Origin of the sequence: Lacinutrix sp. WUR7 (assembly GCF_016864015.1) — a bacterium.
Classification (GTDB): Bacteria; Bacteroidota; Bacteroidia; order Flavobacteriales; family Flavobacteriaceae; genus Oceanihabitans.
Genome location: NZ_CP045067.1, coordinates 3,102,741 through 3,218,083, shown reverse-complemented (window position 1 = coordinate 3,218,083; position 115,343 = coordinate 3,102,741). Strand labels below are relative to the sequence as shown.

116 protein-coding genes and 1 pseudogene (2 of these 117 cut by a window edge) are annotated in these 115,343 nt (G+C 32.6%); 35 read left to right on the top strand and 82 right to left on the bottom strand.

Annotated elements, in window-relative coordinates; genetic code table 11:
* Both FG167_RS14205 and FG167_RS14200 read right to left on the bottom strand, forming a co-directional pair.
* Nucleotides 1–2,133: the 5' portion of an ABC transporter permease gene (locus FG167_RS14205; RefSeq protein WP_203461124.1), read on the bottom strand. Its footprint begins 363 nt before the window's first position; 2,133 of the gene's 2,496 nt are visible here — the first part of the coding sequence; its start codon is at nt 2,131–2,133; its stop codon lies beyond the left edge, outside the window.
* Nucleotides 2,134–2,177: 44 nt separating this feature from the next.
* The gene (locus FG167_RS14200; protein WP_203458889.1) at nt 2,178–2,867 is read right to left on the bottom strand and encodes an ABC transporter ATP-binding protein; all 690 of its coding nucleotides are present in this window, start codon (nt 2,865–2,867) and stop codon (nt 2,178–2,180) included.
* Nucleotides 2,868–2,892: 25 nt separating this feature from the next.
* On the opposite strand from FG167_RS14200, the gene FG167_RS14195 reads away from it, so the two are divergent.
* On the top strand, nt 2,893–3,636 hold the full coding sequence (locus FG167_RS14195) for an arylesterase (protein ID WP_203458888.1): 744 nt from the start codon (nt 2,893–2,895) through the stop codon (nt 3,634–3,636).
* A gap of 77 nt (nt 3,637–3,713) precedes the next feature.
* On the opposite strand, the gene FG167_RS14190 is transcribed toward FG167_RS14195, so the two are convergent.
* The 4 genes from FG167_RS14190 to FG167_RS14175 form a co-directional block, all read right to left on the bottom strand.
* Nucleotides 3,714–4,637, bottom strand: coding sequence for a 1-phosphofructokinase family hexose kinase (locus FG167_RS14190; RefSeq protein ID WP_203458887.1), 924 nt, complete (start codon nt 4,635–4,637; stop codon nt 3,714–3,716).
* Between the two features lie 80 nt (nt 4,638–4,717).
* Complete coding sequence (locus FG167_RS14185; RefSeq protein WP_203458886.1) at nt 4,718–6,061, bottom strand: ATP-binding protein; 1,344 nt, start codon at nt 6,059–6,061, stop codon at nt 4,718–4,720.
* Nucleotides 6,062–6,237: 176 nt separating this feature from the next.
* On the bottom strand, nt 6,238–7,473 hold the full coding sequence (locus FG167_RS14180; RefSeq protein WP_203458885.1) for a hypothetical protein: 1,236 nt from the start codon (nt 7,471–7,473) through the stop codon (nt 6,238–6,240).
* A complete protein-coding gene (locus FG167_RS14175) occupies nt 7,466–8,764 on the bottom strand; it encodes a DUF4270 family protein (RefSeq protein WP_203458884.1) in 1,299 nt (432 codons plus the stop codon). The genes FG167_RS14180 and FG167_RS14175 overlap by 8 nt, the downstream gene beginning before the upstream one ends.
* Before the next feature lie 235 nt (nt 8,765–8,999).
* Between FG167_RS14175 and FG167_RS14170 the strand changes: the two genes are divergently transcribed.
* The 13 genes from FG167_RS14170 to FG167_RS14110 all read left to right on the top strand — a co-directional run bounded on the left by FG167_RS14170 (nt 9,000) and on the right by FG167_RS14110 (nt 25,186).
* Nucleotides 9,000–9,899 carry a hypothetical protein gene (locus FG167_RS14170; RefSeq protein WP_203458883.1) on the top strand — a complete coding sequence of 300 codons (900 nt, stop codon included), beginning with the start codon at nt 9,000–9,002 and terminating at the stop codon, nt 9,897–9,899.
* A 13-nt stretch (nt 9,900–9,912) separates the two neighbouring features.
* A complete protein-coding gene (locus tag FG167_RS14165) occupies nt 9,913–10,908 on the top strand; it encodes a kelch repeat-containing protein (protein WP_239004400.1) in 996 nt (331 codons plus the stop codon).
* A 71-nt stretch (nt 10,909–10,979) separates the two neighbouring features.
* Complete coding sequence (locus tag FG167_RS14160) at nt 10,980–11,330, top strand: DUF4907 domain-containing protein (RefSeq protein WP_203458881.1); 351 nt, start codon at nt 10,980–10,982, stop codon at nt 11,328–11,330.
* A 23-nt stretch (nt 11,331–11,353) separates the two neighbouring features.
* Entirely contained in the window at nt 11,354–12,403 is a 1,050-nt protein-coding gene (locus tag FG167_RS14155; protein WP_203458880.1) for a sensor histidine kinase, read from the top strand.
* Entirely contained in the window at nt 12,384–13,112 is a 729-nt protein-coding gene (locus FG167_RS14150) for a LytTR family DNA-binding domain-containing protein (RefSeq protein WP_203458879.1), read from the top strand. The genes FG167_RS14155 and FG167_RS14150 overlap by 20 nt, the downstream gene beginning before the upstream one ends.
* Nucleotides 13,113–13,734: 622 nt before the next feature.
* Nucleotides 13,735–14,499, top strand: a complete 765-nt coding sequence (locus tag FG167_RS14145; protein ID WP_203458878.1) for a hypothetical protein — start codon at nt 13,735–13,737, stop codon at nt 14,497–14,499.
* Nucleotides 14,500–14,808: 309 nt separating this feature from the next.
* Nucleotides 14,809–15,222 (top strand): hypothetical protein, encoded by a 414-nt coding sequence (locus FG167_RS14140; protein WP_239004399.1) that lies wholly within the window; start codon nt 14,809–14,811, stop codon nt 15,220–15,222.
* Nucleotides 15,223–15,338: 116 nt separating this feature from the next.
* On the top strand, nt 15,339–19,088 hold the full coding sequence (locus FG167_RS14135; RefSeq protein ID WP_203458877.1) for an efflux RND transporter permease subunit: 3,750 nt from the start codon (nt 15,339–15,341) through the stop codon (nt 19,086–19,088).
* Nucleotides 19,089–19,097: 9 nt separating this feature from the next.
* Nucleotides 19,098–20,342 carry a TolC family protein gene (locus tag FG167_RS14130; protein WP_203458876.1) on the top strand — a complete coding sequence of 415 codons (1,245 nt, stop codon included), beginning with the start codon at nt 19,098–19,100 and terminating at the stop codon, nt 20,340–20,342.
* Nucleotides 20,342–22,840: a heavy metal translocating P-type ATPase gene (locus tag FG167_RS14125; protein ID WP_203458875.1), complete on the top strand. Its 2,499-nt coding sequence runs from the start codon at nt 20,342–20,344 to the stop codon at nt 22,838–22,840. Before FG167_RS14130 ends, FG167_RS14125 begins: the two co-directional genes overlap by 1 nt.
* Nucleotides 22,841–22,844: 4 nt before the next feature.
* The gene (locus FG167_RS14120) at nt 22,845–24,560 is read left to right on the top strand and encodes an efflux RND transporter periplasmic adaptor subunit (protein ID WP_203458874.1); all 1,716 of its coding nucleotides are present in this window, start codon (nt 22,845–22,847) and stop codon (nt 24,558–24,560) included.
* A gap of 27 nt (nt 24,561–24,587) precedes the next feature.
* A complete protein-coding gene (locus FG167_RS14115) occupies nt 24,588–24,743 on the top strand; it encodes a hypothetical protein (protein WP_203458873.1) in 156 nt (51 codons plus the stop codon).
* A gap of 26 nt (nt 24,744–24,769) precedes the next feature.
* Nucleotides 24,770–25,186, top strand: a complete 417-nt coding sequence (locus FG167_RS14110; protein WP_203458872.1) for a heavy-metal-associated domain-containing protein — start codon at nt 24,770–24,772, stop codon at nt 25,184–25,186.
* A 79-nt stretch (nt 25,187–25,265) separates the two neighbouring features.
* On the opposite strand, the gene FG167_RS14105 is transcribed toward FG167_RS14110, so the two are convergent.
* The 8 genes from FG167_RS14105 to FG167_RS14070 all read right to left on the bottom strand — a co-directional run bounded on the left by FG167_RS14105 (nt 25,266) and on the right by FG167_RS14070 (nt 32,806).
* Nucleotides 25,266–25,841: a DUF6515 family protein gene (locus tag FG167_RS14105; protein WP_203458871.1), complete on the bottom strand. Its 576-nt coding sequence runs from the start codon at nt 25,839–25,841 to the stop codon at nt 25,266–25,268.
* Nucleotides 25,842–26,068: 227 nt separating this feature from the next.
* Nucleotides 26,069–26,368 (bottom strand): hypothetical protein, encoded by a 300-nt coding sequence (locus FG167_RS14100; RefSeq protein ID WP_203458870.1) that lies wholly within the window; start codon nt 26,366–26,368, stop codon nt 26,069–26,071.
* Between the two features lie 141 nt (nt 26,369–26,509).
* Nucleotides 26,510–27,238, bottom strand: coding sequence for a LytTR family DNA-binding domain-containing protein (locus FG167_RS14095; RefSeq protein ID WP_203458869.1), 729 nt, complete (start codon nt 27,236–27,238; stop codon nt 26,510–26,512).
* A gap of 4 nt (nt 27,239–27,242) precedes the next feature.
* Complete coding sequence (locus FG167_RS14090; RefSeq protein WP_203458868.1) at nt 27,243–28,280, bottom strand: sensor histidine kinase; 1,038 nt, start codon at nt 28,278–28,280, stop codon at nt 27,243–27,245.
* Nucleotides 28,281–28,286: 6 nt separating this feature from the next.
* Nucleotides 28,287–29,507, bottom strand: coding sequence for an ABC transporter permease (locus tag FG167_RS14085; RefSeq protein WP_203458867.1), 1,221 nt, complete (start codon nt 29,505–29,507; stop codon nt 28,287–28,289).
* A 5-nt stretch (nt 29,508–29,512) separates the two neighbouring features.
* A complete protein-coding gene (locus FG167_RS14080) occupies nt 29,513–30,253 on the bottom strand; it encodes an ABC transporter ATP-binding protein (protein WP_203458866.1) in 741 nt (246 codons plus the stop codon).
* Nucleotides 30,254–30,257: 4 nt separating this feature from the next.
* Nucleotides 30,258–31,463 (bottom strand): efflux RND transporter periplasmic adaptor subunit, encoded by a 1,206-nt coding sequence (locus tag FG167_RS14075; protein WP_239004398.1) that lies wholly within the window; start codon nt 31,461–31,463, stop codon nt 30,258–30,260.
* Between the two features lie 11 nt (nt 31,464–31,474).
* On the bottom strand, nt 31,475–32,806 hold the full coding sequence (locus FG167_RS14070) for a TolC family protein (protein ID WP_203458865.1): 1,332 nt from the start codon (nt 32,804–32,806) through the stop codon (nt 31,475–31,477).
* Nucleotides 32,807–33,103: 297 nt separating this feature from the next.
* Here FG167_RS14070 and FG167_RS14065 point away from each other — a divergent pair, with 297 nt between their 5' ends.
* The gene (locus FG167_RS14065; protein WP_203458864.1) at nt 33,104–33,994 is read left to right on the top strand and encodes a DUF6268 family outer membrane beta-barrel protein; all 891 of its coding nucleotides are present in this window, start codon (nt 33,104–33,106) and stop codon (nt 33,992–33,994) included.
* 201 nt (nt 33,995–34,195) lie between these two features.
* Nucleotides 34,196–35,062 carry an outer membrane beta-barrel protein gene (locus FG167_RS14060; protein WP_203458863.1) on the top strand — a complete coding sequence of 289 codons (867 nt, stop codon included), beginning with the start codon at nt 34,196–34,198 and terminating at the stop codon, nt 35,060–35,062.
* A gap of 70 nt (nt 35,063–35,132) precedes the next feature.
* Here FG167_RS14060 and FG167_RS14055 read toward each other — a convergent pair whose 3' ends face one another.
* From FG167_RS14055 to FG167_RS14040, 4 genes are all read right to left on the bottom strand, one after another.
* The gene (locus tag FG167_RS14055) at nt 35,133–35,450 is read right to left on the bottom strand and encodes a GNAT family N-acetyltransferase (RefSeq protein WP_203458862.1); all 318 of its coding nucleotides are present in this window, start codon (nt 35,448–35,450) and stop codon (nt 35,133–35,135) included.
* Nucleotides 35,451–35,503: 53 nt separating this feature from the next.
* Entirely contained in the window at nt 35,504–36,376 is an 873-nt protein-coding gene (locus FG167_RS14050; protein ID WP_203458861.1) for a pirin family protein, read from the bottom strand.
* 249 nt (nt 36,377–36,625) lie between these two features.
* Nucleotides 36,626–37,225: a Crp/Fnr family transcriptional regulator gene (locus FG167_RS14045; RefSeq protein WP_239004397.1), complete on the bottom strand. Its 600-nt coding sequence runs from the start codon at nt 37,223–37,225 to the stop codon at nt 36,626–36,628.
* 139 nt (nt 37,226–37,364) lie between these two features.
* Nucleotides 37,365–37,931, bottom strand: a complete 567-nt coding sequence (locus FG167_RS14040) for a porin family protein (protein ID WP_203458860.1) — start codon at nt 37,929–37,931, stop codon at nt 37,365–37,367.
* 320 nt (nt 37,932–38,251) lie between these two features.
* Here FG167_RS14040 and FG167_RS14035 point away from each other — a divergent pair, with 320 nt between their 5' ends.
* The gene (locus FG167_RS14035) at nt 38,252–38,836 is read left to right on the top strand and encodes a thiamine phosphate synthase (protein WP_203458859.1); all 585 of its coding nucleotides are present in this window, start codon (nt 38,252–38,254) and stop codon (nt 38,834–38,836) included.
* A 150-nt stretch (nt 38,837–38,986) separates the two neighbouring features.
* On the opposite strand, the gene FG167_RS14030 is transcribed toward FG167_RS14035, so the two are convergent.
* The 3 genes from FG167_RS14030 to FG167_RS14020 form a co-directional block, all read right to left on the bottom strand.
* Nucleotides 38,987–39,496: a peroxiredoxin-like family protein gene (locus FG167_RS14030; RefSeq protein WP_203458858.1), complete on the bottom strand. Its 510-nt coding sequence runs from the start codon at nt 39,494–39,496 to the stop codon at nt 38,987–38,989.
* 85 nt (nt 39,497–39,581) lie between these two features.
* Nucleotides 39,582–39,896, bottom strand: coding sequence for a ribosome hibernation-promoting factor, HPF/YfiA family (hpf, locus tag FG167_RS14025; protein ID WP_370568385.1), 315 nt, complete (start codon nt 39,894–39,896; stop codon nt 39,582–39,584).
* Nucleotides 39,897–40,011: 115 nt separating this feature from the next.
* Entirely contained in the window at nt 40,012–41,016 is a 1,005-nt protein-coding gene (locus tag FG167_RS14020) for an LLM class flavin-dependent oxidoreductase (protein ID WP_203458857.1), read from the bottom strand.
* Nucleotides 41,017–41,258: 242 nt separating this feature from the next.
* On the opposite strand from FG167_RS14020, the gene FG167_RS14015 reads away from it, so the two are divergent.
* The 5 genes and pseudogenes from FG167_RS14015 to FG167_RS13995 form a co-directional block, all read left to right on the top strand.
* Nucleotides 41,259–41,903 (top strand): thiamine phosphate synthase, encoded by a 645-nt coding sequence (locus tag FG167_RS14015; protein WP_203458856.1) that lies wholly within the window; start codon nt 41,259–41,261, stop codon nt 41,901–41,903.
* Entirely contained in the window at nt 41,904–42,356 is a 453-nt protein-coding gene (locus FG167_RS14010; RefSeq protein WP_203458855.1) for a redoxin domain-containing protein, read from the top strand. It abuts the gene before it with no gap.
* A gap of 261 nt (nt 42,357–42,617) precedes the next feature.
* Entirely contained in the window at nt 42,618–44,375 is a 1,758-nt protein-coding gene (locus FG167_RS14005) for a tetratricopeptide repeat protein (protein ID WP_203458854.1), read from the top strand.
* A gap of 197 nt (nt 44,376–44,572) precedes the next feature.
* Nucleotides 44,573–45,103: a hypothetical protein gene (locus FG167_RS14000; protein ID WP_203458853.1), complete on the top strand. Its 531-nt coding sequence runs from the start codon at nt 44,573–44,575 to the stop codon at nt 45,101–45,103.
* Between the two features lie 63 nt (nt 45,104–45,166).
* Nucleotides 45,167–45,436, top strand: a pseudogene (locus FG167_RS13995) (EamA family transporter); the annotation flags it as partial.
* 142 nt (nt 45,437–45,578) lie between these two features.
* Here the strand turns inward: FG167_RS13995 and FG167_RS13990 are convergent.
* Nucleotides 45,579–45,734: a hypothetical protein gene (locus tag FG167_RS13990; protein WP_203458852.1), complete on the bottom strand. Its 156-nt coding sequence runs from the start codon at nt 45,732–45,734 to the stop codon at nt 45,579–45,581.
* Between the two features lie 248 nt (nt 45,735–45,982).
* Between FG167_RS13990 and FG167_RS13985 the strand changes: the two genes are divergently transcribed.
* The gene (locus FG167_RS13985) at nt 45,983–46,951 is read left to right on the top strand and encodes a sugar phosphate isomerase/epimerase (RefSeq protein WP_203458851.1); all 969 of its coding nucleotides are present in this window, start codon (nt 45,983–45,985) and stop codon (nt 46,949–46,951) included.
* A 95-nt stretch (nt 46,952–47,046) separates the two neighbouring features.
* Here the strand turns inward: FG167_RS13985 and FG167_RS13980 are convergent, their stop codons facing one another.
* The 3 genes from FG167_RS13980 to FG167_RS13970 form a co-directional block, all read right to left on the bottom strand.
* Nucleotides 47,047–47,238, bottom strand: coding sequence for a cold-shock protein (locus FG167_RS13980; protein WP_028282170.1), 192 nt, complete (start codon nt 47,236–47,238; stop codon nt 47,047–47,049).
* Nucleotides 47,239–47,445: 207 nt separating this feature from the next.
* Nucleotides 47,446–48,981: an SDR family NAD(P)-dependent oxidoreductase gene (locus FG167_RS13975; protein WP_203458850.1), complete on the bottom strand. Its 1,536-nt coding sequence runs from the start codon at nt 48,979–48,981 to the stop codon at nt 47,446–47,448.
* A gap of 119 nt (nt 48,982–49,100) precedes the next feature.
* A complete protein-coding gene (locus FG167_RS13970) occupies nt 49,101–49,292 on the bottom strand; it encodes a cold-shock protein (RefSeq protein ID WP_055444845.1) in 192 nt (63 codons plus the stop codon).
* A gap of 389 nt (nt 49,293–49,681) precedes the next feature.
* Between FG167_RS13970 and FG167_RS13965 the strand changes: the two genes are divergently transcribed.
* Nucleotides 49,682–50,584, top strand: a complete 903-nt coding sequence (locus tag FG167_RS13965) for an EamA family transporter (protein WP_203458849.1) — start codon at nt 49,682–49,684, stop codon at nt 50,582–50,584.
* 63 nt (nt 50,585–50,647) lie between these two features.
* On the opposite strand, the gene FG167_RS13960 is transcribed toward FG167_RS13965, so the two are convergent.
* Entirely contained in the window at nt 50,648–52,348 is a 1,701-nt protein-coding gene (locus FG167_RS13960; protein ID WP_203458848.1) for a patatin-like phospholipase family protein, read from the bottom strand.
* Nucleotides 52,349–52,600: 252 nt separating this feature from the next.
* Here FG167_RS13960 and FG167_RS13955 point away from each other — a divergent pair, with 252 nt between their 5' ends.
* The 7 genes from FG167_RS13955 (at nt 52,601) to FG167_RS13925 (ending at nt 58,385) form a co-directional block, all read left to right on the top strand.
* Nucleotides 52,601–53,338 (top strand): hypothetical protein, encoded by a 738-nt coding sequence (locus FG167_RS13955; RefSeq protein ID WP_203458847.1) that lies wholly within the window; start codon nt 52,601–52,603, stop codon nt 53,336–53,338.
* Nucleotides 53,339–53,474: 136 nt separating this feature from the next.
* Nucleotides 53,475–54,059: a TetR/AcrR family transcriptional regulator gene (locus tag FG167_RS13950; protein WP_203458846.1), complete on the top strand. Its 585-nt coding sequence runs from the start codon at nt 53,475–53,477 to the stop codon at nt 54,057–54,059.
* 1 nt (nt 54,060) lies between these two features.
* Nucleotides 54,061–54,726, top strand: a complete 666-nt coding sequence (locus FG167_RS13945; RefSeq protein WP_203458845.1) for an NAD(P)H-binding protein — start codon at nt 54,061–54,063, stop codon at nt 54,724–54,726.
* A 16-nt stretch (nt 54,727–54,742) separates the two neighbouring features.
* Complete coding sequence (locus FG167_RS13940; RefSeq protein WP_203458844.1) at nt 54,743–55,375, top strand: NAD(P)H-dependent oxidoreductase; 633 nt, start codon at nt 54,743–54,745, stop codon at nt 55,373–55,375.
* 10 nt (nt 55,376–55,385) lie between these two features.
* Complete coding sequence (locus FG167_RS13935) at nt 55,386–56,384, top strand: NADP-dependent oxidoreductase (protein ID WP_203458843.1); 999 nt, start codon at nt 55,386–55,388, stop codon at nt 56,382–56,384.
* Nucleotides 56,385–56,410: 26 nt separating this feature from the next.
* Nucleotides 56,411–57,571: an iron-containing alcohol dehydrogenase gene (locus tag FG167_RS13930; RefSeq protein WP_203458842.1), complete on the top strand. Its 1,161-nt coding sequence runs from the start codon at nt 56,411–56,413 to the stop codon at nt 57,569–57,571.
* A 136-nt stretch (nt 57,572–57,707) separates the two neighbouring features.
* Nucleotides 57,708–58,385: a type 1 glutamine amidotransferase domain-containing protein gene (locus tag FG167_RS13925; RefSeq protein WP_203458841.1), complete on the top strand. Its 678-nt coding sequence runs from the start codon at nt 57,708–57,710 to the stop codon at nt 58,383–58,385.
* A gap of 112 nt (nt 58,386–58,497) precedes the next feature.
* On the opposite strand, the gene FG167_RS13920 is transcribed toward FG167_RS13925, so the two are convergent.
* The 6 genes from FG167_RS13920 to FG167_RS13895 are packed head-to-tail and all read right to left on the bottom strand — an operon-like array spanning nt 58,498 to nt 65,397.
* Nucleotides 58,498–59,400: a carbohydrate kinase gene (locus tag FG167_RS13920; protein WP_203458840.1), complete on the bottom strand. Its 903-nt coding sequence runs from the start codon at nt 59,398–59,400 to the stop codon at nt 58,498–58,500.
* Nucleotides 59,401–60,897, bottom strand: a complete 1,497-nt coding sequence (locus FG167_RS13915) for a mannitol dehydrogenase family protein (RefSeq protein ID WP_203458839.1) — start codon at nt 60,895–60,897, stop codon at nt 59,401–59,403.
* An 8-nt stretch (nt 60,898–60,905) separates the two neighbouring features.
* A complete protein-coding gene (locus FG167_RS13910) occupies nt 60,906–61,874 on the bottom strand; it encodes an ABC transporter permease (RefSeq protein ID WP_203458838.1) in 969 nt (322 codons plus the stop codon).
* Nucleotides 61,875–61,891: 17 nt separating this feature from the next.
* Nucleotides 61,892–63,415: a sugar ABC transporter ATP-binding protein gene (locus tag FG167_RS13905; RefSeq protein ID WP_203458837.1), complete on the bottom strand. Its 1,524-nt coding sequence runs from the start codon at nt 63,413–63,415 to the stop codon at nt 61,892–61,894.
* Between the two features lie 18 nt (nt 63,416–63,433).
* Nucleotides 63,434–64,498 carry a substrate-binding domain-containing protein gene (locus FG167_RS13900; protein ID WP_203458836.1) on the bottom strand — a complete coding sequence of 355 codons (1,065 nt, stop codon included), beginning with the start codon at nt 64,496–64,498 and terminating at the stop codon, nt 63,434–63,436.
* A 32-nt stretch (nt 64,499–64,530) separates the two neighbouring features.
* Nucleotides 64,531–65,397: a hypothetical protein gene (locus FG167_RS13895; protein WP_203458835.1), complete on the bottom strand. Its 867-nt coding sequence runs from the start codon at nt 65,395–65,397 to the stop codon at nt 64,531–64,533.
* A gap of 263 nt (nt 65,398–65,660) precedes the next feature.
* Here FG167_RS13895 and FG167_RS13890 point away from each other — a divergent pair, with 263 nt between their 5' ends.
* Entirely contained in the window at nt 65,661–66,398 is a 738-nt protein-coding gene (locus tag FG167_RS13890) for an NUDIX domain-containing protein (protein WP_203458834.1), read from the top strand.
* A 1-nt stretch (nt 66,399) separates the two neighbouring features.
* Here the strand turns inward: FG167_RS13890 and FG167_RS13885 are convergent, their stop codons facing one another.
* The 27 genes from FG167_RS13885 to nfsB (FG167_RS13755) form a co-directional block, all read right to left on the bottom strand.
* Entirely contained in the window at nt 66,400–67,710 is a 1,311-nt protein-coding gene (locus FG167_RS13885) for a DEAD/DEAH box helicase (protein ID WP_203458833.1), read from the bottom strand.
* 3 nt (nt 67,711–67,713) lie between these two features.
* Nucleotides 67,714–69,054 carry a DEAD/DEAH box helicase gene (locus FG167_RS13880; protein WP_203458832.1) on the bottom strand — a complete coding sequence of 447 codons (1,341 nt, stop codon included), beginning with the start codon at nt 69,052–69,054 and terminating at the stop codon, nt 67,714–67,716.
* A gap of 69 nt (nt 69,055–69,123) precedes the next feature.
* Nucleotides 69,124–69,609: a DUF962 domain-containing protein gene (locus FG167_RS13875; protein ID WP_203458831.1), complete on the bottom strand. Its 486-nt coding sequence runs from the start codon at nt 69,607–69,609 to the stop codon at nt 69,124–69,126.
* Nucleotides 69,610–69,613: 4 nt separating this feature from the next.
* Nucleotides 69,614–70,240, bottom strand: a complete 627-nt coding sequence (locus FG167_RS13870; RefSeq protein ID WP_203458830.1) for a TetR/AcrR family transcriptional regulator — start codon at nt 70,238–70,240, stop codon at nt 69,614–69,616.
* Between the two features lie 212 nt (nt 70,241–70,452).
* The gene (locus FG167_RS13865) at nt 70,453–71,193 is read right to left on the bottom strand and encodes a class I SAM-dependent methyltransferase (protein WP_203458829.1); all 741 of its coding nucleotides are present in this window, start codon (nt 71,191–71,193) and stop codon (nt 70,453–70,455) included.
* Nucleotides 71,194–71,386: 193 nt separating this feature from the next.
* Entirely contained in the window at nt 71,387–72,241 is an 855-nt protein-coding gene (locus FG167_RS13860; RefSeq protein ID WP_203458828.1) for an SDR family oxidoreductase, read from the bottom strand.
* A gap of 100 nt (nt 72,242–72,341) precedes the next feature.
* Nucleotides 72,342–73,010 (bottom strand): aspartate/glutamate racemase family protein, encoded by a 669-nt coding sequence (locus tag FG167_RS13855; protein WP_203458827.1) that lies wholly within the window; start codon nt 73,008–73,010, stop codon nt 72,342–72,344.
* Nucleotides 73,011–73,012: 2 nt separating this feature from the next.
* The gene (locus tag FG167_RS13850; protein WP_203458826.1) at nt 73,013–73,960 is read right to left on the bottom strand and encodes an L-histidine N(alpha)-methyltransferase; all 948 of its coding nucleotides are present in this window, start codon (nt 73,958–73,960) and stop codon (nt 73,013–73,015) included.
* Nucleotides 73,961–75,109: an ergothioneine biosynthesis protein EgtB gene (gene egtB, locus FG167_RS13845; RefSeq protein WP_203458825.1), complete on the bottom strand. Its 1,149-nt coding sequence runs from the start codon at nt 75,107–75,109 to the stop codon at nt 73,961–73,963. It lies immediately after the preceding gene.
* A gap of 5 nt (nt 75,110–75,114) precedes the next feature.
* Nucleotides 75,115–75,744 (bottom strand): ferric reductase-like transmembrane domain-containing protein, encoded by a 630-nt coding sequence (locus FG167_RS13840; RefSeq protein ID WP_203458824.1) that lies wholly within the window; start codon nt 75,742–75,744, stop codon nt 75,115–75,117.
* An 8-nt stretch (nt 75,745–75,752) separates the two neighbouring features.
* Nucleotides 75,753–76,130: a nuclear transport factor 2 family protein gene (locus FG167_RS13835; RefSeq protein WP_203458823.1), complete on the bottom strand. Its 378-nt coding sequence runs from the start codon at nt 76,128–76,130 to the stop codon at nt 75,753–75,755.
* An 8-nt stretch (nt 76,131–76,138) separates the two neighbouring features.
* Nucleotides 76,139–76,333 (bottom strand): hypothetical protein, encoded by a 195-nt coding sequence (locus FG167_RS13830; protein ID WP_203458822.1) that lies wholly within the window; start codon nt 76,331–76,333, stop codon nt 76,139–76,141.
* Between the two features lie 119 nt (nt 76,334–76,452).
* Nucleotides 76,453–77,328, bottom strand: a complete 876-nt coding sequence (locus tag FG167_RS13825) for an AraC family transcriptional regulator (protein ID WP_203458821.1) — start codon at nt 77,326–77,328, stop codon at nt 76,453–76,455.
* A 7-nt stretch (nt 77,329–77,335) separates the two neighbouring features.
* Nucleotides 77,336–79,225, bottom strand: a complete 1,890-nt coding sequence (locus tag FG167_RS13820) for a monovalent cation:proton antiporter-2 (CPA2) family protein (protein ID WP_203458820.1) — start codon at nt 79,223–79,225, stop codon at nt 77,336–77,338.
* A 3-nt stretch (nt 79,226–79,228) separates the two neighbouring features.
* The gene (locus tag FG167_RS13815; RefSeq protein WP_203458819.1) at nt 79,229–79,825 is read right to left on the bottom strand and encodes an NAD(P)H-dependent oxidoreductase; all 597 of its coding nucleotides are present in this window, start codon (nt 79,823–79,825) and stop codon (nt 79,229–79,231) included.
* Between the two features lie 95 nt (nt 79,826–79,920).
* Nucleotides 79,921–80,541 carry a MarC family protein gene (locus FG167_RS13810; RefSeq protein WP_203458818.1) on the bottom strand — a complete coding sequence of 207 codons (621 nt, stop codon included), beginning with the start codon at nt 80,539–80,541 and terminating at the stop codon, nt 79,921–79,923.
* A gap of 185 nt (nt 80,542–80,726) precedes the next feature.
* Nucleotides 80,727–82,217: an aldehyde dehydrogenase family protein gene (locus FG167_RS13805; RefSeq protein ID WP_203458817.1), complete on the bottom strand. Its 1,491-nt coding sequence runs from the start codon at nt 82,215–82,217 to the stop codon at nt 80,727–80,729.
* 55 nt (nt 82,218–82,272) lie between these two features.
* A complete protein-coding gene (locus tag FG167_RS13800) occupies nt 82,273–82,866 on the bottom strand; it encodes a DsbA family protein (protein WP_203458816.1) in 594 nt (197 codons plus the stop codon).
* A gap of 24 nt (nt 82,867–82,890) precedes the next feature.
* Nucleotides 82,891–83,829 (bottom strand): alpha/beta fold hydrolase, encoded by a 939-nt coding sequence (locus FG167_RS13795; RefSeq protein WP_203458815.1) that lies wholly within the window; start codon nt 83,827–83,829, stop codon nt 82,891–82,893.
* A 13-nt stretch (nt 83,830–83,842) separates the two neighbouring features.
* Entirely contained in the window at nt 83,843–84,784 is a 942-nt protein-coding gene (locus FG167_RS13790) for an NADP-dependent oxidoreductase (RefSeq protein WP_203458814.1), read from the bottom strand.
* An 87-nt stretch (nt 84,785–84,871) separates the two neighbouring features.
* A complete protein-coding gene (locus FG167_RS13785) occupies nt 84,872–86,119 on the bottom strand; it encodes a carboxymuconolactone decarboxylase family protein (protein ID WP_203458813.1) in 1,248 nt (415 codons plus the stop codon).
* A gap of 7 nt (nt 86,120–86,126) precedes the next feature.
* Nucleotides 86,127–86,981 carry an acetolactate decarboxylase gene (budA, locus tag FG167_RS13780; protein WP_203458812.1) on the bottom strand — a complete coding sequence of 285 codons (855 nt, stop codon included), beginning with the start codon at nt 86,979–86,981 and terminating at the stop codon, nt 86,127–86,129.
* Between the two features lie 28 nt (nt 86,982–87,009).
* Complete coding sequence (locus FG167_RS13775; RefSeq protein WP_203458811.1) at nt 87,010–87,912, bottom strand: hypothetical protein; 903 nt, start codon at nt 87,910–87,912, stop codon at nt 87,010–87,012.
* A gap of 12 nt (nt 87,913–87,924) precedes the next feature.
* Nucleotides 87,925–88,548 carry a putative quinol monooxygenase gene (locus tag FG167_RS13770; RefSeq protein WP_203458810.1) on the bottom strand — a complete coding sequence of 208 codons (624 nt, stop codon included), beginning with the start codon at nt 88,546–88,548 and terminating at the stop codon, nt 87,925–87,927.
* A 25-nt stretch (nt 88,549–88,573) separates the two neighbouring features.
* Entirely contained in the window at nt 88,574–89,422 is an 849-nt protein-coding gene (locus tag FG167_RS13765) for a hypothetical protein (protein ID WP_203458809.1), read from the bottom strand.
* A 12-nt stretch (nt 89,423–89,434) separates the two neighbouring features.
* Nucleotides 89,435–90,358, bottom strand: coding sequence for an alpha/beta fold hydrolase (locus FG167_RS13760; RefSeq protein WP_203458808.1), 924 nt, complete (start codon nt 90,356–90,358; stop codon nt 89,435–89,437).
* 23 nt (nt 90,359–90,381) lie between these two features.
* On the bottom strand, nt 90,382–91,035 hold the full coding sequence (gene nfsB, locus FG167_RS13755; protein ID WP_203458807.1) for an oxygen-insensitive NAD(P)H nitroreductase: 654 nt from the start codon (nt 91,033–91,035) through the stop codon (nt 90,382–90,384).
* 219 nt (nt 91,036–91,254) lie between these two features.
* Here nfsB (FG167_RS13755) and FG167_RS13750 point away from each other — a divergent pair, with 219 nt between their 5' ends.
* Nucleotides 91,255–91,644 (top strand): helix-turn-helix domain-containing protein, encoded by a 390-nt coding sequence (locus FG167_RS13750; RefSeq protein WP_203458806.1) that lies wholly within the window; start codon nt 91,255–91,257, stop codon nt 91,642–91,644.
* A 53-nt stretch (nt 91,645–91,697) separates the two neighbouring features.
* Here the strand turns inward: FG167_RS13750 and FG167_RS13745 are convergent, their stop codons facing one another.
* From FG167_RS13745 to FG167_RS13640, 22 genes are all read right to left on the bottom strand, one after another.
* Nucleotides 91,698–92,504, bottom strand: coding sequence for an SDR family NAD(P)-dependent oxidoreductase (locus tag FG167_RS13745; RefSeq protein ID WP_203458805.1), 807 nt, complete (start codon nt 92,502–92,504; stop codon nt 91,698–91,700).
* A gap of 89 nt (nt 92,505–92,593) precedes the next feature.
* Nucleotides 92,594–93,070 carry a cupin domain-containing protein gene (locus FG167_RS13740; protein WP_203458804.1) on the bottom strand — a complete coding sequence of 159 codons (477 nt, stop codon included), beginning with the start codon at nt 93,068–93,070 and terminating at the stop codon, nt 92,594–92,596.
* Nucleotides 93,071–93,372: 302 nt separating this feature from the next.
* Nucleotides 93,373–94,380, bottom strand: coding sequence for a zinc-binding alcohol dehydrogenase family protein (locus FG167_RS13735; RefSeq protein ID WP_203458803.1), 1,008 nt, complete (start codon nt 94,378–94,380; stop codon nt 93,373–93,375).
* Between the two features lie 20 nt (nt 94,381–94,400).
* Entirely contained in the window at nt 94,401–95,066 is a 666-nt protein-coding gene (gene nfsB, locus FG167_RS13730) for an oxygen-insensitive NAD(P)H nitroreductase (protein WP_203458802.1), read from the bottom strand.
* A gap of 257 nt (nt 95,067–95,323) precedes the next feature.
* Nucleotides 95,324–95,953 carry an alpha-ketoglutarate-dependent dioxygenase AlkB gene (locus FG167_RS13725; protein ID WP_203458801.1) on the bottom strand — a complete coding sequence of 210 codons (630 nt, stop codon included), beginning with the start codon at nt 95,951–95,953 and terminating at the stop codon, nt 95,324–95,326.
* A gap of 13 nt (nt 95,954–95,966) precedes the next feature.
* The gene (locus FG167_RS13720) at nt 95,967–97,466 is read right to left on the bottom strand and encodes a BCCT family transporter (protein ID WP_203458800.1); all 1,500 of its coding nucleotides are present in this window, start codon (nt 97,464–97,466) and stop codon (nt 95,967–95,969) included.
* Nucleotides 97,467–97,559: 93 nt separating this feature from the next.
* Complete coding sequence (locus FG167_RS13715; protein ID WP_203458799.1) at nt 97,560–101,249, bottom strand: metallophosphoesterase; 3,690 nt, start codon at nt 101,247–101,249, stop codon at nt 97,560–97,562.
* A 100-nt stretch (nt 101,250–101,349) separates the two neighbouring features.
* Entirely contained in the window at nt 101,350–102,003 is a 654-nt protein-coding gene (locus FG167_RS13710) for an SCO family protein (protein WP_203458798.1), read from the bottom strand.
* Nucleotides 101,990–102,565: a toxin-antitoxin system YwqK family antitoxin gene (locus tag FG167_RS13705; RefSeq protein ID WP_239004396.1), complete on the bottom strand. Its 576-nt coding sequence runs from the start codon at nt 102,563–102,565 to the stop codon at nt 101,990–101,992. Before FG167_RS13705 ends, FG167_RS13710 begins: the two co-directional genes overlap by 14 nt.
* Nucleotides 102,566–102,587: 22 nt before the next feature.
* Entirely contained in the window at nt 102,588–103,556 is a 969-nt protein-coding gene (locus FG167_RS13700) for a YHYH protein (RefSeq protein WP_203458797.1), read from the bottom strand.
* A gap of 75 nt (nt 103,557–103,631) precedes the next feature.
* Nucleotides 103,632–104,768, bottom strand: a complete 1,137-nt coding sequence (locus tag FG167_RS13695; RefSeq protein WP_203458796.1) for a YHYH protein — start codon at nt 104,766–104,768, stop codon at nt 103,632–103,634.
* A 21-nt stretch (nt 104,769–104,789) separates the two neighbouring features.
* Complete coding sequence (locus tag FG167_RS13690; RefSeq protein WP_203458795.1) at nt 104,790–105,338, bottom strand: hypothetical protein; 549 nt, start codon at nt 105,336–105,338, stop codon at nt 104,790–104,792.
* A gap of 48 nt (nt 105,339–105,386) precedes the next feature.
* On the bottom strand, nt 105,387–106,136 hold the full coding sequence (locus FG167_RS13685; protein WP_203458794.1) for a hypothetical protein: 750 nt from the start codon (nt 106,134–106,136) through the stop codon (nt 105,387–105,389).
* A gap of 138 nt (nt 106,137–106,274) precedes the next feature.
* Complete coding sequence (locus FG167_RS13680; protein ID WP_203458793.1) at nt 106,275–106,979, bottom strand: CotH kinase family protein; 705 nt, start codon at nt 106,977–106,979, stop codon at nt 106,275–106,277.
* A 95-nt stretch (nt 106,980–107,074) separates the two neighbouring features.
* Entirely contained in the window at nt 107,075–107,359 is a 285-nt protein-coding gene (locus tag FG167_RS13675; protein ID WP_203458792.1) for an EF-hand domain-containing protein, read from the bottom strand.
* A 125-nt stretch (nt 107,360–107,484) separates the two neighbouring features.
* On the bottom strand, nt 107,485–108,006 hold the full coding sequence (locus FG167_RS13670) for a Spy/CpxP family protein refolding chaperone (RefSeq protein ID WP_203458791.1): 522 nt from the start codon (nt 108,004–108,006) through the stop codon (nt 107,485–107,487).
* A 4-nt stretch (nt 108,007–108,010) separates the two neighbouring features.
* Entirely contained in the window at nt 108,011–108,322 is a 312-nt protein-coding gene (locus tag FG167_RS13665; RefSeq protein WP_203458790.1) for a hypothetical protein, read from the bottom strand.
* Nucleotides 108,323–108,358: 36 nt separating this feature from the next.
* Nucleotides 108,359–108,937, bottom strand: a complete 579-nt coding sequence (locus FG167_RS13660; protein WP_203458789.1) for an RNA polymerase sigma factor — start codon at nt 108,935–108,937, stop codon at nt 108,359–108,361.
* 35 nt (nt 108,938–108,972) lie between these two features.
* On the bottom strand, nt 108,973–110,091 hold the full coding sequence (locus FG167_RS13655) for a DEAD/DEAH box helicase (protein WP_203458788.1): 1,119 nt from the start codon (nt 110,089–110,091) through the stop codon (nt 108,973–108,975).
* 214 nt (nt 110,092–110,305) lie between these two features.
* On the bottom strand, nt 110,306–110,938 hold the full coding sequence (locus FG167_RS13650; RefSeq protein WP_203458787.1) for a hypothetical protein: 633 nt from the start codon (nt 110,936–110,938) through the stop codon (nt 110,306–110,308).
* 270 nt (nt 110,939–111,208) lie between these two features.
* Nucleotides 111,209–111,745, bottom strand: coding sequence for a CIA30 family protein (locus FG167_RS13645; protein ID WP_239004395.1), 537 nt, complete (start codon nt 111,743–111,745; stop codon nt 111,209–111,211).
* A gap of 13 nt (nt 111,746–111,758) precedes the next feature.
* Nucleotides 111,759–112,985, bottom strand: coding sequence for a class I SAM-dependent rRNA methyltransferase (locus FG167_RS13640; RefSeq protein WP_203458786.1), 1,227 nt, complete (start codon nt 112,983–112,985; stop codon nt 111,759–111,761).
* Between the two features lie 154 nt (nt 112,986–113,139).
* On the opposite strand from FG167_RS13640, the gene FG167_RS13635 reads away from it, so the two are divergent.
* The gene (locus FG167_RS13635) at nt 113,140–113,442 is read left to right on the top strand and encodes a hypothetical protein (RefSeq protein WP_203458785.1); all 303 of its coding nucleotides are present in this window, start codon (nt 113,140–113,142) and stop codon (nt 113,440–113,442) included.
* A gap of 134 nt (nt 113,443–113,576) precedes the next feature.
* Complete coding sequence (locus tag FG167_RS13630) at nt 113,577–114,431, top strand: OmpA family protein (RefSeq protein ID WP_203458784.1); 855 nt, start codon at nt 113,577–113,579, stop codon at nt 114,429–114,431.
* Between the two features lie 77 nt (nt 114,432–114,508).
* Here FG167_RS13630 and FG167_RS13625 read toward each other — a convergent pair whose 3' ends face one another.
* Nucleotides 114,509–115,343, bottom strand: partial view of a pitrilysin family protein gene (locus tag FG167_RS13625; protein WP_203458783.1) — the 3' end only. The gene runs 2,033 nt beyond the window's last position; 835 of the gene's 2,868 nt are visible here — the last part of the coding sequence; its start codon lies beyond the right edge, outside the window; it ends in the stop codon at nt 114,509–114,511.

Sequence of the window (115,343 nt, the reverse complement as noted above, 5' to 3'; positions counted from 1 at the left end):
TGCCATAAAATTAATTACCCAAGATACCTTGTCTAATATATTATCTACAACAGTAAATATTTGTCGTAAATCAATTATAGAAACATTTGGGAACTTCGCCACTAAATCTCGCTGTAATGCGGCAGAACTGGCATCATCTGGTACAAAAGTAGTAAGCACGTTAAACTGTGGTGCTTGTTCTAAAACACCTGCGGGAAATACAATGGAGAAATTAAGCTGTATTTGCGACCAATCAACTTTACGAATACTGCCTACAGTGGTTTCCATCAAAACTCCTTGCACGTTAAAAACCACAGGATCACCAACGGTTAAATTGGCATCAAAGGCTAAATTATCGGAAATGGAAATCACAACCGGTTCTTCTGGTTTCAAGTTGGCACGCCATTCGCCTTCTAGCAATTCTTCAGATGCTATCAACGAATCCCGATAGGTGGTTCTAAACTCATGATTTAAAATCCAACCTTTTATTTGTCTTGTGCTATCTTGACGCAGGGTATTCACTAATTTCCCCTTAATGCTTTGCATACGCATGGTAACCAAAGGAATGTTACTAAGTACCCTTAAGTTTTTAGAAGTAATACTTTTTGAAACGGCATCTCGCTGTTCTGGTTGCACGTCTAAGATGATAATATTGGCATTTTGCTCCGTCTGACCAACTTCTGTTTTTGCTATTAGAATGTCTTTTGTAAAATATAAAGTGCTGATTAAAAATGTCCCTAAACCAATGGCTACAACCAAAACAACGGTTTGGTTATTTGGTCTAAAAAGGTTGAGTAAACTTTGGCGCATGGTAAAACTCCAGTGTTTTGGAAAAAATCGTTTTATGGTTTTTATAAAACCTAAAGCCACTGCTGCCAACATAGTAAAAGTAAAAACCGTAGCTATAATAAAAACCAATGCATACAGCGCATCTTTAATCAACCAAAAGGAAAATAAAAACAGAAATACTAAAAGGATTCCATATACCAGAAATCGTACCTTTTTTGGTTCTTGAGATCCATTTTCATCCACACGTAACACGTCTAGTGGGGAAACATACCAAGTACGAAGTAATGGTAATAGCGCAAATAAAACGGACATAAACAATCCTAAAAGCACACCAATTAAAATGGGTTGTGCGGTGATTTTAATTTCCAAGGCAAAAGGTAAAAAGTCTTTTAATAGATATGGAAATACAGCTTGTAATCCAATACCTAGTAACGATCCTATAATACCACCAATGATTCCAATACCTGCAATTTGAATCAGGAAAATGAGAAAACTTTGCAGTCTAGATGCACCCATACATTTTAAAATGGCTATGGGTTTTAATTTCTCTTTAATATAAATATGTACGGAACTAGCAATACCAATACAACCGAGTAGTAATGCAATAAATGCCGCCAAATTCAAAAATTTACCCACATTATCATAACGTTTACCTAAACGTCGTGTGGTACTAGTATGCGTATTTAAATCGGCACTTTCTACATCGAGTATTGGCCCTATTTTATCTTCTAGATGTTTTAAATTTACCGTATCGGAAACTTTATAGAAGTATTGATATTCTTTTCTACTTCCAAACTGAAGCAATTCGGTAGCTGCAATAAAACGGTATGGAATAACTACTGGAGGTGCTACAGAGCTCGAAACCGCAGAATTTCCAGGCATGGATTTTAAAGCACCTGCAATAGGTAGTGTAATTTGCCCTATTTTAATAGAATCGCCTGGTTGTATGTTGTATTGCAACAATAAAGTAGCATCTACTAATGCGCCACCAGATTCTTGATAATTACTTGCAGCAGCAGCTGGTTCTGTATTTATATTTCCGTAAAAGGGGAAATCGCCTTCCATCCCTTGCACTTTGACTAATTTGGTACCGCCATTTTTTGGAAATGCAACCATAGAAACAAAGTTCACTTCTGAAGCTCCCGGTTGTAAGGAATCAATGATGGCTTGCGCTCTTTCGGTGGGTATTTGTCTGGTATCGATAATATAATCGGCACCCATCAAGGTTTTAGATTGACTCTGAATATTATCCTTTAAATTGGTGCTAAATAACTGTATAGAAACCACAGCCGCTATCCCTAAAATAATAGATGCCATAAATAACAGTAGACGGACTTTGCTAGCCTTAGCATCACGCCATGCCATTTTAAACAACCAGCCTATTTGTAAGTTTTTAATGTTCATTTGGATTACAGTGCTGTTGTAGATTGGTTGGTGACTATTTTTCCACCTTTCAGTTTTAATATCTGTTGTGTTCGATTTGCTAATTCCAAATCATGCGTAATAATCACTAAGGTTGTTCCATTTTCTTTATTCAATTCGAAAAGTAATTGGACTACCTTTTCCCCAGTTTCATCATCCAAATTTCCAGTAGGTTCATCGGCAAACAATATGGATGGCGCATTTGCAAACGCTCTAGCTAATGCCACACGTTGTTGTTCACCACCAGAGAGTTGCGAAGGATAATGATGTACTCTATCTGTTAACCCCACTTTTTCCAATAAAGCCATGCTTTTTGAAGTAGCGTTTTTTGCGCCTTGTAACTCTAGAGGCACACTAACATTTTCAAGAGCCGTTAATGTGGGAAGTAATTGAAAATTCTGAAAAATAAAACCGACTTCCTTATTTCTTAATTGCGCCCGTTGGTCTTCATTTAATGCGTTTAAATCTTGTCCGCATAATTCTACAGTACCTGCATTCGGATAGTCGAGACCAGCACAAAGGCCTAGTAAGGTGGTCTTTCCACTTCCCGACGGACCTACAATAGAGAAGGTTTGTCCTTGCTCTACAGCAAACGAAATATCATGTAAAACCGTTAATTCTTTGTTACCACTGGTATATGTCTTTTCCAACCCAGTAATCTTTAATATCTTTGGCATATAAGTTTAAATTAAATACAGACGAATGTCCGAGGCTGAAAATAATCAATTACACGCATATCTACCAATCTTAAGGGGATATAAACTCTTAAAATTTTGTTATTTTATTTTAGTAGTTTCCCTCTATTCTTGTGGAGATACTAAAACGGACAAAACTACAGAAGTCCAATCTACGGAAACTTCTATAGAAACGGTAGAAACGCTTCCTGTAAAAAGCAAAACCATTTTGTGTTTTGGAGATAGTATTACAGCAGGTTATGGTTTAGACGATACCAATGATGCTTATCCTGCATTGTTGCAACACACCATAGATTCGTTACAGCTAGACTTTACAGTCATTAACTCTGGTGTTAGTGGTGAAACGAGTGCTGGTGGTAAAAGCCGCATTGATTGGGTGATTAAACAAGCGCCTACCGTATTTTTATTAGAATTGGGTGCCAATGATGGTTTACGTGGTGTGCCTTTAACCGAAACACGAGCCAACTTACAAGCTATTATTGATGTGGTAAAAAATAAAAGTCCGAAAAGTATTATTGTTCTTGCTGGGATGGAATTACCTCCAAATATGGGACTCGAATATACTACGGAGTTTAGAAAACTGTTTGCCGATTTAGCAGCAAAAAATAACATTGCTTTTATTCCTTTTATTTTGAAAGATGTTGGTGGGATTGCCTCACTGAATCAACGAGATGGCATTCATCCCAATGTTGCAGGACACAAATTAGTGGCAGACACGGTTTGGGAAGTATTACAACCTTTGGTATTGTGATGTTTTAGAGGAATAGTTAAAAGACAATATTCCTCATTGCTTTTTTATTAAACAAAGTACCTACTCTATGGTGCATTTTAATGTAGTAGCTCTAAAACGGTTTGAATATTCTCTTTGGAAGCTAAATTAGTACCTCCTGTCATTGTGGTAGCAACACCACAAACAACTCCCCATTTTAATATGTCTTTAGGGGAATGGCCTTGCGCTATGGCATAAACCATACCTGCTACCATACTATCACCAGCACCAATGGTACTTTTCACTTTTACCGAAGGCGTTGTTTGGTAAAAAATACCTTGCGCTGAAGCTAAAAACGCACCACGTGCACCTAAAGATACGATAACATATTGCGCACGCTTATTCGTGATTAACTCCATGGCATAAGCTTCTTGTTCCGTTTTGGTTAAAAAGTCCTTTCCTGCTAATTGCGCCAATTCACTTTGGTTAGGTTTCATTAAAAACACAGTTTTTTTAAGACTAGATTTTAAGGCCTCACCAGAAGTATCTATAATAAGTTTAACGTTTTTAGCAGTTAAACTATCTATTAATTCCACATAAAAATCTGGAGACATACTATCTGGAATACTACCGCTAATTATAAAAATAGAATTTTCTGTAACTAGCTTATTTATAGTGGTTTTAACTACTGTTACTTCACTAGTACTTAATCCTTTTCCAGGCATCCCAAATCGGTATTGCAAATCGGTTTTAGTATCTACAATCGCTAAATTTTCTCGAGTCCAAGCTGTTACAGAAACAGGGGTAATATCTAATTTTTCTTCCTCCAATAAATGCTTTAATGTTTGACCAGTATCACCACCACAAGTAAAAACACAATTATTTTTCACACCCAAAGTATGCAACACACGGGAGATATTTACGCCTCCTCCTCCAGCTTGATATTGAATGGCATGGCATTTTAGTTTTTGCTCCGGAATTAGTTGATCTATTTTCGCGCTTTTATCTAAAGCTGGATTTATAGTTAAGGTTACAATATTCATAAAAGATGTAATATTATTAAGTTGTTGTAAAATATAGGATTATGCATCCCATTGAAGAATAAATTTAATAGCCGCGGCTTTTATTCCTTTTTCAAAAGCGTAAAATAAAAGGTAGTACCAAGGCCTTGCTCGCTTTCCAGCCAAATAGCACCATTATAATAACTTATAATTTTTTTAACAATGGAAAGTCCGATTCCAGATGAAGAACCCGTGCTTTCTAACTTGGTAAATACTTTAAATATTTTATCAAAATAATCGGCTTTAATACCAATACCGTTGTCTTTTACAAAAAATAAATAATGGGTGTCTTTTTCTTCGTAACCTACTTCTACTCTACCATTTTCCTTATCGCAATAGTTTATAGCATTTTGTATTAGGTTTTGAAAAACCTGCTTAAACCTCCAGGTATTTCCAAATAAACTTGGTAAGTTTTCTTGTATGGTAACTTGTATATGACTTGGCACTAATAGCGTTTGTAATACTTCTTTGGTGATTGTATTAAAATTTACAATTTTGTCTTCTGCTTCTAATTTATCAATAGTAGAATAATCTAAAATCCCTTTAATTAGGAAGTCCATTTTTTCAACATTAAACAATACTTGATGCAATGGTTTGAAGGCGTTTTTGTCTAAGGTTTCTTTATTATCTTCCATAAACCAACTGACCAAGGTATGGATATTAATTAGTGGTGCTTTTAAATCATGAGAAACTACGTGTGCATATTCATTTAATTCTTCGTTTTGAATGGACAAGCTTTTTAATAATTCTTCCTGCTTCTTGTTCTGTGCGGTTATGCGTTCTTCATATTCTTTTTTCTGAATTACATTAACCAGCATATTGGCATAAACAAAAAGAATATCTTGTTCGTTTTTAGAATAACTATTTAATTTGTTAACCGAATCGAATCCTATAAATCCAATGAGTTCCCCGTTTTTTATTTTTGGAATGGTTATTAAACTTTTTATGCCTTGAGGTTCTAAAATAGCACGTAAACCAAATTCACCATCTTCTTCTAAAAGACTCACATCTTCTACGTAAAAAGCTTCTCCTTTTTTGTGCGCTTCCAACCAATGTGTAATATAATCTAATGGAATGTTTTGTAAGTTATCTAATTCAGGTTCTATGTCTTCAGCACACCATTCATAGGTGTTAGAGCAGGTGTTATTTACAAAATCATAGGAAAAAACATAACTTCTGTCTGAGGTTACAAACTCTCCAATTTGTTGCAAAGAATCTTGTACTAGTTTATCTATATCAGATAGATCTGAATTAATATACTTTGTAGAAATACTGATTAATAAGTCTTGAAAACGTAAATGTCTTTCTATAATTTTATCCTTTTCTAACTGGGTTACTTCTACATTAGTATGGTTTTTATTATCTACGGAAATTGGATTGGAACGGTTTAGGTTATCTTTTTGCATTCGACTTTTTGGAATTTTAATAAACTAGCGGCTTAGCTTTTAACGAATATAATATTTACATTTTTATTACAAAAGCGAAAAGGTGTTGAAAATCAGTTATTAAAGAATAAACAGCAAAAAGAAGTATATAAAAGGGATGTGATTAATAGAATGTAAGAATTTAAGATTATTAGCTATTATTCATACTTTGTTTTTTGAAACCATATATCGGATAAAGAAATATTAATATTTAAGGTATGAATATACTCTTCTACAAGTATACTTTCTGTGGTTCCTTTTTTACTAAGCGAATAGGAAAGGTTAATAAGGGATCTTTTACCAATTGGTAAGCCAATACCTAAAGAAGCAGCATAGGTATCTATGTTTTTATCGGCAACTTTTAAGTATCCTGAATTATAATTTAAACCCATTCTATAATCTACACGATCCCAATATTTAAGTCCGTTAGGATTTTTAGAATACGAAGCTCCTAAACCAAAGATATTTTGATCTATGTACTCTCCTATTGCATCCGATTGATTTGTAGCAGACCAAAAACTTTTATTATAATCTGCGGTTAATAGCAGGTTTTTATACATCGTGCTATACCCTATTCCTACTTTCAAAGGAAGATTAAAATTATCAATACTCTCCCCATTTGTTTCTTCTAATAAAGAATATGCCGAATTTAAATATTTGCCAATTCTTACATCTTTCGATCCTTGTAAAGCCGTTGGGAAATCTACTGTTAATCCAAAATTATGTTTCGGTAAGAATTGATATTGCAAACCTAAACCCAATTGAAATCCGCTATAATAGTTCTCTTCCGTAATATCAAAATAGCTTTCATTAGTAGAAATGGATTCGGTTTCTTCAATTTTACCAAATAAATAAGATGCTTTTATTCCTAAATTTAAATCCTTACTCATTTTTCTTCCATAATCTAATCGCAATTCATTTAATCCACCAGAACCTTCAATATTGGTTGTAAAGGACTCATTACTACCTTCGATATTACTTTCTAAACCAGTTAAAGAATAGCCAACATTACTTGCTGGTTTAAGTGTTAATCCCATTCCGTATTTGCCATTACTATTAAATCCTAAAGAAATATTAGTAAAACTACTTGTGAGATCTTGCTCGTTCGAATTATCTGTATATTGGTTCATTAACTCTGCAGAACCACCAAAATCAAATACAAATTCATTCTCAGATAATGATGCAAACGAAGCAGGATTATTAAGGTTAATACCTCTTTTTGCGTCTAATGCAATTCCTGTTTTACCAAGTCCACTATTTCTTCCGGTATTAGAATTACTCTCTACTCCTAACCCAAAAAGGGAATAAGGTGAACTCGTTAGGTTATTATCTTGTGCATATCCAAACAGCAAAAAAAGCATGGCAAAAGTAGTTAAGCACTTCGATTTATTCATATATAGCATAGGTTACAATTAGTTTTGTAGTGAAATTAGATTTTTCACTATCGTTAAATATTATTTTATTTATTGTAGAATTATAATCCCCGGAAATTAAAATAAGCGCATCTTCGGTTTCTGGACTTTCATTTAGTTTCTGATCGATAAAATCTAAAACTGGAACGGCATATACTATTTGGTTAAATTCAGAATTATCGGTAGTAAGTGTCGCTGTTACTACATCTTGGCTATTGGTAACCTGACTTGCAAAATCATTGTTTTGGTCCATGGTATACAGCAATAATTCTTCTGGTAATGGTTGAATATCTGAATAAGAATCTACTTCAGGTTCTATGTATAAAATTGCATCTAGAATGGTTCCTTTATCGCCAATATTATAAAGGTTTTTTATGGTTGGAAACTCAATTTTTGTAACATAACCTGTTCCCGCTTGATTGTAGCTTATATTGTTACTTTCTGGAGAATACAGATTATCTTCTTGATCGATTAAGGCTTCCAAAGACAAGCCGCTAACATCACTTTCTATATGACTGTAATAATCATTAATGGAGATGTCATAATTATATTCTTCGGTTTCTAATTCGTCTGGAATACTATAGTAAAATCGTAAATAAGTATCTTCACTAGCTGTTGAAAAACCTATTACAGCACCATTATCTGTATCTTCAGGATGAATAGTAAGTCCTTTTAATTGTTGATAAAAGGATTCTTCATCTGTAATTGTTTTATCTCTAATTTCATCAAATATAGCAGCACCAAAATTATAAGGTAGTCCAACATAAAGCGAATCTTTATTGGGTGTTGGAAAATAGGTTTTACTAACCAATGGTGTGGTTTCATAAGCAAAGGCTGAAGTATTGTAATAATAAGAATCTTCAGAACTTAATTTATCTGTTAGCTTATGAATGTTTAGCGTTGCCACTTGCGTGGTATCATTATAGTAGTAATTATCATAACCAAGAATTAAACCTACGCTATCTAAAACCGCTTCATTATTTAAATAATAGGAAGAAGGACTTAGTTTGAAATATGCAGAACTATTCATTATTCCCATGGCAGCATCGGTGTATTTCCCAATCATAACTCTATTCTCTGAAGAGGTTGCAATAGAATCAAATTTCATAGTAGAAAATGATACAGCAAAAGTATCAATAGATAGTACCCTTATATTAGTACTTGTAAATTCTTCTCCTGCTATAAGACTAGAATCTTCTGTGTCTGTAGAGCATGATATTAGGAATAACAAAACCGTTATTATGGCAATTAATTTTAGGTGTAATTTAAACATGTGCTTTTAAGTATTTCTACAAATCAACTACGCATTACACCTAATAAAAAGTCAAATATACCTATGCCTACTATTTATCTACAAATAGGATATTTTATACTACAAAACTTAACAACAGAGTTTGTAGATTAAAAACAAAGGTTTGTCTACAAAAAGACAGGATAGGTATATTATATAATTAACCTAAAAGGTTCTGTTAGTATGTTAGCACTCGATGAGTAAAAAACACACATTAATGCGTAAACAGACAATACATTATTTGGCCTTTAGTTTGGTTTCTATAATGTCTTATGGGCAAGAAATTTTCACAACAACAGATATAAAAGATTTTGTTGCTTTAGATTATAAAATAATTCCCAATAGTAAGGATATACAACTAGAAGACAAAACCGTTACTGTTGCCTTTTCATCTTTATTGGATAAATCGGCAGTTGGTTTCGGACTGAACTACACTCATAATAGTATCGATTTTAAAGATCACAGCTTATATAATGATTTTAGTGCTTTTGAAGAATTGCATATCGTACAATTGTATGCAGACTACAAACAACCACTAAAACAGAACTGGGATTTAAATGTGGCATTTGCTCCTTATATATCTTCTACGTTGAATGAAAATATTTCTAGTGATGATTTGGTTTTAAGCTACGCGGTGAATTTTGTGAAAAACTGGGAGAAAAATGGCCTTAAATCTTATTTGAAATTAGGAGCTGGTTATGGTGCATTATTTGGCGCTCCCAATTTTTACCCTTTGGTTTCTTACTCCAGTCAAGTAAATGAGAAATTTAGATACGAAATAGGAATACCTGTTACTGGAGCATATTATAATTTTAATGATAAAAGCAGCATGCATATTAAAGCAGAGCCAGAATCAATATATGCTAATAATGCTTCTGCCTTTTTTTTAAATAACAAGGATGTATTATACAATTCAAAATTAGAATTTAAAGCAGTAAAACTATCTCTTGGCTATTCCTTTCATTTAGATAGCAACTGGGCAACCTATTTTAATGTTGGCTATTTAACCAACAGTGAACTTAGTGTTAATAATAACGATAATAAAATATATGATTTTGGTTCAGATGAAGCGCTAACCTTAAACGTAGGATTAAGATTTAATTTAAATAAAAAGTAAAATGAAAAAAACAATGAAAAAAACAGCCTTAAGATTTCTTTATTTAAGTGCTATAATTACATTAATTACTAGTTGTAGTAGTGATGACGACGATGATGATAACGTTGGAAACTGGGTAAAAAAATCAACCTTTAATGAAGATGCAAGAAGTAGTTCTACCGCCTTTACCATAGGGAATATAGGTTATATAGGAACGGGTTACGATGGTGACGATTATTACAAAGATTTTTGGAGTTATAATATGGATACCAATTCCTGGCAACAATTAACCGATTTTCCAGGTGAAGAAAGAAGTTCTGCAGTATCTTTTGTTATTAATAATGAAGGATATATGGGTACAGGTTATAATGGAGATACTAGTGAAGAATTAGCAGATTTCTATAAGTATAATGTAAACACAAATAGTTGGACACAAATTGCAGATTTTGGTGGTTCGGCACGTTATGGAACGGTTGGATTTGGTTCAGATACTTATGGTTATGTTGGAACGGGTTATGACGGAAGTGATAAAAAAGACTTTTGGAAATATGATCCAGCAACAGATGCTTGGGAAGAATCTTTTGGTTTTGGAGGAGATAAAAGAAGAGACGGAATTACATTTACTATTGATAATGAAGTGTATTTAACCACAGGAATTAGCAATGGTGTTTATGAAGAAGATTTTTGGGTTTTTAACTTAGATACCGAAGTTTGGACAGAACTTGAAGATATAGATGAAGATGATGATGACGACATTATTAGATCTAATGCTGTTGCATTTACTATTAATGGTAAAGGCTATGTTGCTTGTGGTGAATATGGATCTAGTATAGGTACTGTTTATGAATATAATCCTTCTTCTCAAGCTTGGGTGGAAAGAACAGCGTTTGAATTGTATGCACGAAGAGATGCTATTGCCTTTAGTAATGGAGCGCGCGCATTTGTAGCACTTGGTAGAAATGGTACTTTATATTTGGATGATAATATGGAGTTTTTCCCAAATGCAACTCAAGATGATGATGATAATTAATTTGTAAATTTTAGAGTCAGAGTAAAATAGGAATCCTGTATTACTCTGATTCTTCTTTAAATTCTATTTTTATGAAAAACATACACAAGTACCTTGTTTTCTCTTTAACAATTTCAATGATTGCAATACTAGTTTTTTATTTTCAACCAGAAAGTAATACAACAAATACGATAACAGAATCCCCATATTCCTTAAAGGTTTTAACTAAAAATGATTTCTGGATTTATGAGGTATATAACAATGAGAATTTGTTTATTCGCCAAGAATACATTCCTGCAGCAATAGGAAAACAAGTTTTTAAAACAAAAGAAGATGCAGAAAAAATGGGAAAAGTTGTACTCGCAAAACTTTCTCAAGATAAGTTTCCAGCAATTAGTATAAGTGATCTTGATGCAAATAACATTAACTTTAGAAAAATTTGATTAAGGTCGATAATTATTAAAATTTGAAAAATAAAATATCCTATAAAGAAATAATAATACACACCTTAGTTTGGATGTGTATTAGCACATTTCCGTTATTAACAGCATATATTGATTTGGGAGAAATTCCTTCCGGATTGTACTTAAAACAAGCAATGCGTCCTATTGTGTTTTATATAAACTACTTGGTTTTTGTTCCTTATCTATTGTTGAGACGAAAGTTGGTCTTATATATTTTAGTTTCTATTGTTTTTTTAATCGTTTATAATTATGTCACCGAAGAATTAATTTTCAATAACTTAATTGTAGAATTTAGAGACCTGCCAAGACCACCAAATAGACCTGGAGGACCATTTGGTATAAAACATGCTATTTCTATTGTTTTTTCTTTATCTATTTTTCTTTTAGGAGGGATTTTTAGCTTAGTAGTTGACTTTTATAAAAGAGATCGTTTATCTAAAGAACTAGAAAATGAACAAAAAGATATTAAGCTTCAGGTTTTAAGAAATCAATTAAATCCACACTTTTTATTCAACTCTTTAAATAGTATTTATTCTTTAGTAAGAAGTAAATCCGATGATGCTCCCGAAGCAGTAATCACCTTATCCGAATTAATGCGTTATATGCTTTATGAAGCTGGAGATAAACAGGTTCCGCTAGAAAAAGAAATCAATTATATTCAGAATTATATTGCATTGCAAAGGTTACGACTTAAAAATACGGAAGCCGTTAAACTGAATATAAATGGCGAAACAAGAAACTTAAAAATCTACCCTTTACTATTAATTTCTTTTATTGAAAATGCTTTTAAATATGGCACAGATTATAAAGGAAACACACAAATAGATATTAAAATTGTAGTTAGCAATAATCAATTAGTTTTTAAAGCAGAAAACATCCTCGGGCTACATAAACGGGATATGAAGAATTCTGGTGTCGGACTAAAAAACATTGAAAATCAGTTACATTATTTATATAAAAATAATCATAAACTGATTATAAACGAAACGAAAACACACTATAAAGTACATTTAACCTTAAATTTGATAGATAATGAGATGCATAATAATTGATGACGAACCTTTAGCTATTGATATTATTGAATCGTATTGCCAAGCCATTGGTTCTATTGAAGTAATAGATAGCTTTACAAATGCAATTGAAGCTTTAAACTTTATAAATAACAATACTATTGATTTGGTTTTTTCGGATATTGAAATGCCAAATATAACAGGAATAGAACTTATTAAATCTTTAGAGGGCAAAGTACCTTACTTTATTTTTACGACTGCTTATCCTGAATATGCCTTAGAAGGTTTTGACTTAAATGCCATAGATTATTTAGTAAAACCAATCCCTTTTCCTCGTTTTATAAAAGCGGTAAATAGAGTTAAAGAAATGATGAAATTGAATGATAATAGCACTTCTATTAATTTTTCTTCCGCAGGTGGCGAAATTAAATCTCATGAAGATGACTTTATTTTTGTGAAATCAGAATATGAAAATTTAAAAATCGATATAAACAGTATCAAACATATTCAAGGTTTAAAAGACTATTTGAAAATTCATTCGGAAGATGCCAAACCCATTTTAACATTGATGAGTTTTAGAGAAATTCAGTCCAAATTACCAGAAAACATTTTCATTAGAGTACATCGATCTTATATTGTTAACGTTAATAAGATTACGTCGATTCAAAAAAATAGAATTGTTATAAAAGACGAAAGAATTCCTATTGGAGAAAGCTACAAATCCATGGTGTATAGCAGATTAAATTTGTAATATTTCTATTTTTTTAACAAAAGAAAAACGTGTAGCATGAAGAGTTTCGTTTCATTCTGCATTAAAACCCAACTTCTCTATCTTCCATTAAATACCGCTCTGCCTCTATTGCTCCTTCTTTAAAACCTGAAATTTCACTATCACCAATAAGATAGATGCAATCCATGTTCCATTTTACTTGTATGACATCGTCATATTTAAAATTGTATTTCTCCTTCCTATTCCTAAACTAAGTTAAATCTATAGAGCAAAAATTTATTTAAAACTTTTCAAGCATATTTCTCGTTTTACATGAATTATTTAATATCAGAATGAAGTGTGTGATTCTCCTATTCTTTATTCCTTTTATTTATCGGTATACCGTGGATTGTGTATTTCAGCTGAAAAAATAAACGGTATATCGATGTTTTATTTTAGCTCCTTAAAAGCGCAAAAATCTTAACTCGTTAATAATAAAGGTTTTAGCGATGTGAAACTGCAGGCAGGATTGTTTTGGCATCTAAATTGCTTTTAGTTTTTCAATAAATACGAATAATATAAACCAAATATTAATCCTTCCTATTTATATAGGATAAGGAGATTTAAAAAAGTTACCAATTTATAAACCCCAAAACAAATAAACGTGATAAACATTACTAAAAAATTAATATTATTAATGGCCATTGCCATTTTTACATCTATCAACTATAATGCTATAGGTCAAGTAAGTATTGGCGCATTAACACCTGATGATTCTGCCATGTTAGATGTTACTTCCACAGATAAAGGACTTTTAACACCTAGAATGACTACCGCTCAAAAAGCAGCAATATCCAGTCCTGTGCAAGGTCTATTAGTATTTGATACCGATTTAAATGGGTTTTACTTCTTTGATGGAGCAAGTTGGGTAAGCCTTAGTGCTGTAAGTGGAAGTAGTAATGATTATACAGGATGGGGAGATTATGCCGATGGAACTTACACCTCTGCAAGCCCTTTAACATTATCCGCTTATTCTAAAGTTACGCTACCTAATGATGCAAATACGGTTAGAGATAGTCAAAAACCTATGGATGTAACAACGTTCTATGATGCTACTACCTCTACTATAACAGGAAGAGATGGAGATGGTTTAAATGTACTCATAGAATTTAAAGTAAATCCTACAGCTAACAAAACAACAAAAATAACAGTAGCAATCGATATTGGAGGTGCTGTTGGAGAAATATACACAAGAGACTTTATTACGTCAAAAGGGGTTGGAGTAGAACATTATTATTTGAGTTCTTTTAATGCGTACACATTAGCTACTTGGGAGTCAAACGGAGGAACAGTTAAAATAGAATCCGATTATGCAGCAGAGATTTATGATATCCGATATATATTAACAAGAACCCATAAAGCAAGATAATTTAAAAACATCGTCTTATTTAAAAAAGCGATAAACAATAAAAGTAAACTACCATAAAAATAATTCCCTAAGAATAATATTTTCATTAAAAAATTTAGTTTGGATTGATTAATAGCAAAGTTTAAGTAAAATCAAACTATTTTAAAAGCATCTCTTTTCATTATGAAAAGGGGTGTTTTTTTTTATTCAAAAAGGCCGGATAAAAATCAATAGTAATAATGTAAAAGCAATTAATGCAGATAAAATATTTTTTAAAATTCTGTTAAACAAAATTCAGGATAGTTTAAATATTGTAACTTTGTAAGTAATATGAAGCAAATATTCCATAAAATAATGTCTTTTGCAATGGCTTTTGTAGTGTTATTCTCTACAATGTCATTCAGTGTAAGTATGCATTATTGTGGAGATACTTTGGTAGAAACTGCTATTTTTAATAAAGCAAAAGGTTGCGGAATGAAAATGGAAAAGCCCGCTACAGATGGTTGTTCCATTACTAAAAAGAGTTGTTGTAATGACGAACAAGTTCTTGTAGATGGTCAAGACCAATTACAAATTCAATTCGATACTATCTCTTTAGAACAACAAGTATTTATAGCTTCATTTGTATATGCATATAGCAACCTTTTGGAAGGTTTAGACAGCAATGTATCTTCGTATAAAGCATATGAACCACCACTCGTCAGCAAGGAAATCTTCAAGCTAGACGAGACTTATTTAATTTGATTTTTAAACAATAGACTGTATTATCCAATGATTTATTTCATTAGGATGATTTCTTGTATTTGGTGTTTTCCTATTTGGGATAGCATCTCTTTCTAACTGTTTAATAATCATAATTCATGCTAAATAAAAGCATTAAATTCTTAATAGAGAATAAACTCGTAGCCGTTTTATTACTCGTCCTTTTTATTGGTTGGGGAACTGTAAATGCTCCTTTTAATTGGGATATTGGCTTTTTGCCAAGTGATCCAGTAGCTGTAGATGCTATTCCCGATATTGGTGCAAACCAACAAATCGTTTTTACAAAATGGGAAGGTCGTTCGCCACAAGATATCGAAGACCAAATTACTTATCCGCTAACCACTTCCCTACTCGGTATTCCTGGTGTTAAAACCATTCGTAGTTCTTCTATGTTTGGGTTTTCCAGTATCTATATTATTTTTGAGGAAGACATCGAATTTTACTGGAGCCGAAGTCGGATTTTAGAAAAATTAAATTCCCTACCAAGTAACTTATTACCAGAGGGTGTAAATCCTGCTTTAGGTCCAGATGCTACCGGTTTAGGTCAAGTATATTGGTACACTCTGGAAGGCCGCGATGAAAACGGAAAAGTTACTGGTGGTTGGGATTTACAGGAATTACGAAGTATTCAAGATTACTACGTAAAGTACGCCTTGTCTTCTGCAAGTGGTGTTTCCGAAGTAGCTTCTATTGGCGGTTATGTGCAAGAATATCAAATAGATGTGAACCCAGAGTTAATGCGTCAATACAATATTGGTTTAAATCAAGTGGTAAAGGCCGTTAAAAGTAGTAATCAAGATATTGGTGCACAAACGTTAGAAATTAATCAAGCCGAATATTTAGTCCGTGGTTTAGGCTATGTAAAATCGGTTGCAGATATTGAAAACGCTGTAGTGACTTCCGAAGCATACACAGCCATTAAGATTAAAGACATTGCTAAAGTATCTTTAGGTCCTGCAGCACGTCGTGGTTTATTAGATAAAGAAGGTGCCGAAGTTGTTGGTGGTGTTGTAGTAGCCAGATATGGCGCGAATCCAATGGAAGTAATTACCAATGTAAAAGCGAAAATTGAGGAACTAAAAGGTGGCTTGCCAAGCAAAGTATTAGCAGATGGAAGCACTTCTCAATTAACCGTGGTTCCCTTCTATGATCGCTCCGAATTGATTGTAGAAACCTTAGATACACTTAACGAAGCATTAACACTAGAAATTCTAATTACCATTTTAGTGATCATTATTATGGTGTTTAATTTAAGAGCCTCCATTTTAATTTCCGGATTATTACCTGTGGCTATTTTGATGGTTTTTGTAACGATGAAGCTATTTCATGTCGACGCTAATATTGTGGCGCTTTCTGGTATTGCAATCGCCATTGGAACCATGGTAGATGTTGGTGTTATACTTGCCGAAAATATGATTCGCCATCTCGATGATCAAAAATTAAGACTTCGAGAAGATGGCACAGCATATACTATAAATGAAGTCGTTTATAACGCTACTGCGGAAGTTTCTGGGGCTATCTTAACAGCTGTTTTAACAACCATAATCAGTTTTGTTCCTGTTTTTACAATGATTGGTGCCGAAGGAAAACTATTTCGACCTTTAGCTTTTACAAAAACAATGGCATTATCTGCATCCTTGGTAATTGCCTTGTTTATAATTCCGCCATTAGCAGCTTTCCTATTCCGAAAAACAGTACTTAAAAATACCTTTAGATATTTCTTAAATGGCACAATAATAGTTGCTGGAATTGTAGTTATTATATCTGGTTATTGGTTAGGAAGCATTTTAATTGCTTTCGGAATTACAGGTTTATTTATTGTTTTAGGAAAAATAGATGCTAAAAAAGGGAATCTCATAAACATCATTATTTCATCAGCCGCCATCGTATTTCTACTTGCCGAATATTGGAGACCATTAGGTTTTGATCGTAGTATTCTAATCAATTTAGTTTTTGTAGCTATTATTTGCTTCGGAGTTTTAGGAATCTTTTCTCTTTTAAGAATCTATTACGGAAGACTTTTAAAATGGGCTTTAGCGAATAAAATGCTATTTCTAATCCTCCCAACTATCGTACTTATTTCTGGTGGTTGGATTATGAATAACACAGGAAAAGAATTCATGCCTTCGTTAAATGAAGGGTCATTTCTTTTGATGCCTACTTCTTTACCGCATGCTGGTGTAGAAGAGAATAAACGCGTGTTACAGCAATTAGATATTGCAGTTGCTACCATTCCAGAGATTAAAATGGTAGTAGGAAAAGCTGGAAGAACAGAATCTGCGTTAGATCCCGCTCCTTTATCGATGTACGAAAATATGATTCAGTATAAATCCGAATATATGCGTAATGCCGAAGGAAAAAGGCAACGGTATAAAGTAAATGCTGCTGGTTTATTTGAACTGAAAGATGAACGATTTATTGCAAATCCAAATAACACCCAAAATGTCACCTTGAGCGCAGTCGAAAGGTCTCAGTTAATAGAAGACAACGATGGCGAATTCTACCGCAACTGGCGACCAGAAATTAAAAATCCTGATGATATTTGGAAAGAAATAATAAAAGTCACTAAGTTACCAGGAGTTACTTCTGCACCAAAATTACAGCCAATAGAAACCCGACTGGTCATGTTACAAACCGGCATGCGAGCGCCAATGGGAATAAAAGTAAAAGGACAAGATTTAAAACAAATCGAAGCTTTCGGATTGGAATTGGAAAATCTTTTAAAACAAGCCGAAGGTGTTAAAGTCGAAGCTGTTTTTGCCGATAGAATTGTTGGTAAACCTTATTTGCTCATTGATATCGATAGAGAAAAAATAGCGCGTTACGGAATTTCTATAGCAGATGTGCAAAGTGTGCTTAAAGTTGCCATTGGTGGTATGGAATTAACCCAAACTGTGGAAGGCCGAGAGCGATATGCCGTTCGTGTTCGTTACCCAAGAGAATTGCGTGGCAATCCGGAAGATATAAAAGACATCTATATTCCTGTTGAAAAAGGAAGTCCGGTGCCGTTAAGCGAATTAGCAACGATTCGGTATGAGCAAGGTCCGCAAGTAATAAAAAGTGAAGACACCTTTTTAGTAGGTTATGTTTTATTCGATAAATTGGATGGTTTTGCTGAAGTTGATGTCGTTGAAAATGCACAAGCCTTATTTCAAGAGAAAATAGATTCAGGAGCATTAATCGTTCCTCAAGGGATCAGTTATAAATTCACAGGAACTTACGAGAATCAGTTACGTGCAGAAAAAACGCTTGCTGTTGTAGTGCCTTTGGCATTAGCGATCATCTTTTTAATTCTTTATTTTCAGTTTAAATCGGTGTCCACATCATTAATGGTGTTTACAGGAATTACGATTGCATTTGCAGGTGGATTTATTATGATTTGGCTATATGGTCAAGATTGGTTTTTCAATTTCAACCTTTTTGGTGAAAATATGCGGGATCTTTTTAATATGAAAACCATCCACTTAAGTGTGGCGGTTTGGGTTGGTTTTATTGCCCTATTCGGAATAGCAACCGATGATGGCGTAGTCATGGCAACGTATCTAACGCAAAGTTTTGATCGTGAAAAACCTTCCGATAAGAAAAGCATCCGTGCTTCTGCTTTACAAGCTGCAGAAAAACGTATTCGTCCGTGTTTAATGACTACAGTAACTACCATTCTTGCATTGTTACCGGTATTAACTTCCACAGGAAAAGGAAGTGATATTATGATTCCAATGGCAATTCCAATATTTGGAGGAATGGTAATTGACGTTACCTCCTACTTTATCGTTCCCGTTTTATATAGCTGGAGAGAGGAAATGAAGTTAAAGAGAATAGAGAAAAAAGTGCTTAGAAAAATAGACTAAAAAAACATTATGAAAATCCTTAATATACATATCGTACATAAAGCTGTTTTGCTTTTTGGTTCTTTATTTTTTTTTCTTAACGGGCAAAGTCAAGAATTAGAAACCTATATCAACGAAGCTTTTGAGAATAATCCTGAAATTCAAGCATTCGAATTGCAGTATAATATTGCTTCCGAAAAAGTAAATGAAGTCAACACCTTACCAAACACCGAATTTAGTGCTGGGTATTTTGTTTTAGAACCAGAAACACGAACAGGTACACAACGTTTTAAAGTATCGGCAAAACAGATGCTGCCTTGGTTTGGTACTATTGCTTCGCGAGAAAGTTATGCGAGTTCTTTGGCCGATGCTAAATATGAGGACATTGTAATTGCCAAACGAAAATTAATAGTTTCCATAGCTCAATCGTATTATAGATTATACGATAACAAAGCAAAACAAGCGGTTTTAGTCGAAAACAGAGAACTTCTTAAAACCTATGAAACGCTGGCATTAACATCGATTGAAGTTGGAAAAGCTTCCGCAGTAGATGTTTTTAAATTACAAATGCAACAGAATGAATTGGAGCAATTAGAACAGGTTTTAAAACAACAATATCTAGCAGAACAAACTAATTTTAATAAATTATTAAATAGAAAAAAGGATATAGAAATTGATGTGGTAGACGAATTGATAATGCCTTCCAAAGATTTTGAAATCCCTTCTGAAAATTTAGCATTGCATCCCGAGTTATTGAAATACGACAAGCTTTTTCAATCGGTAGAACAATCCGAAGTATTGAATCAAAAAGAAAGTAATCCTTCTTTTGGCTTCGGATTCGATTATATCAATATTCAAGCAGATTCAGACATTACTTTTAGTGAAAAAGGAAAAGATATTTTTATGCCAACCGTTTCGGTATCTATTCCAATTTTTAATAAAAAGTACAAGTCGAAAACCAAACAAAATGAATTACAACAACAAGAGATTGAAGCGCAAAAACAAGAGCGTTTAAATAGCTTAGAAACGCTTTTGGATACAGCGATAAACGATAGAATTTCCGCAAGAATCAGCTATAATACACAGGTTAAAAATATAAAACAAGCCAAAGATGCGGAAGATATTTTAATTCGAAGTTACGAAACAGGAACCATCGATTTTAATGATGTTTTAGACATTCAAGAATTACAATTAAAGTTTCAAATGGATCAAACAGAATCGATTAAAGCATATTATATGCAATCCGCAATTATTAATTATCTAACTCAAAAATAATGAAACATACCTATCACATACATGGAATGACTTGCAACGGTTGTCGCAGTCATGTTGAAGAAACCCTTTCTAAAGTAAAAGGTGTTTCTAAAGCTTCGGTAGATTTAGAAAAAGCAGAAGCAACCATCGAAATAGAAAAACATATTCCATTGGAGAAATTTCAAGAAGCACTTGAAAACGATGGCGGACGATATAGCATTCATAACTTAGGAGACCATCCACACGTAGAAGTTACAAAAGAAAAACAATCCGCAAAAAATGGCACCGGAACTTTCTATTGTCCAATGCATTGTGAAGGCGATAAAACTTACGACAAGCCTGGTGATTGTCCGGTTTGTGGAATGGATTTAGTAGAAGAACAAAATCTATCTATTACTAATACCGAACAATGGACCTGCCCAATGCATCCCGAAGTTATAAAAGATGAACCAGGCTCCTGCCCTATTTGTGGTATGGATTTAGTGCCCATGAAACCAGATATTTCCGCAGAAGAGAAAACCTATAAAAAGCTATTAAAAAAGTTTTGGATTGCAGTGGTATTCACCTTACCCATATTTTTAATTGCGATGAGTGAGATGATTCCTAATAATCCGTTGTACACTATTTTAGAACAGAAACAATGGAATTGGGTACAGTTCGCACTTTCCATTCCTGTGGTGTTTTATGCAACATGGATGTTTTTTGAACGTGCATATCGAAGTATCAAAACATGGAATCTAAATATGTTTACCCTTATCGGAATTGGTGCTGGCGTATCTTGGCTATTTTCGGTATTCGGAATGTTTTTTCCAGACCTTTTTCCAAGTCAATTTAAAACAGCATCCGGAGCAGTTCATGTTTATTTTGAAGCTGCAACCGTGATTCTTACATTGGTACTTTTAGGACAACTTTTAGAAGCGCGTGCGCATAGTAAAACGAATTCTGCAGTAAAAGAATTACTAAAATTAGCTCCCAATAAAGCAACCAAAATAATGGATGGTGAAGATGTGGAAGTGCCAATCGATAAGATTGCTTTACATGATATTCTAAAAGTAAAACCTGGCGATAAAATCCCCGTAGATGGTATTATAACTGAAGGAAATACGACTATTGACGAATCTATGATTTCTGGAGAACCGCTTCCTGTAGATCGATCTAAAGGCGATAAAGTTAGTGGTGGTACCATTAATGGAAACCAATCTTTTTTAATGAAAGCAGAAAAAATTGGTAGTGATACACTACTCTCTCAAATTATTCAAATGGTGAATGATGCGAGTAGAAGTCGCGCGCCAATTCAGAATTTAGCGGATAAAGTTTCGGGTTATTTTGTGCCTGTTGTAGTTATCATTTCATTAATCACTTTTGCAATTTGGGCCATTTGGGGACCAGAACCGGTTTACGTATATGCCTTTGTAAATGCCATCGCAGTTTTAATTATTGCTTGTCCGTGTGCGCTAGGTTTAGCGACACCAATGTCTATAATGGTTGGTGTTGGTAAAGGTGCGCAAAATGGTGTATTGGTGAAAAATGCAGAAGCATTAGAACGAATGGCAAAAGTAGATACTTTAATTATCGATAAAACAGGAACCATTACCGAAGGGAAACCAACCGTAGAAAAAGCGGCCGCATTTCATGCCGTTTTAACGGATAAAGAAGTGCTACAATACATTGTTTCTTTAAATATAAATAGTGAACATCCTTTAGCCGAAGCAACAGTAAAATACGGAAAAGCACAAAATATAGAAATTCTAAAATCGGAAGGATTTAGTGCCGTTACCGGAAAAGGTGTCGAAGCTACCATAAACAATAAAAAAGTAGCCTTAGGAAATCCTAAAATGATGGATTATGCCCATGCAGAGATTACTCCCGAAATGGCGGAAGAAGCCAAAACATACCAGAAACAAGGAAAGACCGTTTCCTATGTATCCGTAGACAAAACAGTAGTTGGTTACGTGGTTATTGGAGACAAAATAAAAGCAACTAGCGCAAAAGCGATTAAAGCACTTCAGGATAAAGGTATTGCTGTTGTTATGCTTACCGGAGATAATTACGATACTGCACAAGCTGTGGCTTCGGAGTTGCATCTTGCCGATTTTAAAGCAAGTATGTTACCGGAAAATAAACTGCAAGAAGTAGAGAAATTACAAAAGGAAGGAAAAGTGGTCGCTGTGGCTGGTGACGGAATTAATGATGCACCAGCATTGGCTAAAAGTGATGTTGGTATTGCAATGGGAACAGGAACCGATGTCGCTATTGAAAGTGCCATGATTACTTTAGTAAAAGGCGATTTACACGGCATTGTGAAAGCACAACATTTAAGTGTGGCAGTAATGAAAAACATTAAGCAAAATCTGTTTTTCGCATTGATCTATAACACGGTCGGAATACCAATTGCGGCAGGTGTTTTATTTCCGGTTTTTGGAATTTTACTATCTCCAATGATTGCGGCATTAGCGATGAGTTTTAGCTCAGTTTCGGTGATTGCAAATGCATTACGATTACGAAGAATTAAAATATAAAATAATGAAAAAATATATCCTTTATATTGCAGTATTAGCTGTCGGTTTACTTTTGGGAGCATTCCTTTTTGGAGATTCTTCCAATAAAGAGGTAGAACATAAACATAATGAAATAGTAGAGAATAGTACTATGTGGACTTGCTCCATGCATCCACAAATCATGCAATCCGAACCAGGAGATTGTCCTATTTGTGGCATGGATTTAATTCCGGTAAAAAGTAATTCGGACGGCTTACTAGCAGATCAATTTAAGCTTTCTGAAAATGCAATGGCATTGGCCAACATTCAAACTTCTATGGTTGGTACAAGTAGTTACGATGCAGATTCCGGTTTTGTTTTATCTGGGAAAATTACGGAGAATGAAAATGAAACAGCAACCATGCCTGCTCATTTTGACGGAAGAATAGAAAAACTGTATGTGAATTCCTTAGGAGAACAAGTGAGAAAAGGACAAGCAATTGCTAAAATATATTCACCAGATCTTGTTGCTGCACAGCAGGAATTAATTACAGCATATAAATTAAAAGCAACCCAGCCACAATTATATAATGCGGTGAAGAACAAATTTAAGAATTGGATGATTCACGGTCCGCAATTGGAAGAAGTAGAACAAAGCGGACAAGTAAAAACAAGTTTTACTATTTACTCGCATGTTTCTGGTGTGGTTACCGAAATCGCAATCAACGAAGGTTCGCATATTATGGATGGGAAACCTATTTTTAAAGTGTCAAATTTAAATACCGTTTGGGCAAATTTTGATGTGTATGAAAATCAAATCAGCCAAGTTAAAAAAGGACAAGCTGTTGTGGTAACAACGAATGCCTATCCGGATAAAACATTTAATGGGAAAGTGGATTTTATAGATCCTATTTTAGATACCAAAACAAGAACCGTAAAATTAAGAGTGGTACTGAATAATAAAGAAGGTGTGTTTAAACCTGGAATGTTTGTGGAAGGTAAATTAAAAGCAATTGCCAATGCTACCAACGAAGAAGAAGTATTAACCATTCCTGCTTCTGCTGTTTTATGGACAGGAAAACGTTCGGTAGTATATGTAAAAACCAATCCTACAGCACCCGTTTTTGAAATGCGAGAAATTACAATCGGAAACCAAATAGGAAGTAATTATCCCGTTTTAGAAGGTTTGCAAAAGGAAGATGAAATTGTAACCAACGGGACTTTTACCGTAGACGCAGCGGCACAATTACAAGGTAAGAAATCGATGATGAATACATCCAATACATCAGCATCCAAACCAGCTATGGAAGTTATGAAAATGACGTTCCCTGCCCATTTTCAAAAAGAGTTTAAAGAAATACTTCCTATGTACCTAAAGATGAAAGATGCCTTTATTGTAAGCGATGGGAAAACTGTTTCCGATATCGCTAGTACTATGTATCAGAAAACACAAAATTTCGATTCCGCGAATTTAGGAAAAGTGGAATTAGTACATTTTAATAAAACACGATCTATGCTAAAAGCGATTTCCGAAAATAACGAAATAGAAAAGCAACGTGCACATTTTGTAATACTCAATGAAAATATAGTAGCATTAACTATGAATATGGGGACTTTAGATACCACATTATATGTTCAGAAATGCCCAATGGCAAATAATAACAATGGTGCCATGTGGCTGAGTAATGACAAGGATATTCGAAATCCTTATTATGGAGATGCCATGATAACTTGTGGAAGTGTCATTGAAGAAATCAAATAAATAATAACATTAAAAAACGAATATAGGATGACTAGAATAAAGAAATTAAATATTATAAGCGTTCTACTTGCTTTAACAGCAATAGCGATGCTTGCTATTGGTGTGATAATGAAAATTCCAGCTCCAGCTTTAACAGGCGTAGGATTTTTATTAATAGTATGGGCTTTACAAGTAATTAAATAAATAACGAATACATAAAATTTTAAACCATGAAAAAAATAATTTTAAGTCTAGCAGTATTAGCTACAGTGAGTTTGACAAGTTGTAAAAACGAAACCAAACAAGAAACAGAAACAACAACTACTGAAATATCTAACGAAATGGCTATGGCCGATATTTCTTTTGGCGTACGCGGCAACTGTGGTATGTGTAAAAGTACCATAGAAAAAGCAGCGAATGCTGTAGCTGGAGTATCTAAAGTAAATTGGGATGTAGATAAAAAGAAAATAGAGGTTTCTTTTGATGATACGAAAACCGATGCCATGGCTATTCATAATGCGGTTGCAGCTTCTGGTTATGATACCGATAAAGTTCTAGGAAGTGAAGCAGCTTATGAAAACTTACCAGGTTGTTGTAAATATGATCATGAAATGAAGATGAATCAATCTGGAGAGTCGAAAGAATAACAGCTTTCCATTCTTCATTTTGAAACCAAAAAAAGCCTATTAAAAACAGTTGTTTTAATAGGCTTTTGTTTTAATTATATTATTGCATATCTATAATACCAACTACTTCATACGCTCTAGTACCATCCACTTGTACTTTTTCGTATAGAATATTAGCGTATTCATAATAATTCTGACCGTCTATTACTACTTTTTCATAATCCTCTGGAAGCTCATATACTACAGTGCCTACTTCTGGATCTACTACTTCATATTCATTATTTATTTGGATGTAAAAGATACCATTCACATTAAAATAGTTGTGGTTATTAAAATGCACACGTCTATAATTTGTAGGTAATACTTTTATTCTAAAACCAACCTTTGGTGCTATAACAATATAACGACCTCTAGACTGTGTGTAATATTGGTTATTTGCATAATAATAGTTTTGACCTTTGTGGTTAATTATAGTTTTGTTTGGTACATTTCTTACAGAAACCACTTTCTTTTTAGGGGTTTTATAAGTCACTTTCGTACTAGCTATTCTTTTGGTGTTTACTTTACTTTTTACAGTGGTCGTTGTAGTATTACGACGTGTTTGTGCAGAAACCTGCGTGCTAACCGCAACCATAAATAAGGTTGGTAAAACCAGTGTTTTTATAAATGTTTTCATAATTCAATTTTTTAAAGGTTAAACTTTATTTATTACCTATTAAGACTATTTTTAATAGGAATAGTTTAAAGATATACACATAAAAGAACTATAAAAAAGCAAATAGACAGTTGCCTATATTCTATCTACAAACAGGATTTTTTTATCTATGTAGATTTTATTTATGGAAACAAAAAAAGGTATACTACGAAAGTATACCTTGCTTTTAAACTATTGAAATATTAAAATTATTTTAATAATCCTAATAAACCAGTTAATTCTGAAAGGTTTAAACTTGAACTACTATCTGTATCCAAAACATTAAAATTATCTGCAACAGAACCAATAGCTTCGGTAGAACTAATAGCTTCATCATTATTAGTGTCTAATAAGCTAAAAAGACTAGTGATTTGTTGCACTGTGGAGTTTGAACTTAATGATCCTAATAATGTTGCTGCTTGAGATACCGATGATGTGTTAACGTTTTTCACGCTATCACAGCTAAATAAACCTATTGCAATTGCTAATGTAAGTACTACTTTTTTCATAATTTGTATTTGTATTTATATTGGTAATTAATTTTATATTTAATTTTCGGCAAAAATACCTTTACCTTTAATTAATACACTCTTGATTAGAGTTATGTTTTAATTATTCTATTAAAGGGTTGATTTTATAGACGAATTGTTTTAAAGGGAGTTATTATTAATGAATTCTAAAAATTTGGATTTGTATTGCTCCGAAACAGTGATACGTTGGTCATTGATAATAATTTGACTACGCTCTATAACATCTATGTTTTTTAGCGATACAATAAACGAACGATGTACACGCATAAATTGCGTTTCTGGTAATTCTTCTTCTAATGCTTTTAAGCTCATTAGCGTTAAAATAGGTTTCGGATTATCCTTTAACCATATCTTGATATAATCTTTTAATCCTTCAAAATACAATACGTCTGCTAGTTTAATACGTAGTTGTTTGTATTCTGATTTTACAAAAAGAAATTCCTTTTCTTCAGAAACCATGTTTTGTTGCTTTCCTTTTACCAAGGAGAACCAACTATTAGCTTTATTGGCTGCTGCTAGAAACTCGGCATAATCAAAAGGTTTCAACAAATAGTCTAAAGCTTCTACTTTAAAGCCTTCCAAAGCATATTGATCAAAAGCCGTTGTAAAAATAACACGTGTTTCTTTCGGTAGCATTTTAGAAAATTCTAAGCCTGTTAAATCTGGCATTTGTATGTCTAAAAACAGTAAGTCTACAGGTTCTTTTTTAATAAATTCCAAAGCCTCAATAGCGCTACTGCATTTTTGTTTTAGTTCTAAAAAAGGTGTTTTCTCCACATAACTTTCTACCAAATTAAGAGCCATAGGCTCATCGTCTACAATAATACAGGTGATTTTTATAGTGCTCATACGTTTAACTAGTTTCTATTTTTAATGTTACTAAAAATCGATCGTTTTTTACGATAGTTTTAAAACTGAATTTATCTGCATACAATAACTCCAAACGCTTTTCTAAATTTTGAAGTCCAATACCAGAGCCACTTTTATCGTCTGTTATCTTCGGGAAATTATTGTTTTCCACAGAAAATAAAACGGTTTTATCATCACAAGTCATGTTAATATCAATACTACTTAGTTTGGTGGCAGAAACACCGTGTTTAAAAGCATTTTCGATTAATGAAATAAACAATAAAGGTGCAATTTGGATGCCGGTATCTTTAATAGGAAAACTATAACTAACAGATGTTTTGTCCGATACTCGTAACTTCATTAAATCGATATACTTTTTAAGAAAATCAATTTCTTTAGTAAGAGGAATGGATTCTACATTAGTTTCATATAACATATAGCGCATCAACTTACTCAAACTATGTATAGAAGATTTGGCTTGATCTGGCGAAATATCGACTAAAGAATAAATATTATTTAAAGAATTAAAAAAGAAATGCGGTTGCAACTGATAGTGCAAATGCTGTAACTCCGATTCCAATTTAAAATTCGCAGCCTCTTTACGTTCTGTTTCTGTTTTTGCCCATCGCATTGTAGACTTTAATGCCACCGAAAAGAATAAAGGCGCTAAGTAAGTTAGCAATTGTATATAAATAGCCATTTTAAATGGAGGCTTTACTCTATTTGTATTTGCCAAACGTTGCTTAGAAATTTCCTGAAAGAAGGTGTCTTCAATATATTCTTTTAAAAATAAGAAGAAGATAATCATTACTGCATTTAGAATAATAAACTGCAGTGATTTTTTGGAAAATAACAAGCGGTCTACAAACACAAAAAAGTTGATATAAAATATGATGGACGAAAAGAATAATGGGACCCAGAAATGTGCTATAACCCTATTAATTTCTTGTTCTTCGCCGTAGGATAGCAAGTATGGCACACACAATAGTGTAAGCCATACAAGCAAATGTGATACTACGGTTATGGTTTTCTTTTTATACATAATTTATTATTCGTAACGTAAAGCGGTTATTGGGTCTAAAGCCGATGCTTTTCTTGCAGGATACCATCCAAAAAAGATACCTGTTACCGCACAAACAGCAAATGAAATTACTATAGAATATAAAGCCACGCTAGTAGGCCAATTTAAGAATTTTTCTATAAATACTGTGGATCCAAGTCCTAACAAAACACCTAGAAGTCCACCAGTTATACTTATTAAAATAGCTTCAATTAAAAATTGCATTAAAATATCTGCTCCTTTTGCGCCTACTGCCATGCGCAAACCAATTTCTTTAGTTCTTTCTTTTACAGAAACATACATAATATTCATAATACCAATACCTCCAATTAATAGCGATATACCTGCAACTGCTACTAAAAGAATAGTTAGCATCTCGCTTGTAGAACTAAACGTCGAAATTAATTCTTCCATAGACTGTACACTAAAATCGTCATTATTTCCATTAGATATTTTATGTTGAATTCTCATAATTTCTGAGACTTCAGTAACAGCATTTGGCGCATCGTCTTCACTTACTGCCGAAGCCATAATTTGATTGATATAATCAATAGCCAAAATACGTTTTTGTACGGTTGTATATGGTGCAATAACCACATCATCTTGGTCTTGACCAAAGGTGTTTTCTCCTTTTACTTCTAATACACCAATCACTTTAAATGGAATATTATTAAAACGAATCATCTGTCCAATAGGATCTTGCCCATCAGGAAACACATTGTCCACGACCGTTTGCCCAATAAGTGCCACTTTAGAAGCCGTTTTTACTTCGGCATCTGTAAACATACTGCCGCTTTGTAAATCGACTACTTTAATTTTGAGATAATCTGGATTTACGCCATAAATAGTACTTGGCCAGTTATTGGAACCGTTTATAACTTGTCCGCCACCATTTACCAATGGTGTTGCATAACTTAAAAAGGTGGCTTGATCTTTAACGGCTTCATAATCTTTAAGGGTAAGTGTTTGCATCTCAGCTGCACTTGGCCGAACTCCACTACTTGTAGTAGTCGCTGGCCTTATCGTAATAATATTAGAACCCATAGCCGAAATATTTTCGCGAATACTTTCTTTAGAGCCTTCACCTATTGCTAACATTGCAATTACCGATGCTACACCAATAATGATTCCTAACATGGTTAGTAATGTTCTAGTTGTATTAAGAACGATGGCTTTAAAAGCTATTTTGAATAAATTTAATAGTCTCATAACACTTAGTCTTTTTTAGGTAATTTTGCTAATTCTTCTACAGCTGAAAGTATCTGGTGGTTTTGGTAATCCTGCATTATCTCTCCGTCTTTTAATACGATGGTTCTTTTGCTAAAAGATGCAATATCTGGTTCGTGTGTTACAAAAGCGATAGTAATACCTTGTTTGTTTAACTCTTGAAAAATGGACATAATTTCGTAGGCAGTTCGTGTGTCTAAGTTTCCTGTAGCTTCATCTGCTAAAATCATAACAGGATTGTTCACCAAAGATCTAGCAATGGCAACACGTTGTTGCTGTCCACCAGAAAGTTGTGCTGGTGTATGATGTAAACGTTCTCCGAGTCCAACTTTTTTTAAAGCTTCAATAGCACGCTCTCTACGTTCTTCTGTAGAAACTTTACTATTGTATAACAGTGGTAATTCTACATTTTCAATAGCCGATGTTCTAGCTAATAAATTGTACGATTGAAAAATAAAGCCTATTTTTTCGTTTCTGATGGTTGCCAATTCATTTCTACTTAGGTTTTTTATATTTATGCCGTCAATTTCATAAAGTCCCGAAGTAGGTTGATCTAAACACCCTAAGATATTTAACATGGTACTTTTACCAGATCCACTCGATCCCATGATGGTAACAAATTCGCCTTCCTTTATGTCAAAGGAAATACCTCTTAACGCATGAACCGTTTCGGAGCCCATGGTAAACTCACGTTTAAGGTTTTCTATTTTTATGATTTCTTTGCTCATCGTATTATCTTTTTCCTCCACCTCTTGTTGTTGTTGGCATAAATGGACTTTCGCTTTTTTCTGCTGTTTTTACTTCAGATTTACTAACACCTTCCAAACTGTACACTAATTTTTCTCCTGCCGAAACACCGCTTAATATCTCTACATTGACTCCGTCACTCGCACCAAGTGTCACGATTTTTGGAGTTATTGATCCATCAGATCCCAATACCCATAGGGCGGTTGCTTCTCTAGAGCGCTCACTCGTATTCTCCGCTAACTGGTGTTGTTGGTTATACGCGCTTAGGATTTCTCTTTCTGGTTTAAAGTTGATGGCTTTGGCTTCAGCCGTTAACACATCATTTAATTCTAAAGTAAAAATTGAAATGGTTGCTGTTAATCCTGGTTTAAGTTTTAAGTCTGGGTTATCCGCCTTAATAACAACAATATACGTTACTACACTTGAAGTCACTGTTGGGTCTAAACGTACTTGTGTTACTTCTCCCTGAAAGGTTTCACCTATATAAGCATCTACGGTAAACTCTACACGTTGCCCCTCTTTAACTTGTCCTATATCAGCTTCATCTACATCGGCCTCTACTTGCATTTCTTTTAAATCTTGAGCAATTGTAAATAACGTTGGTGTACTTAAACTTGCTGCTACGGTTTGCCCTTCGTCTATGGCTCTAGACAATACCACTCCGTTGATAGGCGAGTATATATTGGCATACTCTAAATTGGTTCTAGCTTGCTGTAGGTCTGAGTAACGTTGCGTTACGGTGCCCACTGCGGTTTGATAATTAAATTGAGCATCATCAAAATCAGATTTACTAATGACTTGATTGTCATACAACGTCTTTTGTCTGTCGTAAATCGTTTTCATGTAGTTTTTTTGACTTAATGCATTATCATAAACGGCCTGTGCTTGGGTTTTAGCAGCATTTAAATTCGTTTTATCCAATTCTGCAATTAATTGACCTTCCGTCACCACACTGTTATAATCTACATATATTTTCTCTACAACACCAGAAACCTGAGTACCCACTTCTACTTGTGTTATTGGTTCCATAGTTCCTGTTGCGGTGACCATGGTCGTTACATTTGCTTTTTTAGCAACAACCGTTTTTGCTTCTATGATTACAGCTCCTTCGCCTTTTAAAAAACTGTATGCTACAATAGCAAGTACGACTAATACGATGCTTCCTATTATGATTTTCTTTTTATTTTTCATGATTAAATTGATTAAAGTTTAATGTCGTTTCCTTGATAAAATTGTAATAATTGGTGGTATAAAATGTTTAAGTATTTCGATTGTAAATAGTTTTGCTGTGCATTGGTAAATGTATTTTGACTAATCACTAAATCAGTAGTACTTAAAGCACCTAACTCATATTTCTTTTGTGCTAGTTTATACGATTGCTCTGCTGCTATTTTGGAAGCTTCCGAAGCAATTACTTGCTCTTGAGCTGATACTGCATTTTGATACGCCGTTTCTACTTTTTTATAGATTTCTTTTTCTGTGCTTTGCTTTTGAATTTCGGCTTTTTCAATATTGATGTTCGCCGTTTTAACCGCTGCTTTGGTTTGGTTTCTATTGAATATTGGAACACTTAAAGATAGCCCAATTTTCTGATTGAAATTAATGTCAAACTGATCGGAGAATGTATTATCATTAACACTAGTGTAACCAGAACCAATACTACCAGATAAGGATAAGGTTGGTAAATAAGCACCTTTAGCAATATCTAATTCTTTCTTGTTGGCTTCAATATTTAAAATACTAGATTGTATTTCTGGAAGAAAACCAAGCGCATTGGTATAAACTTTCATTTTATCCAATTCTAGATTTACTAAATCCATGTTTTCATCAATGGTTTGAATCTCTAAATCTTCTAAAGGAGATAATTCTAATAATTGTTTTAGCTGAATGATATATTGTTGGTAATCGTTTTTAGCAGCAATCACATTGTATTTGTTCGTCGCAGCTTGGCTTTGCGCTTCGGTATAATCACTTAAAGCAATCGTTCCCGCATCTAAACGTGCTTTTGCTCTTTCTACTTCTTTTTCGGAAGCTGTTACATTGTTTTCCGCAATAGCGATACTTTCTTTACTATAAAGCGTTTGTAAATACACTTCTAAGATATTTAAAACAATGTTATTTTTTTCTACTTCTTCTTGAAAAACACTTTGCTCTAAGAACAGTTTGTTTTGTTTAATCTGATTGTTCAATTGGTTCCCTTGAAATAAAGTCACCGAACTATTTATACCAACATTGGTACTGTTTATTTGATCGGTTACATAATTGCTAGTAATAGGATCGATGGTATTTCCGCTAGAAAAATTTTGAGAAGCACTACCAAATAAATTAGGCAGTCTAGACGATTTCGCTTTGCTATAATCTATTTCGGCAATACTTTTATTTAAGACGGCATCTTTAATCGTGATGTTATTTTCTATGGCATAGCTGATGCAATCTTGTAACGACCATACTTTTGGTGTTGTTGCTGCAGTAGTATCTTGGGCAAAAGTGAACTGCACGAAGAATAGACTTGCAAGGATTAGATATAATTTCATTTTTTTGAGTGTTTAGATTTAACACTTCAAAGATGAAATTATACCTACTATTATAAAACAGTAATAGATGTTTGCGGGAATTGTCTATACCAAAAGCCTTGTTTTATCGATGGGATTTTTGGATTGGATTACAAAATTTGCAGTTTCCCTAAATTTATAAGTGTCTTTATTGTTATACCTTTACCGAAAGGAATTTTAGCCTTTCTCGACTAATGCCATTTAATAACCACCAAGATTAAATAAAATCCATTTATCATTCCGTTCAAAAAGTATAATCATAAATCGACTAGAAAAAATATGAAAAGCATAAAATATTTATGTTTTCTCATTGTTATAAGTATTACAAATTATAGTTTTTCGCAATTGGGCGATTTAGCCAAGATAGACTACACCATACTTCCTGCAGGAAATTCGAATGTAGAATATACCAGAGTTAGAGCCCTATTCAACGTGCCTATTAAACTGAAAAACGAAAAAGAGTATTTGTTTTTAGGATTAGATTATAGCAATTTTAATTTGCGAATGGATGGCGAGGATTTTCCATACGATAAAGAGCAACTTAGCGATTTTCAGTCGTTGGATATTAATATGGGATACACCAAACCTTTAAAGAACGATTGGCGTTTAGGCGCACGATTATCTCCTGGATTTAGTACCAATTTATCAGGAACGAGTTTGTCTTTGGAAGATGTCATACTTTCCGGAGTGGTAGTATTTATAAAGAATAAAAAAGAAAGCGAAGACGTTAAGAAACCGTGGCGACTTATTATAGGCGCGTCGTATTCCGGGAATCGTGGTTTTCCATATCCACTACCTTTTATTAGTTATTATAGAAAGTTTCATCCCAAATGGTCGTATAATGTTGGGATTCCTAAAACGAATTTGCAATATCATATTTCTGCAAAACACCGACTAAAAGCCTATGCAGATTTAGACGGATTTACAGCCAACCTACAACGTGGTGTGCTTGTAAATGATGCTGTGGTGGCCGAAAGTGTAAATATGTCTTTAATATTAAGCGGATTGCAATACGAGTTTCATTTTACAAAACATTTGCAATTTTATGCACGGACTTCCTACATTTTGAGTAATTCGGTGCATTTAAGAGATAAAAACAGAGACGATATTATCGATCTAGACAATTCGAATACGCTGTATTTACGAACTGGGATTCGGTTGAAACTTTAAAGCTACAAATAGACAAAAGGAGCATTGCATTTACATAGTATGAAATAGGTGCTATCTACGTTCTTATTGTTCGCTAAGTATTATGTAAAAGCACAAAATCCCACCCCAAAAAAACCCCAACATATTTTCCCTTAAAATTAACTTTAAATCATTTCCCATTCTCCTACTTTTTTATACATTTATACTACCAAATAAAAAGTTATGAAACATTTAGTGATAGTATGGACAGCATTGTTTATAAGCACAATATCTTTTGCGCAATTTCAGGTTTCGGTGAGTTCTGGATATGCCTTAGGAAGTGCTGGAATGAAATTAGGAGAAACCGTTAATATTTCGGAAACAGAAAACAGTTATGGTAGTTTTGGTGAAGGCGCCAATTTTCAATTAAGGGGAACGTATTTCTTTGGTCCTTCTTTTGGAGCAGAAATAGGATTAGGGTATTTACTTGGTACCGATCAAACTATCTCTGAAGTGGATTTACCAAATAGAGAGGTAGATGCCGTTGCTAGAGCACGTGCTTTTGGAGGATCTGCTTCTATAGTCTACAGATTTACCAATAATATTTACGGTCGTTTTGGTGCTTTAATAAAAATAGGTGGTAAAACAGAAGCTGTTGTATACGATAAAACGGTATTTACTCAAGATGAAGCCGATGCCTTTGGTGTACCGTTAGGATCGTACTCGGAAACGAATTACAAAGAAGATTTTCACGGACAGTTTCCTTTAGGTTTTATTGCTGCTCTTGGTTATAAATACGACTTAAGTGATCACTTTAGTATTTTTGCGGAAGCAGAATATTACGGGATTAGCTTAAAACGAAAAGACTCGGAACTTTCAGAATTTAATACCGATATTGTTTTACCTGATGGTACGGTTGCAGTTTCTGGTTTTTATTCTTTAGATAATTTACCTGCTGGTTATAATAAGGAAACTACTTATGTAGATAGTCTGGATCATGACAATACCGATTCGTCTAAAAAACTAGCGCAAAAAGTACCGTATTCTTCTTTCGGAATTAATATTGGTGTTACCTATAAATTTAAAGGTGGCGCTGCTAAAAAGGAATAATATTTTTAGTGCTTAATAGCGAATAGAAATCCATTTTTCTTCCATCATATATGTGATGTAGAACAAAGATTTAAAGCGTATGGTAGTCCTTAAAACTAGGGTCTACCATACGCTTTTTTTCTGGGTGCTTTTGAATGTATGCCAATACATACGAACAAAATGGCAAGACTGTTTTATGGTGGTCTTCTATATACTGTAAGGTTTTTTCTACCAGTGCTCCTGCAATACCACGACCACTTAATGCGGGTTCTACTTCGGTATGTACCAATGCTACTTGGTTGTCTATTTCTTTATAGGTAACAAAAGCAATGCTACCATCGATTTCTATTTCAAAACGTTTCTTTTCTTCGTTTTTATAAAGCGGAATATTTGTAAAGTCTTCTCTCATCTTTTAAATATATAAAAAAAACAGCTCTAAAAAAGAACTGTTTTAAAGATTTTTTAATCTTCTAAATACCCAAATTTACCAGTATTAAAATCCTGAAATGCTTCTTGCAATTCCTTTTTTGTATTCATTACAAATGGTCCGTGGGCAGCAATGGGTTCGTTAATAGGTTCGCCACTTAACACTAGTATTACAGCATCTTCTAAAGCTTCTACCGTAAAGGTTTCGCCGTCATTTTTAAACATTACAAAATGATCTTCTGGTGCCTCGATAGCATCATTCACTTTTGCTGCACCTTCTACCATTAAAATGGCTGTGGTATAGTTTTCAGGAAAAGATAACTGCGTCTTCCCTCCTTTTTTCAATTTCACATTAAACATATTAATCGGTGAAAATGTAGATGCCGCACCTTTATTTCCTTGAAACTCTCCAGCAATAACTTCGACTTCGCCAGCATTTTCTGGTAAGGACACTTTCACGATTTCTGCATTAGCAATCGCTTGGTATTTTGGTGTGCTCATTTTATCTTTTGCAGGAAGATTTACCCACAATTGTACCATCTGGAATTCGCCACCTGTTTTGCTCCATTCGGTTTCATGAAATTCTTTATGCAAAACACCAGAAGCTGCAGTCATCCATTGTACATCACCTTCCCCAATAATACCGCCACCACCAGAACTATCATCATGTTGCACGCGACCTTTATAAGCAATGGTTACGGTTTCAAAACCGCGATGCGGATGTACGCCAACACCTTTTGGTTTGTCGGTTGCTGGGAAGTTGAATTTGGAATTATAATCCAACATAATAAATGGATCCATACGTTGCATGGTCGATGTTCCCGGAATAAAATTGTGTACTCTAAATCCGTCACCAACATAATGTGGTGTTCCCGGTCGGGTTACTTTTTCTATTGTTTTTGTTTTCATAATATTTTTCCGCGAAAGCGGTAATCTTTTAATTATACATATTCAAAGCTTGTCGTTGCGTTTGAAATCGCCGTGACCTGCTTTACTAATTAATTGAAGTTATTTGCTACTTGGAGTTCTAATGCATTATCTAAATCTCTCATGATATATTTCCTTTCTTTTAATTACTGTAAAATTACAGCAAGTCTAAAAGTTGTGCATTGACCTATGATAAGAAGTGCATTTTTAGAAATTATAACTGTTTTTATATCACTTACGTGGAAAGTTTTCTGCTGCTAAAGCTTTACGAACGCGACTTAGGCTTTCTGGAGTAATGCCTAAATAGGAAGCAATCATCCATTGTGGCACACGAAGTAGCATATCTGGATACATGGCGACAAATTCTAAATAGCGTATTCTTGCGGAAGCTCCCAATAACAAACTGATGCGTTTGTACAAATGTCGAATGTGGTTTTGTAGTAAATTTTCGTTTTGTTTTCTAAAATCCGGATTTATTTGAACTACACGATTCACAAAATCTTCGTCTAGCATTATGGTTAGCGTATCTTCAATCGCATCGATATAGTATGTAGAAGGTTCTTGAAAGAAGACGCTTCCGCGATCGCTAACAATCCAATTTTCGGATGCGAATTGTAGAATGCTTTCTTTGCCTTCTTCATTTAAAGCATAAAAACGCAACACGCCTTGTTCTACAAAAAAGGAATGCGAACAGATTTCACCTTGTTGTAAAAGGAAATCGTTTTTAGAAACTTTCTTTGTTTTAATAAAAGGTGCTATCTGCGTGAATTCGGTTTCCGATAATCCGCATTTTTCTATAATATGTTTTTTAAAATTGGGTACCTCCATCATAGATATAAAGGTAAATAATTAGAATCTAAGAATCCCTTTTTTATTTAGATATAGGCATATATGCATTAAAAAAAATGGTTCTACATGTTGCCATGCGAACCAATTTTGTATGCTCTAAAAACAGTAAGGCTATTTTGTTTTATAAGAAGAAATAGCCAATAGATACTTGTGCTACACCATTTCTGAACGTATCTGAAGAACCATCCACATCATTGATATTAGATACTCCTAAGTTATAACGAGCGCCAAAGTTTAAACCGTTTTCTAGTTTGTAACCCAATCCGAAGTTCACTCCAAAATCTAAACCTTTAAAACTGCTTTTCACATCTTCGCCATCGTTTTTCGCTGAAAGTAAAAATCCTATTTGCGGACCAGCCTCTACACTAAAACCTTTGGTGATGTAGTATTTCCCCATTAAGGGTACATTCAAATAATTTAAATTTACCAGGTCATCATTGCCATTTCCAGTACTAAATCCTTGCATAGAATACATGATTTCTGGTTGAAAGGAGAATTTTTCATTGATGTGTATTTCAGACATAACTCCAAAATTAATTAGGCTGGTTACGCCGCTATCGTCCCCATCATAATCTCCGTATAGGTTCGCATAATTAATGACAAGTTTAGCGCCAAATTCAATGTCTTGTGCAAGTGCTTTTGTAAATCCGATGACGGAAATCATAGTAATTAGTAATAGTTTTTTCATGATTGAAAGTTTTTATTGTTCCTAACAAATGAAAAAAAAATAACTGCTTCTATTTTCCTTTTTATCATGAATTTAACGTTTTTAACCAACTTTAACATCGTGTTAAAAAGCGCTGATTTTGAGTTGTTTAATCGCGTTAAAGCATTGCTATTTATAACAGAATAGAGCATTCGGCTTCTTAAAATATTATCCTTTTTTTATGGAATATGGATTTGTAATATTATAATACGTTTGGCAAAATTTTAAAAATATAAAACCTTAAAGTATGGTTAAAGGAAAGTATCTTTGTGAAATAAGTTATTGAAAAAAAGAGCTAAACTATGATTGTTGTAATTGCACCAGAAAAAGATGTACCTAATGAAATTGAAATTCTGAATCAGTTATTTGAAGAAGGTTTAGCCTGTTATCATTTTAGAAAACCAGATAAAGATTACAAGGAACATTCTGACTATTTAAATTTAATAGATGCGAAATATCACAACAGAATTGTGGTGCATTATCACCATGCATTAATTAACGACTATAACTTAAAAGGAATTCATTTTCAAGAACAGGAAAGGATAGCGCATATTGATAATCCTGGTCAGTATTTTAAAGGGCTGAATATGTTTGGAAAAACCATAAGCTCTTCGTTTCATGAACCGCAAGACTTGGAAGATTGCTATTTTGAATTTGATTACCATTTACTAAGTCCAGTGTTTGCTTCCATTTCCAAAACAGATTATGCTGGTCGTGGTTTTGATGTGAATGCCATTGACAAAACCATTATAGGTATGGGTGGCGTTACCGCAGATAATTTAGATGCTTTTAAAAAATTAGGTTTTAAAGGCGTTGGTGTTTTAGGTGGTATTTGGAATAGCGAAACACCCATTGCTGTTTTCAAAAAAATGAAACAACATTTTTAATAATTAGGAATAAAAATAAAGCAATTTTATACTAAGAAATTATCACTTTGTAATAATTCATATCGTATAAAATTGCTCTTTATATATTTGATTTCTAGAAGGCTATTCCGTAAAAAATATTTCTAGAAAAACTACAAATAGTAACTGCTATTAAGCCTCTCCTCTAGCAGGATATCCTTGTTTTAATATATAATCAATTCCGTTTAAAACATCTTTAAATTGTGGTCTTCCAAATGGCATAGATTGTATAGATTCCCAATATACGGTTCCATCTTTATGGATTAAAAATAATCCCGGTTCGCTGAAATGTTCTGGTTCTTTTTCATTGATTCCTTTAGATATAAATAATCCCCATTTTCTAGCTTCGTCAATAGCAAAACCATAACCTAAAGGTATATTTGGAATGTTCCATTCTTGGTACGTTTCTTTTGCAAGATCTTCGGTATTTGTGCTAATAGCAATTACATTAACGCCTCTTTCTGTGAAATCATTAATTTTAGATTGTAATTCTTCTAATTGCATTTTACAAACCGGACAATGTTTTCCTCTAAAGAAAACAATTAACGTAAAGTTTTCTGGTTTTTGTTCCTGTAAATTCCATGTTGTATCATTTACTAATGAAATCTTTAATGCTGGTGCTTTTTCTTGTGGTTTTATCATGGTCTATTCTTTTTCTATTCTTTTTTAATTCGACTTATTTTATGCTATTCTTAATGTTGTCGCTAACTAAAGGACTTCTATAGCATTAAAAGTTTGTCATTTTTCCTTTTTTCTTCGTCAATTGCGTGTCCAAATTATTTATAGTTTCTGAAATAGAATTCATAAAGTCATCTTGATTGACTTCCGCAAATAATCTAGGACCAGGAACACTCAAACGAATGCTGCAAATCTTCCCCGTTTCGTCTGATGTTGTGTTTTCCAATTTAAAAAAAACATCTGCTCTAATAATCATGGAAAACTTGTTAAATAAGCCTTCTAATTTTTCGGTTGCAAATGCTTCTAATCTTTTGCTTGCTTGTACTTCGTGATATTCAAAACGTATAGTCATAGTCTTCTTCATTTTTAATTAATTATCCTTCTACGGACAAACTAATTATAAATAGGCATTAACATTGGCGTATATGCTATGAATATGAACGCATATACTATTGGATGTCCAATTCAACAGGTTTTCTTTATTGTAGCTCCTTCATGATTTCGGCAAACAATTCATAAGAACGTATTCTATCTTTAATATCATAAATATTAGTAACCGCAATAAATTCGTCGGCATCGGTTTGCGCCATAAATTCTTTTACTTGTGCTTTTACAGTAGCTTTACTTCCTATGAAAGAATATTTTAGCATTTGGTGTATTTGCGGATTTTGCATCACCTGTTTTAAATCGTCTGTCATTGCTGTTGGCGGTTGCACATAGTCGCGTTTACCAGTAAATATCCCTACAATCATTTTGATTAAGGAAGTGGATAGATTTTGAGCTTCTTCGTCTGTTTCTGCAATGATAATATTGACACCAACGATTACGTATGGTTTTTGTAATACTTCGGAAGGCTGAAATTCATCGCGATAAATCTTCAAGGCATCCCATAATTGCGCGGTAGCAAAATGACTAGCAAAAGCATAAGGCAATCCTTTTTTAGCTGCTAAATGCGCACTATCTGTACTCGAACCTAAAATATAAATAGGAACATCTACGCCTTCAGCAACGGTAGCTCGGACTTTAGAAGTCGCATTTTCTGCCGAAAAGTAGGTTTGTATTTTTTCTAATTCGTTAGGAAAAGAATGCGCTGCTTGCATAAAATCAGAGCGTATGGCTTTTGCTGTTTCTCCGTCTGTTCCTGGCGCTCTTCCTAACCCTAAATCTATGCGATTTGGGTATATGGATCCTAAAGTACCAAACTGTTCTGCGATGATTAATGGCGAATGATTGGGTAGCATAACTCCTCCAGAACCAACACGAATGGTACTTGTTCCTTGTGCAACATAGCCAATTAAAATAGAAGTTGCACTACTTGCAATATTTGACGAATTGTGATGTTCTGCCAACCAATAGCGTGTGTAACCATAGGTTTCGGCATGTTGAGCCAATTCCAAAACATTGGTATAGGTTTCTTTTAATGTATGCCCTTTAGAAACTAAGGCAAGGTCTAATATAGAATAGGTTGTTGGATTCTTTTTCATAATTGGATAAAATCAATGGTAATATTCAGTATCATGTAGTCGTTATTTCTTCCACAAAATTACATAATGTAGTCTGTTTCTTAAAAGATTTATAGGTATTAATAAATTATTATTTTTCATTTTTATATCGAAAATCAAATGCTTCCATTTCCATTCGTTATTCTATACTCAGGTTCTTATAATAGTCGTATTTTTGCAACATATTCCATTTTAAAATACAAAAGAATACAAGAAACGAAAATATGATTATTCCAAAATTACACTATATAGCAACAGGAGATTCCCCAAAAGAAATTTTAGAAAACATACAAAAAGCATGTACTTCTGGTGTAGAATTAGTGCAACTTGGTATGCCAAATGCTTCTGAAAAAAAGCTTTTAAAGGTTGCTAAAGAAGCGATTAAAATTACTGCAGTTTTTCAAACAAGATTGGTAATTAGCGGTTATTATAAAGTGGCAAAAGAAATTAAAGCGGATGGTGTTTATTTAGAAAAAACGGATGCCTCGCCTACTGTCGTTAGAAAACATTTATATCCTTGGCAAAGTATTGGCGGTGCTGCAAATACTTTAGCCGATTGTGAAAAATTATTAGATGCATCTATTGACTATATTGTTTTAGGTCCGTTTAGGGAAACAAAAACGAGCGCTAATTTAGGTCCGGTTTTAGGAATAAAAGGATATACAGCAATTACAGATGTTTTAAAAACGCCGATACCAATTATTGGTTTTGGAGGGATCACTACAGCAGATGTTACAGAGATATTAAAAACTGAAATTTCAGGTATTGCTGTTTCTGAAGCGATTACCCAAAATTTTGATGCCATTAAAACCTTTAACCAATTACTAAACGCATCTTCTACCCAAGAACAACGTCATACCTTTGAATAAATGAGTAATTCAATAGTATCGATAGCAGTAAAAAATTTGGATGGTGTCGCAGTAGATTTGATGACCGTTTATAAAAACAAAGTGTTGTTATTAATCATCTATAACAACGATTGTTTGGGGTGTACCGGTCGCGCTATTCCTTTGGCATACGACTTTCAACAGAAATATCCAGCCATTCAAGTTGCAGGTATTCATGCCGATTTTGTAAATAGAGAAGGCACAAAAGAAAATATTAAAAGTGTGTTTACTAGTGGTGAAAATCCATTTCCTATTTATATAGATGAAGGACATAAGGTGTATGATCAATTTGAATCGGAAGGCACACCACAATGGTTACTTATCACAGAAAAAGGAGAACTTTTTCGTTCTATTTTTGGGTCACAAGATAATGCTAAGAATAGATTGTATTATGCGCTGGAGAGTTTAGTGGAAAAGGATAAGGAACAAGAATAGTTCTAAAATATACATGCTAATTACAAGTTTTTTTGAAGTATATTGATTGTCACCCTCCTTTATTCTACATAAAGGTACAAGCACGGAATACTGCCTCTTTATGGTTTTTCGCATTTCCTTAAAACTCATGAAATGCACTAAATTTATTTCCAAATTACACTTAAAATACATTTCCTTTTATTTCTAACCTGCTACATTATAGCTATTTAATATTGTTTACATTTGACTAAGTAAAACTTTTAAAAAAATAAATTAATCGCTTTGAAAAGTCTACGTCGTTTATTTATCATTCTATTACTTTGTGGTTATCCCTTGCTAATGCTTTCTCAAGAAGCGTTAACCAGTGATGCAGCGTACCAAAAATATGAGAAATTAAGTGCCACTATGGCCATCTCTTTTCCAGAAGATAATTTTAAAACCTACCGACGAACGTCCTTTTCTGTGCATCAATTGGAAACCTATCTATCGCAACAGTTTCAACGTTTAGACTGCTTGCCGTTTATTAAAGATAAACATGCATTTGTTATGGACGCATATTTACATTCTGGTAATTGGTTTCATGAAATAGGTTTATTTACGCAATCTATAGCATCGTACACTTCTTTTTTTGAATATTATGAAGCCCATAAAATGGAGTTTACTCCAGAGGAAGTTCGTAAGGATAAGAAAATGATTAGTTTTGCAAATAGTATAATGGCAGAGAATTATGCAAACTTAAATCAATTAGATAGTGCTTCTAAACAGCATATAAAGAATATTCGATTTACCAATGCACTTCGTACTATTTCTAATCCTTCTGCAATTAATAACTATGGTTTGTTTTTTTATTGGAATACCAAAGAACTAGATTCCGCTTTAATCTATTTTAATAAAGCCTACGCTATTACACAAAAACAATTTCCAGAGCATTCGCTAAATGGAAGCATTAGAGATAATATTGCAGACATCTATATGGACCAACATAGATATGCGGAAGCAAAAGAGATGTATGTAGCAAACTTTGCATTGTACAAAACAAAACATATAGAAAAAATAGGATCTAGAGACATACCAAGACTTATAAGTGCTGGTGCACAGTTAGTACAAACCAATTTAGCATTAAATGATATAAAGGATGCAAAAATTATTTTTCCAGAATTGGATTCTATTGTAAAGGATGCAAAAAAACAAAAGGAATTACTTCCAGATTCTAAACTGGAATATCTTCATGTAAAAGAAAACTTTTATAAGGCTACCAATAATCTGCCATTAGCGTTTACTACGCTTAAATATTCTACTGCTTTTTCCGACAGTTTAGCGACTGTAGCTTCTAAACAAGATAACCAATGGAAAGATGAATTAAATGCAGTTACTTTAGACAGAGTTGCATTAAATTTTGAAATAGAGCGCATAGAAAAAGAAAACAAGATTAAAGATCAAAGTGCAAAGCTGTGGATTATTTCACTGATTAGTGCGGTACTCATTATTTTGCTTATCGTACTTTATTTGGGAAGAAGACAACACCTTTTAAATTCTAAAAACAAACAACTTTTAGCAGAACATGAATTAGAAAATGCAGCATTGAAAGTGGAACAGCTACATTCGGAAATTAAATCGAAACAACGCGATTTATCCGATTTTGCCCTAAGCTTAACCCAAAATCAAGAATGGGCAGAAATGTTGGCAGATAAAATTAAAATGCTGAAAAATGCTACTTCGGAAGAGCATACTACAATCTTAGAAAAGCTGGAAGAAGAAATTAAAAATAAAGTGCAGTTTGATAAGGATAGTATCGTTTTCTATGAACGTTTAGATAAGCTTAATGATGCTTTTTATACACATTTATCAGAGTTATTTCCTAATTTAACTAAAAATGAAATACGTTTGTGTTCTCTTATTCGATTAAAAATGGACAGTAGGAATATTGCAACCCTTCAAAATATTGCGATTGCATCTTTAAATACTAGCCGCTACCGTCTTCGTAAAAAAATGAAACTTGCAGATGATGTGCATCTAGACGATTTCATCCAGCAACTATAGCCATTTCCTTCTTGAATCCTTGCCATATAATAATATTGTCTATTAGTTGTCTATTGCTTGTTCATTACGTGTCTATCTAAAAATAAGCAGGTTATCTTGATTATGCTTTACATTAGCCGAAAGGTTTATTAATGAGTTTCTCTAAACTATTGTAATAGCAAAATCAGAATAGTTCAATCATTTTAAAACACAACATCATGAAAACAATGTTTATTACCTTCCTATTCCTAGGATTCGCACAAGTAACGTATTCCCAATCTGACATTGCCTACACAGAAACCACAGACCATACTTTAGAAAGCACACATGTAAAAAAGGATTTTAATTCGGTTTCTGAAAAGATAATAGGTACCTCCTATTTATCTGCAAAAACCAAAAAGCTACAACTACAAGTTTTTAATTACAACATAAAGAATGCGGCTGTGTATGCTGCAAATGTAAATACGACTTATAGTGTACATTTTACCGAAGGCAACAACCATGTAGATGCTATTTATGCTAAAGATGGAACACTTTTGCAATCGGAAGGTGTATTTAAAAATGTTCGTATTCCATATAATATTAGTGTAATAGTTGCCAAAAAATATGCAGGTTGGATGGTTGCAAAAACCTGGTGTTATAACAATTATAGACATAATAAAGATACCGAGGTATTATATAAAATGCAGCTTAGAAAAGGAAATAAAACCAAAGCAATTGAGATAAATCCTATGGATGATATCTTATAAATAATCCCTATAAAACGATGGTTTTTCCTCCCTTAATAGTTTTCTACTATTGAGGGTTTTTTATGGAAAGGATATTTAGGCTTTATTTTTATAAAATCGGGTATAATGGCTGCTTCATGGGTTTTAGCATATCAGGTTTTAAAACATTTACCTTTAACTATTGTTACACCAATACGTTCTGCTGCTCCATTTTTTACTTTTATTGGTTCTATTTTAATTTATAAAGAGAGTCCTAATATCTACCAATGGCTTGGTTTTTTCACCATTATATTCTCGGTAATATTATATTCTAGAATTGGTAAAAAAGAAGGCATTGATTTTAAACGGAACAAATGAATTTTCGCCATTATTACTGCTACCTTTTTAGGGGCTTGTAGTGTAATGCAAAAAATAGATTGTATTATGCTATTGAAAGTATGGTATAAAAAAAAGCAACGTTAGATAACATTGCTTTTTTTATTGAAGTATATTTTGGTTACATCTTATTTTCTAAATCCAATACATTAGGCGTTTCCACGGTTTGTTGTGAATAACCTTGTGAAGGTTTTTTTCTCTTACCTCTAATCTCAATGGCGCTCATAGAAGTTGAAAAAGCAAAAATCATTAATAATGCGAATATTCTGTATTTCATTGTAAGAAAAGTTTTAGTTATTTAATAAATATATAAAAATATTACTACAAAAGCTTTCGTTAAAAGTGATATTCATAGTGATGAAAACCTATTTTTAGTTATATAGATAAAATTCAACACGTTAGCTCTAAAAGTTTATTGGTATCTGGAGAAGAGCAACTTTTCAATAAAGCACAATACCTTTTCCGTATTCTAAAATTCCTTCAAAAAAATAGTATCTTACTACTTCCTTCACAAATCACTACAAAATGAATCGTTGTACGTCCAAGTATTCTAGAAGAGAATTTGCTAAACTTTCCGCAATGGGAATTGCATCGATTCCACTCCTATCTTTTCAAGATCCAACACCTAAATTTCAGCAAGAATTGGAAGGAGATTTACATGTGCATTTGTTTTCTAAACATTTACAATTTCTAGATTATAATGAGATGTCTGCGGCAGCTGTAGCGATGGGTTTTGATGGTATAGATTTAACAGTACGACGAAAAGGACATGTATTACCAGAAAATGTAAAAATGGATTTGCCAAAAGCTGTAGCAGAAATGAAAAAACACGGACTGATCCCAAAGCTGATGAGTACGAATGTGTGGGATGCTAATAACATGGTAAATAAAACAGTATTGGAAACGGCAAGTACCCTTGGATTTACGCATTACCGAACCGATTGGTTAAAATACCCAGAAGACAAATCGATTATAGAGAGTCAAATTCTTTATGGAAAACAAGCAAAAGCATTAGAAGTATTAAATGAAAAATTAGGACTTATTGGTGGCTATCAAAACCATTCTGGGAATCATGTTGGCGCTCCTATTTGGTATTTACTTCCTATTTTGGAAGCAACAGAAGGTAAATTCATGGGATCACAATATGATATTAGACATGCGGTTGTAGAAGGTGGAGAAAGCTGGGAATTAGGATTACGACGAATAAAACCTTTTATTAATTCTATAGTCATAAAAGATTTTAAATGGGGAATTATAAATGGATTATGGCAACCAATAAATGTTCCTCTTGGTGAAGGTATGGTCGATTTTAATCGTTACTTTTCATTGCTCAAAAAATATAAAATTAACGTTCCTGTTTCGCTACATGTCGAGTATGATTTAGGTGGTGCTGAAAAAGGGCATTCCAAAATAACGATTCCGGAAAAGGAAGTATTTAAAAGAATTAAAAAAGACCTGGTGTATTTAAAAGAAACTTGGAAAAATGCGGTTTAAAAAGATTCTGTTTCCTGATATGGCAATTGTATAAACATAAAAAAGCCCATCCAAATAAATGGATGGGCTTTTGTAAAACTTTAAGTATATATGTCTTAGATAACTTTTACGTTAACTGCATTTAGTCCTTTGTTTCCTTCTTGTAAATCGAATTCAACTTCGTCACCTTCGCGAATCTCATCGATTAATCCTGAAATGTGTACAAAATGATCTTTGTCTACTCCTTCTTCTGTGATAAATCCGAATCCTTTGGTGTCGTTGAAAAATTTTACTGTTCCTTTACTCATAATAATTGTAATATATTTAATTTTAATAATTACTATATAGAATGCAAAGATGGTGCCAAAAAATTAATTGGCCCTTAAACTTTGCAAATATGTTTAGCCCTGATTGCAACGGCATCCTTTTTTCTTTTTCAGAAAAAAGATATAGTGAAAAGCAGGAAATGGCTTCAAAAACAAATTATTTTATACGTTCGAAACCACAAAATGATGCTACCAATCAATAGGAAAGTAGTCTTTTAAGAATTTACCAGACCAATGTTTTCCGGTATTGATACCATCTATTAAAGGATCCATAACACGTGCTGCGCCATCCACAATATCTAAAGGAGGTTGAAAATCGTGTACTTCCACTTTCTTTTTAGATAAAGCTGCAGGATCTTCATCGGTGACCCAACCGGTATCTACGGCATTCATATAAATACCCGATTTAGCAAAGGTAGAAGCCGAAGTATGCGTTAACATATTTAGCGCTGCTTTTGCCATATTGGTATGTGGATGCCTGTCGACTTTCTTAAATCTATGAAACTTCCCTTCCATTGCTGAAACGTTGATAATGTGCTTCTTACCGGTGTTCTCTTTCATCATTACATTAGACAAACGATTACACAAAACAAAGGGAGCAACAGCATTAACAAGCTGTACTTCTACCATTTCTGTAGTTTCAATTTCACCTAATTTTAAACGCCAGCTGTTGGTTTTTCTTAAATCGACTTGTTGTAAATCTGCATCTAATTTACCTTCTGGAAAAACTTCAGCCGTTTGTAAAGAGTTATCAAAACTGTATGGGATTTGCGATAATTCTGCAGAATTTCGTAAACCAATTCCTGGTTCTGGTCCGTGCCAAGTTACTGGCAATACATTATTTTTATTGGTTTTTGAAGGACCAACACTTAAGCTTGTTAATTCTTCTAAACAACTTTCGTGATCTTTTAAAAGCGTTTGTGCTAATTCTGGAAGTTTATTAATAGGAAGCTTTTCATTTTCCATTAAATGGAAATAAAAACCAGAAGGTCTTCTTACCGTTTGTGCTGCATTATTAATTAAAATATCTAAGCGATTATATTTTTGTTCTATATAATTACAGAAAATCTCCACACTTGGAATATGTCTTAAGTCGAGTCCGTGAATATGTAAACGATCGCTCCAATCTTTATAATCTTCTTCCTTAGAAAAACGGATGGCAGAATCTGCAGGAAAACGCGTGGTAGCAACTACAGTTGCACCAGAACGCAATAACATTAATGTAATATGATATCCTATTTTTAATCTAGAACCAGTAATTACGGCAACTTGATCTTTTAAATCTGTAGTTTGAAAGCGTTTCGCGTAGTTTAGATCGCCACATTCGGTACACATAGTATCATAAAAATGATGTAATTGTGTGAAAACGGTTTTACAAACGTAGCAGTTTCTTGGAGATTCTAATTCTAAAGGTTTGTCTGGGATTGCAGCGGCTGCTAATAATTTTGGAGCGACAAACAAGGAAGCTTCTCTGGCAGAACGTATTCCTGTAGTTTTTCTAGCATGCTTATCTTTAGCAATCATTTTACGTTTTGCCGCTTTTTTAGCGTCTTTACGTCTGCGTTGAAACTCATCCCGATTTGGTCTAGACAATTCGCCAGCGACTTTATAAAGTGCAATACGTTGTTCTTCGGGTAATTCGAAAAGCAAATTGGTATTTTCTAATAGCGTCTCTAATGTTGTAATACAAGATGCTATGTCTACATTCGATTTATTTTCACTCATACCAATTCCTCAATTTTTCGTCAAAGATAATGACACTTTTCGAAACCTAAACTATGCAAACTAAAAAAGCCTATCCAAATAAATGGATAGGCCTTTGTAAAACTTTAAGTATATATGTCTTAGATAACTTTTACGTTAACTGCATTTAATCCTTTGTTTCCTTCTTGTAAGTCAAACTCTACTTGGTCACCTTCTCTAATCTCATCGATTAATCCAGAAATGTGTACGAAGTGGTCTTTATCAACTCCTTCTTCAGTGATGAATCCAAAACCTTTAGTGTCGTTGAAAAATTTTACTGTTCCTTTGTTCATTGTAATGTAATTTATTATTATTATTTTAATACTAGGCAAAGATGGTGCCAATAATTGTAAGAAGCAACTAATTAATTAACTAATTTTCAATTTATTGAAAATTAATTTCACTTGGCATCTTTATTTTTATTGTTTTAATCGATTGTTTTACAGCGTTATATTTAATAAACAGTAGACTATTGCTCTTTTAAAGACTTCATATTAATAACAAATCTGTATTTCACATCGCTTTTTAGCATGCGCTTATAACTTATATGTTTACTTCTTCAAGACTAAGAGTAATATCTGCTTTCTGCTAAAACATCGGAGTTCTTGTGTTTTTTCATGAAGCTTATAAAAATCATATCACATTATAATTACAAAATCCATTAAAAAACTATATTCGCGCCATGTGGATGTATTTAGGTTTATTGGCGGCTCTTTTTTTAGGATTACACAATCTGTGTAAAAAGCATGCAGTACAAGGCAATGAAGTATTTCCTGTATTGTTAGGTACTATTGGTTCTGGTTTTTTGTTATTGCTTCCGTTATTTATTGGCTCCATTTATTTTCCAGAATATACCAAAGAAATAGGATTACATATTACAAGTATTCCTTGGAAAATACATGGTTTTATTTTTATAAAATCGATGATTATGGCTTGTTCGTGGATATTAGCATATCAAGCTTTAAAGCATTTGCCAATTACTATTGTGACTCCAATACGCTCTGCTGGTCCGTTTTTTACTTTTATAGGTGCTATATTAATTTATAAGGAAACACCTAATTTTTTACAATGGATTGGATTTTTTCTTATTATTTTTTCTGTGATACTATATTCTAAAATAGGAAAAAAAGAAGGCATAAACTTTAAGAGGAATAAATGGATCTTTGCCATTATTGCTGCAACTTTCTTAGGTGCTTCTAGCGGTTTATATGATAAGTTTTTAATTCAGAATTTAGCCTTAAATCCGCAAACCTTACAATTCTGGTTTTGCTGGTATACGGTTCTCATTCTATTGTTTATTTTATCGGTGACCTGGTTTCCTTTTGCTGAAAAACGAAAAGCATTTACATTTCGTTGGACCATCATTGCTGTTGGTGTTTTATTGGTTGCTGCAGATTATTTTTACTTTAAAGCGCTACAGGATCTGGATGCTTTAATTATGTTATTATCTGCTATAAAAAGAAGTCAGTTAATAATCGCTGTAGTGATTGGAGGTTTGGTATTTAAAGAGAAAAACAAGCGCAAGAAATTGATTCCGTTATTTGGTATTCTGATTGGTGTGTTTTTAATTTTATATTCTAATTAACGCACGACATATTTTTCTATTTATATTCGGTTATTACTTCTATATTAAAATAACTAATGCTACTTATTTCAACGCTTCCACCAACCACAAGGGATGCTTGTTAAATGCTTTCCAATCGGTTTGCAAAGCGGCGTATAATTTATCGATTTCGGTAAAGTCGGTGATGGTATTCTCCGGATCTGCTTTTAGTTTTAAAATGTAATCCATAAGTTCATAGCAAACGGTGAATTGTCCGCAAGCCACTAAAGTCTCCATTCTATTTTTGGCTACATCTGTTTTGTCCCACCATAATGTTGTAGGTGTTTCCGAAGCCGTCAAACAAACACTCTCTAAGCTTTTACTTGGCATGGGTTTTATATCCTTATTATAGCCTGAACTATTACTATAAGGTGAAATTTTCCCATTTAATTTGTAAACAGTAGCTGTAATACGCTTGTTATTTAATTCACTTTTAGAGTAAAACAAATCATAATTAATACGTCGCATTTGTTTTAGAAACACATCATTTATCATTGTCATTGCAGATGTTAATCTATCGGAAAGCATCACTTGAATTAAACTAATATCTAATTTTTTAAAGGTGACTATATCCTCTAACAATGGTTCTGGAACATTCTTTTTAAATAGTGTTTTTAACCTAGATGTCACAGAAGATTTAATCACGGAAGCCACTAAGCCAAATGCAGTTAATAATAAACCAATTCCAAAAATGGCACCTCCTAAAATGTACAAACCTGTATAATCTTGACTACCAAAAACGCTCATATTATTTAAAATCAAAATAAGTAAACCCACTATAAATGTTATCCAATACAGCGGTTTTATAGTAAAGTACTGTAGTATTTTATTGATTACACGTTTTACTGTAGAACTTTTTTCTATTTTGGTAGTATCTTGTTGCCAAGGTTTCATTTTATAGCTTCCTACGTCATTAACGATAATTAGGTCAAGGCCTTTTTTTGTTCTCTCCATTCTTTCGTTAATAAGCATCATACTACCAATTCCTTGGTTATCTGCAATGCCTCCATCCATAATACCAACACCGTCTATAAAATTATCTAATCCTTTTAAGTTTTTGTAAGCCGGACTGTTATGGTTGTCGAAATAGTCGTCTGGAAATACTAAAGGTTCAAATCCTACCGGAAAACAAGAAGAAGATGCAATAACATCTCCTAACATTACTTCATTACGCAAAGCATTTATTTGTTTTTGATTGTTTTTGTATAACGGATTATTACCAAAGTATCCTTTGTTTTGAAAACGATAGGTTAATCCGAAAGAAAAATCGGTAGCATTAAAACAAACCTGTTCTAAATGTTTGATTTTATCCTCTTTAAAGTGTTGAAAAGAACCTTCAAAGATTGGTATTTCTTGATAGGTCAAGGCAAATGCATTAATTAGCGATCTATTTTTATAGGGATTTGCTTTCCAAACGCTATCGTTTTCTAGTTTACTAATAGCTGTTTTTAAAAGCACATCATTTTCTGGAGTAAAGGTAGCATAGAAGTTTTTAAAAAAATCTTTGAAATTATAATCGGGATCTTGAACCGCCTTAGCAAAAGCAACTCCCGTTAGTGTACCTCCACTTACTGTGCTTAATGCTTTTACTGATTGCAATAACGATTTACTTTTATAGCTTACGTGATCTAAATAAGATAATATTCCTAAAGCAAAAAAAGTAGCTCGATAACCACCACCACTAAAGCAAAGACCTATATTTTCAAAGGGTATAAATTCTGGCTGTATTTTTGTTTTCTGAGGCATAAAAATAATAACAATTAATTGACCTTAAAGATAGTTATTAATTACGCTTTGGGTATAAGTAGAAGTACCTGATTATTTCATAATATTGGTAAATGGAAACTTTTTTACATTCTTTTTTTTCTTTTAATGACTGGAGTTTTATTTAGAAAATAATCCTTTTATTAAAGATTGATTCTAAATTCAGAATTCTCTTTTTTTTGACGTATTTTAATTCTATCTTCATACCATATTAAATATTAATCCTCCCCTTAAATGTCTAAAAAGAAATCAATTACACGTAGTTTTTTTAAAAAAATTACTGTTTATGATGTTTTATTTTCTTTGTCTTTTTTGGCTTCTTTAGTAGTAAGTATTGCCATGGATAAAAAGGACTTAGTCTATGTAATACCAGTTGTTATTTTTACTATTATTTTAAAGTATATTAGTGTTGCTAAAAAAGAAACAAAACCCCTTTTTATTTTTGCTTTACTAGCAATACTTGTTTCCAATGTTTTATCTCTTTATAATTTTGAAGATTATTTTATGTGGATTACTATAGCTACATCTTTGTTTTTATTTTGCACTACACTTGTTCTTAGAGGATATTTATCTAAAACCAAATTAAAGTCATTATTAACTTTTCCCTTCTTAACCGGATTTATATTAGTTAGTTATTTAATTTTTGCCGTTCTAGAACTTATAATAGATTTCATTCCTGGTAACATGTTCTTTTTTACCTTTTTGTGTATCTTCTTTTTACTAATTTATGCACTTACATTTGCTATGATTTATGTGAATAATATGTACAATAATGTAGTTGTTCTATTAGCTTCTGGGATTTTTTATATTTTTCAAATCTGTTTATCTCCTATCAATGAGTTTTTTATTTATAACAAAACATTTACCGTGTTAATTATTGTTTGTAATATCTTATCGATATATCTATTAATGAAATTTGTTTCCGAAACTAATGTTTTAGATGTAAAAGATGTTAAAGAGAAATATATTTAAACAAAAGCATTATTGCTCGCTATACCCCATATACTATTCCAATTTAATTCCACTTGAATAAACCATTTATAAATTTTTGTTAAAAAAAGAATGAACATTCATTTTTTATATATCTTTGTATAAGAATTAAATCATAATGGCAAAACTTCAGAAAAGTATAGATAAACGCAATGCATTGGTTAAGGCAACTATCGAGTTGGTTAACAACAATGGTTTTCATGCTACACCAATGAGTAAAATTGCCAAAATGGCTAACGTTTCTCCTGCTACAATTTATTTGTATTTTGAAAATAAGCAGGATTTAGTTAACCAAACGTATATAGAAGTAAAAGCAGAATATACAAACTATGCTTTCGCGGAATTTAATACCAACCTATCTGTTGAAGCTGGTTTTGAACACATTTGGAAACGTATTGCAGATTTTAAATTAAAGGAATGTGAACACGCTATTTTTTTAGCACAATGTGATAATACACCAATGATTGATGAAGTAAGCAGACAGGAAGGAATCAAACACCTACAACCACTACTCGATCTTTGGGCTCGTGGTAAAAAAGAAGGCATTATTAAACCATTATCCGATTATTTATTATATGCCTATTCTATAAATCCGTTATCATTTTTAATGAATATCCAAAAACGTGGTGCATTTCAATTAGATAAAACCCATTTAGAAGAAGCCTATCAATCTGCTTGGAGCAGTATAAAAGTATGTCAATAATATGAAAAAAACAGCAATTATTTTAGGTGCTTCCGGATTAACAGGAAATATTTTACTTCAAAAATTAATAGCCGACAATACGTATAAAAGTATCAAGTTGTTTTCGCGTTCTAAAATGGAAGGTTTACCCTCTGAAGTCACTCAATTTATTGGTGATTTATTAAAACTAGAGCAATTTAAATCCGATTTTACAGCAGACGAAGTTTACTGTTGTATTGGCACAACGAAAGCAAAAACACCAGATAAAGAAGTTTATAAACAAATAGATTATGGTATTCCTGTTGCTGCGGCAAAGCTTGCTAAAGAAAATAATATTCCAACTTTTTTAGTGGTTTCCGCATTAGGAGCAAATGCAAAAAGTCCAGTGTTTTACAATAAAACAAAAGGAGAAATGGAACGTGATGTTCAAAAACAAAACATCAAAAACACCTTCATTTTTAGACCTTCATTAATTGGAGGAAAACGTGAAGAAAGAAGAACACTTGAAAAAATTGGATTAGCCATTTTTAAAGTGATTCAACCTTTATTTATAGGAAAACTGAAGCAATACAAAATAACAGAACCTGAAGATATTGCTCAGGCAATGATAAACTTAGCCAATAGTACAAGTCATGCCGAAGTTATTATTACTTCAAACGATATTAAAAGAATAACAAAAAATACATAAAAACACAATTGAACGTATGGAATTATTAGATAAATTAAAGTGGAGATACGCAGCAAAAGCAATGAATGGAAAAAAAGTAGCTGAAGATAAAATAGAACGTATTTTAGAAGCTGCTCGTTTAGCACCAACGTCAAGCGGATTACAACCTTTCGAGATTTTTGTAATTAAAAATCAAGAAGTGAAAGAAAAAATTAAACCAATTGCTTGGAACCAATCTGTAATTACAGACTGTTCTCATCTTTTAGTATTTGCAGCTTGGGACACTTATACGGAAGCCCGTATAAACCATATGTTTGATTTAACAAATGAAATTCGCGGATTTGAAAATGAAGGTTGGGAAAACTACCGTCAGATGTTATTAGGGATGTATCCTCAAAAAGACGCCGAAGAAAACTTTAACCACGCTGCAAGACAAGCATACATTGCTTTTACGGAAGCATTAACTGCCGCTGCTTTTGAAGGGGTTGACGCAACTCCATTAGAAGGTTTTGATCCTGCTGCTGTAGATGAAATTTTAGGCTTACGTGAAAAAGGTTTACGTAGTGCTGTAATGCTACCTATTGGTTATAGAAAAGAAGATGCAGATTGGTTAGTAAACTTAGTTAAGGTTAGAAAACCTATGGAAGAATTAGTAACTGTAATTGAATAAAACAAAAGCAATGAGAAAGACTATTTTATTAAATAATAGACCAGTAGGAAAACCAACAATTTCCAATTTTGAATTTGTTAATGAAGACACGGAACTTACAATTTCTGAAGGAGAAATTCTTTTAGAAGCTGCTTACGTATCTGTAGATCCCTATTTAAGAGGAAGAATGAGCGATGCAAAGTCTTACGTTCCTCCTTTCGAGTTACATAAACCAGTACAATCTGGTGTTGTTGCAAAAGTAGTAGCTTCTAAAAACGAAAAATTTACAGTAGGTGATTATGTCTCTGGTATGTTAAACTGGTCTACACAGCAAGTATCTAACGGAGAAGGTTTAAATAAAATAGATGCTACCAAAGCACCATTAAGTGCATACTTAGGTGTTTTAGGAATGACAGGACTAACTGCTTATTTAGGTTTAACGCAAATTGGTAAACCTGTAGCGGGAGAAACTATTGTGGTTTCTGGAGCTGCTGGGGCTGTTGGTAGTGTTGTTGGACAAATAGCCAAAATTTTAGGACTTCATGTTATAGGAATTGCGGGAACCGATGAGAAAATTGATATGCTAAAAAATAAATTTGGCTTTGATGCAGGAATTAATTACAATACGAGTACAGATATTAATGCCGACCTTAAAAAACTCGCTCCAAATGGTGTAGATATTTATTTCGATAATGTTGGTGGACCGATTTCTGATGCTGTGTTGTTTAATATCAACCGTTTTGCAAGAATTATAATCTGTGGTGCAATTTCTGTTTATAATGAAACAGAATTACCCACAAGCCTAAGTGTACAACCATTCCTAGTTAAAAACAGTGCTTTAATGCAAGGGTTTATCGTATCTAATTATGCGGATAAATTCCCTGAAGCCATGCAACATTTAGCAGGTTGGTTAGCAGAAGGAAAATTAAAATATACCGAAACTATTGTAGAAGGTTTTGATAATATTCCAAATGCTTTTATCGATTTATTTGAAGGAAAGAACAAAGGAAAAATGATTGTTAAAATTTAGATTTAAATAATTAAAAAGAAAAGAAGATGAACAATTTTGAATTTAAAAATCCAACCAAAATTATTTTTGGAAAGGATACCATAAAAAAAGTAAAAGAAGAAATCCCTCAAGATGCCAAAGTATTATTACTTTATGGTGGAGGAAGTATTAAGAAAAACGGTATTTACGACCAAGTGAAGACTGCTTTAGCAGATGTGGATGTTACAGAGTTTGGCGGTATTCCTGCAAACCCAGAATACGCAACATTACTTAAAGCGTTACAAGTTATTAAAGACAAAAACATCACATATTTATTGGCAGTTGGTGGTGGTTCTGTTATTGATGGTACTAAATTTTTATCTGCAGCTGCAGTATACGATGGAGATACACCATGGGATATTTTAACTAAAAATATTAGAACCGAAAAAGGTATGCCTTTTGGAGTGGTTTTAACCATTCCAGCAACAGGATCTGAAATGAATTCTGGTGCTGTTATTACAAGATCAGAAACAAAGGAAAAATTAGCAATGGGCGGACCTGGTTTATTCCCTCAGTTTTCCATTTTAGATCCGGAAGTCATTACTTCTATTCCGCAACGTCAATTAGCAAATGGTTTAACCGATGCTTTTACACACGTTTTAGAACAATATTTGACTTATCCAACAGGAGCATTATTACAAGATCGTTTTGCAGAAAGCATTTTACAAACCATTATTGAAGTCGCTCCTAAGGTATTAAAAGATCCTACAGATTATCAAGCTGCCTCCAACTTTATGTGGAGTTGTACGATGGCTCTAAACGGATTAATTCAAAAAGGAGTACCCGGAGATTGGGCTGTACATGCTATCGGACATGAGTTAACTGCTCTATTTGGTATTGACCATGCACGTACCTTAGCTGTAATTGCACCTAGTCATTACAAGTTTAATTTTGAAGATAAAAAAGAAAAATTAGCACAATATGGGGAACGTGTTTGGAATATTACGAAAGGTAGTACAGACGACAAAGCTTATGCTGCAATTGAAAAAACAGTAGACTTTTTCCATGAATTAGGTATCGATACAAAGCTATCAGATTATACTAAAGATTATGAAGGAACTGCTGAGAAAATCAAACAACGCTTTATAGATCGTGGTTGGATGGGATTAGGAGAACACCAATCTTTATCTCCAGATAAAGTTGAAAAGATTGTGAAAATGGCATACTAAATTTATAACTAAACATTGTTAAAACACTAGCGGTAACGCTAACTATCGTTATAACTTATAGTTGTAATACACAAAAAGCACAACACTTTCTGAAATAATTTCAGAAGCAAAAACCGAATTAAAAAAAATAAAAGATATGAACGTATTATTTGTATTAACATCTCATGATAAATTAGGAGATACAGGAAAAAAAACAGGATTTTGGGTGGAAGAATTTGCAAGCCCATATTATACATTATTAGATAAAGGAGCAACTATTACTTTGGCAACACCAAAAGGAGGAGCTGCACCAATTGACCCAAGTAGCGATTCTCCAGATGCTGCAACAGAAGCTACAAAACGTTTTAATAACGATGCGGAAGCTAAAGCGCTTATTGCAAACACCAAGAAATTAGAAGATATAAACGCAGATGATTATGATGCTGTATTTTACCCAGGAGGTCATGGACCATTATGGGATTTAGCAAACGATGCTACTTCTATTGCTTTAATTGAAAAATTCAATACGCAGAAAAAACCTATTGCTTTTGTATGTCATGCGCCAGCTGCATTAAAAGATGTGAAAAACGAAGATGGTACACGTTTAGTAAAAGGCAAAAAAGTAACTGGATTTTCTAATACCGAAGAAACGCAAGTTGGTTTAACAGAAGTTGTGCCAATTTTAGTGGAAGATATGCTAATTGAAAATGGTGCCTTCTACTCTAACGCAGACGCTTGGCAAGCTTATGCTATTCAAGATGGAAACTTAATTACTGGACAAAACCCAGCATCTTCTGAGTTAGTAGCTGAAAAATTATTAGAAAGTTTAAAGTAATATTTTCTAATTATTATATAAAAAGGTTGTCCTAATTGGACAACCTTTTTTATTAAAAAAGCTTTTACCCACTAGATAAAAGCCTTTAAATAATTGAATTGCTATTAATCAATTATTCGTCACAAAAAATATCTTTAGAATTTATAAATTTCAGGATGTCTTCTTTGCTTATTACAGGGTTTGCACCTTCACTTCCTGCTACTAAAGCACCAACTGCACAAGCAAAATCTATAGCTTCTTGTGGATTGTCTTGATTTAGTAATTTATTTATTAATGTAGCCAAAAAGGAATCACCAGCACCAACGGTATCTACAACTTGAATAGCATAACCACTATTGTAATAGAACGTATTATTATAATACAAAATAGCGCCTTGACTACCTTTGGTTACACAAATAGATTTTGTATTTGTATGTTCTGTTATAAATTTTATGTTTTCTTCTAATATTTCTGAATTGAAGTTGTTATTTCTACTAATCTCCATAATTTCATCATCATTAAACTTAATAAAATCTGCTTGAAGCATTAAATGGTTTAAGACTTCTGTAGTATAAAAAGGAGCTCTTAAGTTTACATCGAATATTTTGTACTTCGCTAGTTTTAAAAGCGCATATAAGGTATTTTTTGAAGTGCTATTTCTTGTTACTAAGCTTCCAAAAATAAAAGCATCTGCATTTTTTGTTGCTGTTTTTGTAGCTTCTGTCAATTCAATATAATCCCAAGCTCTTGGAAATTCTATGACATAAGAAGCAGAACCTTTATCATTAAGAGTTACCTGTACGTCTCCTGTTTTAAACGTATTATCTATTTGTAGATTTTCTGTATTTAAATGGTTCTCTATTACATGAAAAACTATTTTTCTCCCATTGGCATCGTCACCAATTTTACTAATTATATAAACTTGGTTTCCTAATGATTGTAAACGTAAAGCAACATTTAGAGGAGCACCACCAATTTTTTTATGTGTGGGAAAAACATCCCATAGCACTTCTCCAAAACAAACTATATTTTTCATTTAAATTTTATTTAAAACATTACTGTTAATATCCTTTACCGATTTCTCAATCCCATTTTGAATAATGTTTTGGTATGCATTTATATATGATTTTACAAAAGTGGTATTGTTTTTAAGTTTACCAAAAATCGATTCTATTTCTAAGAAAGCTTCCGAGTTTTTTCTAGATGCAATGGCTTTTTCATTTAAAACGGTTTCCATAGCATCTTTAATAATAAGCTGCGTTCCAAATTCATTGACACCAACACTATATATAGCAAAAGCAGCGATAACAAAAGCAGCATGATCTATGGATCCTTTTCTCTCTAATTGTGTATTAATGGTAGGTAAAATAAATATTGGAATTTTAGCAGAACTCTGCGAACAGATTCTGTCAATTTGATCTTTTATATAGGTGTTACCAAACCTTTGTATTAATGAAAACTTATAGTTTTTTAAGTTAACGCCTTCGAGATCGCCTAAAGTTGGTGTTACTTCATTCCCCATATAAATCCTTAAAAATGAACTAATATCGGCATTACTAGCAGCTTCATCAATAGTAGAATACCCATATAATGCACCAAGAATCCCTAATACAGAATGTCCAGCATTTAGTAAACTTAATTTCATTTTTTCATAAGGAACAACATCTTCCACAAATTGTGCTCCAACAGTTTCCCAAGCTGGTCTTCCTGCAATAAAATCGTCTTCAATAACCCATTGTTTAAAAGGCTCACAAACTACTGGCCAAGCATCATCAATACCTGTAGTTTCTTTTAATATTTCTATATCTAATGGCGATGTAGCTGGTGTAATTCTGTCTACCATGGCATTTGGAAAAGATACATTTGCTTCTATCCATGCTACCAATTCCGGTTCGGCAACTTGCACATAGCTTAAAAGCATTTTTTTAGCAAAATGACCATTACCTTGAATATTATCACAAGATTGAATAGTACAACCTTTTAAACCGCGTTCTTTTCTAAGTTTTAAAGCTTGTGTTAAATAGCCAAAAATAGTTTTTGGAGCTTGTGGATTTTCTAAATCGTGATTAATTAACGGATTTGTAAAATCGAATTGTTTGGTAGCTTCATCATAATTATAACCACCTTCCGTAATAGTTAAGGATATGATTTTAACTTCGGAACTCGCCATTTTTTCTATCACCTTCACTGGGTTTTCCGGCGCATACAAACACTCTACAATAGAACCAATAACTCGTTTTGTTAGTGTACCATCTAATTCTTTAACAATTAGAGTATATAAACCATCTTGTTCTTTTAATGTGTTATATATTTTAGTGTCGAAATCTAATAATGCGATGCCACAAATTCCCCAATCTGTAACGGTTGGGTCGTGCAATAATTCATCAGTATAAAAAGCTTCATGCGCTCTATGAAATCCGCCAATACCAACATGTACAATACCTGTGGTCACTTTAGATCTATCGTATTTTGGGGTAGAAATTCTTTCCGAAATAGCAGAAAGATTCATATTGTTTAATTTATAATTTTTCATCTCCTTTTTTATTTACTTTCAAATCTTTGAAGCAATACTGCAAATATGATAATAGCTCCTTTTACTACTTGTTGCGGATAAGATGGTACATTTAACAGGTTTAGAATATTTCCTATTAATCCCAAAATTAGTACTCCCATTAAGGTATTTATTGCTGTACCTCTACCTCCATTTAAACTTGCTCCACCAATTACTACAGCAGCAATTGCATCTAGTTCCCAAGCCATTCCCATGTTTGGAGAACCTAAGTTTGTTCTAGATGCAACAATAATTGCGGCAGTAGCAGCTAAAGCACCAGAAATAGCGTAGACTAAAAACTTGTATTTATTTACTTTAATTCCGGATAAACGAGAAGCTTCTTCATTACTACCAATGGCGATTATTAATCTACCAAACACGTTATAACGTAACATAACCATTGCCATAATTACAATGATGAAGAACACGATGGCAATGTTAGGAACACCTAACGTGCTATTATTTGCAAAATTAGACATGAACTCTCCACCTGGCGTTTTAAATGTTATTGGAGAGCCTTTAGAGTAGATAAAACCTAAACCTCTAGCAATAGTCATTAAAGCTAATGTGGCTACAAAAGGTGCCATTTTCTGATAAGCAACGAGATATCCTGAAACGCTTCCTAAACCAAAGCCAATAATAATAGTTAATATAATGGCAACCGGTAAAATTACCGTATTTACCAAAATAGCGAAGGTTACTGCAAGTAGCGCCACCATGGAACCAACAGATAAATCGATACCACCAGTTAGAATTACGATTAGCATACCAATACTAATAATCCCTATTCCTGAGACTTGTTTTAATAAGTTGGAAAGGTTCACGGAAGTGAAAAATACATCCGAAATTAATGCGGAAAAGATAAGCAGCAAAACAAAAATAAATATAGTATTATATTTTACTAAAAACTTAAGTATTCCACCAGGACTGCTTAGTTGTTGTTTTATTGTTGAAGTCATAACGTGAGTTTTTAAAATTAGTTTAGTTGTTTTAACGGTTCTCCAATGGAGTAACGCAATATGTTTTCTTCGGAAAATTGCTCCTTTTGTAATTCGCCATAAAAGGTCCCTTTATGCATCACAAGAATACGGTCTGCGATTCCCATTATTTCTGGCATATCTGAAGATATTACAACAACACCAACACCTTTGGCGGCAACTTCATTAATCAAATTGTAAATTTCAATTTTTGCTCCTACATCCACGCCTCGCGTTGGTTCATCAATAAAAATAACTTTACTGTCAATACTTAGCCATTTTGCTAAAGCTACTTTCTGCTGATTTCCACCACTCAGATTATTAACATTTACTTCGGAGCTTGGTGCTTTAATACTTAGTTTTTCAATTAAGTCTAAAACATTTACATATTCTTTATCCACGTTTAAAAAACCAAGTCTGCTCGAAATTGGTTTAAAACTAGTAACACTTATATTTCTTCTAATCGATAAGGGTAAAAATACTCCTTCTTCTTTTCTGTCTTCCGAAACAAATCCTATTTGATGCCCAACCGCACAAACCGGTGTTTTTGTTTTTATTTCTTTTCCATTTAAGATTAAGGTTCCTGATTGCTTTTTGTCTGCTCCAAAAATAAGTTTAGCAGTTTCTGTTCTTCCACTACCTCCTAAACCTGCAATTCCAAGAACCTCTCCTGGATGTACCGTAAAGGAAACATCATGAACCAGCGTGTCTTTTGCTGTTAAATTTTTCACTTCAAATACAGGAACATCTCCAATTTTGATATCTCTTACTGGATATAAATCTTTTAGTTCACGACCAATCATTAATCGAATAACGCCATCTTTATCGGTATCTTTAACAGCCATAGTACCCGTATCTACACCATCTCTAAGAACAGTAATAGAATCGGCTATTTTAAAAATTTCATCTAAATGATGGGAGATATAAATAATAGAAACTCCTTTTTCTTTTAATTTGAAAAGATTGTTGAACAGTTTTTTAATATCGTTAGGATCAAAAACAGTTGTCGGTTCATCTAAAACTAAAACTTTGGTGTCTTCCGATAATGCTTTTGCTATTTCTACTACTTGTTTTTGAACAATACTTAAATCTCTTACTTTGGCTGAAGCATCAATTTTAAAACCTAAAGAATCTATTAATTCTTGTGCGTCTTTGGTTATTTCTTTCCAATTCATCCAGAATTTACTAGCACCTAATTTATGCAGATAAATATTTTCGGCAACGGACAAATCGTTTACTAAAGATAATTCTTGATAGACCACACTGATGCCTAAAACCTGGCCATCATGGGTATTCTTCGGATTTATTTCTTCCCCATTTAAAATTACTTTTCCAGAATCTTTTTGGTACACACCACTTAATATTTTAATCAAAGTAGATTTTCCGGCACCATTTTCACCCAACAAAGCATGAATTTCTCCTGGTTTTACTTTTAAATTCACATCTTTAAGAACCGAAACAACACCAAAACTTTTTGATATTCCAGTCATTTCAAGACGATATTCATTTTCTGAATTTTTCATATCCGTTGGGATTAGTGATTAAAACAATGCTTTAGGATTATAGTACTTTGCAGCATTTTCTTTGGTAATTAATAATGGTGCGGTAAAAGATGTTTTCTTAAAATCTCTTTTACCATTCATATATTGAATTGCATATTCTACAGCATTTTTACCAATTTGTACTGGACTATTCATCGCGGTACAACCGTAAAAATCGGTATCCATAATGTACTTAATAGCTTCTTTTTGTCCATCTGCTCCAGCAACAATTAAAATGTCGTCTGTTTTTCCTGCCTGTGCAATGGCTTTGATAGCTCCTAATACACAAACGTCCGACTCTGTAATGACTACGTTAATGTCTGGATGTGCAACTAAAATATCTTCCATCGCTTTTAAACCTCCTGCATAAGACCATTCTGTATATGCTTGTGTTTTTACATTTAAATCAATCTTACCTTGTGTACGTAATTGCTCTTCGGTAATTCCCTGCAATAAACCTTGTTTTCTAGTTCTTCCTACAGGATTTCCTGCATTACCACTTAATAGTGCAATATTCATTACTTTATTTCCCATTTTTTTGACTAACCATTCTCCAGCTAATTCGCCATTTGCAAGATTATTAGATTGAATAGTTGTTACATATTCTGCAGAAGGATCGATAGAACTATCAATAATAAAAACTGGAATACCTGCCGCTTTAGCTAGTTTTGTAACACCTACTAAAGCATCAGGATCTTTAGGATTCAATAATAAAGCATCTATTCCTTTGGTTATTAAATCTTCTACAGCTGCTATTTGTTTGTTAATATCATCTTGTCCGTCTGCGGCGTAAAATATCATTCCATTTTTTTCTGTACTAGATTGAATACTTTGCAATAATGCTTGATAATATGGTGCATTTAATGAAGGTGAACAATAACCAATTTTTTTACCTGTAAGATCTATATCACTTTGGACAATTTCTCCTGTATCCTCTCCGCTATTTACTGTTGTTTTTGTTGCATCTGTTTGTTCCACACAACTAGAGAAATTAAAAAACAATGCAATTACCAGTATTGGCAAATACATCTTCTTTAAAACGGTTTGTAAGTTTTGAGTTTTCATAATGGTTTGTATTAGTATAATTAATGTTGTGTTTAAAATAAAGTAATATCTAACTGTAAAACTGTTTTTTCCTTTTCCGGATTCCACATAACAGTCACATCCACAGGTAAGTTATAATTTTTTATTGAGATTTGCTTATTAAAAGTTGCTCCTACATTTATAATATTTCCTGCTTCTTCGGTATAAAATGTTTTGTCGGTAATAAAAGACCAAGCACCACCAGCAAAAAGAGATAAGCTAGAATCTTTATTTTTCCAAACTTTACTACTCACTTCAAAATAATGTGTCCAAGAATCAGTTAATGAACCATCCGCTTCTACTTCATAATCCCCAGAACCACCACCAACAATAGTTGCTAGATATAGTAGTGTATTTGGTGTTATATTATATCCGAAATTAACATCCACGAAATTATAACCTTGCGTTTTGTCATATCTCCAATAATGTAACTTGTCACCTCTTTCTTCTACTCCTGTATAATTATTATGCGAAACGGCTTCTATAAAGAACTTATCGGAAACACGATATTTCGTATAAATAGAAAACTCTTTATAAAGAGCACTTACATTTTCTCCTGTATTGCTAACAATATCTGCTCCTGAAAAACTTGCTCCTCCCCAAAAACCAAAAGTAAATTTCTCATTTCTAGAATTGTATTCAATGTTTGTTGCAATCACAACACCTTGATGCACTACAAATCCATGCCAAGTATGCATGTTTTTTAAATGGGCACCAATACTAAATGGTTTATAATCGTCTCCCATTTCTTCCTCTTGTGCAAAACCCAAGTTAAATGACAATACCATTAAAAAACTGAGTAGTACTAAAAGTGTATTAGACTGTTTTTTGTTTTCTGCCTTTAAAGAATTCTGCAAGAATAATTTTGATTGTCTTTTCATGGTTTTGGTTTTAAATGGTTGCTATTTTATAAACGTCACTTTTACGTTTGTTTTTCAAATGTATTATAAATTATTAAGAAAAACCTAATTTTCATGTAAAAAAATATTATATTTTACCATTTATGTGTGCTATATTAACATCATAATCAAACTTTTAGTAATCACGACACATAACAATAGTAATGTATAATTGACGTTTAATTATATTTTTTCTATATTAGTGCCATACAAAACAAAACCCGTTTTTATACAAAACTTATTTTATGGAAGCTGAAAAAATATTAAATATATCTGTGGATTGTGTCGTTTTTGGATTTGACATAAACACCAAATCTTTAAATGTTTTATTAATAAAACGTTTTTTAGAATCGGAAAACAAAAAAGAGATTTTAGTAGACGATTATGTTCTTACAGGATATCATGTATATAAAGAAGAAACTTTAGACGAAACAGCTACTAGAGTATTAAAAGAATTAACTGGTTTAACGAATCAATATAAAAAACAATTTAAAGCATTTGGTGATCCAGATCGATTGATGAATCCTAAAGATATTATTTGGATAGAAAAGGAAGCGTTTCATTTAAGAACGACAACTATAGCTTATTACTTTCTTTTAAAAACAGAAGATGTGGATTTAAATAACAGCAAAAAACAAGCAAAATGGTTTCCTGTTAATGATTTACCAGAATTAGGTTTTGATCATGAAAATATCATATTAGAAGCCTATGAAGATTTAAAAATAAAATGTTTGTCGGAACCAATCATTTTTAAATTACTTCCAGATAAGTTCACCATAAACGAGGTACAAGATGTATATCAATCTATTCTTGGAATAGAAATAGACAATAGAAATTTTAGAAGAAAATTAATAAACAAAAAATACATTATTGCACTAGACGAAAAACAAGTTGGTGTATCCAAAAAACCTGCACAACTGTATATGTTTAGCAAAGATATTTATGATAAAATGTTTCAGAAAAACTATTTAATAAGCATATAGCTTAAACCATAGTTACACGGACTTTCTTTTTCTTTAGACGCACATTATTAATGGTATCCACAATAAAGGAAGCCTTGCTTTTAGGAACAGCAACAAATGCACAATCTTGTTTTAGTTCTATGACACCAATTTCCGATTTGTCTAGATCACATTGTTTAAACAGTAAACCAGCAATATCTCCTTTTGAGATTTTATCTTTTCTTCCACCAGAAATAAATAAGGTGCACCATTTTGTAGCTAGTTCTGTTACTTTTCCTTTTGGCACTACAATATCATCCGTTTCTATAAAATCAGGCAACGTTTCTTTTTCCCAATGTAATACATAAGCAGTCCCCTCTGCATTCATACGGGCTGTTCTACCATTTCTATGGGTAAATTCTTCCGCTTTTAAAGGCAGTTGATAATGAATAATATAGTTCAATTCCGGAATATCTAATCCACGAGCAGCCAAATCTGTTGCTATTATAATTTGATGGGTTCCGTTTCTAAATTTCAATAAAGCGCGTTCTCGATCTATCTGTTCCATACCTCCTTGAAAACAGCCATGAGCAATATTATTTTCGTTTAAAAAATCGCTAACATATTGAATGGTATTTTTAAAATTACAGAAAATAATTCCTGGTTTATTACCTATATCGTGTAATAAGTCTACTAAAGTTTGCAGCTTATTCTTGTCTGGAGATTTTACTTTCTTAATTTCTAGATTCGAAATTTTTGTATCTAAATAATCAATTACTAATTCGTTTTTTAAACCAACAAAACGCGGAATTTCCATGTCTTGCGTAGCAGAAGTCAGAATTCGTTTTTTAATAGCCGGAAGACTACTAATAATCTCTTTCATTTCTTTTTCAAATCCAACTTCTAGAGATTTATCAAATTCATCTAAAACTAGAGTCTCAATATCTTCAACAGAAAATGTTTCCCGACGTAAATGATCTGCAACACGTCCTGGAGTACCCACTAGTATTGCTGGCGTATGTGCTAAATCTAATTTGTCTTTACTAAAAGGTCTTCCTCCATAAACAGCATTGGCTTTAAAACCAGAGCCCATGGTACGAATAACCTGCTCAATTTGAATGGCCAACTCCCGAGAAGGCACTAAAATTAATAGCTGTATATTTTTACAATTCTTATTTAAATCTGCTATTGTAGGTAACAAAAAGGCAACCGTTTTACCTGTTCCTGTTGGAGAAAGTAATACCGTATTTGCAGTACTTGTAATAGATAATAAGGCTTCTTCCTGCATTGGATTTAGCGCTTCTATTTTTAATTTATCTAAAATATCTTGCTGTGCTTTTATATAGTTACCCATTTTCTATTTTCTCTTTTTCTTCTTTGTAACCTCTGGTTTTTCCACAATAGTATTGTTTTCGGCTATGTAATTGGATAAAATTTTATCTACCAATTCTTCTTTGGTTAAATGATGAAAAATGGTTTTTATTTTTCCTTTAAAATCTTCAGGAATATCTCTATTTACTTTCGTTTTAAATATTTTTCTAGCCCAAAGTAATCCGTTATTCTCTTCAATACTTTTAGCATCCGCTTTTATATATGGTGAGAAAGTAATCCCTAATTCGTTTTCAAATTCTGGAATATCAGCAACTTCATCTTCTTGAATTACACTTAGAGATAATCCGGTAGCTCCTGCTCTAGCTGTTCTTCCACTTCTATGCACATACGCATCATAGGTATCTGGTAAATGATAATTTACCACAAAGGCTAAATCTTTCACATCAATACCACGAGCAGCTAAATCTGTAGCGACTAAAATATTAATATGTCCTTCTCTAAACTGTCCCATAATTCGATCTCGAATTCCTTGTGACAAACTACCATGGATGGCTCCTGATGAGAATTTATTAATTGCTAGATTTTTAGCTAATTTATTTACTGCCGCTTTAGTTTTACAGAAAATGATACCACGTTTTCCTTCGTTAGTATTTAGAAAATGCATTAAAACATTTAGTTTTTCAATAGGTTCTACAACTACGTATTGATGATCAATTCCTTGATGACCAACCGTTGTCATATCTGCTTCAATAGTAACTACTTTTTTAGAAAGGCTATTTTGCACCAATTGCTTAATCGTTCCAGGCATGGTTGCCGTAAACAATAAGGTTCTTCTGGTTTTTGGTAAGGATTTAATTATAGCATCAATACCTTCTTTATGCGCAGAAACCATTTCGTCTGCTTCATCTAAAACAAAATAAGTAATTTCCTTAACGTTTAATGCGTTTCTTTCTATTAAATCGGCTAAACGACCAGGCGTTGCAACTATTATATGTGTGTTTTCTTTTAGTTTTTCAATTTGTGGTTTTATTGGAATTCCTCCAAATAATCCTGCAATCGAAACTTGTAAAGCATCTGAATTAAAAGATTCTAAATTGTTATAAATTTGTTGCCCTAGTTCTCTTGTTGGTGCTAAAATAACTGCTTGAATATTACTCTTATTAACATCTATTAATTGTAATAAAGGCAATCCGAAAGCAGCAGTTTTCCCTGTTCCTGTTTTTGCAATTGCAACAACATCTTCTTTTTGCGTTAATATTACCGGAATTACTTTTTGTTGAATATCTGTAGGTTCCGTAATGTTTAATTCTGCTAAATTACTTTGCAGTGTATTGTTAATACCTAAGCTAGAAAACGATTGTGACATAATTTATATTTTGTGCAAAGATAGTGGAGTTTTATTGGTTTTTATGAAATACTTCGGAAGTATTATTTATTAAAACTTAATATGTAGCGCTTCGAATACATGGCTCATTGTCCAAGCTGGACCAATCATTAAAAACTGAAGATCTTTTAGGAATGAAGGTTTTTTCCCTTCATGATTATGACCAATGAATTGACCAATCCAAGCCACAACAAAAATAATCAACATGATTACCCATAGTGGCGCAATATCTAGTTGATTTATTTGCTGAATACCGATCAATACCAATGCAGAAAACAATAGCATTCCAATAAAAAGTACAAAAGATAAACGCAAATAATAGAACAATCCAAAAACGATTACTACAGTTCCAAAATGCGCATAAGGTAATAATCCGTTTGGCAACGCTTGTGTGATTGCTTCAGGAAAAGGAATACTAGCCAACAAACCAATTAAACTAAAGAAGATTAATGGTACACAAACATAATGTATAGCAATGTTCATCTTTGTTTGATGACTTTCGGCGTACTCTGTTAAAAGGGAATCTATTTTTCTCATGATATTATGTATTAGGGAGTTTTACAAATTGTCTTAATTGTTGATATTCTTCTAATCCTTTCGCTGTTAAATATGGTAGAAATAAAGACCAAAGCATTTCTATAGACGGACATTTATTTACGGTGTAGTCTTTTGTTTGTATTGCTAGTTTTTGTGATTGCCAAAAGGTACTCGTCATCCAAACGGTATAAATGGTTTTATTATAGTCTATAAATTCATTTTCTGGCTGCATTCTTCCTGTTTCGATATAATAATCGATTAGTTTTCTAGCGTCTTTAAAACGAATTAAGTTAGATGCTTCGTACTGTTTCGCAATTTTGGGATAGGTTTTAATAATGTGCACAATATCATTAAAGAAAAAAGCATATCGTTGTTGTAGATCGTCAAACTTTAGCATCATTTCTTCAAAATGAAATAAGGTGATATACGTGTTTTCCGGAAGGATATAATCCAGCGTTTCGGCATACATCTCTTTATAAATAGTAGCCAAAAGATCTGCTTTTGTTTTATAGTGATAACTTAAATTTCCCGGACTAATGTTTAAAGTATCCGCAATTTGCTTCATGGAAACATTAGATATTCCGTAGGTATTAAATAAGGAAATGGCAGTAATCTTGATTTTGTTTTTCAAAATAAATACACGTGATTAGTAATTAGAGACTAATATAGTAAATTAATTAGTAAACGTTTACTAAATGTAATAATTAAAAAAAGGTCATCTATAAAATAAGACAACCTTTAGGATTATTGGATTGCACAAAACCTGCTTAACAAGAAGGACAAATCGTATGCAAATGGGAGTAACTATCTAGGTAATTAACATTAAAAAGACATACTATAAATCTATTCTTTAAGCCTTCCTATTCTTAGTAATATGGGGAATTTTACTTCTTTAAGGTCTTCACTATTCCAATGTTTTTCCAATTGCAATTGTAAAGAATCGACAGGATTATACGCATTTTGATCTATAAAATGTTTCACGGAAGACCATGTATTTAAATAACCAATTAGGTGTTCTAAAGACCAATACAAGGTATTAATAAAAGTAGGCGTTTCTATTTCTTGGAAAGGAAATGGAATCGATTGATAGTTTTCGTCTAAATATTTACGTTCTTCATCCCAATACGAACCAATTATATCGCTATAAAAATGAGCAATTAATTTACCAATTTCGCCAGACATTTGAATAGTACCATAGCCAACCACACAAAGGAAACCATTGGGATGCAAAGTTCGTTTTACTTCTTTATAGAAAGCATCAAAATCAAACCAATGAATTGCTTGTGAAACAATGATTAAATCAAAAATTGCATCGGCATAATTTGTTTTTTCTGCACGTTGTACGGTATAATAAATATTATCGGATTTGCTGGCGTTATCTATTTGCGCTTGACTTAAATCGGAAGCCATTACCGTATCAAAACTTTGCGCAAGTTTATATGCTACTTGTCCATTGCCTGTACCACAATCCCAAGCGATTTGTTTCCTCTCCATTAATGATTTTAGGTAATCAAAAAAGGCTTCAGGATAGATAGGTCTGTACTTTGCATACTTATCCGATTCCGTTGAAAAATTATCTTTCATACACTTAATTTTAAATAAAATGAATCCTTTTAAATAAGAAAAGCTATCCTTATAGATAGCCTTACTTGCTATTAATCAAAAAAACTACAAAGGTGTAGCTATTCCTTTTTATGATGCTACTATTCCTCTGTTTGCAATTGTAAGCTAGTATTTACAAGCTAAGATACGCTCGTTACAAAAGCACTATTACTAATTATTCTTGTGTGTTTTTGAAATTCTTCATCATTTCTATTGTAGATAAATGTGGTCTACCTGTAACTGTTACAAAATCCGAAGACACATCATTTGCACCTTCTTTAATCCCTTCATAAATACCTGCAATAACAGTTCCCATGAAATCACCTAACGCTTCAGTTCTTTCTGCCTTATAAGCTTCAACAGATTCGTTTTTAAAAACTAGATTGGTATTAAAAACTTTATTAATTTTTTCTACAAGTTGTGTTTGCGTAATGCCATTACCAACAAGATTATAAATCTGCGCATTGTGTTTGTCTTCGGTTAGCATTTTAGCGTAAGCGAAACCTAATTCCTCACGGCTTGTGTAGGTACATTTTCCATCTGCTGCACAATTTCTTATTTCCCCTTCTTTCACATAGGTGTCTATGTATTCTAAATCTGGCTCAATGTAAATTCCGTTTCGTCCAATCACCCAGTTTAGTCCTGAGTTTTGAATATCTTTCTCTGTTTGTCTGTTGGTTTGCACAATTGGACTAAAAGCATTCCCTTCTTCGGCACCTACAATACTTGTATACACTATTTTTTGAACACCATTTTGCTTTGCTGCTTCAATAACATTTCTGTGTTGTATAATCCGTTTATCTGGTGTATCCATCCCTGAAACCAATAATACAGTATCTACTCCATTTAAAGCGCCATCAAACTGTTCTCTACTATTGTAATCTCCTTTTCTAATTTCAACACCTAAATGCACAGCTTTTTCTGGTGTACGTGCAATACCAATAACGTTTTCCTTACCAATTAAATGAACTAGATGTTTCACTATGGAAGCTCCTAATTTTCCGCTTGCTGATGTTACTGCTATTTTCATAATAGTTGTTTTTACAATTAATAATTTGATAATACAAAGGTGCCTGATTTTCTAACAAAACTTAAGATGAATCTTAGCCTAAAAATGGTAAATGTATGCGCTAAGCTAGACAATGTTTTATGGCTTCTTCAATTTGTACATCTGCCATATCTAGAACGTTATTATTGCCTTTAGGTTTTAAAATTGACAATTCTGTGCAAGAAATAATTACAGGATTATTAGTGGAATATGAATTAATTAATGAGTGATATTTTTCAATCAACTCAGTAGTTTCTGTTTCATTATAAATTTGCTTTCTTACGTCATCTATAAACTCCATATCCTCCTGAGTTGGTAGGGCGACTTCAATACCATTTGCTAATAATTGATTTTTTATATAGGAAGCATGCATACTAAATAACGAACCAAACAAAACAACTTTATTCCAATTGTTGGCTTTGATTTTTTTAATACTTAAATTAACAGGATGCAATACGTCTTTAGCAATATGTAATCTATCTATGGTTTCGTGAAGGGTAATATTTGGAATTAAAATCTGCTGTAAATTATACGTTTCTATTTCACTTATATAGGTTTTTAAAACGGCGTCTAACTCTTCGGAAGGATTTGGCAATAAAACATTAATAGCATTGAAATCTGTATTTAATAGTACAAATGGACATGTGCTGTAACCACCTTTCGCTTGATTGTATAAACGATTCAATTCGCTCAAATAAAATAACGTTGAGCGACTTCCAAGTCCTAATACGGCAAGTTTTGTTTCTGGCATTTTTAGTGTCTTGTCAAGATATAATCGGCAAAATACCCTTTACTATCTAGTATTTTAGTGTCTAGAGAAAAGTCTGTGTTTGCAATAATTTTTTCGATTAACGCATCGTTATATTTTCTTGAAATTTCTGTGTGTATTTTTTCTTCCGCTTCAAAACTATAAGAAACTCCTATAGATTTTATATTTACAGTTTGTTTTACTATGCTCACAATAAAACTTTTAGCAACACCTTCGGCTTCATTATATTCCGGTTGGTGTTTAAAATTTTCAAGGTTAAAATCGGCACCTAATTCTTCATTCATTCGATGCAATAAATTAAGGTTGAATTTAGCGGTAATCCCTTTATTATCGTTGTAAGCTGGTAAAACAATTTCTTTCGGTTTTATTAAGTCCACACCTAATAAGAGCTTGTCTCCTGGTTTTAAATTGGCTCCTAAATTATAGATAAATTCTGCTGCCCATGCATCTTTCATATTACCTATATTAGAACCTAAAAACAAAATAACTTTAGGTTTGTTACTGTTTTTTAAGGAAGCTAATATTTCAAAATAATCCCCTTGTTGTGTTTTAACAGATACGTTTGGTAATGTTTCTGAAAGGTCTTTTTTTAGCAAACTTAATGCGTTGGAAGAAATATCAATTGGAAGATAATCAAACGTAAAATCTTGTTTATCTAATGCGCTTAGAAGCTTTTTAGTTTTTAAACCATCCCCAGCACCAAGCTCAATTAACTCAAAATGCGCATTAGCTTTAAGCTGCAACCCACTTATTAATTCTTGGGTTCTATTTTGAAAAATATCTAATTCACTTCTTGTTAGATAATATTCTGGAAGATTCATTATTTCAACAAAAAGAGCATCGCCAATTTTGTTATAAAAATATTTGGATGGAAGTGTTTTGGGGTTATTATCTAATCCTAGTTTTACTTCTTTTTTAAATGTTTCAATCATCTATTTTACTAATCTAATTCCGGTGAATTGCCACCTTTCTGTTGGGTTAAAAAAATTACGATATGTTGTTCTGCTGTGGTTTTTAGAAGTAGCAACAGATGCACCACGAAGCACCATTTTGTTACTCATAAATTTTCCGTTGTACTCACCTACTGCTCCATTTTCTTTTTCAAAATTTGGATATGGTAAATACGCACTATTTGTCCATTCCCAACGTTTTCCCCAATCCAATTGTTGGGAAGCAATTTCCCATTCAAATTCGGTTGGTAAACGCATGCCTTTCCATTCGGCAAAAGCATTTGCTTCGTAAAAATTAATATGACTCAATATGGCATTTTTATCTACTTTTTGTAATCCTGCTAAGGTATAATTGTGCCATTCTCCTTCTATTTTGTGCCAATACATTGGTGCATGGATCTGGTTTTTATTTACCCAAGACCAACCATCATCTAACCAAAGATTAAAATCAGAATAGGCTCCAGATTCCATAAATTCTAAATAGTCCCCATTGGTCACTACATGATTATTTATTTCGAAATCATCCACATATACTTGATGCACTCCTAATTCATTATCATAACAAAAATCATTTCCCTGATGACCAATTTTATATAAACCAGCTTTAATGGTAATACTTTCCGTATTCGCATTGTTATCTTTGATAAGATTAACACCTTCATGATACAACGGAAAAATAGGATTATGACCAAGCATATATTTTACATCCGTAATTAATAATTCTTGATGTTGTTGCTCATGGTTTAAACCAAGTGTTACTAAATCTAGTAAATTTTTATCGGAAACATCCTTTAAGAAATCTTGCATTTCAGTATCGACATACGCTCTATATGCAAAGATTTCATCGGTACTGGGACGCGACATATTACCTCTATTGGTTTGCAATATTCTACTTCCTACATTGTTGTAATAACTATTAAATAGAAAGTTGAAATTAGCATTAAACGCCACATAATCTTGTACATAGTTTTTGAGAATAAAAGTTTCAAAAAACCATGTTGTATGTGCTAAGTGCCATTTTGCAGGACTGGCAAATTGTACGACTTGAATGGAATAATCTTCTATTTCTAAATGACTACAAAAATCTATGGTTGCATTTCTAACCTCTTTATATATTTTGCTAATATTCATTATAATTAAGCCTTTGCTATTCTTCTATTTTTTCTAAATTTAATAATTTTATTTTTGACCAAAGGAATTCTAAGAATAAAACCCAAACCAACAATGACCGCATAAATAATCCATGTTTTATCTAAAATAGCCACATGAATTAAACTTAATAAAATGGCAGCATAGGAAAAGCTTTGTAGCTTTTTCCAATTCTTTTTAAGTCGTTTCATTGCTTTTCTATTGGATGTAAACAGCAATGGAATCAATATTAAAACAGCAATAAAGCCTGCAATATAATTGACTTGAGTAAAGGTTTCTAAAAAACCTTCCGCAGCAATAAAAATGATAAAATGAAGTAAACTCCAAACTGCTGTTGCTATTCCCATAGCTTGTCGTACAAAAAGATTTGAAATTCCGAAAAGGATAAAAAACGGTGTACAGGTTAATACAGCAGTCATCCAACGAATGGCAAATTCCCCAGAAACATGATATAACATTTCAACAGTTGTACGTCCTTCTCCAACAGCATTTTCGGCAAAGGAAAACGATAAACCATTTGAAAAATCGATGTTTATCATTTTGAAGATAACTAGTAATGGTAAACTGGCTAGTATGGTAACGATTACCCAACCAAAATTCTTTTTAATTACGTTCATAATATGACTTAATACATGGTATTATTATTATTAGAAGTATCTGGTATTTGTTGAATGCTGTCCCAATGTTCTACAATTTTTCCGTTGGTATCAAATCTAAAAAAATCCATAGTAACGTACTCGTCATTATCTGGCCAAATTTGATGCGTATGTAAAGCTACTAAATCCCCTTCAGCAACACTTCTTACAAAATCCATAGACTTTACAGGGTATTCTTTTTGCATGCGATTAAAATAATCAATAAATGCTTGCGGACCATCTGCAACCATAGGATTATGTTGCTTATAAGCATCACCAACATAAAGCGTTACTGCTTTAGTAGGATTTCCTTCATAGGCCATTTTATAGAAAGCAATAGCATTCTCTTTGTTTTTTTGAATATCCATAAGTTGCGTTATTTTGATTTTAATTCCGTTAATTCTTTTTCTAGCGCTTCCGCTTTTTCTTTAAACTTTTGCATTGCTTTTTTAAGCTGCCCCACTTTTTTCAAGACTTCTTCGTCTTGCACAGCCTCAAAAGTTTCAACAGCATCTTTAACTTTATACTTTGCTTTTGCGCCACAAGTTGGGCAAGTTTTTATATCTGACATTAATCTTATATTTTAAAACAAATTTCAGAAAAACATAAGCTTAACTACCGATGAATATAAGAGTAAAAAAGGTAAATATCGAACCACAATAGCTATTCTATAAAGAAACAATATACTTATTAGTACTGTTTTTTGAATTGATTTGGGGTAAATCCGGTATGCTTCTTGAAGTATTTTACAAAATTTGTAGGTTCTTCAAAACCTAAAGAATAGGCTAATTCTGTACTTTTTATTTCCGAATTTATTAGCAATCTTTTTGCTTCAAGAATTATAAATTCATCAATAAATTGTTTCGCAGTAATAGCAAGGGTGTCTTTGCAAATAGTGTTTAGATGTTTATACGTGATGTTTAATTTCTCTGCATAAAAATCTGCATTTCTACTTTGAATATAGTGGTTTTCTAAAAGCGATTTAAAGGCTAGAAACGTATTTAATTTATCCGAGCTTTTTAAATGAAATGTTTGGTACTGTTTTAAACGTTCTAATTTTGAAAAAATGATAGAATATAAGGAATTATAGGTATTTTCTTGATTGTAATCTTCCTCTATACGGGAATATTCTTCATAAAATAATTGTAGATATTTCGCAACATTCGAATCTTTAGGAACCTGAATAATTGGCGAAAATAAGTGTGCATTAAACATTCTAACTAATTCGTTTTTTAGCAAATTATTTATCTGTTTTTTAAGATATTCGTCTGTAAAAAGTATAATAAATCCTTTTAAATCTTCATGAAACTGAAAGGCATTAATTTGCCCTTTAGACAAGTGAATAATCGTGTTTGGTTTCACTTCGTGCCATACAAAATCTACTAGATGCTTACTTTTTCCTTCGGTATAAAACACAATCATGTTAAACGCCAATTGATGTGCTTTTTCCGGATTATGCGGGATATCCTTTTTTCGAACAGAAAGACTTTCAATCGTTAATATCTCTATACCATTATTATCTGGTTTTTTAGAATTAAACACAATATGTGGAATGTCTTTTTGCATCAATACTTTATTGGTCTTCTTTATTATCTAGAGCTTTTCTAATATGTTCGCTATCCCAATGATTATCATATTCTACAATACCTCTTTTAAAATCTTCATTTAAAAACTTCTCTTGTTGTTCTAGCTCTTTTCTTGCTTTAAAAATATAGTTATCTTCACTTTTAGGTTCGGAAGCCAGACGCCTTAAACTATCTTCATCATACTTGATAAAATTCTGTACTTGTCTATTCAACGTATATTTACGGAAACCCATTTTACTCAATACATCTTTCGCTAAAGTTAAGGACGTTTCTAAGGATTCGCGATAGATATTTTCATTTCCAAGATTTAGTAATTCGTAGGCATCATAGCGATTTTTAGTACGAATCATTAATTCCACATGCGGATATTTTTCTTTTACAATTTTACTAATCGCTTTAGAAACTTCAATCTTATTGGTCGCACAAATAATTATTTTAGCTTCTGCGATTCCCGCAGATTCTAATAAATCTAATCGCGTTGCATCCCCATAATACACTTCGAATCCCATTTTTCTAAGAAAATCTACACGATTTGAATCATGATCTAAAATAGTAGCTTCCACGCCATGAGAACGCATAAAACGACCTATTGTACTTCCAAAATGACCAAAACCTACTAGTATTATTTTTTGTGATTTAGCGATGTGATCCATTGGTCTTTTTATGGATTCTTTTGTACCAATTCTAGGAAGAATAACACGCTCATTAATCATGCTAATAATTGGTGTTAATGACATCGATAAAGCTGTAATTACGAGCATCATATCCATTTGTTCTTGCGACAAAATATGAAGGCCAAATGCAAATGATAGTAATACAAAAGCAAATTCACCAATTTGGGCCAAGCTAAACGTAAGTAATAATTTTTGATCTAATTTTAAACCAAACACTTGTCCCGTTAAAAATAAAACGATGGCTTTAATCACAATAACTGCTATCAAAATTCCACCAATGGTTAGCGGACTATTTGCAATAACAATAAAGTTAATAGAAGCACCAACGGCCATAAAAAATAATCCTAGAAGTAAGTTTTTAAAAGGCTCAAGTGTACTTTCTAATTCGTGCTTAAACTCACTATTAGACAATACAACACCACCTAAAAACGCTCCAAGAGCTGGACTAATTCCAACATATTCCATTAAAAAGGAAATGCCAAAAACAATTAAAAAAGCTGCTGCAATTAATAGCTCACGAACGCCTGTTTTAGCTACTTTTCGTAGCATAGGAACAATTAAATAACGGCCAGCAACAATGATTAAAACTACCGATAAAAGAATGGCTAAAGTTTGAAAACCAACAGGAAGACTATCTAGTAAATTAGTATGTTCACTGTTGTTTTCCGCGGAAGCGTTATCCTCTGTATTCGATAACAGCGGAATAAAACCCAACATAAAAATCACGATAATATCTTGAAACAATAAAATGGAAAAAGCAGACGTACCAAAGGTAGTATCCATTAATCTTTTTTCCTTTATGGTTTGCATGGCAATTGCTGTTGATGATAATGCCACAGCCATGGAAATAACCAAGGCTATTTTCCACTCAAAACCTAAAACAGTAAATAATATATAGGAGAGTAACATGGTTCCTCCTACTTGAATTCCGCCCATACCAAGTATGGTTTTTCGCATGTTCCAGAAATTTTTTGGTTCAATTTCTAATCCAATTAAAAACAACATCATGACTACTCCAAATTCGGCAAAATGCAAAATATCATCTCCTTCATTTCCAATAAAACCGAATACATACGGACCAATTAATACTCCTGCTAATAAGTATCCTATCACAGAGCTTAATCCTAAACGTTTGGCAATAGAAACACAAATAATGGCTCCGGCAAGAAAAACTATGGCTTCAAAAAGTATACTTCCAGTCATCTTTTATACGTTATTTAGTTGTGGAATATCATTTATAAATGATTTGTTTCCAAAGTCATTAGCCGATAAATTAACTTGTAGTAAATCTATTAATTTTCCGTAGTTCATTTTATAATCTGTTAAAGCTTCATCGCTAAGTTTGTGGGTGCCCATAACTGCAAATGGTGGAAAATATTCCATGCCGCACAAAATTGCTGTTTGTTCAAAAGGTCGTAAAAATTGTTTCACGGTAAAACTGTTATAACCCTCGGAACAATATACCTCTTTAGAAGCTCCTGTAGTAATCGCATTTAAGCATATTTTACCTTGTAATGCATTACCCTCTGGACCATAAGCCCAATTAAACTCTAATACCATATCAATCCATTGCTTCATTAAAGGCGGACAACTATACCAATAAAAAGGATGGTGCCAGATAATAATGTCGTGCTGATTAAGTAATTCTTTTTCTACAGCAACATCAATATGAAAATCCGGGTATTCTTCATATAAATCATGAATAGTCACATTTTCCTTGTCTTTAATATGATTAATTAAAGCTTGGTTAACTCTAGATTTTTCGAATTTAGGATGCGAAAACAAAATGAGTATTTTTTTCATAGGACTAAATTAGTTATAAATAAATAAGCGATTATAAAATTAATTTTAATCGCTTATAATATAAATGGATGCACTTGGTATTTTTAGTAATCTAACTAAGCCATTAAATTAAATGATATTTTAATTCCTGTAATTATCATACCTGTTCCAATAATAGCTATAATTAATCCCATTATTTTTCCTATTACAGATATCACATTATGACCAACTATTTTAACAATTAGATCACTTAATCTAAAGGTGAAATAAGTTATTAAGCTCATAGAGCCAAAAATTAGAATTACCAATATAATATGAATCGTTTCCACATTAGACACAAAATTCATTGCAGTTACAATAGTTCCAGGTCCTGCTAAAATTGGTATAGCTAGTGGAGAAACAGCAATGTTTTCATCTACATGAACGTTGTCCAGCGTTTTCACATTAGACTGCTTAGATTGCAGCATATCAAATCCAATAAAGAAGATCAAAATACCACCTGTAATTTTAAAAGCTGGAATACTGATATTAAATAATTCGAAAATATATTTTCCTAAAAGCACAAATACAGCCACAATAATAAAGGCTATAATATTGGATCGTTTATTTATATCATGCTTCGTTTTCTTATCTGCTCCTTGTGTTAAAGAAACAAAAACGGTCATATTAGATATGGGATTGGTTATAGCAAAAAAGGCAGTAAATACCGTAATTGAAAATGTAATTAAGTTATCCATTTATAGTAAAAATTTAATTTGCAAAAAAATTGAATTACTTCTATATTACCTAGGTAATTTTATCTTTTTTTTGAATACAATAGTACTTCAAAAACGGAAGTAATTTCTTTTCGCTTTATAATATAAGAAATGCTGAGATTAATTAATATTAAACTCAGCATTAAAAACAAACACCCTTTTATATTTTACTGAAAATCCGAAGCTTTAAACGGGTATTTTCTTGGCGTTTTTTGAATGGTAATCCAATGTGCAACAGTAAACGATTTTACGCCCCATTGACCATTAAAACGACCTAATCCAGAGTTTTTAACACCTCCAAATGGTGCATAAGCACTGTCATTTACTGGTTGGTCATTAATATGCGTCATACCAGCCTCAATACCTTGTGCAAACGCCATTCCTTTAGCTTCGTCTTGTGTAAACACAGAACTAGACAAACCAAAATCTGTAGCATTAGCTAAACGCAATGCGTCTTGCATATCTTTAGCACGTGTAATAGTTACTGCAGGTCCAAAAATCTCATTTTTGAATAACGGACAGTTTTCATCGGTATCTACAAAAACGTGTGGTGGCATATGTAAGCCATCTGCTTCACCACCTAAAGCCATTTTATAACCCTGTGCTTTAGCTTCGTCTATTAAATTTTTAACGGTGTCAAATTGTGCTTGATCTATAATTGGTCCTACAAACGTGTCAGGATCATTCATATCTAAACGTTTTAAGGTTTTTACTTTGGCAATAAACTTCTCTGTGAATTCGTCATAGACTTTATCTTCTACAATAATTCTGTTTATAGCCATACAAATCTGACCTTGATTCATAAATTTACCCCAAGCAGCAGCTTCTACAGCTTGATCAATATCTGCATCTTCCAATACTACAAACGGACTATTACCTCCTAATTCTAATTCGATGTTTTTTATAATATCAGCACTCAACGCGTTAATTCCTACTTGACGACCAACCGGAGTTGATCCTGTAAAAGAAATTAATTTTGAGATTGGATGCTTTGTAATGGCAGTACCAATAGTGCTTCCGCCACCAGGTAACACACTTAATAACCCTTTTGGGAAACCTGCTTCTTCTAAAAATGAAGCAAAAATTAATCCTCCCGTAACTATAGATGTCGATGCTGGTTTTAAAACCACCGCATTACCTACTGCTAAGGCAGGTCCTAAAGTACGCGCAGTTAATTGTCCAGGGAAATTCCAAGGAGAGATTAATCCGATAACCCCTAATGGTTTTCTAACTGCAATAGATTCTTTACCCTCTATATCTCTTGGTAAAATTTTACCTTCTACTAATAATGGTAAATGCACAGCACTTTCAAAAACACTAGCTACTAATTCGGCTTCAAAATAACCTTTTGCTAAAGTTGCACCGACTTCTTTTCTTGCCCATTCTGCAAACTCTTGCTTTCTGTTTCTTACCACTTCGGCAAGCTTAAGCATCATTCTGCTCTTTTCTGGAGGTAAAACTGCTGCCCATTTTTTTTGCGCAATTGCAGCTGTTTCAAAAGCTTCATTAACATCATCTTCCGTAGCACTATTTAAAGAGAATAACTCCTCTTGATTCCAAGGGTTAATATCTTTTATTGCTGGTCCTTTTCCGTCTTTCCATTCTCCACCAACAAATATTTTTTTTGTGTAATTTGGTAATTCGTCTTGTGTTTTCATTTTCGGTATGTTTTATATGTTCTTATAAAAATTTTATATAATCGTTACTGTTTATTTATGCTTTTAATTCTTCAAAGACTTTTCTGAAATTTTCAGCACTTTGAGCTCCAACCACTATAATTTTATTATTAATAATAAAAGTTGGAACACTAGAAATATTATTATCTCTACAAAATATTTTATTGGATTCTAATATTTCTTTATACTTATTTGTAGCAAAAACCTGATCAACTTCTACTTCTGAAATACCTACTGACAATGCCATTTTTTTTATTTCAGGAACCAAACTTATGTTTATGTCTTTAAAAAAGAATGCTTCGTACATTAGTGTATTAAAGGCATCCGATTTGTTTACCTCTTTAGCATACTCTGCAACCTGTAATGCTTTGTTAGAATTAGGCATAGTAGTTATATCTGCAAATTCATAACCGAATTGACGTCCAAATTCTTGTAGCTGAATATTTTTCTGTTTTGCATTTGGAAAATAATCTTTTGAGGGAATACCGTTTTCAGGTATGTCTGAATGAATTTCATATCCTCTAAAGTTAATTTCAATATCATATTCTTTTTTCAGGCTATCCATAGTTCCTTTTGCTATATAGCAATAAGGGCATTGAAAATCAGAAAACATTGAAATTTCATATTTCATTTTATCTCGTTTTTTTATTATTATTTATATAGAATTCTTATTCTCTTTTAATATTCGTCTAAGTGCAAACACAAAACTCTCAGGGCTTTCCTCTTGTGTAAAATGATCTGCATTTGGCAATAATTGCACATTTGCATTTGGATAATAAGAACGCCATTTAGCAATCGATTCTGGATTTCCTAGAGTTCTATTTTTCTCACCAAAGATCAACTCCACTGGTTTGTCTGCTAAAAGATGTAATTTTTCTTCTATTTCCAGGAACCAAGATTCTGAAAGTGTAATATGCTGTGGAAAAATCAATGTTCCTTTTCTAGATTCTGGTGTTGGAAATACCATTTCATAAGCATCAATAATCGCTTGATTATTGCCAGATTTTTTATTCATACTTTTTAAAAGCAATGTTCTTACAAAATAATTTTCCTCATAAATAAGTCTCTTTCCTTCTTCCGTTTTAAAGAAATTAGAAAATTTTTCAGACTCTTTATTGGCTTTCCACGCCCAAGTATTAGAAATAACGATTCCTAGAATCCTATCGGGTTGATTTGTAGCAAGATGCAATGCGGTTGGTCCGCCCCAATCTTGCACAACCAAAATAAACTTTTCAAGTTTTAAATAATCAAGCACCAAAGATTTCACCCATTTTGCGTGCTCTTGCGGAGTATAATCAAAATTTTTAGGCGTATCTGAAAATCCAAAACCTGGTAAATCATAAGCTATTAATCTTGCTTCACCAGATAACTCTTTTATAATATTTCTATATATAAATGACCATTCTGGGTTTCCGTGTGCTAATACAATAGGTATGCCTTTTCCTTCATCTATGTAGTGCATCGAAACACCATCTTTGTCATACCAATTACTTTTAAAAGGATACTCTTCTTTATCTACTAGAAAAGGTCTTTTCTTGTGGTTTGATGCATCTTTGTTAAAAATTAAAGCGTTTGTAGAATTATTATTATCCATAACCAAAATGCTCTTAAATAGTAACAATCACTTTACCAACTGTTCTTCCTTTTTCAACTTCTCTATGGGCGTCTGCCATGTCTTCAAAAGCAAAGGTTTTATAGATGTTTGGTTTTATAGCTCCGCTTTCTAGCATCCCTTTTAAGGTGTACATATCTTCGGCACTAGAATGCACTAAAATATTAGTTATTGTTTTGTTTTCTTTTTCGGCTACAGCCTTAACTTCTTCTTGTAAATCTGGTGCGACCGTGGTTATAATTGCTCCGCCATTTTTTAAAACTTTTACTGAATTTTCTAAAACTATACCACCTTGTGTATCTAATACAAAGTCGATATCTGATAAAATTTCTTCAAATTTTTGTGTGTGATAATCAATAGCTTCATCTGCACCAATAGACAATACAAAATCTTTGTTTTTTGCTGAAGCTGTAGTAATTACATACGCTCCGAAGCTTTTTGCTATTTGTATTGCAAAGTGACCAACGCCACCAGAACCCGCTTGTATTAAAACTCTGTCGCCTTTTTTAACTTTTCCTGATAAAATTTGTAATGCGGTTAAGGCTGCCAATGTCGTTGCTGCAGCTTCTTCAAAAGAAACGTTATTGGGCATTACCGCTAAATGTGCTTCAGGAGCAGCAACAAATTCTGCGTAAGCATTACCAACACCTGGAAAGTTTACCATTCCGAAGACCTTATCGCCAACTTTTAAATTGGTAACTGTCGCACCAACTTCTGTAATTGTACCTGCAATGTCCCAACCTAAAATTATTGGTCGTTCTTTACCGTACATCATACTTAGCATTGCATCTGCGTACTTTGGTTTTACATCTGCTGGGTTTAAAGAAATTGCTTTAACAGCAACTAATACTTCGTTCTCTTTTATACTCGGTTTTTTAACTTCTGCTAAATGTAGGTTTTCTGGTCCTCCTGCTTTTTCTAATAATATTGCTTTCATTATGGTGTGTTTTTTATTGATTAAATCTTCTTTTTTTATGATGATGTCTTGTTACTTCTCATCAACTTTTTTACTTGTACTGAGATCTCATGGCAGTGAAAAAGATTCAATTTTATTACTAAAAAGAATTGGCGCATACAATGTGTAATTTTCTATACTGATATCTGCCAATCCTTTTGGAAATGTTCCTATTCTTTTTCGAGTATCCTTATTAATAAAAAACAAATCACTTACTGTACCTCCTGTTACTAAATAACCATCTTTAACTGCCGTTAATCCATCTAAAGCACCTAATTGATAAGAACTTTTAAGCATTGAAAATGTTTTATCTTTTAGGTTTACTTTATAAATACTTCCATATTTATCAGGAGTTAAGGATAAAGATAATTCGGCACCAAAATTGGCAATAACCAAATTATCATCTTGAATAAAAACACCATTAGGATGCTTAACTTCTGGTGTTTGAAACCAAATCTCTAGTTTGTTATTTTCTAAGGTGAAAATTTTTCCGCCTGCAATATCAGAGATAAAAACCTGTCCAGTTTTAGAAACTACAACATCATTTAATGAAACCACATCTGTTGATGTAAAGCTATTTATGAGCTTACCTTTTTTTACATCAATTATATGAAGTTCCTTACCATCACCTACATACAAATTGTCTTGGTATAAAGCTAAACCAGCAGGGTTATTTAAACCTGTAACCCATTTATAATTATCTACTTTACCGGCTTTTGTAATTCGGCTTATATATCCCTTTTCATTCTGATTTACGTTAGAAACATACAACCAATCTTCAGTTGGAGAAGCTACTATAGATTCTGGCATAGCAAAACCCTCTAATTCCCAGTTTTTAATTAATTGATTCGTTGAATTTGTTTTAAAAGAAGCAGCATAATTAGTTTCATCTAAAACTTCTTTCAAAGCAAAAATCCCATTGTTTGCTGCAGGAAAACCAGTATAGAGACTTAACAAAATCATCGTTTCAGAAATCTCATCTGGGGTTACACCAAGGTTAAGTGCAGCTTTCATATGCGACTTTAATTGCGATTTTGCATTGGCTTGTGTAGTAAGACTAGCTATTATTAATAATTCTTTTGTCTTAAAATCTAAACCCGGTCTGCTATATATTTCTCCAAAACCATAACGAATAATATAATCTGCCATATCTGGAGACACGCTTTTAAAAGCAGCTTCCAGACCTTTGGAAGCGCCATCGCCATTTACCTCGTTTACAATTTTTACGCCTGTTTTATAGTTATCTTCCTTTGTGTTTTGCGCAATGCTTGCAAAAGAGAAAGACAATGCTAAAACTAAAATTATGTACTTCTTCATTCTATTATTATTTACCATTTTGTTTTGCTGTAGCCTTTGGTGCTGCACCTTGTTTTAAATCTTTATTTCTGAATTTTTCAGTTTCTGGAAGTTGTAAATTCACTTGGTTTACTTCTTGAATTTCAATAGAAAGCTTATCAAATTTGATGTCTTCTAAATGTCCGCCCAATTTTATATCATCTGATAAAAAGTGAAAATGCATTCCAGGAATTACGATGTTTCCTAGATAATCTGGTGTAAATAAACCAACCAAAGTCCCTTTAATGTTGTCTCTAGTGTACATAACACGTGTGTCTAAATATTCAAATAAAGACACATCTTCGTTCTCTACCTTGTGCGCTGAAGCCATTTTTAAGTGCTTAAATTCACCCTTAATTCTATATGCGTAAAAGCTATTTTTAGAGGTTGAATATTTTTGAAGCTCTCTAGTTAAGTCTTCATAAGACTCAATATTTTCAACAGTTACGGTTTGTTTCGGTTGAAAATTTATCATCGTCATATTCGGAGATTCTAAATCGTCTGGTGCTTCTGCGATTCCGCCTTCGGCATCAATCGTATAAACCACTCCATCTACAGCAACCAATTCGCCAGCCAAATGATTTACGGTTCCAATACCAATGTTACCTTGCTGTACCATTTGTTGCGGGGTAATATCACCTTCATAAATACTATTTAATAAGGCAACCGTTGGTGCATATTGATGAATGGTATTTTCGGTATGAGGTGCCAAACCGTGTTCGTCCGCACCTTCAGAATGTGAATGTCCGTGTGCTTCTTCCGAAGTTGACATTGCTTCTTTTTTAGTCTCATTTCCGCAGCTAGCGAAAAGCGCTAAAGAAAATAATAGTATTAGTTTTTTCATAATGGTTGATTTTTTTTGTTCAACTGAATTAGTTTTCAGTAAACAACATATTTGCACTTCCTAATAAGTAATTTCTCCAACCAAAATTAGGATAGGCTTTATCCATTTTCTGAATAAATTCTTCGCTATTTTTAGAAGCTGAAAGAATAGCTTTCATCTCTTTAAGATAGTTGATTTTAACGGTCACATCTCCCGAAGTTTCGGGTGCACTGTGTGAAGAAAAATAGGTCGCATACCCTTTTTCTTGAAAAGCGGAAAGCTCGTTAATTACGGTGTCTATAAATTCAGAATTAAAAATCATAGTATGGTTATCGTGCCCAACCATATGCAAGTGGACCGCCTTTATTTCTGGCATTTCTACATCAAAACCAAAACCAGTTGGCGTAATAATAAAAGGAATTCCTGAAATTTCTTGTGCTCCTGCTTCTAGCAAATCGGTTGGTACTATTGTAGTTTCGTCTAGATCTTCACTTGAAACTTCTGCTAATTTTGAGAGCGATTCATTACCAGAATTCGTCATATAATCTAAAGATTCTTGATTAGAATATATATGGTTGAATTTTAGTTTGTCCGTATCAAAAAAGTGCTTACCTATTAAATGATAAGAAACCATCACATCAATATTTGTGTAACCTATATCAACAATATAATTTACAAGTTCCTTGTAATTATCTTTCATAGGTGGTGTTTCAATCAATACTCCTTTTCCGTTTTTTTCAATAAAAAAAGCGTGTGTATTAAAAAACCCTTTGGTTTCGTAAACGTGAACTTTAGTTTGACCGTAATCAAAAATTTGCATCGTACCCTTATCTAATTGTACTGCTTTTGTGTTTTCATTAAAAGTTCTCATACTTGGTTCTTGAGAAGAAATTTCCTGAATACCAACTGCAACGATAATTCCGTAAACTAGTGCTGTAATTATATTTTTCATTTTAAAAAATTTTTAAATTTCTGTTACAAAATTCATATACTGTTTTAAATCTCCCTCTACAGCTTCTTCCAACAATTTACCTGTTTTCATTGCATATGGTTGATAAAAATGAATGTCCCAAACATCTGATGCTGTTCTCCAATGTTCATAAACCGCCAAAGTATCTTCTTGGTCGTCTACCGTGTATAAATCAAAAAGAATGTTTCCTTGCTCCTCTTTTCTTGTGTTGGTAACATGATCTTCAAACTGTGCTAAAACTTGTTTTTTATAACCCGACTTCAACTTAAATATGAAGAAAATAATGAATAATTCATCTTCAGCATTTGGAGATTTAGAACGATCTGGTAAAGGATTGGTATCCCCTAAAAAATAAAAATCTGGAGCGATTTGCAAAGCTGTTTGCCCTACTTCCATTAACTTTTTTGTGTGCGACTCGTTATCGTGAGAGGTTATTGCAGCTTTGTCTGCCCAACGTTCGTAAACAAAAAATACATTGGCATCTGTATTCGATACAAATACTTTAATTTCTTTATTACCAGCTTCTTTTCGTGTCGCTGCTTGTGCTTCTTTTAAGGTTGCTGCAAAACTAGTTGCGTGTTCTGGTTTTGCTGTGAATTTTACTATGGTGCTTTTCATAATTATGTGTTTATAAAGAGTGTAATTACTTTATTGGAGTTAGTGGTACTTTTTGGGTTATGGTAACCTCTTTTATTTTTGCAAATCTGTCATTAGGAGTATCCTGTACAATCCAATGGTGTGCTGTAGTTGCTGTAACTATTTGTCCGTCTTTTGTTTTTCCATTCCAAACAAAATCAACGTTAACTTCATATTGATTATCTGAAATAACTTTTACGGAAAAGTTCTCAGGTGAATGACTGCTTTCTGTTAATTGTAATGGCGTTCCGTTTAACCATTCTTCTAATTGTTCTATGGTAACAATAGGCTCGCTATTTGTTGAAAAATTAAGTTTAAAACCTTCAGCTAATAATTCTTTAAAAGGTTCCACATTACCATCTAATTGCTCCATATTTAACAACCAATAATGCATGAGCGATAACATTCTGTTTTCGGGATAGGCGTCTTCAAACGTAGGATTTTTAATTTCGCCCGTTGGTTGAATATTTATCTCTGTGAAAACTGGTAATAGTGCATTAGGTACTTCTTTTAAAAACGTGCTGTAATGCAAAGGGTAACTATCATTAGATCCATCTGATTTTAAATTTTGATATACAATATCAGCCTCAAGGTTAATAGTACCATCCTCTAATTTGTTAACTGTAATATTTTGGATATGATGCGCATTTTTCCAGCCTTTATAGACTTTTAATCTTTCAGGATAATTTTCTTTGCCCTGCATTTCTCCCGCTGCAGATTTCATTTTTATAGAATCTGCTAAAATTTCTAACTGGTTTTCTAGGCGTTGCTTGTTTTCAAAATCACGTTCATAAAAAAGATACCAACGGTGATATTGCACAATAGCTGCATGAATAGTTTTTGTGTTAGTGTTCATCATTATCTGTTTTTATAATTTTATAAACTTTTTAATATCGTTTGCCACTTCTTCAGGAACTTCTAATTGAGGTGAATGTGCTGCGTTTTCGATAACTACTAAAGTTGCATTCGGAATATGGTCTTTGTAGTATTCAGCTACATTAAAACGTACCACTTCATCGTGTTTCCCTTGTAATACTAATGTTGGCGCTTTTATATACTGAACATCGTCTTTAAGATTGAAGAATTTTCCTCTAGTAATAGCAGGAATCAAGGTGTTATCAACAAAATCTTTACTGCTGTTCACAGTCTCCATCATATAATTCGCTATGGGTCCCGGAAGGTCTGGTACTTTGTAAAAAACACGTTGTAGCACAACATCTAACTCTTCTTTATTTTCAATTTTTTTACCAAAACCACCATACACAACGTGGTCATCTATTTTTATACCCGCAGCATCTAATAAGATTAAATTTTTAACATCATTAGGGTATTTTATAGCATAGGCAGCAGCTGTATGTCCGCCCATCGAATTACCTATGAGGTTAAAGTTTGTTACGTTAAGTTGCTCTAAAAACGATTTTAGAAAAGTGGCTTGTCCGTCTATAGAATAATCCAGTCCCTGTTTTCTTTCATTATCGCCGTGTCCAGCCAAATCAGGAAGAATTAGATGATACTCATTAGATAAAAATTTAGCAGTTTGTAAAAAGCTACTTTTATCGTCTGCCATTCCGTGAAGTAGTACAAAGTCTGGTTTATCATCATTCGCTTTGCTTTCGTAAAAATGTACGGTGTATCCATTTATTTCCACCGTTTTCTTTTCCAGGTTTGCTGCATTAGCATAGCTTGCATTGGTTTGGTCTATCAACACTTTTGGAAAAAAGAAAAATAGTATAGCACCAATTGCTAACAAGCTCACGATGATACCTCCAATTATTTTAAAGAATTTTTTCATTATTTATATGGTTTTTATATAGATTATAATTTAGTAATAATGGTATCTACTGAAAATCTAGATTTTGGAAGTTTAGAATTGAAATCGGTGTCTTTTCTATACCCTAAAGACACTACAGCTAAAGCGGTATATCCTTTTTTATGTAAACCAAACTCTTTATCTAAAGCTTTTACATCTACACCTTCCATTGGGCAAGCATCTATACCTAAAACTGCTGCACCTGTTAATAAAGAACCCATATTAAGGTATACTTGTTTTTCTATCCAAGGTTGTACATCTTTAAGGTCATACCGATGCAGATTTGCAAACATCATACGTCCTGCGTAAGCTTGATCTTTATATTCTTGTTTTGCATAACGCCCATCTTCGTCTTCTTTATCTAGAATGCTTTTTATATAATTTTCGTCAATTCCTGTTTTAGCCGCAATCACAATTACATGGGAAGCATCTAAAACCTTTGGAGTATTAAAAGGAAAGGTTCCTTCTGTTCCTTTTGCAATACGCTCTTTACCTGCTTTCGTATCAGCAACTATAAAATGCCAAGGCTGTAAGTTTATACTTGATGGACTTAAACGTAATAAAGATTTGATTTGTTCAAAATCGTCATTAGATACTTTTTTAGTAGGATCAAATTCTTTAACTGTGTAGCGGTTGTTTAATATTTCATTTAAATTCATCTTTTTATATTTGGCTGATAATTTGTACTATCAAAATTATAGTGACAAAAGTAATTATAGTTTAATTATTATGCAATAACGGTCATGAAGTATAGTATCAATTTTAACATATAATACATTGTTATACTGTTATATACAATAAAATTTATTTACTATAAAAAGTATAGTTGCACACTAAATTAAAGCACACTACCTTTGCAAAATAAAACTACAATAGAAATGGACAGAAAAGAACTGTTTGAAAAAAAACCAAAGATTAAAATCAACGATAAAATATCGTTTTGTCCAACCAGTGCTGCTATGGAATTGATTGGTGGTAAATGGAAAAGTGTAATTCTAACCCATTTAATTGGTGGCAAAAAACGGTATAACGAATTACGAAAGGAAATTCCTGGTATTACAGAGCGTACACTAAGTTTACAGCTAAAGCAATTAGAAGCCGATGGTATGGTAAGCAGAAAAGTGTTTACTAAAAAACCACCTTTAAAAGTAGAATACAGACTTACCGAATTTGGTGAAACCCTTACTCCTATTCTAACCCTTATTGTAGAATGGGGTTTGCATGCAGCTGAAACAAAAGGCGAGTTTTTGTTTAATGAGGTAGAGTAAAATAAATAAGGCGACCTATTAGGTAGTCTTATTATGTTTTAAAAATGAAGCGTTTACAATAAACTATCCGTTTGTTGTAATAAGTTTTCAATCTTCAATTTATCATAAGCACCTGGATGCGCTGATGAAAAATGACCTTTTGGATTTCCTTTATCATTATCAAAATACTTCCCTATATCGTTTTTATATGCTTCAGAAGTCACTAAATCATACAAAATATCCACACCTTTTTCTGCCGGAGACCAATAATCTCCAAAAGCTTCTTTTGCCATTTTTGTATTTAATAACGAGCCCGGATTTACAGCTATAACGGCAATTTTTGGTTCTTGTTTCGCTAAATTAAAACTCCACATGGTTAATGCCAACTTGCTTTGCGCATAACTATCGTTTTCTGAAACTTGCTCTTTTCCTCTTAAAACAGCTTCTGAAACTGGTGCTTGTGCAGCAGAACTTAAATTAATAATTCTTGGGGAATCAGCATTTTCAATATTTGAAAGAATAGCATTTGTTAACAGATAAGGTGCTAAATAATTTACAACCATTCTAAAATCTAAACCGTCTTTAGTTAATGTGCTTTCTGATTTAAAAATACCTGCATTGTTTATTAAAATATCTATTTTCGGAATGTCGTTTTTAATCTGTTCTGCTAATTTTTTAACAGCTTTTAAATCTGAAAAATCAGCAACCAAACCTTTAATCTTTTGGTTATTGGAAGCTTCTTTAATTTCGGCAACAACATTGTTTACTTTAGCTTCACTTCTACCGTGAACGTAAACAGTATGTCCATCTTGCGCAAGTTTTAAAGCGGTTAACTTTCCTATTCCGTCTGTGCTTCCTGTGATTATTATTGTTTTACTCATATTGTATTATTTTCAGCTTAAAGCAGAAAAAGCCACTGTATATTGTGGCTTCTTCTATTATTAATCAATAATTAGGGATTATCAATTAATTATTTTTTGCTCTTCTTCAAGTAATCCGGAAGCTCTTTAGACAACCAATCTTCACGAACAGGAACATGCACATCCAAATCTACAGTTTCTTCTAATGCCCAAAATTCGTGAGGTACATTTTCAGGAAAAACAATCACTTCTCCTGCTCCAACTTCTACAAATTCCTCTTTACCATCAATAATAGTCTTGATTTTAACCTTACCAGACATTATGTATGTTATCTGCTCGTTTGGGTGTTTGTGCCAAGGAATATGCGCTCCTTTTTCTAAATTAAAAATTGTCATTTGACCTTTTTCACCATGGAACCATTTACGTTTAATTCCTTCTCCAATAGTTTCTGATTCCATTTTATCAAAATTGAAATGTTGCACTTTTGAAGTGGCTATAGAATCTATCGTATTTACTTGTGCATTTGCTGTGTTACTGGCAAATAGTACTGTTACAGCTAGTGCTGCTATAATTGATTTGAAATTCATTTTTCTATTTATATATTTCGTCAGTTCGAGTGAAACTAATTCTAAAGTTGTTAATATTGAAAAACAACCGTATTCCTAAGTTCTCGATACATTTTTATTTCCATTTTATTTCAATAAAAACACTCGAAGTGACATTCTTATATATTGATTAATAGTTAATTTGTCAGTTCGAGTGAAATTCTTTTTAGAATTTTGTATCGAGAACCAATCTTATTGCTGTGCTTCTCGATACATTTTTATTTTCATTCTATTCCAATAAAATCACTCGAAGTGACGTAACATTATTATTTATCTCATTGAGACTAAAATCCTTCTAAAACTATTTTACCTTTTGCTTTTCCTGTTTCTAAAAAAGCGTGTGCTTTACGCAGGTTTTCCGCATTAATAGTTCCGAAGTTTTCGCCTAAAGTGGTTTTAATTGTCCCGTTATCTATTAGCTCAGAAGCCTTATTTAAAATGTTATGTTGCTCAATCATATCTTCTGTTTGAAACATAGCACGCGTAAACATTAACTCGATGTGTGTAGACACTGCTTTTCCTTTAAAAGGCATCACATTCATTACTTTTGGATCATCAATAAAGCCGAATTTCCCTTGCGGTTTAATCAGCTTTACAATTTCATCTACATGTTGTTCTGTAGCATTTAAACTCACAACATATTCTGGCGCTGGAAGGCTATATTTTTCAAACTCTTCACTCAATTTATTTCTATGGTTGATAACCGTATCTGCACCTAATTCTTTTAACCAATCGGTAGTTTCTTCGCGAGAAGCAGTAGCAATAATGTTCAGTTTTGTTAACTTTTTAGCTAATTGCACCATTATAGAACCAACGCCTCCTGCTGCACCTATTATTAAAATGGATTTATTGGCATCGTCTTTAGAAACCTCTAATCTATCAAACAACATTTCATAAGCAGTAAGTGTTGTTAATGGTAACGCCGCAGCTTCCGCATAGGATAAACTTGTTGGTTTTTTACCTATAATACGTTCATCTACCACCTGAAATTGCGCATAACTACCCTGACGTGTAAAATCGCCAGCGTACCAAACTTCATCACCAACATTAAATAAAGTAACATCTTCTCCAACTTGCTTTACAATTCCGGTTGCATCCCAACCTATAATTTTCCAATCGTCACCCTGTACAGGCATATTTGCACGTACTTTATAATCTGCTGGATTTACCGAAATGGCTTTAATTTCCACTAAAATATCTCTTCCAGTTGCTTTTGGAGTCTTTATTTCTATGTCTTGTAGCGAATTTACATTGTCTATTGGTAAATTCTCTTTGTATCCTATTGCTTTCATCTGAATTAAATTTTTTGCAATTATATTACAGTGATAATTTCACTTTGTGGTAATCTAGATTTTGGAGTTTTGTCCGTTGAATTAAAATCCGATGCAGCTCTATAGCCTAAAGAAACAACTACTAAAGATGTGAATCCTTTTGCTCTTAATCCGAATTCTTCATCTAACGCTTTTACATCAATACCTTCCATTGGTGTTGCATCGATACCTAAACTTGCAACTCCTAACAAAAAGTTTCCAATGTTAAGATATACCTGCTTTTCCATCCAATGTTGATAGTCTTTTAAATCATATTTATGAATGTCTCCAAAAGCGTTCATCCCTCCGTACATTCCGTTCTTTATGTCTTCATTAGGGAATCTTCCGTCTTTATCCTGTACTTCTAAAAGGTGTTTATAAAAAATATCATCTGCACCTTCACTAGTTTTTGAACAAAATAATACTACAGCTGATGCATTCGTTATTTTTGGTTCATTAAAATGAAAGAAGCCTTGAGTTCCTTTTGTCATACGCGCTTTTCCCTCTGTAGTTTCAGCAATAATAAAATGCCAAGGTTGCAGGTTAATACTTGAAGGACTCATTCTTAATAAATTTTTGACTTCCCCCATATCTGCATCAGAGATTTTTTTGGTTGTGTCGTATTCCTTTGTAGTGTATCTCCAGTTTAATGTGTCGTGTAAATTCATTTTTATATGTTTTTTTAATTAACTATCATTTTTATAGTGACAAAAGTAAGTATAGTATTAAAACCTCGCAATAACGGTCATAAATGATAGTACAAAAACAACTAGAAAATCAATCCAAAATGACGTATAAAAACAAGGAATACCAGTATAATTAAAGGTAATTCCTAAAGTTTTCATAAAAAAGATAATAAGCACGCTTCCAAACTGCAAAAGGTACATTTAGTTTTAGTTAATCCTTTATTAAAACCATTTTGGTTTTATCCAACCCATCTAAAGGTTAGGTTTATTCGTGGTCTAATTTTTTTTGTGGTTTTCGGAATTTTATGCTTCCAATTATCTTGAGTAGCACCTTGCATTAGTAACAAACTACCGTGTTTTAAAGGAATGTCTATGCGTTTTAAATCTTTACGCGTTGCGTGTTTAAGTTGAAAAGGTCTTGTTTCTCCAAAAGTAACGGAGCCGATAACCGTGTTTTTGCGTTGATTTACTTCATAATCCTGATGCCAATCTACGCTGTCTTTTCCATCTCTATAATAATTAAGTAAACAGCGTGTAAATTTGATGTCTACCTCCTGCTCTATGCGTTGTTTGATTTTTAATAGCTCCGCAGTCCAAGGACGTAGCTTTGTTGTTTTTCCAACATAGGCCACTTCTAAATCCGTATCGCCATACCAAGCTGTAAGTCTAGGTAAGTCTATTTGTTTACCGTAAATAGCCATTTGGTCTTGCTCCCAATTGGTGTTTTTTAAAAGGCTATTATACAATCTATCGCTTTCTTCTATTGAAAAGAAATTCTCAAATAAAGTTACAGCAGCACCAGGCAAATCAAATTCGGTTTTAATCACCTCATTAGTCGAAAACAAATCTATTGGATTGAATGATTCCATAATAATCCTTTTCTTAATTATTGGCTTTTAGTCGGTTTTTTCTAAGATCTTTTACAAAAAAGCCAAACATAATGATGATGAAAAACGAAAACGGTAACGACGTTATAATTAACAAGCGTTGTACAGCTTCTAAAACATTGACATTTGCTTTAATATTTCCTAAAAGAATTAAGGCAATGGTTGCCAACAAGATGAAAATAGACCAAATGACACGATGTGTTCTATTTGGGTTTTTAGACCCTTTATCTGTAAACATACTTAGGACGAATACAGCCGAATCGACAGATGTAATCAAAAAACTAATTAATAAAAATATAGACGTTATATTTAGAAATGTAGCAAACGGATACTGTTCAAAAAACACAAAAATAGATGAGAATACATTACCAAATTGGTTATCGTAACTTCCCCAAGCTTCTATTAAATGAAATGCTGAAGAACCAAAAACCGAAAACCAAAAGAAGGTTCCTAAACTAGGAATAATTAGCACACCTAATAATAATTGTCTTATCGTTCTTCCTTTAGAAATACGCGCAATAAATATACCTGTAAAAGGTGCCCAAGCTAACCAAAATGCCCAATAATAGAAGGTCCATCCTGTTAAAAACTCTAATCCAGGATTATAGTCTCCAATGGCCAAACTCATGGGTATAAAGTCGACAATGTATTGAAATAAAGCTGTAAAAAATGAAACGACAATACCTTGTACATCACTTGTAAAAAAGACAAATAAAAGGATGAATAGCGTGACAATAATATTTAATTTTGAAAATATTTTAATCCCTTTATTAACGCCTTGCCAAGCAGAATAACACGCTATTGTTGAAATAAAAATACAAAGAATTATAGTTGTTACAAAACCAAAATCTGTACTAAAAACGTGATTTAATCCACCATTAATTTGTGTGGTACCCAAACCAATTGCTGCTATTAATCCAAAAATAGTGGTGATAATAGTGATAATATCTACACTTGCTCTTATCGGTTTGCTTTTAATACGATCTTCTATGGTAGCACTTATTCTGACTTTCTTTTTATTAACATGCAATGCGTAGCCAACAATAACCGCAAATAGCCCATAAAATGCCCAAGCAGTAATTCCCCATTGGTAAAACGTGAATTCTAATGCTACAGTTTCATTAGATAAACCAGATGCAAAAGGTGGATTTTGTTGCATAAAAACTGGTTCTTGTACTGCTCTTAGCAAAATACCAGATCCCATTCCTGCGCTATACAACATAGCAATCCAAGACCACAACGAGTATTCTGGTCTAGAAGCTGGTTCCCCTAATTTTATGTTTCCGTATTTGGAAAATGCAATCCATAATAATGCTACAACACAGCCAAAACCTAAGTACAAATAGAAGTATCCAAAATAATTCCGAACCCATAACGATGCAATTTCAATAGCATTATAACTTGTTTCGGTTGCAAAAAAAACAATTAAAGTGCATAGAAAAATGATGCCTACCGAAATAGATAAAATGGAATGTTTTTGAATGTATTTAAGCATTTATGGTGATTTGTTTAAAACAAAAATAAGGATTAGAATACAAATATATTTGCATGAATATCTGTAGCTGTGCGAGTTAAAATTACAAACGTATTAAAATCCGAAGCCTAATTTAAAAGCAAAACGCAAACCATCCTCACTATTGAAAGCGGATACATTTGCGGTAAACATCTCTACCATAGTTACAAATACACCACCACCAAAAGAGGTATTCCAACGGTCACTATTATAAGATCTAGTTGCAACCAAATCATTATCTACCCAAATGCGACCATAATCGGCACCACCATAAACACCAAGACTTATTGGTAATACGTTTGTTTTAAGACTTAAAAAATTAAGACGTAAATCGGTACTTTGCACAAAAGCACTTTTACCTGTAAAACGTTCGTTTCTATAACCACGTAATCCAGTATTTGCTCCTAAGGTTGCGGCTTGATAAAATTCGAAATTATCTCCTAAATTAAAATGCCCGCTAAAATTGGTTGCTAAAACTAATTTTCCACTAGGAATTAATTTATAATCAAAACCTAATTCTGGAATGATATACCCAAACCCTTTATTAGAATCTATATTATTTTTAAAACCAACTTGCAAACCAAATTGCATTCCTAAGGTTGGGAACGCTTCATTATCTTTATTTTCAAAAGAATACGAAGCATCTGCACCATAAAAAGCATCACTAACTTCATTGCCATCGCCTATAAATCCATTTATAAATCGGCTATTCGTTCTTTCTACTTCGTTCGATTCATAAAATATACCTGCTTTAAAAAAACCACCCAATTGTCCGCGCCAAATCAAGGAAGGCATTGCAAACAATGTTCTTATTTTCACTCGGTTATAATCTAAACTAACAAGATCTTCATCTGCTTCAAAATTAGGAGTAGAATTACCGTAATCAAAGAAGTTTATAGAATAATTTGGACTATTAAAATGAAGGTCTAACCCAAAATTCAATCCTTTAAATACATTAGCAAATTCTCCTTTATAATCTAATTCGAAACCATTGGTTGCAAAATAATAAGCAGCAGAAAGCGTATGTTGTGAAGTAAAAGGATTTCGTTCAAAACCATAAACGGTATATGTATTAGAAACGCCAAGTTTAAAGCCATCATCTGGATTAGATCCAAGCGTTGGTATAAACTGATTTACATTGTTTTTTAACTTTTTATAATCGTATACATTTGTTTCATAATCATCCGTAAATTTTTGATGCCCTTTATTAGTAATAATGGTATTCTCTTTAGATTTATAATCGTAAAAAGTAACTTTTTTTCCTTGTTCTATATTATAGATATCATTATTCTGACCACCAATTAAACGCACGCGCATTTGGTTATTGGTGTTATTTCCAAATACATGAAACGTATCATCATCATCTAAACCATAAATCCAAATTTCTTTGGTTACCTCACTATTATAGGTTCTTTCATGAAAAACATCTCCTTTTTCCCCTCCTTTAATTCTATATGCGATAACTTTCGTTTTTCCGTTAGGCAAACGTTCTACATCAAACCAATCGTCTTTATTTGTTCCTTTTATAACCGCGTATTTATTTACTAGACTGTAATATCTATCTGCAATTTTTTGAAGATTTGCACGACGCGCTTTCAACGTTTGTTTGATTTTATCGGTAACTTCTCCTCTAACCTCTTCCGGAAAATTTAAAAATGCTTTATCTATAACTTCATCTGTTACACCTTCTTGAATGGTCTTCACTTGCGCATCCCAAACTTCTTTATCCGACAGCATAATGAACTCCATATCTAAAGGGTAAGGTTCTACATTAACCCCTTTAACATCCACTAAATCGTCATCATATTTTCTTAATAATCTAGCAGTAGGAATAATAGTAACAGCAGATGTAAGCATTGCACCGTCTGACATAATGGAGAAAACCTGATCTCTATCTCTTGGCAATGGTCTATATACCTTTTTACCATTTTCTTCAAACTCTAACCAGCGCCATTGATCTTGATGTCTGTCCCAATCTCCAATTAGCATATCAAATAAACGTGCACGAATGTAAGCCGCTTCATCTAAGATTAAATCTTCATCTTTATGCAACTTTTTCATTACATCTGTTGTACTTAAAACGGAGTTAGAAAATCCGAAACTCGCTTGATCGCCATGACCATCAGAAGCATGCTCTTCAATCATATATAATTCATCTCCAAATTGTTCATTAAAATCACCTAAGGCGTTTTGTTTTGGCACATAGTATAATTTCGGATTTAAATGATACACACCTGCAGCATCCGATAAATCACCAACCGTAAAAAGTGCATACGGATGGGAACCTGTAAATACATCTAAGATTAAATCCTCAGCAGCAGTATCATCAAACTTTCCATCGAGATATTGATCTTTAAAAAAAGCGGCTTGTAAATACTGTGTACCTTGTTTACGCATAGCACGCATTACGTATTGCTTTTTACCATCTTTAGTAATAAGACGTAACGATTTTGATTGTGTTCCTCCACCTCGTCTTCCAATAGTAACACCTCCAAAAAGGGTGTCTAAATTTACGGTTGGTACAGTAACCTTTGTGCTATATGTGTTTCGATATCTTTCTCCCCAAAGAAATTTTGTTAGACCAGATTTATCTGTTTCTTCTACCGTGTAAATGGAAGCTGATTTTTCTTTCGGAAAGGTTTCCGGATATATGGTGTCTGATTTGTTTTCATTAGGCTTTAAAACTTCGGTTTCAAATACTATTTTATTTTCTTCTACAGAATAAAAACGCACATACGAAGAACCATCTTTAAAGACGTCTAGCCTTGCATATCCCGGAGTTCCGTATGAAAATTGTCCGCCGCCAACATTTCTAGTTGGTGTCACTTTAGATCCGGAACCACTAACTATCTGACGTAAATTATCTTCTACCAAATATTGCAAATTATGCTCATGACCAGAAACAAAAACGACTTTACTGTTTTCTTGCGAAATGGTAATTAGTCTTTTTCTTAATTCGTTGTACCGTTTGTTTTGAATATCTGCATTAGAAACTCCAGTTGTAATTCGCAATAGGTTTTTTAACGATCCTAAAACAGGAATTGGTGACATGTGACTTTTAAAATCATATTGTCCGCCATGTAAACCATTGGTATACATAGGATGGTGTAATGCTACGATGGTAGTTTTACCTCTTGCTTTTTTAATTAAACTGCTATATTCGTTAAAAAAAAGTTCTCTGGTTTTAATTTCGCAATCGTCGTTAATGGTAGGATGGTTATCCCAATTGGTAACAAACCATTGGGTATCAATAAGTATTAATTCGACATCATCAGAAACATGTATTTTTTCTATCGGACAGCCATTTTCTGGTAAAAAAGTATCTTTCCCTAAAATATTCTCAATATACTTCTCTTGGCGTTTTAATCCTTTAAGTCCGTTACTATACCAATCGTGATTTCCAGGAATAAAAATAGCATTTCCTTTAAAGTCTGCTGTAGTTTGTGTTTGGGTATTTAATTGATGTTCTGCAAATGCTCTACCTTCGCTTTCTTTGTTCGGTAATCCTTTTGGATAAATATTATCACCAAGAAAAATGGCTGTACTATTTTTAGTAGCTTTAGATAATTCGGATTTAAAAGCTTGGATTGTTTTTGAAGATTCTCCTATAGGCGAATTACCTCCATCTCCAATTAAATAGAAAGAATGTTCTATTTCTTTATCAGGAAAGCTAGTGTTTATAACCTTAGAGCTGTATTGTGCTTTATACGTTGCACAAGAAGAAATAAGAAGAAAAACAAATAATCTTAGTAAATTTTTAACCATTTATAATGTATTTTAAAGTAAACCAGAAAACTTTTAAAGTTAGTTATACCTTTTTAAAATACCTTACAATGTATATGGTTTTATTTTAATGTATATTTTTTTATTCGGACTTAAGTGTTTTAATATCTGTAACTAATTGTGCTACAGAAGTTTTATTTAAACCATTATAAATTCCTCTAATATGTTTGTTTTTATCAATTAACACAAAGTTTTCGGTATGTAAAAAATCATCTGCTGTTTTAGTTTCCCCTAAATCTTCTTCTATAAAGTATGCTTTTCTACCCAAGTCATAAATTTCATTTCTATCTCCTGTTACTAAATGCCATTTATTAGAAATCACGCCTTTGGTTTCTGCATAGCGTTTTAAAACGGGTATAGAATCACTTTCTGGAGTCACCGAATGTGAAATCAATAAAACATCATCGTCTTCTAAAAATGCTTCTTGTAAAAGAGACATATTGGCTGTCATTTTAGGACAGATACCAGAACAAGAAGTAAAGAAGAAATCTGCGATATAAATTTTATCTTTAAAAGTTTCTTGTGTAACTGTATTTCCATCTTGATTGATTAATGAAAAGTCTGGAATTTCATGAAAATCATTACTTTTGTCCCCATCTAAATCTAACCAATTAGGTGTGAAATTAGCTTCATTATAAAATGGTAAAGTGGCTACTCTACTTGTTTTTTCTGTACTTTTATTTTTACAACTAGCAAAAATAATTAGTAGTATTAAAGTATAACTATAATTTTTCATCTTGTACAATTTCTTCTTCTAATTGAAAGCATAAATTGGCACGTTTTAATCCGAAGATTCTACCATTTTTTGCTTCATAATTATTGTATATTTTTCCGTTTCTTCTCCATGCTTTTTGCATGCCATCTTCCTTACCATTTACAATAGTCATTTGTTTAAATAGTTCTCCAGTTTTGTACCATTGCTTTTGAATACCGTTGGCAATCCCATTTTTATAGTGAGACTCGGATCTTATATTTCCATTCAACCACCAAGATGTAGCAGTTTCTTCCAACTTTCCGTTTTTATAAAATGCTTCAAAACTTAATGTTTCATTTTCAAACCATTTCTTTAACGTTCCATCTTTTTTTCCATTTTTATACGGAATAGATTCTGCCATATTTCCGTTAGGATAACTTAAAACAGAAATACCAGTAAAAGGGGTATCTTGATAATAGACAAGTCCGATATTTGGCTTTAGAATTAATGCGGATTTAGAAACTTCGGGTAAAGAAACCTCCATAGCAACCGCAGTTAATTGCTCTTTTTTAACTGTCTTATTCTGACAATTAAAAAAGAGCATAAAACTGAATATAATACAGCTTTTATTGAATATTACTTGGAGTTCCTTGATAATCACCTGGGAATAAAATATAATAACTATTTAAATATAATTCGTTTTGAATATGATAGTGATATTCTGCAACGTCTGTATGTTGTGTAGTACTTGTATGTCCGCCTGATGCATCTAAATCTGTAGGGTATGTTCCTGTTGCATCACATTTTCTTCCGTAAAGAAAAAATCCATCTGCAATAATACCAATTAAGTTATCATCATCTTCAGACCAAGCTTTTGTTTCTAAGTGATAATGGTAACTTTGTGGTCCTGTATGTGCAGCAGTGTAATCTAAAGATCCTACAGCATTATCTAAAGGAATGTTTGGCCCTTCTTCATCATTATAAATCATCGATCCACTAATCGCAATACCTATTGCTCCTAAACCTGTTGCAGTAGAACTAGATGCTAATTGCGGATTTGCAGAAACGGTTAACGAATACGTACCATTAAAATCATCAATATTCCCTGGAGCCATTTGATCTTGAGAAGTAACAGTTGGTTCTACCCATAAAGGATGATCTGCGTTTGAAACTGTTGTCATAGTATTTCCATCTGGCCCCGTAATGCTTCTTGATGTTGTATTAGACCAATAAGGAGATGTATGATTTGGCAAACCATTACTTTCTATTACCACATTTGTTCCGCTTAACATGATGGTTAAATTATTTGCATCGAAGTCTGCGAAAGCTTCGTGTAAAGTTGGCTGTACTTCGGCTTCTGAGTCTGAATCTGTATCATCAGAATCTGTGTTATTACTCACGTATCCATCAGGCTGTGTTGTCGATGAGATAGATTCGCTTGGATCTCCATAACCATCTCCATCTGCATCTAGGTACCAAGTAGTTTCTTCCTCTACTTCTTCTTCATCACTTGAACCATTATCATCACCGGAACAAGCCAAAATTGCTAAAGCTAGAAATAGCGATAAAAAGAAAAATTTAAATAAGTTTTTCATATTGTTTTTTTTAGTATTTAGTTTTTAGATGCTATAAATGGTAATAACTTGCGCAACTTTTATAATATTTTCTTTTTAATTTCCTCGACCTTGTGGTTTTCCTCCTTGTGGTCTTTGATTATTCCCTTTAGAAGCTTTTTCTAATTCTTCTATAGATTTATAAGTATCTTTATTTATATCTATTTTAGAAAAATCTTCTTTTAATGGTCCTTGTGTTTCAGTACTAGAAAGTTTACCATCTTTATTGGTATCCATTTTCGTGAAAATTTCTGAAATACTTGGACGTCCTCCTCCTTGTTGACTGTTTGGAGGTCCTCCTTGATTCTTATCTGAAGAAACTTCTCCCATAACGCATCTACCAACATAAGGAAACTCGTTAGTAACAAAATACATGTATTGACCATCTACTTCAATACCGTTACAGGTATCTAAATCTCCAAATCCATCTACATACTCGAAATCGGAACCAAAACTTCCATCATGATGTCCGCCAACAGCAATATCTAAATGTTCTTTCGGATTATCATAAGTACAATCTTCCCCTTCTCTATTTCCATCTAAAAGTGCAAAGCTGGGTTTATACTTGCCGCTTTTAGAGTAATATATCGGGAAACCATCATGAGCAAAACCAATATGTACTATATCTTCTCCAGTATCAAATTTCTCAATCATGGAAGTTGGCGTACCATGATAATGATACTCTCCAGTAGGTTGCACATGTGCATGGTTAAAATCTAAGCCAAGATCTATAATGTCTTGAATTGCTTCCACTCTATAATTTTCACCTGTTTCGCAAACCACAACTTCTGCTGTTTGTGGTTCAAACTTAATACCATTTAAAGCAATTCCTGGTTCGCGCATCCATTGTGATTTACCTGTATAAATAGGGTTTAATGGAAAAGTATAGGTTTTGTTTTTTGCTGAAATAGAATTTGGATTTCCTGGGTTTGGAAAGCTTCCTGTTTCATGATTTGGTAAAGAATTTGTCACCATAATTCGGGAGTCTTTTGTAATAGTAACTCTCGTTTTTGTTCCATAAGCTTCATCTTCTAAATCATAATTACCAAAATAATCATTGGTTATTTCTGAAGTATTATCACTTTCATGAGAATGGCTTTCTTGACCATCATGACTGTGTGAATTTGTATTACTTTTACATCCAATAAATACACTTATTAAAAGTATCGTAATTATTTTGTATTGCTTTCTCATAATTATAATTCACATTTAAATTTAATCTCTTCTTTTTCGTTTTGATTTTTTATCATCTTCATCCTCCGAATCACCAAAAAAGGCTTTCAGCTCTTCTTCATCTAATTCTGCATCCTTATTGGTATCTATCTCACTAAATTTTTCAGATAAATCGCGTTTTCCTTTTGCCGCAATCTCTAATTCATTTAACGTACCATCACCATTATCATCTACTTCTTTTATTATTTTTTTAGGCGAAACTTTTTTAGGTTTTCTATCGTTTAACGAAGCATCTAATTCTTCTAAATCTATTAGTTCGTCATCATTACTATCTATTACCTCAAAATCTTCAGAAATTTTTCCTCTTTTATCTTTGGCAGCTTCATCTTTATCTATAAAATTATCTTTATTGGTATCTAACTTTAATAAAATTTCGGAAGCTTCTGGTTTCCCGCCTTTTTGACCTCCTCTTCCTTGTCCGCCACCACGACCACCTCCACCACCACCTCCTGGAGGTCCTTGTGCAAAAAGGCTAAAACATAATAGCATGGAAAAAATAGTGATAGTTGTTTTTAAATTATTCTTTTTCATTTGTTTGGTGTTTCTTCTTTAGATGCATTATTGTTAAAAAACTTGTGCTTAATTCTCTAATTCTTTATTTAATTTAAAAGCTATTATTTGTGTTTTATCTCTTAAGTTATTAGCAATTGTTAGTTGACTTTCGGTTTGTATTAACCTGTCTACTAACACATTTTGATAGTCCCTACTATTTAATAATTTATTATAATCTGTTTGTTTAGAATACGGCTCGGTATTACTATATTTCACATTTCTAGTTAAAAGAATATCAATTAATGAAATATGGGATTCGATAACTGGTTGTAAACGATTAACAACGATGTTTCCAATTTTTAATTCTTGGTTTTCAAAATTGTTTAATTCATTTGGATACGAAGCAATTAAATCTCGCAACAAATCGCTTTCAATAAATTCGAATTTATTAGTACTACTAACCGAGTTTATTGCACCACTTTGCAGTTTGGTAACTTGATGATTTACATCAATAATACCTTCTTTTAATGCATCGGATAAATCATAGGATTTTGAACGTATGCATTGAATGGTATTTTGGATGGTTTGTACGTTATGAGCATACCTAACGATGGAAGAATCTAGTAAAACTAAATTAGCGTTTAACTCTTCATTTAAACTTTGGTATATTTTTAATTCTACAATTCTGTTTTTTCTAATTTCATTGATACTATTAATTTTCCATGCAATTAAAATACCTATCACAATCAATAAAATTTCTCCAAAAGCATATAGTAGGTAATTTTTAGTTTTACCTGAAGCGACTAATGTTCTTCTAATTTTTCTAAAAATCTTCATAGTTTCCTATTTTATACTTTTGATTAAATTCATTGTTGTTAAAAAGCATTATTACTTTTACTTGGTGAGGTCCTTCTATGCAAAGAACTATGGATCTACAGAAAATTAATTCCAATAATTGTCTTTATATCCTTAGTATTAAACATTCTCATCTAATTCTTGCACCAAAGTATATAAACCAAAATATTCCGCTCCATCTCCATGGTCTATATACACTTTATAAAAAGCTACGTGTACAGAATTAGAATACGTATCTGTATTTCCGTTTTCCTGTAATATCGATTTGTTATCAAAATTATTTTTAAGGTTTAAATTTTTAAAACCATAAAAGCGTTGCTTATCAATTTGTGGATACTCCTCTCCAAAAAAGTCGAAATCCAATTTAAAGGACAGCTTTAAAATACCATTTTGCCAACTACTTTGTAAACTGGAGTTTCCATTAAAACTCACGCCAACTCTATACCACTCCAAACCATTATAAAACACTTCTGAAGGAACAAAAATGGAACCTTCCTCTGTATCTGCAGATTCGGAATTTACTCCTACCCCAAACGCCCCATACGTTTCTGTCATATTATCCAACATACTTTGCCAACGTGATTCTGTAATAACAATTTCTAATTTCTTCACGGTATTGTTATCAAAAACTTCATCCATATTCGGATCTACTTCACTGCTATGTGTTGTTGTGGTCCAATCTATTGTTTCAAAATTGCTATCATCAAACTCTTCTGTTGTAGCCTCTATATCATCATCTGTACTACACGCTTGGAAAGTTAAAAGGAAACTACTACAGGTTAAAGACACTAAAAGAAAATGGATGCTTCTTTTTAATTTTTTCATTTTCTTCATATTTATTATTTTTCTAATTGTAAAAAAAGCTTCGCAATCACACGAAGCTTTAATTTCAATCAACTAATCACTCAAAAAACTATTCTTTATTTCTTTCCTCTTCCTTTAGGCTTTGGCGCATTTTTAAATTCTTCTTCTGAAATAAAACCATCTTCATCGGTATCAATTTTAGAAAAGTTTTCTTTTAAAGGCCCTTTAATTTCATCTTTAGAAAGTTTACCATCTTCGTTTGCATCCATCTTTTTTATTAGTTCACTAAAAGACGGTGGTGTTTTTTCTTGTCGGTTTTGCGACTGTGCAAAAGCGCTATTAGATATTAATACTACTATACCAAATGCTAAAACTGTTTTTTTAATTGTGCTACTTTTCATATCTAAAATATTTATTGTTATGTTCTTTTAGATGCCAACATATTTAATTCCTTGTGCTACATATTGTTAAATAAAAGCCAAAAAAAAAGCGCTTCATTTATGAAGCGCTTTTAGATAATATTCTATTAGAAATCGTTTGGAGGCGGAGGAGGTCTATGACCTTCTGGTCTTTCTGGTCTTTGGGATCTTGGAGGTCTTCCTCCTTCATCACCACCTCTACGAAGTGCATCCTTTATTATTTTCTTAAATTTTTCTTTTTGTTTTTCATCACATATATCATGAATACTATTAAAGTGATAATAAACTTCCTTTTCTAGATTTGCTTGTTCTTTTCCTATTAAACTTGTAATAGAGTCTATCGTTTTTTCATCTACCGAAGCATTAGAAATATTATTTAATAATGCATCTTTTAAATCTCTTAACGCGTTATTGCTATGCATCATATTTTCATGATGTGCAACATTTATAGTTTGTAACTTTTCCTGTTGCGCATCATTAAACTTTAATTCTTTTCTTAAAAAGCTCATGGGATCTTTACGTCCTTCAGCTTTATTATCATTAGATTTCCCCACGTAGTTAAACACAAAAAAACCATTTACAACAATTAAAAAAACAAGTAAAATATATAAAACAGTATTCTTTTTCATATTCTTAATTTAATAGCAATGTTTCTGTACTTGTAGATAAACCATAAGTTTCTGCAAATAGATTAACATTCTCTTCATATTTTGTTTCTTGAAACTTTGAGAAGGCTAGTACGTTTAAAGCAACAATACATATCAAAGTAGCTAGTTGTAATTTAGGTGAGAACCAAGACCAAGCAACTTTTTCTTCTTCTTGCTGAGAAAACAAACGCTGCATGGTTTTATCTTTAAAAAAAGGCGAAATAGTAACCTCTTCTATAGCATCAAAAGCTTTAAAGGTATTGTCTATTTTTTCTTGAATGTTATTATTTGTTTTCATATTTATTTAGATGCATAAATTTGTAAAAACTTGCGCTTATTTTTCATTTTTATAAAAATGTTCTAGAGACACTTGTAAATTCTTTTTAGCTCTAAACAATAGAGACTCAATAGAACTGATGCTTTTATCTGTAATCTCGCTTATTTCCTTATAACTTTTATCGTCTATTTTATTTAAAGTAAATACTATTCTTTGTGCTTCTGGTAATTGATTGATAGCGTAAAATAGGGTTTCACTCGTTTCCTTTTGTTCTAGAACAATTCCGGGATGATTTATCTCTGTAAAATAATTTGTTTTATCTATTGCAATATCATTTCCTGTTAAAGATTGCAAGAAAGCAAAACGTTTTTTTGTGTTCTTTTTTCTAATAAACTCTAGACATTTATTGGTTGTAATTCTATAAATCCAAGTAGATAATTTAGAATTTCCTTGAAATTTATGAATAGCATTAAAAACCTCTACAAAAACATCTTGTGCAATATCTTCCGCATCTTCTTTGTTAGGCACAAAAGAAATACAAGTAGCAAATACTTTTTGCTGAAAAAGATCCAAAAGCTTTCCGTAAGCAAATTGCTTTCCTTCTCTTAAATCATTAATAAAATCTTGTTCTTCCAAATATGTTATTTAACCCTGGTAAATTATAAAATAATTTATACTGTTTTTTGCTTTATTTTAATACCAAGTGCTTTTTCAATTTCTTGAATTCTTGAAACTTCGTTAGATAATACTAAGGCTATCGATTCTCCTTTTTTCCCTGCTCTTGCTGTTCTACCAGATCTATGTGTGTAATATTCTAAATGTTCTGGTAATTGGTAATGAATTACGAAACCTAGATTATTTACATCTATTCCTCTTGCCGAAACATCTGTAGATATTAATATTTGCACGCTAGTGTTTTTAAAAGCACGCATAACTTTTTCACGATCTCTTTGTTGCATATCCCCTTCTAAAGCTCCTACATTAAATCCTTCTTGCTGCAACTGATGCGTTAATGCTTGTGTTCCTGCTTTTGTTTTACAAAAAATTATTCCTCGTTCTTCCGTTCTTTCTTCTAAAACAGATACTAATATATTTATTTTATTTTGAATAGTCGTTTCAATAAAAGAATGGGAAATATTAGCATTTACTAGACTATTTCGGTTTATTTCTAATCGAACTGCATCTGGTTTAATATATCTTTTTACGATGTCTTTTAAACTTTCTGGCATAGTTGCAGAGAATAGCCATGTGTTTTTAGAAGCTTTAGTCGTTTTTAAAATAGTAGTTAAATCGTCTTTAAAACCCATACTTAGCATTTCATCTGCTTCGTCTAAGACTAAAGTTTCTACATTTTGTAAGTCAATAACTTCTCTATTAATAAGATCTACCAAACGTCCTGGAGTTGCTACAATAATATGAGTAGTACGTTTCAGATTTTTTATTTGAATATCTATTTTTTCGCCTCCATAAACACCTTCACAAAATATTTTAGTATCGTTATACTTGGTGAATTTAAAAAGTTGCTTTTTAATTTGCTGTACCAACTCTCTAGTTGGCGATAATATTAAAGCTTGTATTTCTGCTTTTTTAGGATTAATACGATGTAAAACTGGCAAACCATAGGCAGCAGTTTTCCCTGTACCTGTTTGGGCTAAACCTACTAAATCTGTTTTAGATTGTATTAAAATAGGAATTGCTTGTTCTTGAATTTCCGTAGGTGCTTTAATCCCTAATTCTTTTAAGGATTTCACGTAGTTTTTATGAATACCTAATTCTGAAAATGATGCCATAATGGGTTCTAATCTATTTTACTATTAATTGTACACAAATAAAACGAATATAATCTGAATATTCTTTCTACTACACGTTTTAATATTATTTAGACGAAAAACAAAATTCAACTTTTTAGGATTTCTAGCTCCTGAAAAAGGACACTAAAGCAAAAAACATCTTGTGTTTGATTCAAGATGTTTTCTATGTATTACAGTTTATGAAGTAGTCTTTTTATTTACAATCTAAAATATCTTTACCAAGAATAATATTTCTATGTGCAACAAACATATCTTCTTTTTTTTCTAATTTTAGAATGCTTTTATCTAGTCCTTTTTTCGTCAACCGTTTAATTCTATATTTCGTTAACAAAGGATCATTATCAAAATAAAAAGCGTTTAGTTCATAAGCTTCCTTACCTTCTTCTTTTATAACAGGACGAATAGATTTTACATGGCCACTTCTATGCACGGTTCCTGGAATAAAAGTGTAAAAAGCATACTTTCCATCTACATCTGTAGTTATAGAAGCACTATGATATATTTGTCGTTTATCCTTATCTTTTTTAATACTGTAATAACCATCTTCATCTGGTTGTGATATAGAAAGCGTTACATTATTGGCAGGCGTTATTCCGTCGGATTTAAAAATGGTTCCTACGATTTTAATTTTTTCCTCTTTTAACTGAAAATCAGGAACACTATCTGTATTTTTATTAAATTCCTTTATTTCCGAATTAGCATCCGAATAATTTTCTTGAAAATTAATGGCAAGTGCTATAGAATTATCTACAGAATCTTGTGCATGTAACGTTTGACAGGCTCCAAAAAAAAGGGTACAACAAAAAATAGTAACTAAGCTTTTCATAATATTTGACAGTTTCAACAGGTTAAAACTATAATATTCAGCGCAATAGCACACAAAAAATCTTATGAACTATAAAAATACACGATGAAAAGAATTTTTATTCAAAAAAATACGATGAAAGGAACACCAAATTTCGAGTATTTGGATTAAACGATGCCATTATACCTAGTTTATTGTATCCAGTTTTGGACTATAAAGCAAACAAAAGGAAAAAAGCGTAAATTTATATTTGTGTACATTCTTACTTATTTCTGAGCCATTTTTTTTCTTTTATTCCAGTGAAATAGACTCTATTTCTAGTTGAAAAAATTCTTTTGTTTTATTAGCAATTAGAAATGCAATTTCTTCCATGGACTTTCCAGAAAAATTTGGAATATCTAATGTGTTTCCTCTAAAACTAGGATAAAATTTTGATAACGGAATTTTAATGACCTCCCACTTTCCAGAAGTAGAAAAAGGAGCTATATAAGAATGACGCTGTTCTTGTTCTTCTTTAATTCGGAATTGATAGTCTTTACCATCTCCTTTAATTCGGAGTACTATATAGGTAAACTTGGAAACTTCTTTTTTAGTAAAAGTATATCGAACGGAAGCAAAACCACCATTGTTTTCTGTAGTCACATGACCTTTAAATAGCGCTTTTCCATCTGGTTTAATTTCTAAGGAACTTGAAGAAAATCCTCCCATGACACCATCATTAATAACATACCAATTATTGGTATCCTCTTTTGATTTAAAATCAAAAATATTGGATGTACTATCTGGATATACCATACTCAAAATTAAGAATAAATAAATAATTTTCATTTCCTTAGTAAAACTATTTTTCTATTCTATAATAACCACACTTTAAATATGCGCCTTCTGGGAAACCAACTGGATGATCTGTATCGTGTTCTGTTTTTAAAATAACCTTATAATTCCTGTTAGACTCTCGTAGTACTTGAGCATTAATATCGAAAAACGTTTGTGCAAGAATTCTACTAGAACAAGAGGCCAAAACAAGTAAACCGTTTGGTGCAGTAAGTTCTAAACCTAAAGTCGCCAATTGTGCATATTTCTTTTTTGCTAAATCTATTTCGCTTTGCTGTTTTGCAAAACTTGGTGGATCTATAACTACCACATCAAAAGTAGTTTTATCTTTTATTAATTGTTTCATTGCAGCAAAAGCATCTCCAGCAATGGTTTTATGTTTTCCGGAATAGGTATTTAATTTTCCGTTAGCAACCGCCATTTCTAGTGCTTGTTTACTAATATCTAAACTGGTAACCTCTTTTGCTTGATTTGCTAATGCATGTACCGAAAATCCGCCAGCATAACTAAAAACATCTAGCACCGTTTTACCACGACTCCATGCTCCTACTTGCTTTCGGTTTAATCTATGGTCTAAAAAATATCCTGTTTTATGTCCGTGAATTACATTGGCCGAAAATTGCACACCATGCTCCACAAACTGTACCACTTCCTTTTCTAAAACACCATAAACCACTTCTCCATCCTTTAAATCATGTGCTTTACTTTGCTCTAAACTTCTACTTAATCGTATAACAACAGTTTTACAATTGCTGGTGCTTATTAAGGATTCTAATATGTTTTGTAAATAGTTTAGCCATATTTCGGAATATATTTTCACCACTAAAACCGTCGCATATACATCTGCAATTAAACCAGGAAAACCATCATTCTCGCCAAAAAGCAATCGATAACTATTGGTGTTTGTTTTTAGTAAAGAACTTCTTTTGCTAAAAGCTTCCGCTATTTTCTGATTAAAAAAAGTAGCATCTATAGCAATTGGATCACCATGATGAATCATTTTTATTCGAATAGGTGACGCTAAATCGAATAATCCAAAACCAATAATTTTGTTTTTATTCTTTCCGAAAATAATTGCTAAATCTCCTGTTTGCGGATCTTTATTCGTTTTTATAATACTATCTGAAAAAACCCAAGGATGTTTTTGCATTACAGATCTCTCTCCATTTGCGTTAAGTTTAACAGCAATACGTTGACTAGTATTTGTAGTAGAAAAAGTTCTTGTAAAATGCATAAAAATATTTTTGCAAAAGTATGAAATATGCAGCTAGTGATTAGCAGTAATTTGTAATAGATTAAAAATTGTTAAATGTGTTAAATATAATTTTATCCAAGTCTAAAGATTCTGCTACGACGTATATACCATATAATTTTAAAAAACATAAAACATGAAAACTCTTTTAATTGCCTTTTTTACACTTGTGTCTTTTACTAGTATTCAAGACAAAAAAACGATTACCGCTACATTTGATGGAATAGAAAATGAAGCCTATTATTTTAGTGATAATGCAGATACAGCACATGTTTTTGATGCTATTACTGATGAAACAAGCAAGAAATTTGATTTGAAAAATGAAAAGTTTATTGGACAAAACTTTAAGATCACTTACTCTACAGAAACCATTTTGGATGAAATGGAAAACAAAATGGAAGTTCTAACCATTGAAGATTTAGAAATTCTTTCGGAATAAATATTTCACACAGACATCTAAAACACAGCCTTTTATTAGGCTGTGTTTTTTTATATAAATAAAAAATGAAGATGCAGATAAACCATATTAAGATTTTCTGCGTACATAAAGAAAACAATAACTATACATTTATTATGAAAAAAACATCCATATTACTACTTGTTGCAATAGTTTTAACCTCATGTGTTTCTAAAAAGAAATTTCTTGCTTTAGAAAACGAAAACGGACAAATTAAAAGTGAATTAACTAAAACGAAAGTAGCAAAGGAGGATCTTGAAGGTAAGTTTGCTGCTATACAAGAACGCGTAGATCAATACAATACTAAAATTAACACATTAGCTTCTTTAAATAGTTCTTTAAGCGAAGAGAATGATTCTAAAATGGAAAATGTTGCTGGTGTTGCAGTAATGTCTAACAACACAAAAACAAAGATGCGTGAAACTTTAACGAAAGTGGACCCTAATTTAGTCAGTCAGGCAAAAACTTTAAAAGATTCTATGGACTTGGCTGTTTCTTATAACTTGAAGAAAAGAATGAATACAACTTCTTTTGATGAAAGTGATGATATTGCAATTAGTATTGATGAAACTGTGGTTATGATTTCTATTTCAGATAAAATGTTATTTAATTCTGGAAGCTATAGAGTTAGCAATAAAGCAAATGATATTTTACAAAAAATAGCAGATGTGGTAAACTCAGAATCTAGTATAGATGTTATGGTAGAAGGCCATACAGATGCTAGAAGTATAAATACAGATAAATTACAAGACAATTGGGATTTAAGTGTGTTACGTGCAACGTCTGTTGTTAGAAAATTACAACAACAATATAACGTAGCTCCAGAAAAATTAATTGCTTCAGGACGCAGCAGCTACCAACCTTTAGTAGGAAATGACACTAGAGAAGATAGAGCTAGAAACAGAAGAACAAGAATAATTATTTTACCAAATATTGATAAGTTTTTTGCTTTAATGTCTGAAGATAATTAAACAGAATACCATTTTATAAATAAAAAAAAACGCATCCTTTTAGGTTGCGTTTTTTTGTGTATCTGTTTGTTAATTATTTATAAAACAGGTGCTTCTATAAGGTTTCCATACCTATCAAATGTTACAACATTTCCATAAATATCTAGTTCAATAATTGGTTTCCCTAATTTTTCAATCTCCCGTATTTGTGTTTTCCTATCTCCTACAATTACGTAAATCATTTCTTCTTCGTTTAAATAATTTCTAATAGTGATTTTATAATCGTCTAAAGTCATGTTTACCAATTCCTCTTGTTCGTCTACAACATAGGTACTTGGTTTATTGTATTTACTTATGTTTCTTAAAACAGATAATTGCGCTCCCAAACTCTCAAAAGCTCTAGTATTTCCTTTTAGAATTTTATTTTTAGTTAATGCTACTTCATTATCTGTAAAACTTGCTTGGTAATTGGTTAGCATCTCTTTAATAATTTCTAAAGATTTTAAGGTTGCATTTGCTCTAACACTAGATCGAACTGTAAAAGGTGCTACTTCATTACTTTTTGAAAAACCAGAGTATGCGCCATAGGTATATCCTTTTTCTATTCGTAAGGTTTGAAATAATCTACCACTAGAACCACCTCCTAAAATTTCGTTTGCAAATTCTAACTTATTCGCATTTTTATCTTTTGCAGAAATAGCCAACTTACCTATTTGTAACACCGATTGTTTTGCATCGGGAACATCAATAAAGTAGATATTTCCTTTGTTATTATTAATTGGTAAATTATAATGCGGAACTGCTATTTTATAGCCACTCCAGGTATTTAACACACTAACTACACCTTCTGTTTGTTCTTTGGTTAATGCTCCTGCAATATGAAAATTAGCCTCTTTAGGCGAAAGGTTATTATAATAGGATTTTAAATCTTTC

Bases quoted from the DNA above. Each gene is read 5' to 3' on its own strand.
- FG167_RS14200 (WP_203458889.1), bottom strand. From the start codon at position 2,867: ATGCCAAAGATATTAAAGATTACTGGGTTGGAAAAGACATATACCAGT.
- FG167_RS14195 (WP_203458888.1), top strand. From the start codon at position 2,893: ATGTCCGAGGCTGAAAATAATCAATTACACGCATATCTACCAATCTTA.
- FG167_RS14190 (WP_203458887.1), bottom strand. From the start codon at position 4,637: ATGAATATTGTAACCTTAACTATAAATCCAGCTTTAGATAAAAGCGCG.
- FG167_RS14185 (WP_203458886.1), bottom strand. From the start codon at position 6,061: ATGCAAAAAGATAACCTAAACCGTTCCAATCCAATTTCCGTAGATAAT.
- FG167_RS14180 (WP_203458885.1), bottom strand. From the start codon at position 7,473: ATGAATAAATCGAAGTGCTTAACTACTTTTGCCATGCTTTTTTTGCTG.
- FG167_RS14175 (WP_203458884.1), bottom strand. From the start codon at position 8,764: ATGTTTAAATTACACCTAAAATTAATTGCCATAATAACGGTTTTGTTA.
- FG167_RS14170 (WP_203458883.1), top strand. From the start codon at position 9,000: ATGCGTAAACAGACAATACATTATTTGGCCTTTAGTTTGGTTTCTATA.
- FG167_RS14165 (WP_239004400.1), top strand. From the start codon at position 9,913: ATGAAAAAAACAGCCTTAAGATTTCTTTATTTAAGTGCTATAATTACA.
- FG167_RS14160 (WP_203458881.1), top strand. From the start codon at position 10,980: ATGAAAAACATACACAAGTACCTTGTTTTCTCTTTAACAATTTCAATG.
- FG167_RS14150 (WP_203458879.1), top strand. From the start codon at position 12,384: ATGAGATGCATAATAATTGATGACGAACCTTTAGCTATTGATATTATT.
- FG167_RS14140 (WP_239004399.1), top strand. From the start codon at position 14,809: ATGAAGCAAATATTCCATAAAATAATGTCTTTTGCAATGGCTTTTGTA.
- FG167_RS14135 (WP_203458877.1), top strand. From the start codon at position 15,339: ATGCTAAATAAAAGCATTAAATTCTTAATAGAGAATAAACTCGTAGCC.
- FG167_RS14130 (WP_203458876.1), top strand. From the start codon at position 19,098: ATGAAAATCCTTAATATACATATCGTACATAAAGCTGTTTTGCTTTTT.
- FG167_RS14125 (WP_203458875.1), top strand. From the start codon at position 20,342: ATGAAACATACCTATCACATACATGGAATGACTTGCAACGGTTGTCGC.
- FG167_RS14120 (WP_203458874.1), top strand. From the start codon at position 22,845: ATGAAAAAATATATCCTTTATATTGCAGTATTAGCTGTCGGTTTACTT.
- FG167_RS14115 (WP_203458873.1), top strand. From the start codon at position 24,588: ATGACTAGAATAAAGAAATTAAATATTATAAGCGTTCTACTTGCTTTA.
- FG167_RS14110 (WP_203458872.1), top strand. From the start codon at position 24,770: ATGAAAAAAATAATTTTAAGTCTAGCAGTATTAGCTACAGTGAGTTTG.
- FG167_RS14105 (WP_203458871.1), bottom strand. From the start codon at position 25,841: ATGAAAACATTTATAAAAACACTGGTTTTACCAACCTTATTTATGGTT.
- FG167_RS14100 (WP_203458870.1), bottom strand. From the start codon at position 26,368: ATGAAAAAAGTAGTACTTACATTAGCAATTGCAATAGGTTTATTTAGC.
- FG167_RS14095 (WP_203458869.1), bottom strand. From the start codon at position 27,238: ATGAGCACTATAAAAATCACCTGTATTATTGTAGACGATGAGCCTATG.
- FG167_RS14090 (WP_203458868.1), bottom strand. From the start codon at position 28,280: ATGTATAAAAAGAAAACCATAACCGTAGTATCACATTTGCTTGTATGG.
- FG167_RS14085 (WP_203458867.1), bottom strand. From the start codon at position 29,507: ATGAGACTATTAAATTTATTCAAAATAGCTTTTAAAGCCATCGTTCTT.
- FG167_RS14080 (WP_203458866.1), bottom strand. From the start codon at position 30,253: ATGAGCAAAGAAATCATAAAAATAGAAAACCTTAAACGTGAGTTTACC.
- FG167_RS14075 (WP_239004398.1), bottom strand. From the start codon at position 31,463: ATGAAAAATAAAAAGAAAATCATAATAGGAAGCATCGTATTAGTCGTA.
- FG167_RS14070 (WP_203458865.1), bottom strand. From the start codon at position 32,806: ATGAAATTATATCTAATCCTTGCAAGTCTATTCTTCGTGCAGTTCACT.
- FG167_RS14065 (WP_203458864.1), top strand. From the start codon at position 33,104: ATGAAAAGCATAAAATATTTATGTTTTCTCATTGTTATAAGTATTACA.
- FG167_RS14060 (WP_203458863.1), top strand. From the start codon at position 34,196: ATGAAACATTTAGTGATAGTATGGACAGCATTGTTTATAAGCACAATA.
- FG167_RS14055 (WP_203458862.1), bottom strand. From the start codon at position 35,450: ATGAGAGAAGACTTTACAAATATTCCGCTTTATAAAAACGAAGAAAAG.
- FG167_RS14050 (WP_203458861.1), bottom strand. From the start codon at position 36,376: ATGAAAACAAAAACAATAGAAAAAGTAACCCGACCGGGAACACCACAT.
- FG167_RS14045 (WP_239004397.1), bottom strand. From the start codon at position 37,225: ATGATGGAGGTACCCAATTTTAAAAAACATATTATAGAAAAATGCGGA.
- FG167_RS14040 (WP_203458860.1), bottom strand. From the start codon at position 37,931: ATGAAAAAACTATTACTAATTACTATGATTTCCGTCATCGGATTTACA.
- FG167_RS14035 (WP_203458859.1), top strand. From the start codon at position 38,252: ATGATTGTTGTAATTGCACCAGAAAAAGATGTACCTAATGAAATTGAA.
- FG167_RS14030 (WP_203458858.1), bottom strand. From the start codon at position 39,496: ATGATAAAACCACAAGAAAAAGCACCAGCATTAAAGATTTCATTAGTA.
- hpf (WP_370568385.1), bottom strand. From the start codon at position 39,896: ATGAAGAAGACTATGACTATACGTTTTGAATATCACGAAGTACAAGCA.
- FG167_RS14020 (WP_203458857.1), bottom strand. From the start codon at position 41,016: ATGAAAAAGAATCCAACAACCTATTCTATATTAGACCTTGCCTTAGTT.
- FG167_RS14015 (WP_203458856.1), top strand. From the start codon at position 41,259: ATGATTATTCCAAAATTACACTATATAGCAACAGGAGATTCCCCAAAA.
- FG167_RS14010 (WP_203458855.1), top strand. From the start codon at position 41,904: ATGAGTAATTCAATAGTATCGATAGCAGTAAAAAATTTGGATGGTGTC.
- FG167_RS14000 (WP_203458853.1), top strand. From the start codon at position 44,573: ATGAAAACAATGTTTATTACCTTCCTATTCCTAGGATTCGCACAAGTA.
- FG167_RS13990 (WP_203458852.1), bottom strand. From the start codon at position 45,734: ATGAAATACAGAATATTCGCATTATTAATGATTTTTGCTTTTTCAACT.
- FG167_RS13985 (WP_203458851.1), top strand. From the start codon at position 45,983: ATGAATCGTTGTACGTCCAAGTATTCTAGAAGAGAATTTGCTAAACTT.
- FG167_RS13980 (WP_028282170.1), bottom strand. From the start codon at position 47,238: ATGAGTAAAGGAACAGTAAAATTTTTCAACGACACCAAAGGATTCGGA.
- FG167_RS13975 (WP_203458850.1), bottom strand. From the start codon at position 48,981: ATGAGTGAAAATAAATCGAATGTAGACATAGCATCTTGTATTACAACA.
- FG167_RS13970 (WP_055444845.1), bottom strand. From the start codon at position 49,292: ATGAACAAAGGAACAGTAAAATTTTTCAACGACACTAAAGGTTTTGGA.
- FG167_RS13965 (WP_203458849.1), top strand. From the start codon at position 49,682: ATGTGGATGTATTTAGGTTTATTGGCGGCTCTTTTTTTAGGATTACAC.
- FG167_RS13960 (WP_203458848.1), bottom strand. From the start codon at position 52,348: ATGCCTCAGAAAACAAAAATACAGCCAGAATTTATACCCTTTGAAAAT.
- FG167_RS13955 (WP_203458847.1), top strand. From the start codon at position 52,601: ATGTCTAAAAAGAAATCAATTACACGTAGTTTTTTTAAAAAAATTACT.
- FG167_RS13950 (WP_203458846.1), top strand. From the start codon at position 53,475: ATGGCAAAACTTCAGAAAAGTATAGATAAACGCAATGCATTGGTTAAG.
- FG167_RS13945 (WP_203458845.1), top strand. From the start codon at position 54,061: ATGAAAAAAACAGCAATTATTTTAGGTGCTTCCGGATTAACAGGAAAT.
- FG167_RS13940 (WP_203458844.1), top strand. From the start codon at position 54,743: ATGGAATTATTAGATAAATTAAAGTGGAGATACGCAGCAAAAGCAATG.
- FG167_RS13935 (WP_203458843.1), top strand. From the start codon at position 55,386: ATGAGAAAGACTATTTTATTAAATAATAGACCAGTAGGAAAACCAACA.
- FG167_RS13930 (WP_203458842.1), top strand. From the start codon at position 56,411: ATGAACAATTTTGAATTTAAAAATCCAACCAAAATTATTTTTGGAAAG.
- FG167_RS13925 (WP_203458841.1), top strand. From the start codon at position 57,708: ATGAACGTATTATTTGTATTAACATCTCATGATAAATTAGGAGATACA.
- FG167_RS13920 (WP_203458840.1), bottom strand. From the start codon at position 59,400: ATGAAAAATATAGTTTGTTTTGGAGAAGTGCTATGGGATGTTTTTCCC.
- FG167_RS13915 (WP_203458839.1), bottom strand. From the start codon at position 60,897: ATGAAAAATTATAAATTAAACAATATGAATCTTTCTGCTATTTCGGAA.
- FG167_RS13910 (WP_203458838.1), bottom strand. From the start codon at position 61,874: ATGACTTCAACAATAAAACAACAACTAAGCAGTCCTGGTGGAATACTT.
- FG167_RS13905 (WP_203458837.1), bottom strand. From the start codon at position 63,415: ATGAAAAATTCAGAAAATGAATATCGTCTTGAAATGACTGGAATATCA.
- FG167_RS13900 (WP_203458836.1), bottom strand. From the start codon at position 64,498: ATGAAAACTCAAAACTTACAAACCGTTTTAAAGAAGATGTATTTGCCA.
- FG167_RS13895 (WP_203458835.1), bottom strand. From the start codon at position 65,397: ATGAAAAGACAATCAAAATTATTCTTGCAGAATTCTTTAAAGGCAGAA.
- FG167_RS13890 (WP_203458834.1), top strand. From the start codon at position 65,661: ATGGAAGCTGAAAAAATATTAAATATATCTGTGGATTGTGTCGTTTTT.
- FG167_RS13885 (WP_203458833.1), bottom strand. From the start codon at position 67,710: ATGGGTAACTATATAAAAGCACAGCAAGATATTTTAGATAAATTAAAA.
- FG167_RS13880 (WP_203458832.1), bottom strand. From the start codon at position 69,054: ATGTCACAATCGTTTTCTAGCTTAGGTATTAACAATACACTGCAAAGT.
- FG167_RS13875 (WP_203458831.1), bottom strand. From the start codon at position 69,609: ATGAGAAAAATAGATTCCCTTTTAACAGAGTACGCCGAAAGTCATCAA.
- FG167_RS13865 (WP_203458829.1), bottom strand. From the start codon at position 71,193: ATGAAAGATAATTTTTCAACGGAATCGGATAAGTATGCAAAGTACAGA.
- FG167_RS13860 (WP_203458828.1), bottom strand. From the start codon at position 72,241: ATGAAAATAGCAGTAACATCAGCAAGCGGAAAATTAGGAGCTTCCATA.
- FG167_RS13855 (WP_203458827.1), bottom strand. From the start codon at position 73,010: ATGCCAGAAACAAAACTTGCCGTATTAGGACTTGGAAGTCGCTCAACG.
- FG167_RS13850 (WP_203458826.1), bottom strand. From the start codon at position 73,960: ATGATTGAAACATTTAAAAAAGAAGTAAAACTAGGATTAGATAATAAC.
- egtB (WP_203458825.1), bottom strand. From the start codon at position 75,109: ATGAATATTAGCAAAATATATAAAGAGGTTAGAAATGCAACCATAGAT.
- FG167_RS13840 (WP_203458824.1), bottom strand. From the start codon at position 75,744: ATGAACGTAATTAAAAAGAATTTTGGTTGGGTAATCGTTACCATACTA.
- FG167_RS13835 (WP_203458823.1), bottom strand. From the start codon at position 76,130: ATGGATATTCAAAAAAACAAAGAGAATGCTATTGCTTTCTATAAAATG.
- FG167_RS13830 (WP_203458822.1), bottom strand. From the start codon at position 76,333: ATGTCAGATATAAAAACTTGCCCAACTTGTGGCGCAAAAGCAAAGTAT.
- FG167_RS13825 (WP_203458821.1), bottom strand. From the start codon at position 77,328: ATGCAAAAAGACATTCCACATATTGTGTTTAATTCTAAAAAACCAGAT.
- FG167_RS13820 (WP_203458820.1), bottom strand. From the start codon at position 79,225: ATGACTGGAAGTATACTTTTTGAAGCCATAGTTTTTCTTGCCGGAGCC.
- FG167_RS13815 (WP_203458819.1), bottom strand. From the start codon at position 79,825: ATGAAAAAAATACTCATTTTGTTTTCGCATCCTAAATTCGAAAAATCT.
- FG167_RS13810 (WP_203458818.1), bottom strand. From the start codon at position 80,541: ATGGATAACTTAATTACATTTTCAATTACGGTATTTACTGCCTTTTTT.
- FG167_RS13805 (WP_203458817.1), bottom strand. From the start codon at position 82,217: ATGAAAACACAAGACGAATTACCAAATTACACAAAAAAAATATTTGTT.
- FG167_RS13800 (WP_203458816.1), bottom strand. From the start codon at position 82,866: ATGAAATATGAAATTTCAATGTTTTCTGATTTTCAATGCCCTTATTGC.
- FG167_RS13795 (WP_203458815.1), bottom strand. From the start codon at position 83,829: ATGGATAATAATAATTCTACAAACGCTTTAATTTTTAACAAAGATGCA.
- FG167_RS13790 (WP_203458814.1), bottom strand. From the start codon at position 84,784: ATGAAAGCAATATTATTAGAAAAAGCAGGAGGACCAGAAAACCTACAT.
- FG167_RS13785 (WP_203458813.1), bottom strand. From the start codon at position 86,119: ATGAAGAAGTACATAATTTTAGTTTTAGCATTGTCTTTCTCTTTTGCA.
- budA (WP_203458812.1), bottom strand. From the start codon at position 86,981: ATGAAAAAACTAATACTATTATTTTCTTTAGCGCTTTTCGCTAGCTGC.
- FG167_RS13775 (WP_203458811.1), bottom strand. From the start codon at position 87,912: ATGAAAAATATAATTACAGCACTAGTTTACGGAATTATCGTTGCAGTT.
- FG167_RS13770 (WP_203458810.1), bottom strand. From the start codon at position 88,548: ATGAAAAGCACCATAGTAAAATTCACAGCAAAACCAGAACACGCAACT.
- FG167_RS13765 (WP_203458809.1), bottom strand. From the start codon at position 89,422: ATGAACACTAACACAAAAACTATTCATGCAGCTATTGTGCAATATCAC.
- FG167_RS13760 (WP_203458808.1), bottom strand. From the start codon at position 90,358: ATGAAAAAATTCTTTAAAATAATTGGAGGTATCATCGTGAGCTTGTTA.
- nfsB (WP_203458807.1), bottom strand. From the start codon at position 91,035: ATGAATTTAAATGAAATATTAAACAACCGCTACACAGTTAAAGAATTT.
- FG167_RS13750 (WP_203458806.1), top strand. From the start codon at position 91,255: ATGGACAGAAAAGAACTGTTTGAAAAAAAACCAAAGATTAAAATCAAC.
- FG167_RS13745 (WP_203458805.1), bottom strand. From the start codon at position 92,504: ATGAGTAAAACAATAATAATCACAGGAAGCACAGACGGAATAGGAAAG.
- FG167_RS13740 (WP_203458804.1), bottom strand. From the start codon at position 93,070: ATGAATTTCAAATCAATTATAGCAGCACTAGCTGTAACAGTACTATTT.
- FG167_RS13735 (WP_203458803.1), bottom strand. From the start codon at position 94,380: ATGAAAGCAATAGGATACAAAGAGAATTTACCAATAGACAATGTAAAT.
- nfsB (WP_203458802.1), bottom strand. From the start codon at position 95,066: ATGAATTTACACGACACATTAAACTGGAGATACACTACAAAGGAATAC.
- FG167_RS13725 (WP_203458801.1), bottom strand. From the start codon at position 95,953: ATGGAATCATTCAATCCAATAGATTTGTTTTCGACTAATGAGGTGATT.
- FG167_RS13720 (WP_203458800.1), bottom strand. From the start codon at position 97,466: ATGCTTAAATACATTCAAAAACATTCCATTTTATCTATTTCGGTAGGC.
- FG167_RS13715 (WP_203458799.1), bottom strand. From the start codon at position 101,249: ATGGTTAAAAATTTACTAAGATTATTTGTTTTTCTTCTTATTTCTTCT.
- FG167_RS13710 (WP_203458798.1), bottom strand. From the start codon at position 102,003: ATGAAAAATTATAGTTATACTTTAATACTACTAATTATTTTTGCTAGT.
- FG167_RS13705 (WP_239004396.1), bottom strand. From the start codon at position 102,565: ATGCTCTTTTTTAATTGTCAGAATAAGACAGTTAAAAAAGAGCAATTA.
- FG167_RS13700 (WP_203458797.1), bottom strand. From the start codon at position 103,556: ATGAAAAACTTATTTAAATTTTTCTTTTTATCGCTATTTCTAGCTTTA.
- FG167_RS13695 (WP_203458796.1), bottom strand. From the start codon at position 104,768: ATGAGAAAGCAATACAAAATAATTACGATACTTTTAATAAGTGTATTT.
- FG167_RS13690 (WP_203458795.1), bottom strand. From the start codon at position 105,338: ATGAAAAAGAATAATTTAAAAACAACTATCACTATTTTTTCCATGCTA.
- FG167_RS13685 (WP_203458794.1), bottom strand. From the start codon at position 106,136: ATGAAGATTTTTAGAAAAATTAGAAGAACATTAGTCGCTTCAGGTAAA.
- FG167_RS13680 (WP_203458793.1), bottom strand. From the start codon at position 106,979: ATGAAAAAATTAAAAAGAAGCATCCATTTTCTTTTAGTGTCTTTAACC.
- FG167_RS13675 (WP_203458792.1), bottom strand. From the start codon at position 107,359: ATGAAAAGTAGCACAATTAAAAAAACAGTTTTAGCATTTGGTATAGTA.
- FG167_RS13670 (WP_203458791.1), bottom strand. From the start codon at position 108,006: ATGAAAAAGAATACTGTTTTATATATTTTACTTGTTTTTTTAATTGTT.
- FG167_RS13665 (WP_203458790.1), bottom strand. From the start codon at position 108,322: ATGAAAACAAATAATAACATTCAAGAAAAAATAGACAATACCTTTAAA.
- FG167_RS13655 (WP_203458788.1), bottom strand. From the start codon at position 110,091: ATGGCATCATTTTCAGAATTAGGTATTCATAAAAACTACGTGAAATCC.
- FG167_RS13650 (WP_203458787.1), bottom strand. From the start codon at position 110,938: ATGAAAAGCTTAGTTACTATTTTTTGTTGTACCCTTTTTTTTGGAGCC.
- FG167_RS13645 (WP_239004395.1), bottom strand. From the start codon at position 111,745: ATGAAAATTATTTATTTATTCTTAATTTTGAGTATGGTATATCCAGAT.
- FG167_RS13640 (WP_203458786.1), bottom strand. From the start codon at position 112,985: ATGCATTTTACAAGAACTTTTTCTACTACAAATACTAGTCAACGTATT.
- FG167_RS13635 (WP_203458785.1), top strand. From the start codon at position 113,140: ATGAAAACTCTTTTAATTGCCTTTTTTACACTTGTGTCTTTTACTAGT.
- FG167_RS13630 (WP_203458784.1), top strand. From the start codon at position 113,577: ATGAAAAAAACATCCATATTACTACTTGTTGCAATAGTTTTAACCTCA.